An 85,885-nucleotide genomic window follows, 5' to 3' on the forward strand; every position below is an offset into this window, starting at 1 on the left:
TCGTCGTGGACCGCCCAGCAGTTCGACCCGCGCCTGAGCTGGGACGACGTGGAATGGATCAAGAAATGCTGGGGTGGCAAGCTGATTATCAAGGGCATTCTCGATGTCGAGGATGCACGGCTGGCGGCTGACTCCGGCGCTGATGCATTGGTGGTGAGTAACCACGGTGGCCGCCAGCTGGACGGTGCACCGTCGAGCATCAGCCAACTGCCGGCAATTGTCGAGGCGGTGGGCAATCAGATTGAAGTGTGGCTCGACGGCGGCATTCGTTCCGGCCAGGACGTGCTCAAGGCGATGGCACTGGGCGCCAAAGGCACCATGATTGGTCGACCGCACCTGTATGGTTTGGGCGCCATGGGCCAAGCGGGCGTGACCAAGGCCCTTGACATCATTGCCCGTGAGTTGGATGTGTCGATGGCGCTGTGCGGCTATAACGATATACGCGATGTGAATCGCGATATTTTGCTGCCCGGCACCTTTCCCGAAGGGGTTTGCTGAGCAAAAAGATCGTAAAAAAGTAAAAAGAGTTGTCCACGAAAACCGTGGGTATCTCTGTGGATAACTTTGCGAAGGCCCGGCAGGGTTGGCGATTTAACCCTCGGTTAATATTTGATCAACTTGCGGCGCGGGCCAGTATGGGCAGGGTTTACGCTTGACAGCCAAGCGCGGACCCAGTGCCGAAAAGTACTTTCAAGAGTCGCCGTTGCGACCTGTGGAGTGCGTCACCACCTGTGCGGGCATCTGCGCTTGCATCAGTTTTTCCAGCGCTTGCCCATAGTTGCGCCCGGCCAGGCTCATGCTGTTGTTATGCGTGGCGCCAGGCACCAGCAGCAACCGTTTGGGCTCTTGAGCGGCGTCGAACAGTTGTTGGCTGAAACGCGGTGGCACGTAGGGATCGGCCAGGCCGTGCACCACCAGCAGCGGCATGTGCACGCCGGCAATCTTGTCGATGGAGTCGAACTTCTGCGACAGCAGCCAGCGCACCGGCAGCGAGGTATTGGCCACGGCCGCGGCCGCGTCCCCCAGCGAGGTGAAAGTGGATTCGATCACCAGGCCGCGCACGGGCACCGGCGTCTGTTGACTCAACTGCGCTGCCAGGTCGATGGCCACCGCGCCACCCAGCGAGTGCCCGTAGATCAGGCGTTTGCTCGGGTCTGGCTGCAGCACCTGAAAGCGCTCCCAGGCGATGCGGGCGTCTTCATACACACTGGTTTCCGAAGGCAAGTCGCCGTGACTCTGGCCGAAACCGCGGTAGTCGATGGCCAGCACCGAAAAGCCCAGTGCGTGCAGTTGTTCAATGCGAAACAGCTGGCCGGTGAGGTTCCAGCGCACGCCGTGCAGGTACAGAATCGCCGGAGCATCCTGCTTGTCGGCCGGGTACCACCAGCCATGCAGGTTCTGGCCTGATTTGAAACTGGCGGGTTTTATATCGAATTCCTGCACGGCCTTGGGCAAGCCGGTGTACCAGCCGGCGGTACCTGGCTCAATGCGAAACACCAGCTCGCGCTCCTTGTGTTGAAGCACCGCGCAACCTACCGGCAGGCCGATGATCAGGATGGCCATGCACAGCAAGGGAAACCAGCGCAGGCCCAGGCGAGACAAAAAACGATATGACATGAAGGTTCCAGGACAAAAGCGAAGCTGGGGTTTTACCAGATGGCTTTAAGGGGCAGGAATTAATTCGACAGCCGTGAATGGGGATTGCTTGCAAAGTGTTACAGCATTGAACAACGCCTGCCTGGGTTGTTAGGGTGGCGGGCTTAACAGGAGAGTATGCACATGGATTTCACAGGCAAAACCGCCATTGTCACCGGTGGCGCACGCGGGTTGGGTCTGAGCTATGCACGGGCGTTGGCGACCCGTGGCGCGCGGGTAGTGATCAGCGATATCGGTGCCGACAGTGACGGCGCCGGCAGCGATGGCTCAGTGGTGCTCAATGCGGCGCAGCAGTTGCAGGCGCAAGGTCTCAAGGTGCTGGGGCATAGCGGCGACTTGTCTACGCCCGAGGGGTGCCGGCAACTGATCGGGTTCGCTATCGAGGCGTTCGGTCAACTCGATATCCTGATCCACAACGCCGGATGGGTGGGTTATCAGAACATCGAAGACCTGGATGCCGCGTTCCTCCAGCGCGCCATGGACATCAACCTCTATGCGCCGCTGTGGTTGTGCAAGCATGCGTGGCCGCACCTGCTGCGCTCATCGGCGCCGCGCATCATCCTGACCACCTCCGACCGCGCCATGTACGCGCAATACGAGCAGACCGGCCTGGTAGCCTATAGCGCCGGCAAGATGGCGCAACTGGGCATCATGAATGCCCTGAGCCATGAAGGCGCCGAAGCCGGCATCACGGTCAATGCGATTTCGCCGGTGGCCAAGACGCGCATGTGGGGCGTGACCGGGGAACCGGACGAACTCAAGCCAGAATGGGTGACGCCGGGTGTGCTGTTTCTTGCCTCGCAGCACTGCCAGGACACGGGATACATCCTGCGGGCCAGCAATGGCCAATTCACGGCGACGCGGTTCACTGAGAACCCTGGGGTGGATTACCCGCGCGATCTGGCAAGGATCAAGGCCGCCAGCGCTGAAGAAGTTGCAGCCGCGTGGCCGCGCATCAAGCAACCGCTCGCTCAGGCCGTGACTGCTTCCTGAACCCGATACCCCGCGCGCCTGTTTGCACAAGCGATTCGCTTGACGCTGACATTGGCGCCGCGACATGCTCGCGCTCCTTTGAGCAGAGGCCAGACCATGGACAACAGCCCCGTTCGCATCACCGCCGAAGAAACCCTGTCGAACAATTGGTATCTTCTGAAAAAATACACCTTCGACCTGCGCCGCCAGGATGGCAGTTGGCAAGCCCAGACCCGTGAGGTGTACGACCGCGGCAACGGTGCAACGATTCTGCTGTACAACCGCGCACAGCGCACCGTGCTGCTGATCCGCCAGTTCCGCATGCCCACGTTCGTCAACGATTACCCCGGCTACTTGATCGAAGCGGCCGCCGGCCTGTTGGACAACGCCACCCCCGAGGAGCGCATTCGCCTCGAAGCCGAAGAAGAAACCGGCTACCGCGTCGGCTCCGTGGAGAAAATCTACGCGGCGTTCATGAGCCCCGGTTCGGTGACCGAGCGCATTCACTTCTTTATCGGCGAGTACCAGGCAGCAGACCGGGTCGGCGAGGGCGGCGGGCTGATCGACGAGGGTGAAGACATCGAAGTGCTGGAGCTGAGCTTTGAACAGGCGCTGGCCATGGTGCAGAGCGGTGAGATTGTCGATGGCAAAACCATCATGCTGTTGCAGCACCTGGAATTGCGCATGTTGAAAGAAGGGTGGTGATGCGCGATGCGCGCGTGGGCGTTGCTATGGGTACTGGCGGCCGGCAGTAGCAGCGCCGCTGACGCGTTCTACACCTGGGCTGACCCTGTGCCGCCAATGCCCGGCAAACTGCTGCGCAGTGAAGCATTGACGCCGCAGCAGAGCCTGGCGTCGGCCGGGCTGAACCTGCGGATCCTGTATTCCTCCACCGATGGGCTCGACAACCTCACGCCTGTCGCGGTCTCCGGTGCGTTGTTCGTGCCCAAGGGCCCAGCGCCTGCGGGTGGCTGGCCACTGATGGCATGGGCCCACGGCACGGTCGGCAGTGCTGATCGTTGCGCGCCTTCGCTGAATCAGCGCAGTCCACGGGATACGCGCTATCTCAATCACTGGCTCGAGCAGGGCTATGCGATTGTTGCCACTGATTACCAGGGGCTGGGCACGCCCGGGTTGCACCCTTATGGGCTGACGCGTCCCTTGGCGTATGGCGTGCTGGACAGCATCCGTGCGGTCGGCGCTGCGCATGTCAACGTGTCCAGGCGGGCAGTGGTGTTCGGGCAATCCCAGGGTGGCCGCGCGGCGTTCGCCACGGCGGTAATGGCCAAGGACTATGCGCCGGATGTGGAGGTTGTCGGGGTGGTGGCGACCGGTACGCCTTATGCCTCTGCGCGCGCCCAGGGCCACAGCCCAGAACTTGAAAACGCACGCCGTTCGGTGGTGCCGACGTTTGCCTATAACCTGTTGCGCCTCAGTACGGTGGCGTTGCTGGACCCTTCGTTCGTGCCCGCCGATTACCTGGCTGAGCGGGCGCTGCCGGCCTTCAGGGCGAGTCAGGATGAGTGCTTGCATGCCATCGAGCAGCGGGTGGTGGCTGACGGGTTGACCTTCAATAACAGCTTCAAGCGATCGCCCAAGGCAGCGTTGGATCGGGTGGGGCGTGAAGCGGCTTATCCCACGTTGAAAACCGATATTCCGGTGTTTCTCGGCACTGGCGGTAAAGACCGAGATGTGTTTGTGCCGGGGCAACAAGCCTTGGTCCGGGACGCCTGTCAGGCAGGGGATCGGGTGGAGTGGCATTTCTATCCAGCGCTGGATCACTCCGGGGCGGTGAATGGGTCTTTGGGTGATTCGATAGGGTTTGTTCGGCGGGCGTTTGCGGGCGAGGCAATCAAGGGCAATTGTGGGCGATGAGTGGTGGGGATGGTGGTCACGGCTGTTTGCCGCTCCCGCAAACAACAAATCCCGCCATGTGGCGGGATTTGTCGGGGTAAAGCGCGCTACTCAATCAGCGTGATCAAGCCGGGAACAGCTCGCTCAGCTTCATTGCCAGCATCATGTCGCCTTCGGTGCGCAGTTTGCCGCTCATGAAGGCCTGCATGCCATCGGTGTCGCCGCTGACGATGCCTTCCATGGTTTCGCCGTCGGTGACCAGCGTGACCTGGGCGTCAGGGTTCTCGCCTTCGAGCAGTTCGCAGGTGTTGTTCTTGACCACCAGCGAGAAGTTCTGGGTGTCGTCGATACGGAAACCGAACACCAGGTCCAGGCCGTCGGCAGCGGCTGGGTTGAATTTGGCTTTCATTGCTTCTACAGCTTTGGCTACGTCAGTCATGGTTTCGATCCTTAAGGGTAGAGTCCAGTGACCTTGGGGTCACGGTTGGCCGCAGTTCATCGGAAAGTGATGAGCTGCGGCGCCTTCAACAGTTGCAAGTGGGTATGACTGTTGAAGGAAGCCAGCGCCACCTCGCGTCCACGGAATTTCAGCTGGTTGAGCGAGGTGTTAACAATTTGCCAATTGAGCTCGAACGCCTGGGCGGCAGGCATGCGGGTAATCAAGTGAAGCAGGGCGGTGATCGTGCCGCCGGAGGTGAACACGGCGATCTTGTCAGTGTTCTGGGCGGTTTCGAGAATCCGTTGCAGGCCGCCTTGTACGCGTTCGACAAACCCCAGCCAGCTTTCCAGCCCCGGTGGGTCATAGGTGCCGGCCAGCCAACGCTCGATGATCAACGCAAAGATGCGCTGGAATTCGCTGCGGTTGTGCGCCGCATTGCGCAGGATCTCCAGGGCTTCGGGCTCGGTGGTCAGCAGGTCGGGGAGCAGGGCACGGATGATCGCGTCGGCGTCGAATTCGTTGAAGGCGCTGTCGATGTCCAGCGAAGGTACCGGCAGGCCACGGGCTGCATATTGATCGAGTACGGACGTGGCAGTGTGCTGCTGGCGGCGCAGGTCGCCCGCTATACAGCGATCAAACGTGAGGCCCAGGTCGGCCAGATGGCGTCCGAGCACTTGCGCTTGTTCCACGCCGACGGGCGACAGGACGTCATAGTCGTCTGCACCGAAAGAGGCCTGGCCATGTCGAATCAGATAAATGCTGCCCACGTCCGTTTTCCCGGTACGTTGAAAGTCTGGCGAGGTTATGAGGATGCCGGAGAGCTGTCAATGAAAAAACATACGCTTGTTTTAAAAGCCCGTTAGAGCCCGCTTGCTGGCGGTTTGATCACTGGCTCGAACGCGGTGCCGTCGGTATGCTGGGCCCATCCGCGCCTGGCGCAGTGCATTTTTAAGGAGACATATGGATTTTCTGGCCGAATACGCGAGCTTTCTGGCGAAGACCGTCACCCTGGTGGTCGCTATTCTGGTGGTACTGATCAGTTTCGCGGCGCTGCGCAGCAAAGGCCGTCGCAAGTCCGCCGGCCAATTGCAGGTCAGCAAGCTCAATGATTTCTACAAGGGCCTGCGTGAGCGCCTGGAGTCGAGCCTGCTCGACAAGGACCAGCTCAAGGCCCTGCGCAAAGCCGAAAGCAAAACCGAAAAAAAGAAAGGCAAGAAGAAATCCGAGGCCAAGCCACGGGTGTTTGTGCTGGATTTCGACGGCGATATCAAGGCCTCGGCCACCGAGAGCCTGCGCCATGAAATCACCGCACTGCTGAGCCTGGCCACGCCGAAAGACGAAGTGGTGCTGCGCCTGGAAAGCGGCGGCGGCATGGTCCACAGCTACGGCCTGGCCTCATCCCAGCTGGCGCGTATCCGCCAGGCGGGCGTGCCATTGACCGTGTGCATCGACAAGGTCGCGGCCAGCGGCGGCTACATGATGGCGTGCATCGGCGAGAAGATCATCAGCGCACCGTTCGCCATCCTTGGTTCGATTGGCGTGGTAGCGCAGTTGCCCAACGTCAACCGCCTGCTGAAAAAACATGACATCGATTTCGAGGTGCTGACGGCCGGTGAATACAAACGCACCCTCACCGTGTTTGGCGAAAACACCGAGAAGGGCCGCGAGAAGTTCCAGGAAGACTTGGACATCACCCATCAGCTGTTCAAGAACTTCGTGTCGCGCTATCGCCCTCAGCTGGCAATCGATGATGTCGCGACCGGGGAAGTGTGGCTGGGTGTTGCAGCCCTCGACAAGCAACTGGTCGACGAGCTGCAAACCAGCGACGAATACCTGGCCACCAAAGCCAAGACCGCCGAGGTGTTCCACCTGCACTATGCCGAGCGTAAAAGCCTGCAAGAGCGGGTCGGCCTGGCGGCCAGCGGTTCGGTGGACCGAGTGCTGCTGACCTGGTGGAGCCGGTTGACCCAGCAGCGGTTCTGGTAATTCCAGACTGCAGGTCAACCCCTTGTGGGAGCGGGCTTGCTCGCGAATGCGGTGGTTCAGTTCAGATGTGTTGACTGACACAGCGCATTCGCGAGCAAGCCCGCTCCCACATTCAGTTCTGCGCTAGCACAACGGGAATCGGCTTTCGCATCAGCATTCCCACCACCAACGCCCCCAGCAATCCCAACACCCCCGCCACCCATAACACCGCGCTGAACCCACCCACAAACGCTTGCCGTGCCAGCGGTTGCACCACCGCCCGTGCCGTCTGCGGCAACACACCCATCGCTGCCTGCATATCACCGGCTACCACGCGCGAGGCAATCGCCGCCGCCTGCGCCTGCCACTGCGGCTCGATACTTGCGCGCAGCAACTGCTCGCTGTGGCTGCTCAGCAATGCCCCGTACACGCCGATAGCCAACATGATCGCGCTGAAGCGCATCGTCGTACTCATGCCTGATGCCATGCCCGCACGGTCCCGAGGCACGCAAGCCATGATGTTTTTCTGCGTATCGCCATTGAGCAGTCCCGCGCCGGCGCCGGTCACGGCAATTGCCAGGGCGAAGGGCACGTAGCCACCCACATTGACCGCCCAGGCGCTCAGCAGGTTGCCGCAACCGACCAAGGTCAAACCGCTCGCCATCATGGTCGCCGGTGCAAAGCGCCCGGCCAGGCGAGCGCCGATCCGTGGGCAAATCAGCATGGTCAGTGCAAACGGCAGCATCCCCAGGCCCGAGGCAATCGCACAGAGGCCCAAACCGTTTTGCAGGTAAAACGGCAGCAGCGTCATCATCACCTGGGCGCAGCCGGCATAGGCAAACATCCCCAGCAATGCGCCGATAAAGCGCGGGTGGCGAAACAGCTGCAGGTCCACCATGGGCCGTCGCTGCACGCGCTCGACGAGCACAAACACACCCAGCAGCACAGCACCGCCAATAAGCCGCGTATAGGTCAGCGGGTTGTTCCAGCCGATGCGATTGGCCTCGATCAATCCCCAGATCAGGCACAACAGGCTGGCACTGAAGGCCAGGCTGCCCCACGGATCAAGCCGCGCCGATTGGGTATCGCGGGATTCTGCAATCGCACGCAGCACCAGCGCCATCAGCCCCAAGCCCACGGGCAGGTTGAGGTAGAAAATCCAGCGCCAGCCCAGGTACTGAGTGATCAAGCCCCCCAAGGTCGGCGCGGCGGTCATCGCCACGCCCATGCACGCGCCCCAGAACGCCCAGGCTTTGGCGCGCTCCACTTCATCGTGAAACGTATGGCCGATGGAGGCCAGGGCGGAGGTCAGCAGTAACGCCGCGCCGACGCCTTTGACGGCGCGGGCGATGTCCAGAAACAGCGCATTCGGTGCGGCGCCACAGCCCAGGGAGGCCAGGATGAAAATGCTCAAGCCCCAGACCAGGGTCTTTTTGCGCCCAAAGCGGTCGGCGAGGCTGCCGGCCGGCAATAACAACGCGGCAAACGCGAGCATATAGGCGCTGACCACCCACTCGATGTCAGCAAAATTGGCGCCCAGGTCACGCGCGATGCTCGGCAGGGTCACGGCGACGATATTGGTGTCGAGCACGATCAGCGCACAAACGCCGGACGCCGTGAGCAGCGTCAAGCGCGGACTGACCCGGCTCATGGCTGAATTACCCTGCAGGCAATAAGGAAAAGGCAGTTGACGATCATCGCGTAGGCTCTCTAGTGTTGAGGTGCTGTGAGCTTATCGCCGGCGAAGACCGGTCTCGTTAGCTGGCCTGAAGCACTTCATTACCCTTGAGCTAATCCTGCAATGGACATCCGCCATTTCCGCTACTTCCTCGCCGTCGCCCGTCAGCGCAACTTCAGCCGCGCCGCCGAGCAGTTAGGCATCGCCCCGCCGACCTTGAGCCGGCAAATCCAGGACATGGAAGCCAGCCTGGGCACGCGCTTGTTTGTCCGCCAGCAGCGCGAAGTCAGCCTCACCGAAGCCGGTGCGGCGTTGCTGGTTGAAGCCGAAGCCACGGTGCGCCAATTCGAATTCGCCCAGCGCAGTGCCCAGCGCGCCGGGCGCGGCGAGATTGGTCATATCGAGTTGGGCTACGTGGCCTCAGCGGTGTACTCCGGCGTGTTGCAGCGCCAGATGCGCGCGTTCAGCCAGGCATTTCCCGATGTGAGCGTGAACGTGCGCGAATGTGCGATGGCGACATTGCCGAGCGCGGTGGCGGACGGGCGCTATGACATCGGCTATATCCGCTCGCCCATGACCCTGCCCGATGGCGTGGACGCCGTGCGCCTGGCCAGCGAAGGCTTTGTGTTGGCGCTGCCGCAGGATTCCTGGCTGCTGGGGCTCAAAGCCATTGGCTGTGAACACCTGCAAAACGAGACCTTTATTCTGCCGGAACAAATCAGCGGCACCTTGCACGTCGCCGCACAGGGCGGTTTTGCCCCGCGTCTGGGGCCACAGCCGGGTGGCTTGGTGGCGGTGATGGCGTTGGTGTCGTTAGGGCAGGGCGTGGCGGTGGTGCCGGCGTCGATGGTCGGGCATGTGAGTTTGCCGGGCGTGGTCTACCGCAGCATCCAGGGCAGTGAGGCCTCGTCGTGGCTGTCGCTGATTCATCGGCGCTTTGAGAAAGCACCAGCGGTGGTGCGGTATATCGAGCAGGTCAAGCAGATGACTAAGCTGCAGGCTTGACCGCGGCGGGTTGGGGGCTGTGCGGGTTAACCGTGTGTCCGGTACGGTGGGCGACATGATGGGTTATGACTTTATCGACATACACGGGCAGCCGGCGGTCAACGCCATCCAGGGGCGGGTGATCGGCCTGACGGTGCAGGCGCTGTTTCGCATCCCGGACGTGGTGGCGATTGCCAGTGAGAACACCAAGGCGGCGGCGACGCTTGGCGCGTTGCGCTCGGGGGTGATTAATACCCTTGCAACCACGGTGACGAATGCGCATACGATTTTGGCGCTGGATGATGCGACGCGTAAAAGCTGACACGACGCAGAGCAACCTGTGGGAGCGGGCTTGTGTGGGAGCTGGCTTGCCTGCGATAGCGCCACCTCGGTTTTACTGACGCATCGAGTTGCCTGTATCGCAGGCAAGCCGGCTCCCACATGGGTTTTGTGTTGGCTTGTGTACAGATTTTGTAATAGTTTTGCGTTGTAGGAAATTTAGGTTTCGATTGTACGATTCAGGTCCTTTTCCACTGCAGGACTTGCATGAACACCCTCTCGGAGCCTCCCAGTCGTCTTTCCCCAAGACATCCGCTGTTGCTGTTCCCGCTGAAGCACCCCGTATTCCGATGGCTGCCCTTGTCCCGGTCCACTGACCGCGCTTTGCCGTGTCCGGCATTCAGACATCTATAACGAGGCTCTATAAATGGAATGGTTAGCGGATCCAACGGCCTGGCTCGGCCTGTTGACCTTGATTGTGCTGGAACTGGTGCTGGGCATCGACAATCTGGTGTTTATCGCGATCCTGGCGGACAAGCTGCCGCCGGAGCAGCGCGACCGGGCGCGGTTGATCGGGTTGTCCCTGGCGTTGCTGATGCGCCTGGGCCTGCTGGCGAGTATTTCCTGGATGGTCACCCTTACTCAGCCGCTGTTCGAGGTTTTCGGCAAGGGGTTTTCCGGCCGTGACCTGATCATGTTGTTTGGCGGTGTGTTCCTGTTGTTCAAGGCCACTATGGAATTGCACGAGCGCCTCGAAGGTCACGTCGCCCAGCGGGCGGGCAATGCCACCTATGCGATGTTCTGGCCGATCGTCGCGCAGATTGTGGTGCTCGACGCGGTGTTCTCCCTCGACGCGGTGGTGACCGCCGTGGGCATGGTCGATGAGCTGGCGGTGATGATGATCGCAGTGATCGTGTCCATCGGCCTGATGATTGTCGCGAGCAAGCCGCTGACGCGTTTCGTCAACGCGCACCCGACGGTGATCATGCTGTGCCTGAGTTTCCTGATGATGATCGGCCTGGTGCTGACTGCCGAAGGCTTGGGTTTCCACGTGCCCAAAGGCTACTTGTACGCGGCGATGGGCTTCTCGATTGTGGTGGAGCTGTTCAACCAGCTTGCCCGCGCCCGTCGCAAAAAGTCGGTACAGGGCACGTTGCCGGTGCGCCAGCGCACTGCGCATGCGGTGATGCGTTTACTGGGGGGTCGCAGTCTGGCCGTGGAGGGCATGGATGACGACGTTGCCGACTTGATGGGCGAGCCGGATGCGACCCAGGGCCCGCTGTTTGATCGACGCGAGCGCGTGATGATCAGTGGCGTGTTGCAGTTGGCCGAGCGCCCGATTCGCAGCTTGATGACGCCGCGGGCCAAGGTCGACTGTATCGATCTGGCGGACGATGCCGACACTATCCGCCGTAAATTGATGCATTCGTCCTACTCCCGGCTGCCGTTGATCCGCAACGGTGCTGTCGATGAGCCATTGGGCTTTGTGCACAAGAAGGAGTTGCTCAAGGAATACCTGGCCGGCCACGAGCCGAACCTGGAGCACCTGGCGCGCCGCGCGGTCAACCTGCTGGAGAGCTTTTCGATTCTCAACGCCCTGGAGCAGATGCGCCAGGCATCCACCCATATTGCGTTTGTGATCAACGAATTCGGCGATTTCATCGGCGTGCTGAGCATGACCGACATCCTTGAATCCATCGCTGGTGAATTGCCGGATGCCAGCGAAATCGAAGGGCCGGATATCGTCGAGGAGGGCGCAGGCTTTCGCGCCAATGGCGCCTTGACCCTTAACCAGGTGCGCCAGCGCACCGGCTTCAAGGCCGTGGCCACCGACGATTACCAGACGCTCGCAGGTTTGGTGATGAGTCTGTTGGACCGCTTGCCGCGAGTGGGCGACAGCCTGGAGCACGAAGGCTGGCACCTGACGGTGGCGGCAGTGGAGGAGCGGCGGGTGACGCAGGTGCTGCTGATACCTACGGCGCGTAGTCTTTGAACACCTGATCCAGAAGTGCTTCCTGTTCATCCGGCGCGCCAATGCCCTTGAGGTTTTCGACCTCAAGGGCATTTTTGTAGACCACCAGGGTGGGGGTGCCGTCCACGCCTTCGATTCTCGGCGTCCGGGCGGTGTCCAGGATCATGCTCTTCACTCGGCCGGCGTATTTTTCGGCGATGCTATTAAAGCGTGGGTGAACTCCCAGGCACGCCTGGCAGGACTGGGAAGTAAACAGCACGATCACCAGCGGGTGCTGATTCAGAACCTGCTGGTAGTCGCTGAGGGTATCAATCACCGCATTGGCAGCACCCATGATGATCTCCTTGTGCACCTGGCCGAGGGGGCCTGCCGGGTACGCTAGATCGCGAGATCACCACCGTCTACTGTCAACCTTCACAGGTAGACAGGCTCATGCATCGTCGGCACGCTCGGTTCGTTCACGCGCCTTGCGCGCCTGGCTCGCGCATTTCTTGTATTCCTCATTGTCCCTGGACGCCTTCGCCCGACGATAGCCATGGTGGTTCTGGCTGGTGTAATCAGTGCTGAAGGCTTCCTTGAGCTTCTGCAGTTCTTCCTTGCATTCACGGCGATCATTACTGGCCGAAGCCGTACCGGCCGCCAGACAGCCCAGCAACACCACCATAATGCTTACCTTCATCACGCCACGCTCCCGTACACAGACCTCCCACCAGCCTAGCCCAGCACAAAAAAACAACCAGAGCCTCGCCAAGAAACGCTGGTGACGAGCAGACCTGCCATGGCAGACGGGCGACTTGTGGCAGATGGGCCATGTGACAAACGGGCCAGTCGTGGCAAACAGGCTAGCTGTAGTGAGCAAGCTTCCTGTGGCGAGCGGGCTTGCCCCGCGTTGGAGTGCGAAGCGCTCCCAAGCCAGCCGCCGCGCTATACCTGAAAAACCGCGTCGCCAGGTTTTGGGGCCGCTTCGCAGCCCAACGCGGGGCAAGCCCGCTCGCCACAAGAGGCCCGCTTGCCACCACCAGAAGCCCGTCTGCCATCACACGCCCGCCTGCCACAGAAAACACCCACGCCCTAGCACCGCCACGGTGCACGGTAATGCTACCGTGGTGCGCCGCATCCAACTGTCACCGCCGTGTGTGGCCTTGCGTAGCAACACATGCCCGGCTGCTGGCATAGCGCCTTACCCCAACTCAATATCTATCCACTTGATTTAAAACAGCTTTACTCGCGTCATGTTTTTCTGCGACTGCGTGTGGCACACTTTCTGCTGTCTATTCCGTTGTTACATACTAAGTTCCGGTATAGCGGAATACACAACTCCTGGAGTGCTTGTCATGCATCACCGACCTTCCGTGTTTAAAGCGTGTGTTTTTCTCTTCGCCGCATCGGCTTCCCTCGCAAGCGTTGTGCACGCGGCGGACAGCAAGCTCGATGATGTGCTCAAGCGTGGGCATCTCATTGTGGGTACAGGCAGTACCAATGCGCCGTGGCACTTCCAGGGAGCGGATGGCAAGTTGCAGGGTTTTGATATCGACATCGGCCGCATTGTGGCCAAAGGCTTGTTCAACGACCCGAGCAAGGTCGAGTTTGTGGTGCAGTCTTCCGACGCACGTATTCCCAACCTGCTGACCGACAAGGTCGACATGAGTTGCCAGTTCATTACCGTCACCGCCAGCCGTGCGCAGCAGGTTGCCTTTACCTTGCCGTATTACCGCGAAGGCGTGGGCCTGCTGTTGCCGAACAACAGCAAGTACAAGGAAATCGAAGACCTGCAAGCCGCCGGCGACGGCGTCACTGTGGCCGTGCTGCAAAACGTCTACGCCGAAGAGCTGGTGCACCAGGCGCTGCCCAAGGCCAAGGTTGATCAGTACGACAGCGTCGACCTGATGTACCAGGCCGTGAACTCCGGCCGCGCCGATGCTGCTGCCACCGACCAGTCGTCGGTCAAGTACCTGATGGTGCAAAACCCAGGCCGCTACCGCAGCCCGACCTACGCCTGGAGCCCGCAAACCTACGCGTGTGCGGTCAAGCGTGGCGACCAGGACTGGCTGAACTTCGTCAACACTGCGCTGCATGAAGCAATGACCGGCGTGGAATTTCCGACCTACAAGGCCTCGTTCAAGCAGTGGTTCGGCGTGGATTTGCCAGAGCCAGCGATCGGTTTCCCGGTTGAGTTCAAGTAAATCGTAAACCCTGGGGCGTCGCTGACGGCGCCCCAATCAGGTACTGCAGACCATGAACTATCAGTTGAACTTTGCCGCCGTGTGGCGTGATTTCCCCAGCTTGCTGGCGGGGCTCGGCCTGGGCCTTGAGCTGGCGCTGCTGTCGATCGCGATTGGCTGCGTGATCGGCCTGATGATGGCGTTCGCCATGCTGTCCAGACACCGCGCGTTGCGCATCATCGCCTCGGTGTACGTGACGGTGATCCGCAATACGCCGATTCTGGTGCTGATCCTGTTGATCTACTTTGCACTGCCGTCACTGGGGATTCGTCTCGACAAAATCCCGTCCTTCATCATCACGCTGTCGTTGTACGCCGGTGCCTACCTCACCGAAGTGTTTCGCGCCGGGCTGCTGAATATTCCCAAGGGTTTGCGGGAAGCCGGCTTGGCCATCGGCCTGGGTGAGTGGCGTATCCGCGCCTACATCACCGTGCCGGTGATGCTGCGCAACGTCTTGCCGGCGTTGTCGAACAACTTCATTTCGCTGTTCAAGGACACCTCGCTGGCCGCGGCGATTGCCGTGCCGGAGCTGACCTATTACGCCCGCAAGATCAACGTCGAAAGCTACCGGGTGATTGAAACCTGGATGGTCACGACCGCGCTCTACGTGGCTGCCTGTTACCTCATTGCCATGCTGCTCCGTTACCTGGAACAGCGTCTGGCGATCCGTCGTTAAAGGAGGGTTTCCATGTACGAGTCCCCCAGCTGGCTGCATGAGTTGTGGATCGCCCGGGACACCCTGTGGGCGGGCTTTCAGGCCAGCGTGTATGTGTCTGCGCTGGCGATTATTTTCGGTACGCTGATCGGCATCGTCGCCGGGTTGATCCTGACCTACGGCAAATTCTGGATGCGCGCGCCGTTTCGTCTGTATGTCGACCTGATCCGTGGTACGCCGGTGTTTGTGCTGGTGCTGGCGTGTTTCTACATGCTGCCGGCGCTCGGTTGGCAGATCACCGCGTTCCAGGCCGGCGCCGTCGGGCTGACGCTGTTCTGCGGCTCTCACGTGTCGGAAATCGTGCGCGGTGCGCTGCAGGCCATTCCCCGTGGGCAACTGGAAGCGGGCAAGGCAATTGGCCTGACGTTCTACCAGTCGCTGGGTTACGTGCTGTTGCCTCAGGCGTTGCGCCAGATCCTGCCGACCTGGGTCAATTCCTCCACGGAAATCGTCAAGGCCTCGACCTTGCTCTCGGTGATCGGCGTGGCCGAGCTGCTGCTGAGCACCCAGCAAGTGATCGCGCGCACCTTCATGACCCTGGAGTTCTACCTGTTCGCCGGGTTTCTGTTCTTTGTCATCAACTACGCCATCGAGTTATTCGGGCGCTACATTGAAAAGCGGGTGGCCTTGCCATGAACCAACCTCAAACCAACCAACCGCTTTTGAACATTCGCGGCCTGCGTAAACAGTACGGCCAGGTCGAAGTGCTCAAGGGTGTCGACCTGTCCATGCAGCGCGGCAACGTGGTGACGTTGATCGGCTCCAGCGGCTCGGGCAAAACCACGCTGCTGCGCTGCGTCAACCTGCTGGAAGAATTCCAGGGCGGGCAGATCACCCTGGACGGCGAGTCCATCGGCTACAGCGAAATCGCCGGCAAGCGTGTGCGCCACCCTGAGCGGGTGATTGCCCAGCACCGCGCGATGACCGGCATGGCGTTCCAGCAGTTCAACCTGTTTCCGCACCTCACCGCGTTGCAAAACGTCACCCTTGGCCTGCTCAAGGTCAAGAAGATGGGCAAGGACGAAGCCGTGGCCCTGGCCGAAAAATGGCTGGACCGCGTCGGCCTGCTGGAGCGGCGCAATCACTTCCCCGGCCAGTTGTCCGGCGGTCAGCAACAGCGCGTGGCGATTGCCCGGGCGATTGCGATGAACCCCAGCTTGATGCTGTTCGACGAAGTCACCTCGGCCCTTGACCCGGAGTTGGTGGGCGAGGTGCTCAGCGTGATCAAGGGCCTGGCGGAAGAGGGCATGACCATGTTGCTGGTCACCCACGAAATGCGCTTTGCCTATGAAGTGTCGGACAAGATCGTATTCATGAACCAGGGCCGCATTGAAGAGCAGGGCAGCGCGAAGGACATCTTCGAACGCCCACAATCGCCGCGCCTGGCGGAATTTTTGAAGAACATTCGTTTTTAAATCAGGAGCAACTTTATGAGCATTACTCGTTACGGCACCGGCAGCACCGCCGGCGGTGGCCAACCGCGTCCTTTCGCACGTGCAGTGGAAGCGGACGGCTGGCTTTACGTCTCGGGCCAGGTGCCAGCGGTGGACGGTGAAATCATCAACGGCGGCATCATCGAACAAACCCGCCAGACCCTGCGCAACGTGGTGGCCATTCTGGAAGAGGCCGGTTACGAGTTGAAGGACGTGGTGCGCGTTGGCGTATGGCTGGAAGACCCGCGCGACTTCTGGAGTTTCAACAAGGTGTTCGGCGAGTATTTCACCCCCGAACACGCCCCGGCACGCGCCTGTGTGCAGGCCAACATGATGGTCGACTGCAAGGTTGAGATTGATTGCGTGGCCTACAAGAAAAAAGGCTAAATGCCCCTCTCTTGAAATCCACTGAAGATCAAATGTGGGAGGGGGCAAGCCTTCTCCCACAGGGGATCTCTGCCAGACCCTAGAATTTCGACCGGACCGAACTGCCATGACCGAAGACACCATCAAACGCCGCGCCAAAGGACTGGACCGTGCATTCGATATCCTCGATTTTCTCAAGGAAATCGGCCAGCCCCTGCGCCCGAATGATATTGCCAGCGGCATCGGCAGCCCAAAATCCACGGTCTACGAATTGGTCGCCTCGTTGCTTGAGCGGCGCATCCTCGAAACCGTGGGCAAGGACGGCCACGTCTACCTCGGCCGCCAACTGTACTTCCTCGGCCAGGCGCACCTGCGCCACTTCGACCTGACCCGCGAGGCCGATCACGCCTTGCAGGAAATCGTCAGCCAGACCCACGAAACCGCGCAGATGTGCCTGCTCAACGGGCGCAAATACACGGTGGCGCTGATGCGCGAGGGCGAGCGGCATTTCCGCATCTCGTCGGACATCGGCGAAAACGCACCGATCCCGTGGACTGCTTCCGGGCGCTTGTTGCTGGGGCACCTGAGCGACCAGCAGATTATCGACCTGATCGACTACGACGATTTCATCCTGCCAGACGGCCAACGCCTGCCGCTGGAGACGTTTCTGGCGCAGATCCGCCAGGCTACGCTCGATGGGTTCTTCTCCTTCGACAGCGTGGCCGACACCTTCACCCATTGCTTCGCCGCCCCGGTGCGGGACGCGCAGGGCATCAGCATTGCGACCTTGTGCATCGTTGCCCCACGGGCCGACGCGATCAAAAACTACAACGACTATCGCCGGGTGTTGATCGACAGCGCCAACAACCTGGCCCGACGCATCAACGAATAGGAGTTTTTATGACTGCCCTCAACGCCGTTGAAAAAGGCGCCGCCGCCGTTGGCGCCCACCTGGTCCGCGACGTCAGCCTGCCGGCCCTGGTGCTGCACCGTGACGCCCTGGAACACAACATTCGCTGGATGCAGGACTTCGTCAGCAACAGCGGCGCAGAACTGGCGCCCCATGGCAAAACCAGCATGATGCCGGCGTTGTTTCAGCGCCAGATCGAGGCGGGCGCCTGGGGCATCACCCTGGCCAATGCGGTGCAGACCCGCGCCGCCTATGCCGGGGGCGTGCGTCGCGTATTGATGGCCAACCAATTGGTCGGCGCGCCAAACATGGCGTTGATTGCTGATCTGCTGGCCGACAAAGACTTCGACTTCCATTGCATGGTCGATCACCCGGACAACGTCGCCGACCTGGGGCTGTTTTTCGCCGCCCGTGGCCTGCGCTTGAACGTGATGATCGAGTACGGCGTGGTCGGCGGCCGTTGCGGCTGCCGCAGCGAGCAGGAAGTGCGCGAGCTGGCCAAGGCGATCAAGGCCCAACCGGCGCTGGCCCTCACCGGCATTGAAGGCTACGAAGGCGTGATTCATGGCGAGCACGCCATCAGCGGCATCCGCGACTTCGCCGCCAGCCTGGTGCGCCTGGCGGTCGACCTGCAAAACAACGGCTCTTTCGACCTGCCCAAACCGATCATTACCGCCTCGGGTTCGGCCTGGTACGACCTGATCGCCGAGTCCTTTGAAGAACAAAACGCCGCCGGCCGTTTCCTCAGCGTGCTGCGACCTGGCAGCTATGTGGCTCACGACCACGGCATCTACAAAGAAGCGCAATGCTGCGTGCTTGACCGTCGCAGCGACCTCAACGAAGGCCTGCGCCCGGCGCTGGAAGTCTGGGCGCACGTGCAATCGATGCCCGAGCCAGGCTTTGCGGTGATCGCCCTGGGCAAGCGCGACGTGGCCTACGACGCCGGTTTGCCGGTGCCGCTCAAGCGCTACCGGGCTGGAATTGTGCCGGCCGAAGGCGATGACGTCACCGCCTGCATCGTGACGGCGGTGATGGACCAGCATGCGTTCATGACCGTGGCGCCTGGGGTTGAGTTGCGCATCGGCGACATCATCTCGTTCGGCACCTCGCACCCTTGCCTGACCTTCGACAAGTGGCAAGTGGGCTGCCTGGTGGATGAGCAGTTGCAGGTGATCGAGTCGCTGCATACCTGCTTCTAGACCACGTCGCGCCTATCGCGGGCAAGCCCGCTCCCACATTGGATTGTGAACACGTCCAAATGTGGGAGCGGTCTTGCCCGCGAAGAGGCCCTCCAGAACACCGAGAGACCCAAGGCATGAACCCACAACCGCGCATCGCCCTGATCGGCGAATGCATGATCGAACTCCAACACCGCGCCGACGGCAGCCTCCAACAAAGCTTTGGCGGCGACACCCTGAACGCAGCGGTGTACCTGCGCCGCGAGCTGGGCGACATTGGCACGGTCGATTACGTCACCGCCCTGGGCGATGACAGTTTCAGCGACGCCATGTGCAAGCACTGGGCCGAAGAGGGCCTGGGCCTGGGCAGGGTTCAACGCCTGCCCGGGCGGTTGCCGGGGTTGTACTGCATCCAGACGGACGCCAACGGCGAACGCAAATTCCTCTACTGGCGCAACGAAGCCGCCGTGCGCGACTGCTTCACCACCCCGGCCGCCGAGCCGATCCTGGCGGCTTTGCCGGGTTATGACGTGGTGTATTTCAGCGGTATTACCCTGGCAGTGCTGGGAGAAATCGGGCGTACGCGGTTACTGCAAACCTTGATCGAAACGCGCAAGCGCGGTGGCAAGGTAGTCTTCGACAACAACTACCGGCCGCGTTTATGGGCCAGCGTCGAGGCGGCGCGCGCGGCGTATCACGCCGTGTTGGCGGAGGTGGATATTGCCTTGCTGACCGAGGACGACGAGCGTGCGTTGTTTGGGTATTCCGACAGCGAGCAGGTATTTGCGGCGTACCCGGCGATTGCAGAGGTGGTGCTCAAGCGCGGCGCGGATGAATGTTTGATCCGTTGTGCTGGCGAGCGCTTTGCCGTGCCGGCGTTGAAGGTCGAGAAGGTGGTGGACACGACGGCGGCGGGGGATTCGTTCAGTGCGGCGTATCTGGCCAGTCGGCTGAAGGGTGAGTCGCCGCAAGAGGCAGCGTTGGCTGGGCATCGGTTGGCGGGCCGGGTCATCCAGGTGCCGGGGGCACTGATTCCGAAGTAGCGGGTACATGGCCGCCTGCGGCGGTTCGCGGGCAAGCCCGGCTCCCACAGTTGACTGCACTCCTTCAGCAGGCTGCATTCTTGAGTTGAAATGCGGTCAAGTGTGGGAGCTGGCTTGCCTGCGATTGGCCAGTCGGCTGAAGGGTGAGCCGCCGCAAGAGGCAGCGTTGGCTGGTCATCGGTTGGCGAGCCGGGTCATCCAGGTGCCGGGGGCACTGATTCCGAAGTAGCGGGTACATGGCCGCCTGCGGCGGTTCGCGGGCAAGCCCGGCTCCCACAGTTGACTGCACTCCTTCAACAGGCTGCATTCTTGAGTTGAAATGCGGTCAAGTGTGGGAGCTGGCTTGCCTGCGATAGCGGTCTCAAGCCAAACACTTAATCCCGGTAAAACACCTGCACCAGGTGATAGCCAAACTTGCTCTTGATCGGCCCATGCACCACCTTCACCGGCTTCTTGAAAATCACCGCGTCAATCGCCCCGACCATCTGCCCTGGCCGCACTTCACCCAAATCACCGCCGCGCTTGCCGGACGGGCAGGTCGAGTATTTCTTGGCCAGCACATCAAACGCTTCGCCCTTGGCGATACGCTGCTTGAGCTGTTCGGCTTCCTCACTGGTTTTCACCAGGATGTGACGGGCTTGGGCTTTCATGTTGTTACCTGGCAACGGTCAAACGTAAGGGCGCGCGATTATGCCTGAACTCATTCATCGACGCTGATCATGCTGCGGATTTTGGTCGCCAGCAGCTCAACCGAGAATGGCTTGGCCACCATGTCCATGCCGTCCTCCAGGAAGCCCTGGCGCTCGGCGGCTTTTTCGGCGTAACCGGTCATGAACAACACGCGCAGGCCGGGCCGGTGCTGGCGGGCGATTTCTGCCAATTGGCGGCCGTTCATGCCCGGCAGGCCGACGTCGGTCACCAGCAGGTCCACGCGCAAATCCGACTCCAGCAGCGGCAGTGCCGTGCGTGAATCCGCCGCCTGGTGGGCGGTGTAGCCCAGTTCAGCCAGCACATTGACCACCAGCATGCGCACCGCGGGGTCATCCTCGACGACGACCACCGCTTCACCGGCCAGTGCCAGCGGCGCTTCACTCAGGTGCTGCGGCAGGTTGCTTTCCAGCGCGGTGCCATGCAGGCGCGGCAGGTACAGGCGCACGCAGGTGCCCTGGCCGGGTTCACTTTGAATGGTCACGTGGCCACCCGATTGCTGGGCAAACCCGTAGATCATCGACAGCCCCAGGCCGGTGCCCTGGCCGATAGGCTTGGTGGTGAAGAACGGGTCGAAGGCCTTGGCCAGAATCTTCGGCGCCATGCCGCTGCCGTTGTCACTCACGCCGAGCATCACGTAGTCGCCGGCCTTGACCGGTTCGAGGGTGGTGATGTCGGTGCCGTCCAGGTAGCTGTTGGCGGTTTCAATCACCAATTCGCCGCCGTCGGGCATTGCGTCGCGCGCGTTGATCACCAGGTTCAGCAGGGCGTTTTCCAACTGGCTGGCATCGGTATTCACCGGCCAGATGTCCTTGCCCAGCTGCACCTTGAGTGAGATATGCGCGCCTTTGGTGCGGCGGAACAAGTCTTCCAGCGACGCCACCAGCGTGTTCGGGTCCAGCGGGCGGCGGTCGAGCGACTGGCGCCGGGAGAACGCCAGCAGCCGGTGGGTGAGGGCGGCCGCACGGTGAGCGGAGGAGACCGCCGCGTCGGTAAACCGGCCGATCTCATCGCTGCGCCCGGCGGCGATGTAGCGCTGCATCAGGTCCAGGCTGCCGATAATACCGGTGAGCATGTTGTTGAAATCATGGGCGATGCCGCCAGTGAGCTGACCCACCGCTTCCATCTTCTGCGCATGGCGCAGCGCATCCTCAGCGCGCTCGCGTTCGAACATCTCGTTTTGCAGGCGCTGGTTGGCCTCGGCCAGCGCCTGGGTACGCTGGGCCACGCGTTCTTCGAGGTTCTCGTTGAGGTGGCGCAGGGCTTCTTCGGTGAGTTTGCGTTCGGTCTCGTCGATCACGAAGATGTAAAAGCCATTCACCGAGCCGTCATTGCTAAAGCGCGGCAAGTACTTCATCAGTGCATGGCGCGGCCGGCCGTCGTGGTGGGGCGTCACGGTCATGAAGCTGCACGCCTTGCCCTTGAGCGCCGCCGCGATCTTGTCTTCGCGCCCGGCATACACCTCATCGCCGAGCACTTCGCGGATGCTCTTGCCGTACAACTCCTGGGGCGTCATGCCGTACCAGTCGAGGTAGGCGCTGTTGTTCAGGCGAAAACGTTGTTCGTGGTCGACGTAACCGATCAGCACCGGCATGGCGTTGATGATCAACTGCAGTTCGGTCTGGCTTTGGCGCAAGGCCTGCTCGGTGTGTTTGCGTTCGGTCAGGTCCAGCGCTGCGCCTAAAAAGCGTGCCGGGCGGCCTTGATGATCCTTGTAACAGCGCCCGCGCGCGAACACCCAGCGCACCTGGCCGTCGGCTTGCAGCAGGCGGTATTCCTCGGCGTACTCGGTGCCGAAGGTGATGCAATGCTTGATGCTGCGCGCCACCATACCGCGGTCTTCGGGGTGTACGCCTTGCAGGTAGTCGCTGATGGGCAGCAGGCCGGCGTCACTCGGGTCGACGCCGTGCAGGTGGGCGAAGTGTGCATCGGCAATAAAGCGGTCTTCGCCGATGTCCCAGTCCCAGGTGCCGACCGCATCCGTTGCCGCCAGCGCCAGTTGCAGGCGTTGCTCGGTGCTGTGCTGGGCCTTGAGGCTGTCTTCGGAGCGCTGCTGCAGCTCGAGGGCTTTGCTGCGCCGTTCGTTGGTTTCGATGGCGGTGACCAGGATACCGGCCACCGTCCCGCTTTCATCGCGGACCGGGCTGTAGGTCAGGTCGAGCCAGATCTCGGTATCGCGGTGGTTGCGTTGCAGCACAAAGCGTTGCTCGCTGAACGTGCGCACCTGGCCGCTCAGCACGGCGTCGTAGACTGGCGCGGTGAAGCTGGCCAATTCCGGCCAGGTCTCATGCGCCGGCTGGCCCAACGCGCCAGGGTGCTTGCTGCCCGCAAGCCGCGCAAAGCCGTCGTTGTAAAGCTGCGTGAGCAGGGGGCCCCACAGCAGCAGCATTGGCATCGGTGAGTGGACCACGATGTCGACCGCTGTGCGTAGACTTTGCGGCCAGTCGTTGGCCTCACCGAGGGGGCTTTGCGCCCAGTCCAGCCGCGCAATCAATGCAGCGGCTTCGCTACCGGTGGATGTTCCATTCATGAAAAAGCCCTACACCTGACACTTTGAAGTACAACAAAAGCCGATTATCCCGCGAGATGGGAGCGGCTGACTACCCCTCGAAAAATAGCATGCATTGGGACTTTGTCTTCAATTGAGTGCTTTTGCGCTGAAACCTTTCATCATTCGGCCAGCTCAGGGCGCTGGCGAAACTGCTCCAGCGCTTGCGGATTCGCCAGGGCGTCGGTGTTCTTCACCGGCTCTCCGTGCACCACATTGCGCACCGCCAACTCGACAATCTTGCCGCTGATGGTGCGTGGAATATCGGTGACGGCGAGGATCTTCGCCGGCACGTGGCGCGGCGTGGTGTTGGCGCGAATCACCTGGCGAATCTGCTGCTCCAGGGCCTGATCCAGCTCGATACCGTCTGTAAGGCGCACGAACAGCACCACGCGCACGTCATCCTGCCAGCGTTGGCCGATGGCCAGGCTTTCCAGCACCTGCGGGACTTTTTCCACCTGGCGATAAATCTCCGCCGTGCCGATGCGCACGCCACCGGGGTTGAGCACCGCGTCGGAGCGGCCGTGAATCAGCCAGCTGCCAGTCGGGCATTGCTCGGCGTAGTCGCCCTGGGCCCACACGCCGGGAAACTGGCTGAAGTACGAGGCGCGCAGTTTGTGCTGCTGCGGGTCGTTCCACAGGCCAATCGGCATGGCCGGAAAGTGCCGGGTGCACACCAGTTCGCCTTTTTCGCCGATCACCGCTTTGCCCTGCTCGTTCCATACTTCGATGGCCATTGCTAGGCTCTTGCACTGCATCTGCCCGCGACGTACCGGCAGCACCGGGTTGCCGATCACAAAGCAGGAGACGATATCGGTGCCGCCGGACATCGACGACAGGCACAGCTCCCGCTTGATCTGGCGGTACACGTAGTCGTAGCTCTGCGGCGACAGCGGCGAGCCCGTCGAGATCAGGCCTTTGAGGCTGTTCAGCGAATGGCTCAAGCGCGGCTGCACGCCGGCTTTTTCCAGGGTGGCGAGGAATTTGGGGCTGGTGCCGAACACGCTGATTTTCTCGGCGTCGATCAGGTCGATCAAGCGTTCCGGTCCGGGGTGAAACGGTGAGCCGTCGTACAGCACTGCCGTGGCACCGAGGGCCAGCACCGACACCAGCCAATTCCACATCATCCAGCCGCAGGTGGTGTAGTAGAACAGGCAATCTTCGCGCGACAGGTCGGCGTGCAGGCCGTGTTCCTTGAGGTGGGTGAGCAGCACACCGCCGGTGCCGTGGATGATGCATTTGGGCACGCCGGTGGTGCCGCTCGAATAAAGGATGTACAGCGGGTGATCGAATGGCACCGCGACAAATTCAGGCTCGCCGCCGGGGGTGTAGAAGTCATCCCACAGCGCCACCCTGGCCTGGGTCTGATAGTCCGCGACGCGCGCTTGAGGCCGCGCGTAAGGCACGATAATCAATTGTTCGAGGGACGGCAGGCGCGCGAGGATTTCATTCAGTTTGGCCGTTTGGTCGATGCCCTTGCCGGCGTAGCGATACCCCGCACAGGTGATCAACACCTTGGGTTCGATCTGACCAAAACGGTCGATCACGCCTTGGGTGCCGAAGTCCGGCGATGAGCATGACCAGATCGCGCCGAGGCTGGTGGTGGCGAGCATGCCCACCAGGGTTTGCCAGGTGTTGGGCATGCACGCGGCCACGCGGTCGCCCACGCCGACACCGGCCGCGCGCAGGCTGTGTTGCAGGCCGGCGACGTGTTCGGCCACTTCGGCGTAGGTCAGTTGTTCGCGCTGGCCATCCTCGCTGATCGCGACCACCGCCGGGTGATCGTCGCGACGGCGCAGCAGGTGTTCGGCAAAGTTCAGGGTGGCGCCGGGAAACCACTGGGCGCTGGGCATCTGAGTGCCTTCGATCAGCGTCGCGGTGGGCGGGCTGCGAAACTGCACGTCGAAGAACGCGACGATGGCCTGCCAGAAGTCGGGACGCTGGTCGATGCTCCACTGGTGCAGGGCGGGGTAGTCGGCCAGCTGCAGGCTGTGGCGTTGGTTGATGAAGCGCCGGAACTGGTCCATCCGCGTGTTGCGGATGCGCTCGGGGGAGGGTTGCCAGAGGATGTCGGACATGAGGAAGTCTCTTGTTCTTGTACAAATCTTGCAGCCAACACAGGTCGAAACTGTGGGGGCTGGCAAGCCAGCGCCCACATTCGATCTTCAGTGTCTGTTTTTATTGGGCCAGCCAGCCGCCATCGATATTCCACGCGGCACCGCGCACCTGCGCACCCGCCTCACTGCACAAAAACAGCACTAACTCACCCAGCTGCGGCGGCGTCACAAACGCCAGCGATGGCTGTTTTTCCGCGAGCAAGTCGTGCTGCGCCTGCTGCGGGTCCACGCCTTTGGCTGCGCGGTCATCAATCTGCTGTTGCACCAACGGCGTCAGCACCCAGCCTGGGCAGATGGCGTTGCAGGTGACGTTGCTGGTGGCGGTCTCCAGGCCCACCACCTTGGTCAGGCCGATCACGCCGTGCTTGGCCGCCACATAGGCCGCCTTGCCCACCGAGCCGACCAGGCCATGCACCGAGGCAATGTTGACGATGCGCCCCCAACCCTTGGCTTTCATGCCCGGCAGGCTCAAGCGGGTGCTGTGGAACACCGACGACAGGTTGATCGCGATAATCGAGTCCCAACGCTCGGCCGGGAAGTCCTCCACCGCCGACACATGCTGAATGCCGGCGTTGTTGACCAGAATGTCGACGCCGCCGAACTCGCGCTCGGCGTAGGCGATCATGTCGGCGATCTGCGCGGGGTCGCTGACGTCCGCCGGGTGATGGCCGACCTTGCCGCCCAATGCCTGTACCTGGGCGATCACCGCGCTGGCGTCGCCGAAGCCGTTGAGGATCAGGTTGGCGCCGGCCTCTGCCAGGCTCAGCGCGATGCCCAAACCGATGCCGCTGGTGGAGCCGGTAACCAGGGCGGTCTTGCCGTTCAATGTCGTCATGAAAACCTCACACAATGCCGGTGGCGTAGAAAGTACCGATCACCACGAACACCGCAAGGGTCTTGATAATCGTGATGCCGAAAATGTCTTTGTAGGCTTCGCGGTGAGTCAGCCCGGTCACCGCCAGCAGCGTGATCACCGCGCCGTTGTGGGGCAGGGTGTCCATGCCGCCGCTGGCCATGGCCGCGACCCGGTGCAGCACTTCAAGAGGGATATTGGCCGCATGGGCCGCTGAAATAAAGCTCTCGGACATCGCTGCCAGGGCGATGCTCATGCCGCCCGACGCAGAACCGGTGATGCCGGCCAGCAAGGTTACGGTGATCGCCTCGTTGACCAGCGGGTTGGGAATGCCCTTGAGCCAGTCCGCCAGCACCAGAAAGCCCGGCAGCGAGGCGATCACCGCGCCAAAACCGTATTCCGACGCGGTGTTCATCGCCGCCAGCAGCGCGCCGCTGACCGCGCTTTTGCTGCCTTCGGCGAGCTTGCTTTTGATCGCCGACCAGCCGAACACCAGCACCATGACGATGCCCACCAGCAACGCCGCCTGCACGGCCCAGATCGCGGTGAGCTTGGCGATCTCGGTGGTCACCGGCGCGCTCATGCCCGGCAGACTGAGGCTGTGGGTCTTGCCGTACCACTGCGGAATCCAGTGGGTGAACAGCAAGTTCATCACGCCCACCAGCAGCAGCGGCGACAGCGCGATCCATGGGTTGGGCAGCGCCAGGTTGTCCGCGGTTTCCGGCTCGTTGCGCAGCTCGGTGCCATAGCCTTCGCCGGCACGCTGGGCCTTGTTGCGCTGACGCGCCAGGTAGAGCATGCCGGTGCAGAACACGAACACCGTGCCGATCAGGCCCAGCCACGGCGCGGCCCAGGCGGTGGTGTTGAAGAAGGTACTGGGGATGATGTTCTGGATTTGCGGCGTACCCGGCAGGGCGTCCATGGTGAACGAAAACGCGCCGAGGGCGATGGTCGCCGGAATCAGGCGCTTGGGAATATTGCTCTGGCGAAACATCTCTGCCGCAAACGGGTACACCGCAAACACCACCACAAACAGCGACACGCCACCGTAGGTGAGCAGGGCGCAGACCAGCACAATCACCAGCATCGCCTGGCGCGTGCCGAGCAAACCGATGGCGGCGGCCACAATCGAACGCGAAAAGCCCGACAGCTCGATCAGCTTGCCGAACACCGCGCCGAGCAGGAACACCGGGAAATACAGTTTGATGAAACCGACCATTTTCTCCATGAACACCCCGGTAAACGCAGGGGCGACGGCGGACGGGTCGGTGAGCAGTACGGCGCCGAGGGCGGCGATGGGGGCAAACAGGATCACGCTGTAGCCACGGTAGGCAGCCAGCATCAGCAGCGCAAGGGCTGCCAGGGCAATGATCACACTCATGGTGTGTCTCCAGATCGAATTGTTATTTTTGTGGGGTGAGGCGTTGGAGAGGGGCTATAGCTAGATGTGTGCCAGTTTATTAACTCGTTGAAATATAAGTATATTTTTTGATTTGTGATCGGTAATTCTGAAATTAATCTCTATTTAGAGACAAGTGAACACCCAATGTGGGAGCGGGCTTGCTCGCGAAAGCGGCGTATCAGTCGGCGCATGAGTTGCAGAACCACCGCCTTCGCGAGCAAGCCCGCTCCCACATCAGATTGTCTTCATAGTGAGAATCGTGTCTCTTTATTGAGACTGGGCAATGCCGAGCGCCACCATCTTTTTGTACAGCGTCGACCTGCCCAGGCCCAACCGCTGGGCTGCCTCCACGACGTTGCCTTCACACGCCGCCAACGCTGCCTCAATCACCTGCCGATCAAACCGCTCACGCGCCGCCGCAAACGTCTCGCCCTCGACGGTTGCTACGGCGCCACGCGCCACCGGGCTGAACGTGCCAATCGCGGCGCGAATCTCGTTGGCATCCAGCACCAGGTCATCACTCAACAACGCCGCGCGCTCCAGCACATTGCGCAGCTCGCGGATATTCCCCGGCCACGCATGCTGCGCCAGCAACGCCAGGGCCTCGCGGTTCAGTTCATGCTGGCTGCGCAGCTCCTCCAGAATCGCCTCGCTCAACGCCGGGATGTCATCCAGGCGTTCGCGCAACGGCGGCACCTGGATCGGCAGCACATTCAGCCGGTAATACAAATCCGCGCGAAACTCGCCACGCTTGATTGCCGCTTCCAGGTCCATGGACGTGGCCGCAATCACCCGCACATCGCTGTGCAGCATTTCGTTGGAACCTACCGGCTCGTATTCCTTTTCCTGCAACACCCGCAGCAGTTTGCTTTGCAGCGGCAGGGGCATGTCGCCGATCTCGTCGAGAAACAGCGTGCCGCCCTGGGCAATCTGCAGTTTGCCGGGACGGCCTTTGCGGTCGGCGCCGGTAAAGGCCCCCGGCGCAGTGCCGAAGAATTCGGCTTCAAGCAGATCCGCGGGAATCGCCGCGCTGTTGATGCTGACAAAAGCTTTGTGTGCACGCGGCGAGGCGCCGTGAATCGCCTGGGCCAGCAATTCTTTGCCGGTACCGGTTTCACCCAGCAGCAACACCGGCGACTGGGCATTCGCACTGCGCCGCGCCCGGCGTTTGACGTCCAGGCTGGCCGCGCTGGTGCCGATAAAATGCGCGAAGTTGTATTTGCTCTGCCGCGAGCGCAGCAGCGAGCGGGTGGACGCCAGCTCCTGCTGCATGCTCAGGTAGCGCTCGATCAGTGGCGAGAGGTTGCGCAACTCGTCGAACAGCGCAAAGCCAATCGCGCCGATCACCGCGCCGGCGTCATCGTGAATCGGCAGGCGCATCACCACCAGCGGGCCTTTGGGCGTGTCCTGGATGTCCAGCAAAATCGGCTGGTCGTTGCGCACCACCTGGCGGAGCAGGCTATTGGAGATCACCTGCTCGCACGGTTGGCCGATGGCTTCGTCGGCGCGCTTGAGGCCGAAGCGCTTGGCGTAACGCTCGTTCATCCACACGATATTGGCGTCGCGATCGACAATCACCGTGCCTTCGCTGGACTGCTCGATGATTTCGAACAGCGACTGGATGGCCAGGCCGCGAACCTGTTGGTAGTCCTTGAGGCTGTCGCTGATGTTCATATTTATGCCGTCAACACAAATGGAGGGTGGAGTCGCAATGCTGTGGGAGCGGGCTTGCTCGCGAAAAAGCGCTGTAGCAGTGCCGCAGGTATTGCCTGACACGCCGCCTTCGCGAGCAAGCCCGCTCCCACAGGGGAGAGCGTGCTCCTACAAGGGGATGTGCGCCGCCGCCAGCAGTTCTTTGGTGTACGGATGCTGCGGCGATTCGAACACGCTATGGCTCGCGCCACGTTCCACCACCTTGCCGTCCTTGACCACAATCATGTCATGGGCCATGGCGCGCACCACGGCCAGGTCATGGCTGATAAACAGGTAGGTCAGACCGTATTTCTCCTGCAACTCACGCAGCAACGCCACCACCTGCTTTTGCACCGTGCGGTCCAGCGCCGAGGTCGGTTCGTCCAGCAGCATCAGTGCCGGCTTGAGCACCAGCGCACGGGCGATGGCGATGCGTTGGCGCTGGCCGCCGGAAAACTCGTGGGGGTAGCGGTGGCGGCTGGCGGGGTCGAGGCCCACGTCCTTGAGCACTTGCACCACTTGCGCATCGCGCTCGGCCAAGCTGCACGGCGCGTGCACTTCCAGGCCTTCGCTGATGATCTGCTCCACCGACATACGTGGGCTGAGGCTGCCGTAAGGGTCCTGGAACACCACCTGCATCTGCTTGCGCCACGGGCGCATTTGCTGATTATTCAGCGGGTCGAGCGCTTCACCCTGGAAGCGGATACTGCCGGTGGAGTCGAGCAGACGCAGGATCGCCTGGCCCAGGGTCGATTTACCCGAACCCGACTCGCCGACAATTCCCAGGGTCTTGCCGCGCTGCACGCTGAGGCTGATGCCGTCCACCGCGCGCAGGTAGGTCTTGCGCCGAAACAGCCCGCCGCTGAGGGGGAACTGCACCGTCAGGTCATCGACCTGCAACACCGTTTCGCGTTCATCACTGCACAGCGCATCGCCGGCAGGTTCGGCATCCAGCAACAGGCGGCTGTAAGGGTGTTGCGGTGCGTTGAACAGCGTCTGGCAGTCGGCCTGCTCGACAATCTCACCGGCGCGCATCACGCACACGCGCTGGGCAATGCTGCGCACCAGGTTAAGGTCATGGCTGATCAGCAGCAGCGACATGCCCAGGCGTTGTTGCAAGGATTTGAGCAGCAGCAGGATCTTGCGCTGCACGGTCACGTCCAGCGCGGTGGTCGGTTCATCGGCGATCAACAGTTCCGGCTCACACGCCAGGGCCATGGCGATCATGACGCGCTGGCGCTGGCCGCCGGAGAGCTGATGCGGATAGGCCTTGAGGCGCTCCTTGGGCTTTTGGATACCCACCAGCTCAAGCAATTCAAGGATGCGCGCCTGCGCCGCCTTGCCCCCCAGGCCCTTGTGCAGCAGCAGGGTTTCGCCGATCTGTTTTTCAATGCTGTGCAGCGGGTTGAGCGAGGTCATCGGCTCCTGGAAGATCATCGCAATGCGGTTGCCGCGCAGCTTTTGCAGGGTCGCCGCCGACGCGCCGATCAGCTCCTGGCCGCGATACTTCACCGAGCCCGTGGTGTGCGTACCGGCTTCGGGCAGCAGTTGCAGGATCGAATGGGCCGTCACCGACTTGCCCGAGCCCGACTCGCCGACCAGCGCCAGGCATTCGCCCTGGCGCACGTCCAGGCACAGGTTGCGCACCACGGTCTGGCCGCTGAAGGCGACACTGAGGTCGCGGATTTCAATGAGGTTCATAGGCAGTCACTCATGAGCGGGGGTCGAAGGCATCACGCAATGCCTCGCCGATAAAGACCAGCAACGACAGGATCAGCGCCAAGGTGAAGAACGCCGTCAGGCCCAGCCAGGGCGCCTGCAGGTTCTGCTTGCCCTGGGCGATCAGTTCGCCCAGCGACGCGCTGCCTGCCGGCATGCCGAACCCGAGAAAATCCAGGGCGCTCAAGGTGGAAATCGCCCCGGTCAAAATAAACGGCAGGTAGCTCAAGGTGGCGGTCATGGCATTGGGCAGGATATGCCGGCGAATGATTTTGCCATCGCCCAGGCCCAGGGCACGTGCGGCCTTGACGTATTCCAGATTGCGCCCGCGCAGGAACTCGGCGCGCACGACGTCCACCAGTGCCAGCCAGGAAAACAGCGCCATGATCCCCAGCAGCCACCAGAAATTCGGCTCCACGAACCCTGACAGGATGATCAGCAGGTACAGCACCGGCAGCCCGGACCAGACTTCCAGGACGCGCTGGCCCAGCAAGTCCACCCAGCCGCCGTAATAACCCTGCAAAGCGCCGGCGGCAATGCCGATGGCGGCGCTGATGGCGGTGAGCGCCAACGCGAACAGGATCGACACGCGCGCGCCAAAGATCACCCGCGCCAGCACATCGCGCGACTGATCATCGGTGCCCAGCCAGTTCACCGCCGAGGGCGGGCTGGGGGCAGGGCGGCTCAGTTCGTAATTGGGCGTGTCATCGCTGAACGGGATCGGCGGGAACAGCATCCAGCCTCCGTCCTGCTTGATCAGCTTTTGCACGTAGTCACTGCGGTAGTCGGCCTGGAACGGCAATTGCCCGCCGAACTGCTGCTCGGTGTAACGCTTGAACACCGGGAAATACAGCTCGTTTTTGAAACTGAGCACCAAGGGCTTGTCGTTGGCGATCAGCTCGCCGCCCAGGGTCAGGATAAACAGGCCGATAAACAGCCACAGCGACCACCAGCCACGACGGTTTTTCTTGAAGCGCTCGAAACGCCGACGCGCCACCGGAGACAAATCAAGCATCAGGCGTTCCTCGCGGCGAAGTCGATACGCGGGTCCACCAGGGTGTAGCAGAGGTCACCGATGAGTTTTATCAAGAGGCCAAACAGGGTGAAAATAAACAGCGAGCCGAACACCACCGGGTAGTCACGGGACACGGCGGCTTCATAGCTCATGCGGCCCAGGCCGTCGAGGGAGAAAATCACCTCGATGAGCAGGGAGCCGGCGAAGAACACGCTGATGAACGCCTGGGGAATCCCCGAGATCACCAGCAGCATGGCGTTGCGAAATACGTGGCCATACAGCACGCGTCGTTCGCTTAAACCCTTGGCGCGCGCAGTGACCACGTATTGGCGGGTAATTTCATTCAGGAAAGAGTTTTTGGTCAGGATGGTCAGCGTGGCGAACCCGCCGATCACCAGCGCGGTGACCGGCAGCACCAGGTGCCAGAAGTAGTCGGCAATCTTGCCCACGGTGCTCAGCTCTTCGAAATTCTCCGAGACCAGCCCGCGCACCGGGAACCAGTTCAGCGACGTACCGCCGGCGAACACCACAATCAGGAACATCGCAAACAGGAACGCCGGCATTGCGTAACCGATGACGATGGCGGTGCTGCTCCACACGTCAAAACTGCTGCCGTGGCGCACCGCCTTGCGAATTCCCAAGGGGATCGACACCAGGTAGGTGATCAACGTGGCCCACAGGCCGAGGGAAATCGTCACCGGCATCTTTTCCAGGATCAGGTCGATCACCGTCGAGCCGCGAAAGAAGCTGTTGCCGAAGTCCAGCTGCGCATAGTTCTTGAGCATCAGCCACAGGCGTTCCGGGGCGGGCTTGTCGAAGCCGTATTGTTTTTCGATGTCCTTGATCAGTTTCGGATCCAGGCCGCGGCTGGCGCGGGAGCCGCTGATACTTTCGCCGGAACCGCCGCCGATGCCGCCGCCGCCAATCCCTTGCAAGTGCGCGATGGCCTGTTCAACCGGGCCGCCGGGTGCGGCCTGCACGATGACGAAGTTGACCAGCAGGATGATCACCAGCGTCGGAATGATCAGCAGCAGGCGCCGCACGATATAGGCAAACATCAGCGGGCCCCTCCACGTTTTTTCAACTCGGCGTTCATTTGTTCATTGGTCAGTGGTGTGGGGCTGATTTCCCACCAGGTTTCCAGGGCTTCGTCGTTCTTGGCCTCGATCGCCGGCCGGCCGAAGCGGTTCCACCACGCGGCCGAGGTGCCGGGCGGGTAATAGTTTGGGATCCACAGGTAATTCCATTGCAGCACACGGTCCAGGGCATGGGCGTAGGTGAGCATCTGCGCCTGGGTGGTGGCCTTGACCAGGCCGCTGATCAGCGTGTCGACGGCCGGGTCTTTGAGCACCATGTAGTTATTGGCGCCGGGGTCGTAGGCCGCCTGCGAGCCGAAGTAGTTGTACAACTCCAGGCCCGGCGAGGTGGTGACCGGGAAGCCCACGACGATCATGTCGTAATCACGGGCCATCATGCGGTTCACATACTGCGAGGAGTCAATGCGGCGGATATTCAGGGTGATGCCGATCTGTGCCAGGTTGCGCTTGTACGGCAACAGCAGGCGTTCCAGGCCGGGCTGGGCATTGAGGAAAGTGAACTCCAGCGGCTCGCCGTCGGCGTTGACCAGCTTGTCACCCTTGGGTTTCCAGCCCGCCGCTTCCAGCAGTGCCAGGGCTTGCAACTGTTTGTCGCGAATCATGCCGCTGCCGTCGGTGACCGGCGCCTTGAACACCTGGGTGAACACCTCAGCGGGCACTTGGTCGCGCAGCGGTTCAAGAATGGCCAGTTCTTCCTGGGTTGGCAGCTGGCTGGCGGCCAGCGGGCTGTTGGAAAAATAGCTCTGCTGGCGAATGTACAGGTTGCGCATCATCTGCCGGTTGGCCCATTCAAAATCCCACAGCATCGCCAGGGCCTGGCGCACGCGGCGGTCCTTGAACATCGGCTTTTGCACGTTGAACACATAGCCCTGGGCCGGTTGCGGCATCTCTTTGGCCAGGTGCGCACGTTGCAGGCGGCCGTCGTCCAGCGCCGGGCCGTTGTAGCCGATGGAATAGCCGGTGGCGGAGAACTCACGGTTGAAATCGTAGGCACCGCCGCGCAGCACCTGACGGGCCACTTCGGTATCGCCGAAGTACTCCAGGCTCAGGTGATCGAAGTTGTACAGGCCACGGCTGACGGGCAAGTCCTTGCCCCACCAGTCCGGGTCGCGGGTGAAGGTGATGGTGCTGCCGGAGTCGATCTTGCTGACTTTATACGGGCCGCTGCCGAGCGGGGCTTCGTAGCCGCCGCCGTTGGCGAAGTCGCGGGTTTTCCACCAGTGCTCGGGAAACACCGGCAGGGTGGCGATATCCAGCGGCAGGGTGCGGTTTTCATTGCTGGAAAAATCGAAGCGCACCTGGCGCTCGTTTTCGACTTCGACGTGCTTGACGTCGGCGAACAGGGTGCGAAAGCGCAGGCTGCCCTGGGTCATCAGCAGGTCGAAGCTGTAGCGCACGTCTTCGGCGGTGATCGGCTTGCCGTCGGCGAAGCGCGCCTTGGGGTTCAGGTAGAAGCGCAGGGACAGGCCGTCGTCGGCGCGCTCCATCTTCTCGGCGACCAGGCCGTAGACGGTGTAGGGCTCATCCAGGGAGCGCTGGGCCAACGGGGCGTAGAGCCAGCCGTCGACCTGAGAGACGCCGATGCCTTTGTCGATGTACGGCAGCACATGGTCAAAACGCCCGATCTCGATGGCCGAGCGCCGCAGGCTGCCGCCTTTGGGGGCGTTGGGGTTGGCGTAGTCGAAATGGGTGAAGCCGGCGGGGTACTTGGCCGGTTCGCCGTAGACCGTGAGGTAGGTCTGCGGGGCCGCGATCACAGCGGTGCTGGCCAGCAGCAGGGCCAGGGCGGAGCTGCAGAATTTTATGGAAAAAGCCAATCGCATTGTCAGCCTTGAGCGCCGGGTGAAGAAGAATAGAGATGTGTACGTTATCGGCTTAAGCCTTGCCAGTCATCACATGCACAACGGCCCACCAAAAGGCGGGCCGTTGTTTATAGCATCAGCACAGACTGGATCAGTCCTGGCGGCTGGTGACTTCCAGCAGGTGGTAGCCGAACTGGGTCTTGACCGGGCCTTGCACGGTGTTGACCGGGGCGCTGAAGACGACGGTGTCGAATTCTTTGACCATCTGGCCTGGGCCGAACGAACCGAGGTTGCCGCCGTCGCGGCTGGACGGGCAGCTGGAGTTGGCTTTGGCGATTTCTGCGAAATCGGCGCCGCCTTCGATCTGGGCTTTGAGTTCGTTGCACTTGTCTTCAGTGGACACGAGGATGTGACGGGCGGTGGCTTTGGCCATGGGGAATAACTCCTTGAATAAAAAGGGTGAGCGTACCGGATTCAGGCGGTTATTTGTTGGCAAAGTTCCGTTGGGTTTGGGTGGGGGGTATATCCGTTGCTGCGGTAACGGCCACTTAGGGTTCCGCTCTTACAGCGGGTCACTTTTGGCAAACGCCCCAAAAGTAACCAAAAGGTCTTTGCCCCACCACTCGGCACCTCGCTTAGGCTCGGTGTGCCCTCACTCCGGCTTGAATCCGTGGGCCGCCGCGACGGGCCATCCATGGCCCAACGCGGCTAACCCGGCGTCCTGCCGGGTTACCCACGGATTCAAGCCTGCGTTCGGCCAGCGTGGTTGACGGGGCCTGTCAGATCAAAAGCAAGATCAAGAGCAGAGCACGGCGGCCTAGTAGCCGACCTGAGTTGTTGAAGCAAAAGCAGGGCAACAGCACAGCAACAGCACAGCAACACACTTCTATTTGATGCACAGAGTTCTAAATGTGGGAGCGGGCTTGCTCGCGAAGGCGGTGTTTCAGACACACATGAGCTGACTGACCCACCGCCTTCGCGAGCAAGCCCGCTCCCACAGTTTGACCGAGTGCAGCCGCCAGCACTGCACCGCACTGCTTTTGCTTTTCTGTGGGAGCTGGCTTGCCTGCGATGCAGGCACCTCGGTCTATCAGATACACCGGGTTGATGCCATCGCAGGCAAGCCAGCTCCCACATTTGATTGAGTTCAGCTCTCAGAATCAGGTCGGCTGTCAGGCCGCCTCGCCTTCGCTTTTGATCTAACCACTCAGGTCGGCTACTAGGCCGCCGTGCTCTGCTTTTGATCTTGATCTTGATCTGCTTTTGACTTTGATCTTAGGCGCCCCGTTAAACCACGCTGGCCGAACGCAGGCTTGAATTCGTGGGTAACCCGGCAGGACGCCGGGTTAGCCGTGTTGGGCCATGGATGGCCCGTCACGGCGGCCCACGGATTCAAGCCGGAGTGAGGGCACACCGAGCCCAGGCGAGGTGCCGAGTGGTGGGGCAAGAGCCCTTTGGTTACTTTGGGGCTTTTCCAAAGTGACCCGCCGTAAGGGCGGAACCCATCTCAGCCATCACCCAATAACGGATATACACCCCGTCACGCCCGTACCCCAGCGGGCACCAAAAACGCCGCCTCCAATAACTGCCGCGTATAAACATGCTGCGGCTCAGCAAAAATCGCCGAAGCCTCCCCCTGTTCCACCACCTGCCCATGCTTGACCACCATCAACTGGTGACTCAACGCCTTCACCACCGCCAAATCATGGCTGATAAACAGGTAGGTGAGGTTGTACTTGGCCTGCAAACTGCGCAACAACTCCACCACCTGCCGCTGCACCGTACGGTCCAGCGCCGACGTCGGCTCATCCAGCAAAATCAGGCGTGGCTTGAGCACCAACGCCCGGGCGATAGCAATCCGCTGCCGCTGCCCCCCGGAAAACTCATGCGGATAACGATGCCGCGACTCCGGATCCAGCCCAACCTCACGCAGCGCCGCAATAATCGCGGCCTCCTGTTCAACAGCCGTGCCCATCTTGTGAATCCGCAACCCCTCGCCAACAATCTCGCTGACACTCATCCTCGGGCTCAAGCTGCCAAACGGGTCCTGAAACACCACCTGCATTTCTCGCCGCAACGGGCGCACCTGCTGCTGAGTCAGCCGGTCCAGCTGCTGGCCCTCAAAACGAATCCCACCTTTGCTGGCAATCAAACGCAGAATTGCCAGGCCCAAGGTGGATTTGCCCGAACCGCTCTCGCCGACAATGCCCAGGGTTTGCCCTTGGGGCAGGCTGAAATTGATACCGTCCACCGCCTTGACGTAATCCACGGTGTTACGCAAAAAACCCTTCTTGATCGGAAACCACACCTTCAGGTCATCAACCTCCAGCAAGGGCGGCCCGACGTCATTGGTCGCCGGCCCGCCACTGGGTTCCGCCGCCAGCAACTCCTGGGTGTAAGGGTGCTGAGGCGCCTGGAACAGCGTCTCGCAGTCAGCCTGCTCGACGATGCAACCCTTCTGCATCACGCACACGCGGTGGGCGATGCGCCGCACCAGATTCAAGTCATGGCTGATCAGCAACAACGCCATGCCAAGGCGCGCCTGCAACTCCTTGAGCAGCTCAAGAATCTTCAACTGCACCGTCACGTCGAGGGCCGTGGTCGGTTCATCCGCGATCAACAACTCTGGTTCGTTGGCCAGGGCCATCGCGATCATCACCCGCTGCCGCTGGCCGCCGGACAGCTCGTGGGGCAAGGCCTTGAGGCGCTTGTGCGGCTCGGGAATGCCCACCAGCTCGAGCAGTTCCAGGGTGCGCCGGGTGGCGACCTTGCCAGTGAGCCCCTTGTGCAGGCCGAGCACTTCGTTGATCTGCTTTTCAATCGAATGCAGCGGGTTCAACGAGGTCATCGGCTCCTGGAAGATCATCGCAATACGGTTGCCGCGAATATGCCGGATGGTTTTTTCTTTGAGCGTCAGCAGGTCCTGCCCGGAATAGGTGATGGTGCCGGCCGGGTGGCGGGCCAGCGGGTAGGGCAGCAGGCGCAGGATCGAGTGGGCAGTGACCGATTTGCCCGAGCCGCTTTCGCCGACCAGGGCGAGGGTCTCGCCGCGTTTGATATCGAAATTGACGTTATTGACCACCCGGTGGTGATGGTCGCCGGTGACGAACTCGACACACAGGTCGCGGACTTCGATCAGATTGTCCTGATTCATCTCATTTCCTCGGGTCGAAGGCATCGCGAGCGGACTCGCCGATAAACACCAGCAAACTCAACATGATCGCCAGCACGGCAAAGGCACTGATGCCCAGCCACGGCGCTTGCAGGTTGGATTTGCCCTGGGCCACCAGTTCGCCCAGCGACGGCGAGCCGGCTGGCAGACCGAAACCGAGAAAATCCAGCGCGGTGAGGGTGCCGATGGCGCCGGTGAGGATGAACGGCATGAAGGTCATGGTCGACACCATGGCATTGGGCAGGATGTGCCGGAACATGATCGCGCCGTTCTGCATCCCCAGCGCGCGGGCCGCGCGCACGTATTCGAGGTTGCGCCCGCGCAGGAATTCGGCACGCACCACATCGACCAGGCTCATCCACGAAAACAGCAGCATGATCCCCAGCAGCCACCAGAAGTTGGGCTGCACAAAGCTGGCGAGGATGATCAACAGGTACAGCACCGGCAAGCCGGACCAGATCTCCAGAAAGCGCTGCCCGGCGAGGTCGACCCAGCCACCGTAGAACCCCTGCAAGGCGCCGGCGATCACGCCGATGATCGAGCTGAGCACGGTGAGGGTCAGGGCGAACAGCACCGACACGCGGAACCCGTAGATCACTCGCGCCAAAACATCGCGGCCCTGGTCATCGGTGCCCAGCAGGTTGACCGAAGAGGGCGGGGCGGGGGCCGGCACTTTCAGGTCGTAGTTGATGCTCTGGTAGCTGAACGGGATCGGCGCCCACAGCGTCCAGGCGTCCTTGGCCTTGAGCAGTTCCTGGATGTACGGGCTCTTGTAGTTGGCCTCCAGCGGGAATTCGCCGCCAAAGGCGGTTTCCGGGTAGCGCTTGAGCGCCGGGAAGTACCAGTCACCGTCGAAGTGCACGGCCAATGGCTTGTCGTTGGCGATCAACTCCGCGCCCAGGCTCAGTACGAAGAGGATCAGGAACAGCCACAGCGACCACCAGCCACGCTTGTTGGCCTTGAAACGCTCGAACCGACGGCGATTGAGGGGGGACAGGTTCATCTCAATGCTCCCGGCTGGCAAAGTCGATACGCGGATCGACCAGGGTGTAAGTGAGGTCGCCGATCAGTTTCACCACCAGCCCCAGCAAGGTGAAGATAAACAGCGTGCCGAACACCACCGGGTAGTCGCGGTTGATCGCTGCTTCAAAGCTCATCAGGCCCAGGCCGTCGAGGGAGAAGATCACTTCCACCAGCAACGAGCCGGTGAAGAAGATGCCGATGAAGGCAGACGGGAAGCCGGCAATCACCAACAGCATCGCGTTGCGAAACACGTGCCCGTAGAGCACGCGGTGGTGGGTCAGGCCCTTGGCCTTGGCGGTGACCACGTACTGTTTGTTGATCTCGTCAAGGAAGCTGTTTTTGGTCAGCAGCGTCATGGTCGCAAAGTTGCCGATCACCAGCGCTGTGACGGGCAGGGCCAAATGCCAGAAGTAATCGAGGATCTTGCCGCTCCAGCTCAGTTCGTCGAAGTTGTTCGAGGTGAGCCCGCGCAAGGGGAACCAGTCCAGGTAGCTGCCGCCGGCGAACACCACGATCAGCAGGATCGCAAACAGGAACGCCGGGATCGCATAACCGACGATGATCGCCGAACTGGTCCACACGTCGAAGTGGCTGCCGTGGCGCGTGGCCTTGGCGATCCCCAGCGGAATCGACACCAGGTACATGATCAGCGTGCTCCATAACCCGAGGGAAATGGACACCGGCATCTTTTCCTTGATCAGGTCGATGACTTTGGCGTCACGAAAGAAGCTGTCGCCGAAATCCAGTCGGGCGTAGTTCTTGACCATGATCCACAACCGTTCCGGCGCCGATTTGTCGAAGCCGTACATCTTCTCGATTTCCTTGATCAGCGCCGGGTCCAAGCCCTGGGCGCCGCGGTAGCTGGAACCGGCCACCGACACTTCGGCACCGCCGCCGGCGATGCGGCTGGTGGCGCCTTCAAACCCTTCGAGTTTGGCGATCATCTGTTCCACCGGCCCCCCGGGAGCGGCCTGGATGATGATGAAGTTGATCAGCAAAATCCCGAACAGCGTGGGGATGATCAGCAACAGACGGCGAACAATATAAGCCAGCATTTAATCGCCTCCGCTCGCCGGATCGGCGCTTGTGTCCAGGGTAACGGCTGGTTTTACGTCAGGTTTGGCCCACCAGGTCGCGGTGCCGACGTCGTAGCGTGGCGAGACTTTGGGGTGGCCCAAGTGATCCCAATAGGCCACACGGAAAGTTTTGATGTGCCAGTTGGGGATCACGTAGTAGCCGAACTGCAATACCCGGTCGAGGGCTTTGGCGTGGGCCACCAGACTTTTACGCGAGTCTGCATCGATCAGCTCTTCGACGAGTTGGTCGATGACCGGGTCCTTGAGGCCCATGTAATTGCGGCTGCCGGGTTTGTCGGCACTGGAAGACGCCCAGAATTCGCGTTGTTCGTTACCCGGTGAGGTCGACTGCGGGAAACTGCCCACCAGCATGTCGAAGTCGCGTGAGCGCAAGCGGTTGATGTACTGCGAGACATCAACGCGGCGGATCACCAGATTGATGCCCAGGTCCGCCAGGTTGCGTTTGAACGGCAGCAATACGCGTTCGAAGTCGGTCTGGGTCAGCAGAAACTCGATGGTCACCGGTGTGCCGGTGGTGTCGACCATCTTGTCGTCGACGATCTTCCAGCCGGCTTCTTGCAGCAACTGGTAAGCCTCGCGCTGCTGGGTTCGGATCATGCCGCTGCCGTCGGTTTTGGCAGGCGCGAACGCCTGGGTGAAGACTTCGGCGGGGAGCTTGTCGCGAAACGGTTCCAGGATTGCCGTTTCATCCGGTCCCGGCAGGCCGGTGGCGGCCATTTCAGAGTTTTCAAAGTAACTGCGGGTACGCGTGTAGGCGCCGTTGAACAGCTGTTTGTTGCTCCACTCGAAATCCAGCAGCAGGCTGATCGCCTTGCGCACCCGCACATCCTGAAACATCGGCTTGCGTGTGTTGAACACAAAACCCTGCATGCCGGTGGGGTTGCCGTTGGGGATTTCTTCCTTGATCAGCCTTCCTTCGGTGACGGCCGGGATGTTGTAGGCGTTGGCCCAGTTCTTCGCGCTGAATTCCAGCCAGTAGTCGAATTGCCCGGCTTTCAAGGCTTCGAGCGCCACGGTGCTGTCGCGGTAATAGTCAGTGATGCGGTTATCGAAATTGTAGAAACCCTGGGTGACCGGCAGATCCTTGGCCCAGTAATCCTTGACGCGTTCATAGCGAACCATGCGCCCGGCCTTGACCTGCGCCACCTTGTACGGCCCGCTGCCCAGCGGTATTTCCAGGTTGCCCTTGGCAAAGTCACGGGTGGCCCAAAAATGCTTGGGCAATACCGGCAACTGGCCGAGGATCAATGGCAACTCACGGTTATTGGTGCGCTTGAACTTGAACAGCACGCGCAGCGGGTCTTCGGCCACCACTTCATCAACGTCGGCGTAGTAGGTGCGGTAGAGCGGCGAGCCGTCCTTGAGCAAGGTCTGGAAAGTGAAGACGACGTCTTCGGCGCGGATCGGGTGCCCATCGTGAAAGCGCGCTTCGGGGCGCAGGTAGAACCGTACCCAGCTGTTGTCCGGGGCCTTTTCGATCTTGCCGGCCACCAGCCCGTATTCAGTCACAGGCTCGTCCAGGCTTTGCATGGCCAGGGTGTCGTAGATCAACGGCAGGTTGTCTGCGGGCACGCCCTTGCTGATGTAGGGGTTTAGGCTGTCGAAGCCGCCCATGCTCGATTCGCGAAAGGTGCCGCCCTTGGGCGCCTCGGGGTTTACGTAGTCGAAGTGCTTGAAGTCGGCGGGGTACTTGGGAGGCTCGTTGTAGAGGGTCAACGCGTGTTGCGGCGCGGCGTTGGCCGCGCTGCACAGCAACAGGCTGCTCAGGAATGCGGTGCGCAATTTCATCATTGGGCTTTCTCCGAAGCTTTCAGCCACCACGCGCTCAGGCCCAGGCTGTAAGGCGGCGTGGTGACAAAGGCGAACCGGTTGCGGTACGCCAAGCGATGATAGTTGAGGTACCAATTGGGAATACTGTAGTGCTGCCACAGCAGCACCCGGTCAAGGGCGCGGCCGGCGGCCAGTTGTTCTTCGCGGGTCTGCGCCGCCAGTAGTTGTTCCAGCAGGCGGTCGACCACCGGGTTGGCGATGCCGGCGTAGTTCTTGCTGCCCTTGATACTGGCCTGGCTGGAGTGGAAGTACTGCCACTGCTCAAGGCCTGGGCTCAAGGTCTGGTTGAGGGTGATCAGGATCATGTCGAAGTCGAACTGATCCAGGCGCTGTTTGTATTGCGCCCGGTCAACGGTACGCAGGCGTGCGTCGATGCCGATGCTGATGAGGTTCTCGACATACGGCTGCAGGATGCGCTCCAGATTCGGGTTGACCAGCAGAATTTCGAAACGCAGCGGCTGCCCGTCACTGTTGAGCAGGCGCTGTCCCGACAGCTTCCAGCCGGCTTCACCCAGCAAGGCCAGGGCGCGGCGCATGGTTTGGCGCGGAATGCCGCGGCCGTCGGTCTGCGGCAGGCTGAAGGCTTGCGTAAACAGGTTGGGCGGCAGCTGGTCGCGGTACGGCGAGAGCATCAGCCACTCATGGCCCACCGGTACGCCAGTCGCGGAAAACTCGCTGTTGGGGTAGTAACTCAGGGTGCGTTTATAGGCGCTGCTGAACAGGGTGCGGTTGGTCCATTCAAAGTCGAACATCAACCCCAGGGCCTCGCGCACCTTGGTCTGGGCGAAGGTCGGCCGCCGTGTGTTCATGAACAGACCCTGGCTCTGGGTCGGGATCTGGTGGGCGATCTGCGCCTTGATCACGTCGCCGCGGTTGACCGCCGGGAAGTTATAGCCGGTGGCCCAGTTCTTGGCCTGGTGCTCGATATAAATATCGAATTCGCCGGCCTTGAAGGCTTCAAAGGCCACGTCGCTGTCGCGGTAGAACTCCACCTCGACGTTATCGTAGTTGTAGAAACCCTGGTTCACCGGCAGGTCTTTGCCCCAGTAATCCTTGACCCGTTCGAACACCAACTGCCGGCCAGGCGTGACCTTGGTGATGCGGTAGGGCCCGCTGCCCAACGGTGGCTCGAAGGTCGTGGCCTTGAAGTCGCGGTTTTTCCAGTAGTGCTGGGGCAATACCGGCAGTTCGCCCAGGCGCAGGATCAGCAACGGGTTGCCGGCGCGCTTGAACACAAAACGAATGCGATGACGGTTGAGGATATCGACCCGCGCCACTTCCTGCAGGTTGGTGCGGTATTGCGGGTGGCCTTCGGTCAGCAGGGTGCGATAGGAAAACGCCACGTCATAGGCGGTGATCGGCTTGCCATCGTGGAAACGTGCTTCGGGACGCAGGTTGAACACCACCCAACTGCGGTCCTCGCTGTACTCCACCGACTGGGCGATCAGCCCGTAGCTGGAGGTGGGCTCATCGCCGGACGGCGCGTACTGGCCGGTGCCGACCATCAACGGCTCGTTCAGCTCATTGACGCCGTATTGCAGGAAATTGGGCGTGGAAACCGGGCTTGAGCCCTTGAAGGTGTAGGGGTTGAGCGTATCGAAGGTGCCAAATGCCATGACCCGCAGTGTCCCGCCTTTTGGCGCTGCAGGGTTTACCCAATCGAAGTGGGTGAATTTGGCCGGGTACTTGAGCGTGCCGAACTGCGTATAACCGTGGCTCTCGGTAATTGTCGCGTTCGCCGCAAAGCTCAAGGCCAGACTTATTAGTAGAAGGAGGGGACGCTTCAAGTCAGAGATCCGATCCAGGCGGCTTGGGCTTTATGATCGGTACAGTAACAGCTTGTTCCGGCTGGAAAAAGGCTGTTGGAAAGCCCCCGGTCAGGGGCCGATAAGGGTTTGAACGCTGTGCAGAACAAATGTGGGAGCGGGCTTGCCCGCGATGCCATCAATGCGGTGCAACGGATGCACCGAGGTGTTTGCATCGCAGGCAAGCCAGCTCCCACACAGGCCAGCGCTTACGCAGGTTTACCTTGGCCCGGAAACCACCAGCATCTGACCTGGCTTGAGTGCCTGGCCCGTGCGCGGGTTCCAACGCTTGAGATGTTGCATCTCAACGTTGAAGCGCTTGGCGACGATGTACAGCGAGTCGCCTTTTTTGACCTTGTACTGCACCGGCTTCTTGCTGTCAGCCTTGGCCACCAGCTTGCGCGTGTCCTGCATCACCAGGGTCTGGCCGACCTTGAGGGCCTGGCCGTTGAGTTTGTTCCAGCGCTGCAGGTCATGCACATCGACCCTGTTCGCCTTGGCGATCAGCGTGAGGTTGTCGCCAGTGCGCACTTTGTAGCTGCGGCTGCGCCCGGCTACGCGCGCGGTCTCGACTTCGTCGAACACCTGCTTTTTCGGGCGCATGGCCAGCAGTTCTTCGGGCTTCATCGTCGAAAGCGTGCTGGTAAGCAGATGCGCCTTGGAGCTCGGCACCAGCAAGTGCTGGGGGCCGTCGAGGGTGGTGCGTTGTTTCAGGGCCGGGTTGAGCTGAAACAGTTCGTCTTCATCGATTTCAGCCAGCGCGGCGACCCGTGACAGGTCCATGCTTTGCTTGACTTCAACCACTTCAAAGTACGGGGTGTTGGCGATCGGGTTCAGGTTGACGCCATAGGCCTCGGGGGCCAGCACCACCTGGGACAATGCCAGGAACTTGGGCACGTAGTCTTTGGTTTCCTGGGGCAGGGGCAGGTTCCAGTAGTCGGTCGGCAGGCCGAGCTTTTCGTTACGCTCGATGGCCCGGCTGACCGTGCCTTCACCGGCGTTGTACGCCGCCAGGGCCAGCAACCAGTCGCCGTTGAACATGTCATGCAGGCGTGTCAGGTAGTCCAGGGCGGCGGTGGTGGAGGCGGTGATGTCGCGGCGCCCGTCGTAGGCGCGGGTCTGGCGCAGGTTGAAGTAGCGCCCGGTGGAGGGAATGAACTGCCACAAGCCGACTGCATCGCTGCGCGAGTAGGCCATTGGGTTGTAGGCACTTTCAATCACTGGCAGCAGCGCCAGCTCCAGGGGCATGTTGCGTTCTTCAAGGCGTTCGACGATGTAATGAATGTAGAGGCTGCCGCGTTCTCCGGCGTTCTCCAAAAAGGACGGGTTGCTGGCGAACCACAAACGCTGTTGCTCGATGCGCGGGTTGACGCCCAGGCCGTCCTGCAATTGAAAGCCCCGTCGCATGCGTTCCCAGACATCCTGGGGGACTTCGGGGCTGGGCTTCTCTGAGAGCCAAATAGGTTTTTGCTTGATCTTGGCGGCAAGATTGGGTTTGGGTTGCACGGTGGATTGTGCAGCGAAATGAGTCGATTGGCAGCCCGCCAGAGTAGCGGACACAGCCACCGCCACGGCTTGAGCCAGGCGGGTCAATGCGTCTGAAGAAATGGATTTACGAATAGATGACGACATTGGCTGGAAGTAAGTTCCGGGCAAAAATGTCGGGCGATTCTAGAAAGCGCTTTGGTTCCGGTCAACCATTCAGAAAATCCGTATCAGATTGCATCCGCTTAGAACTTATCTTTCCACGCCCTCAAGCTAGCAAACACCTCGGCCCCAGCGCGGTTATCGCGCCCATTCCGTTCGTCCGCTTTTTGTTTAACGGATGTTTCGGCGGTACGAAGAAAAGGGTTAGTACGTTTTTCCAGGGCGAGATTGGACGGCAGCGTCATCTCGCCGCGGGCCCGCAATTGCTTGACCTGTTCGACCCGTTCGGCGATATCGCCGTTGTCAGGCTCCACCGCCTGAGCAAATTTGAGGTTACTTTGTGTGTATTCGTGGGTGCAGTACACCAGGGTCTCGGCTGGCAGGGCGGCGAGGCGTTCCAGTGAGGTGTACATCTGTTGCGGCGTGCCTTCGAACAGACGGCCGCAACCGGCGGCAAACAGCGTGTCGCCACAAAACAGCAGGCCTTGATGGTAAAAGGCGATATGGCCGAGGGTATGGCCCGGCACGCTATAAACGTCGAAGTCCAGGCCCAGTACGCTGATGCGGTCGTTGTCCTGCAATGCGACGTCCCGCGCCGGGATGTTCTCGTTTGCCGGGCCGTACACCTTGGCGTTTGTCACACGTTTGAGTTGCTCGACGCCGCCGACATGATCATGGTGATGGTGGGTGATCAGGATGTCGCTGAGGGCCCACTGCGGATTTTGCTTGAGCCAGGCCAGTACCGGCGTGGCATCGCCGGGGTCGACCACGGCGCAGCGCTGGGTGTGCGGGTCTTGTAACAACCAGATGTAGTTGTCGGTGAAGGCGGGTAGGGCACTGATCTGTATCATTCTTCGATTCGCCAAGCTGAACACATTGGTGCATCTTAGAACGTCTAGGCGAGTTGGAGAATGCAATGACTGATAAAGCGTTCGCCCAGGCCGATCCTGAGTGGCTGGCCCTGATCGGCGCAGCCCGTGAATGGCTGTCCGGGCCGATCGGGCAATTTTTGCTGGATGAAGAACGGCGCATGCTCGAAGACGAGCTGGGCCGTTTCTTTGGTGGCTATCTGGTGCATTACGGCCCATCTGCGCAGACGCCGCCTTCTGCGCCGCAGGTGCAGCGCAATGTGCGCCTCGGTGCGCCGTTGCCGGGTGTGGAGATCGTCTGCGAGGAGCAGGCCTGGCCCTTGAGCGAGCATGCCGCCGACGTGGTGGTGTTGCAGCATGGCCTGGATTTTTGCCTGTCGCCCCATGGTTTGTTGCGCGAAGCCGCGAGCAGTGTGCGCCCTGGGGGCCATTTGCTGATTGTCGGCATCAACCCCTGGAGCAGCTGGGGCCTTCGCCATGTATTTGCCCATGATGGCCTGCGCCAGGCACGCTGCATCTCGCCGTCGCGGGTGGGCGACTGGCTGAACCTGCTGGGCTTTGCGCTGGAGAAACGCCGCTTCGGGTGCTATCGTCCGCCGCTTGCGTCGGCCAAGTGGCAAGGCCGTCTGGCGGGCTGGGAGCGCCGGGCGGGCGCCTGGCAATTGTCGGGTGGCGGCTTCTATTTATTGGTCGCGCGCAAGATCGTGGTCGGGCTGCGGCCGGTGCGTCAGGTGCTGCGCCAGCCCATCGGCAAGCTGGTGCCGATGCCGATGGCCAAGGTCAATCGCAAGCAAAGCGAACCGTAAACCTCTTTTTGATGACCCGCCGAATTTTTCGGCCTCGGGATACTGTCGGTCGATGATCGCCAGCCCGTTTTGATGGATGCAACCGATGACCGATAGCGTAGAACTCTTCACCGATGGCGCCTGCAAAGGCAACCCCGGCCCCGGCGGCTGGGGCGCCTTGCTGGTGTGCAAGGGCGTGGAGAAGGAATTGTGGGGCGGCGAAGCCAACACCACCAACAACCGCATGGAGCTGATGGGTGCCATTCGTGGCCTGGAAGAGCTCAAGCGCCGTTGTGACGTGCTGTTGGTGACCGACTCGCAGTACGTGATGAAGGGCATCAACGAGTGGATGGTCAACTGGAAAAAGCGCGGCTGGAAAACCGCGGCCAAGGAACCGGTGAAGAATGCCGACCTCTGGCAGTTGCTCGATGAGCAATGCAATCGCCATAACATCACCTGGAAATGGGTGCGTGGGCACATCGGTCACCCCGGCAACGAGCGCGCCGACCAGTTGGCCAATCGGGGTGTGGATGAAGTGCGCGGCTACAAACAGAGCTGAGCCGACTGACGTGTTAACATCGCGCCCTTTGACGCACACCACACTGCATACCACCGTTGAGAGCTGAACCCTGATGGCCATCCGATCTGTTGTACTCGATACCGAAACCACCGGCATGCCGGTGACCGATGGTCACCGGATCATCGAAATCGGCTGTGTCGAATTGATAGGTCGCCGTCTTACCGGGCGTCACTTTCACGTCTATCTGCAACCGGACCGTGACAGTGACGAGGGTGCGATCGGCGTCCACGGCATCACCGATGAGTTCCTCAAGGGCAAGCCGCGCTTCGCCGAAGTGGCCGACGAGTTTTTCGAATTCATCAACGGCGCCCAACTGATCATCCACAACGCGGCGTTCGACGTCGGGTTCATCAATAACGAATTTGCCCTGATGGGGCAGACCGAGCGTGCGGATATTTCCCAGCATTGCTCGATCCTCGACACCTTGATGATGGCGCGCGAGCGTCACCCAGGTCAGCGCAACAGCCTGGATGCCTTGTGCAAACGCTACGGCGTCGACAACTCCGGCCGTGAACTCCACGGCGCCTTGCTCGACTCCGAGATTCTGGCCGACGTTTACCTGACCATGACCGGCGGGCAAACCAGCCTGTCCCTGGCCGGTAATGCCTCCGACGGCACCGGCTCGGCAGAAGGTTCGGGTAATCGCCCTTCAGAAATCCGCCGCCTGCCGGCTGATCGCAAGCCGACCACCATCATCCGTGCCAGTGAGCAGGATCTGGCTGAGCACGCGGCGCGTCTGGAAGCGATTGCCAAGTCGGCGGGTGCGCCGGCGTTGTGGTCGCAGCTGACCCAGCAATAGCCTCGGTCGAACACGGTTAAAAAATGTGGGAGCTGGCTTGCCTGCGATAGCGGTAGGCCAGCCAACCTATCTGTGACTGATCCATCGCCATCGCAGGCAAGCCAGCTCCCACGGTTGATTTGCAGCGCCTTGGAAATCTTCATTCGCCACATCCGCTCCCAGCTTCTACCCTGAGTACATAGCCCTGGGGACTGCCCGCACTCATGTACAAAGACCTGAAGTTTCCTGTTCTGATTGTGCACCGTGATATCAAGGCCGACACCGTTGCCGGTGACCGGGTTCGAGGTATCGCCCACGAACTGGAACAAGAAGGCTTCAGTATTTTCTCTGCAGTGGATTACGCCGAAGGCCGCCTGGTGGCTTCTACCCATCACGGGCTGGCGTGTATGTTGATCGCCGCTGAAGGTGCCGGGGAAAATACCCACCTGTTGCAAAACATGGTCGAACTGATCCGCCTGGCGCGGGTGCGGGCGCCCAACCTGCCGATCTTTGCCCTGGGCGAGCAAGTCACGCTGGAAAACGCGCCCGCCGATGCCATGAGTGAGCTCAACCAGTTGCGCGGCATTCTTTATCTGTTTGAAGACACCGTGCCGTTTCTGGCCCGACAAGTGGCTCGCGCGGCGCGCGCTTACCTGGATGGCTTGTTGCCGCCTTTCTTCAAAGCCCTGGTGCAACACACCGCCGACTCCAATTACTCCTGGCACACGCCCGGCCATGGTGGCGGCGTGGCGTATCGTAAAAGCCCGGTGGGGCAGGCGTTTCATCAGTTCTTCGGCGAAAACACGCTGCGCTCGGATTTGTCCGTGTCGGTGCCGGAACTCGGCTCGCTGCTCGATCACACCGGGCCGTTGGCCGAAGCCGAGGCCCGCGCCGCGCGTAACTTTGGCGCCGATCATACGTTCTTTGTGATCAACGGCACCTCCACGGCCAACAAGATCGTCTGGCACTCCATGGTCGGTCGTGACGACCTGGTGCTGGTGGACCGCAACTGCCACAAGTCGGTGCTGCACTCGATCATCATGACCGGTGCGATCCCGCTGTACCTGTGCCCGGAACGCAACGAACTGGGGATCATCGGCCCGATCCCCTTGAGCGAGTTCAGCCCCGAGTCGATCCGCGCCAAAATCGCAGCCAGCCCTTTGACGCGTGGCCGGCCACCGAAAGTGAAGATGGCGGTGGTCACCAACTCCACCTATGACGGCCTGTGCTACAACGCCGAGCTGATCAAGCAACAATTGGGCAACAGTGTCGAGGTGTTACATTTTGACGAGGCTTGGTACGCCTACGCGGCGTTTCACGAGTTCTTTGCCGGGCGGTACGGCATGGGCACTTCACGCACGCCCGACAGCCCTCTGGTGTTTACCACGCACTCAACCCATAAGCTGCTGGCGGCCTTCAGCCAGGCCTCGATGATTCATGTGCAGGACGGCGGCGCGCGGCAGCTGGACCGTGACCGTTTCAACGAAGCGTTCATGATGCATATCTCCACCTCGCCGCAGTACAGCATCATCGCATCGCTGGACGTGGCCTCGGCGATGATGGAAGGCCCCGCCGGGCGTTCACTGCTGCAGGAAATGTTTGATGAGGCGTTGAGTTTTCGGCGCGCCCTGGCCAACCTGCGCCAGCACATCGCTGCCGAGGACTGGTGGTTCTCTATCTGGCAGCCGCCTTCGGTGGCGGGTATCGACCGGGTTGTCACCGCGGACTGGCTGTTGCATCCGCAGGACGACTGGCACGGTTTTGGCGATGTGGCCGAAGATTATGTGCTGCTTGACCCGATCAAAGTGACCCTGGTGATGCCCGGCCTGAACGCCGGCGGCGCCTTGAGCGACTGCGGGATTCCCGCCGCAGTGGTCAGCAAGTTCCTCTGGGAGCGTGGGCTGGTGGTGGAAAAAACCGGCCTGTATTCCTTCCTTGTGCTGTTTTCCATGGGCATTACCAAAGGCAAATGGAGTACCTTGCTCACCGAACTGTTGGAGTTCAAGCGCAATTACGACGCCAATGTCAGCCTGGCCAGTTGCTTGCCCTCGGTGTTTAAACAAGGGCCGGCGCGCTATCAGAACCTCGGTTTGCGCGACCTGTGTGACCAGCTGCACGGCTGTTATCGCAGCAATGCCACGGCCAAACACCTCAAGCGCATGTACACGGTGTTGCCGGAAATCGCGATGAAACCGGCTGACGCGTACGACCAGTTGGTCAGGGGTGAAGTGGAGGCGGTGTCGATTGACGCCTTGCCAGGTCGCATCGCAGCCGTGATGCTGGTGCCCTATCCGCCGGGCATTCCGTTGATCATGCCGGGTGAGCGCTTTACCGAGTCGACCCGATCGATCATTGACTACCTGGCGTTCGCGAGGACGTTCGATAGCAGTTTTCCCGGTTTTGTCGCCGATGTTCATGGATTGCAACACGAAGACGACGGCAGTGGTCGTTGTTACACCGTCGATTGCATCAAAGGGTAAAGGATGTTTATGCAAGCTGTAATGAACCCGAAGTACCCGGGGCTCAGCGTACGGGTCGCCGACGAAGGTTTTGATGCCTACGTGTGGGGCAATGATTTCAGTTTTGAAGTCAGTGCCTACGGCGTACCCGAGATGGGCAAACGCGTCGACCAGTGGGCCGTTGAGCGCATCCTGCCGTACCGCAAATGTTATGGCATCGACCCGGAGGAATTCGCCAGTTTTCGCGATGCGCCCGACAGCGCGATCTTCATGGCGTACCTGGATGACCGTGCGGTGGGTCATATCGTGGTCAGCACCAACTGGAATGGCTTTGCCCACGTCGATGAGCTGGCGGTGGCCTTGCCTGCGCGCCGTCATGGGGTGGCCAAGGCCTTGCTGGACGTGGCTCAGTTCTGGAGTCGCAAGAAAAACCTGCCGGGCATGATGCTGGAAACCCAGAACAACAACCTCGGCGCTTGCCGATTGTATGAGCGTTGCGGCTATGTGATGGGCGGGATTGATCAACTGCGTTATCGCGGTATTGACCCGCAGACGCGTGAAGTGGCGATTTTCTGGTACCGGTTGTTCAAGACTGAACTTGAACAGGTTTAACTCGCCAGCAGGCTATCGGCCTTCTGCGTGACAATGTCCAGCAACGCATTGAGTGCCGGTGACGTCTGGGCGTCCCTGAGAGTCAGTGCGTACAGGCTGACCATGATCGGCGGCGACACCGGGCATGCATCCAGCCCAGCTTCGCGTGCACCGGACGCGGTGAACGGGTCGACAATCGCCAGGCCTTCGCCGGCTTCCACCATGCTGCGCATCATCTGGTAGGTCTGCACCCGCGTCTGCACCACCGGCAGCGGGCGCAGGGCCTGTAGCTTGGCGTCCAGCACGCGGCTCAAGGGGTCATGCCCTTCAAGCCCGATCAGCGATTGCCCGGCCAGGTCCTGCAGGGCGATGTACTTTTGTTTGGGTTTCAGCCAGCCATGGGGCGCGAGCAATTGCAACTTGCCCTCGGCCAACACGCTGCTCTGGATTTGCGAGTGCTGCGGGTCATGCAGGCTCAGGCCCACATCGGCTTCGTGCAGCAGCAGGCTTCTGACAATCTCGCGGGTCGGCTGGCTCGACAGGTTGCACGGCGTGTCCTGGAAGCGCCGGCGCAGTACGGCGATGCTTTGCGGCAGCAACTGATTGGCCAGCGGCGGGGTGCATAGCGCGCGCAAGGCCGGAGCATGGTGGAGTTTCAAGCGGCTGGCCAGGCGTTGCACCGGCTCCAGCGCCTCATAGAGGTGACTGATGTGTGCCTGCAGTTCGAGTGTTTCGCGCGTCGCTTGCAAACGCCCGCGCACACTGGCAAACAGCATGAAGCCCAATTGCTGCTCGGCATCCTTGAGCGTTGCGTCTACATCGCCCACGGGAAGTTGCAACCACTCGGCGGCCGTGCCGAGGTGTCCGGTCTGCAAGATGGCCTGAATCACTTCGATATGACGTAAACGCATCGCCGGAGTCTAGGGTCAGTGGGGCGGGGATTCAATGGCTGGGAAAAAAACAGCGCGGGCCTTGATGCGCGTCGTCTAACGTTCACCTTGCGTGCGCTGCAACGAGCGGGTCATATAAAGAGCGTATCAACCGAGGTTCAACAGGGAGCCCTTCCAATGCCCGGATACACCGCAGTCACAGGCAAACCGCAACCCCAGCAAGGTTTTACACGCTGGGCGGTGCTGGTGGTACTGGTCATCATTGGCTTGCTGGCCCTGGCGGTGGGGCCGCGCTTGTTTGGTGATGTAACGCTGGCAGAGATCGCGACGGCCAAGGCCCAGGTGGCCGAGCTGGGCAAGGCGGTTGAGCAGTTTCACCAAGACACGGGTCGCTACCCCACCGATGAGGAAGGTCTGGAGGCGCTGACCACGCGACCTGCGCAGGACGCCCAGTGGAAAGGGCCCTATGTCAGTGACGAGTTGTTGACCGACCCTTGGGGCGTTGCCTATCAGTACCACTACCCGGCAACCCAGCCCAACACGGCGTTCGACCTGTTTTCGTTCGGCAAGGACCGTACGCTGGGCGGAGTCGGCGATAACAAGGACATTACCTACGGCGACAACTGATTCATCTGGCATTAGCCATCGAGCTGATTAGAATGGCTGCGCTGATCAATAACGACCAATACAACAAAAACAGGTCTGGTCTCGAATGCCTATTCCCTCACGTTTCTTCGGGGTAACGGCCAAGCAACTCCTGGTGCTGGTGACCGTGGGGTGCGTGGCAGCTTATCTCTTCGATAATCACGATGAACACACACCGGAAAGTCGCGCACTCGAGGCGTTTATCCGTTCCCAGGAACAGGTGGATGCGCAGGTGGGGGCAGTGCTGGAGGTGGTGTTGGTCAGGCAGGTGGTGGCCTATCCCGCTAACGGCGCGCCAGGTTACAAGCGTTCGTTGTATGCGGTTGAAGGCGAGCGGGGGCGTTTGATGGTGACGCTCAAGCAGATGGAGGGCGAGCAGGGCGTGGAAGTGACGCAGATAAGCCGGCCGTGATCACCCAGCCCAGTCAATGCCATCAATGGCCAGGACTGAGCAGGTCGATAAGCCGGGATCTTATGACGCGAGGGTCGTTTGCGATTCGCGGACGATAATGGTCCCCGACTGGATCAATTTGAATTCATCGCCTTCCAGTTTCTCTACACGATCGCCAATGGCCAGCTTGTAGGTAGTGGTAGGCGCCGAGCCAGCCAGGTCGCCTTGCACCGGGTTGGATTCCTGGAACTCATGCACCGAATACACGCGTCCTTCCGCGTCTCTGGCATGGAACTGTCCGACAAGTACTGCAGCCATCTGTTTAGAACCTCTGGAGATAAACACTCGATTTGCGGTTCTGTAGACCGTCATGGAGCGGGGTAGTTTACCTATGGAAAAAAAATACTATTCGTTGATATTTTCAGAGTCTTCCTACGCAAGTCACTGCTCGGCAAACGTCTGCGGATTTATCAAAACCTTCTGGTGAACCTGCCGCGAAGACTTTATAACTGCAAGCTCCTTAGTCAAACGTCGGGAAAACCTCAATGAGCAAGGTCTACACGATTGCCGTCCTGGTTGGCAGCTTGAGAAAAGAGTCGATCAACCGCAAGGTCGCCCTGGCACTGGCCGAACTGGCCCCTGCCACTCTCAAATTGAACATTGTGGAAATTGGCGATTTGCCGCTCTACAACGAAGACCTCGAGGGAGCATCGCCGCCCGCAGCCTACAGTAGTTTCCGTCAGCAAGTACGTTCATCCGACGCGGTGTTGTTTGTGACGCCCGAATACAACCGTTCCGTGCCCGCACCGTTGAAGAATGCCATTGACGTAGGGTCTCGTCCTTACGGGCAAAGTGTCTGGGGCGGCAAGCCGGGGGCGGTCATCAGCGTGTCGCCCGGAGCGATTGGCGGCTTTGGTGCCAATCACCACCTGCGCCAGTCGCTGGTGTTCCTTGATGTGCCGTGCATGCAGCAACCGGAAGCGTACCTGGGGGGCGCGGGCAGCGTGTTTGATGACGCAGGAAAACTTTCGGAAAAGACCAGGCCGTTCCTGCAGGCGTTTATCGACGCCTACGGCAAGTGGGTAGAAAAGCTGTCCGCCTGATGTGTCTGCCTGTGTAGGAACCTGCCTGCCGGCGAGTGGCCCTCACGCCTGGCGCTGCTCATCACATCGCCTTCGCCGGCAAGCTGGCGCCTGCCGCGGTCCGTAGTCAAGCGAGGCGGTCCGCCAGCGCCAGGGCCTGCTCGGTGGCTGCCTGGCGAGATGCCTGATCCACCTCTGGCCCCAGGATAGTTTTTTCCACAGACAGCGAGTGCACATCGGTCACGCCGATAAAGCCCAGCCAGGCTTCCATGTACGGCTTCTGAAAGTCCATCGCCTGTGCGTCGGGCGCTGAAAAATCCATGCCCCGCGCATACACATTCACCGCCGTCTTGTCATGCAGCAACCCGCGCAAACCATGCTCCGGGCTGAACTCGAACAGCACGCCCTTCTGCGAGACTACGTCGATAAAGTGCTTGAGCTTGTAGGGCAACGCGAAATTCCACAGCGGCACCGAGAACACCAGCAGATCGGCCTGGTGCAGATGGGTCGCCAGCGACCTCAGTGAGTCCCAGGCCGCCGCCTGTTCCTCGGTCAATGCCGTGCCGCTGAGGCCGGCGTATTTGGCCTCCATGATCGGGCCATCAAACTCCGGCAGGTCCAGAGCCCAAAGGTCCAGCGTCACCACGCGGGTGTCCGGGGTGTTGTGCTGATAACGCGCGATAAATTGTCGGGCGATTTCCAGCGACGCAGAGCGTTGTTTGCGCGGCGAGCATTCAATATGCAGAAGAGTGGTCATGGCAGGCCTCAGGAATGATGACCTGAACATTGCAACATAGCGCTCGATGAAATATAAATCGTATTTCCATCGCCCATTGATCACCTATCAGAATATGTTTGATGCCTTGCTACTCAAGACCTTCGTCGCGGTCGTGGACGAAGGTGGCTTCAGTCGCGCCGGTGAACGCCTGCACCTGACGCAATCGGCCGTCAGCGGGCATTTGCGCCGCCTCGAAGAACAGGTCGGTAAGCCACTGCTGACGCGCACCACGCGTTCCCAACAGTTGACGCCCGATGGTCAGCGATTAATCGCCTACGCGCGCGGCATCCTGGCGCTGCATCGTGATGCCTGGGCAGAACTGACGCGTTCGGCGTTTGAAGGAAGCCTACGTGTAGGCGTGTCGGAGGAGTTCGCAGAGGCGCGTTTGCTGCGCGAGCTACAGGACGTTGCCGCGCAGTACCCTGGCCTGCATATCAGCGTGCAAGTGGGCATTCCCGGTTCGCTGCTGAGTTTGATGAAACAAGGCGAGCTGGATGTGGTGGTGGGTTCGTTGTGCGAATCCAGCGAGCCGGGCCTGGCGTTATGGCGCGAGCCGTTGGTGTGGGCCTGGTCGGCGCAACCGCTGGCGGCATTGCCGACGCCGTTGCCACTGGCCTTGTTCCCCGAGCCCTGTCCGTACCGCGAGGCGGCGCTGTTGCGGCTTGCCCAAGCTGGCATTGCTCAGCGTACCGCCATGCAGTGCGCCAGCTATGCGGCGTTGCACGCCGCGGCATCGGCCGGTTTTGCCGTGGCCCCGATGGCGCAAAGCCAAGTGGGCCCAGGCTTGGCGGTCCTCGGCGCCGAGCACGGGTTGCCCGCGTTGCCCGATGCCGAGTTTCGCCTGTTCAGCGCGCCGGATGCCGACCCGCGCATGGTCGAGGTCGTCACCCAGGTGGTGGTCCGCTATGGCGCAGCCCGGCGCCACTGAAACACCCTGCGACGGAAGCTCAGCGCAACCAGTTGGTACGCGCCAGCTCGATCACCTCGTCGCCACGGCCGCTCATCACTGCCTTGAGCATGTACAGGCTGAAACCCTTGGCCTGTTCCAGCTTGATGCTCGGCGGCATGACCAGCTCCTGCGTGGCCGTGACCACGTCCACCAGCACCGGGCCGTCATGGGCCAGGGCGCGACGCAAGGCCGGCTCGAGGTCTTCGGACTGCTCCACGCGGATGCCCAGGATGCCCATGGCGTTGGACATGGCCGCAAAGTCCGGGTTTTTCAGCTCGGTGCCGGTGTCGAGGTAGCCTGCGGCTTTCATTTCCATGGCGACGAAACCCAGTGATGAGTTATCGAACACAATGACTTTTACCGGCAGTTTCAGTTGCGCCAACGAGATGAAATCGCCCATCAGCATGGCGAAGCCGCCGTCGCCGGACATCGAAATCACCTGGCGTCCGGGAAAGGCCGCCTGAGCGCCGATGGCCTGAGGCATCGCATTCGCCATCGAGCCGTGATTGAACGAGCCGATCAAGCGGCGTTTGCCGTTCATCTTCAGGTAGCGCGCGGCCCACACGGTGGGCGAGCCGACGTCGGCCGTGAAGATGGCATCGTCGTCGGCCAACTCACTGAGCAAGCGTGCGACGTACTGTGGGTGGATCGGCCGGTCGGCCTTCGAGGGTTCTGCCAGGTCGTCCAGGCCCTGGCGGGCTTTTTCGTAATGCTTCAGCGAAGTCTCGAGGAAGCTGCGATCGGTTTTGCGCGTCAGGCGTGGCAGCAGCGCGTTGATGGTTTCGCTGACGTCGGCGGCAATGCCCAGGTCCAGCGTGGCCCGACGCCCGAGCGCCTGCGGATTGCGGTCGACCTGGATGATTTTTGCGTCGGTGGGGTAGAACTGGCGGTAGGGGAAGTCGGTGCCGAGCATGATCAGCGTGTCGCAGTTGAGCATGGCGTGGTAACCCGAACTGAACCCGATCAGGCCCGTCATGCCCACGTCAAACGGGTTGTCCCATTCCACGTGCTCTTTGCCGCGCAAGGCGTGCACCACCGGCGCGCCAAGGGCATCGGCCAGGGCCACGACCTGGTCATGGGCACCGGCGCAACCGCTGCCGCACAGCAGGGTGACTTTCTCGCTGCTCTGCAGGATTTCGCTGAGGCGTTGCAGGTCCTGTTCGGCCGGCAAGGTGCGCGGCGCATGCAGGGCCGGCCACGGCTTGAGGGTGTTCTCCACTTCCAGCAACGACACGTCGCCTGGAATGACGACCACCGCCACGCCACGGTTAAGAATCGCCGAGCGCATGGCGCGGTGCAGCACTTGAGGCATTTGCGCAGGGTTGGTCACCAACTCGATAAAGTGGCTGCACTCCTTGAACAGTTCCTGGGGATGGGTTTCCTGAAAGTAGTTCAAGCCGATTTCGGAGGAGGGGATTTGCGCAGCAATGGCCAGCACCGGCACGTGGTTGCGATGGCAGTCGAACAGGCCATTGATCAAGTGCAGGTTGCCCGGCCCGCAGCTACCGGCGCACACCGTCAATTCGCCGGTGGCGGCGGCTTCGGCACCGGCGGCAAACGCAGCCACCTCTTCGTGGCGCACGTGCATCCACTCGATGCTGTCCATGGTGCGCAAGGCGTCGGTCAAGCCATTGAGGCTGTCGCCGGTCAGGCCCCAGATGCGCTTGATGCCCGCCTGTTCAAGGGTGGTCGCCAATTGCTGGGCCAGGTTGATTTTCGCCATGAAGAACTCCAATCGTCAGTGAGTTAAAAGCTGCTGATCAGTAGAGGACAGCTCGATCACGGCGGATGTTCACCTGCGAGTGTGAAGATTACGTCATCGGCACTGGCAAAATCCGCCCTGGCGTGGCTCGGCGTCATAGCGGCGGTGCGGGCACCAATCAAACTCAAGCCATAAAAAAAGCCCTGGCAGGCCAGGGCTTTTTCAGTCGCGAAGACTTAACGGCGACGAAACAGCGGCAACGGCTCATCCGTGGCAGCCTGGTACGTCACCGAGAAATCCTTGAGGCTTTCCAGCGCTTCGTACGGGTCTTTGTCGGCACGCAAGGCAAAGGCGTCGAACCCGCAACGGTGCAGATAAAACAGCTGGTCGCGCAGCACGTCGCCAATCGCGCGCAGCTCGCCTTTGAAACCGTAGCGGTCACGCAGCAGGCGTGCGTTGGAGTAGTTGCGCCCGTCGGTGAAGGCCGGGAAGTTCAGGGCGATGACCTGGAAGTGCTCCACGTCGTCGCCGATCTCTTCGGCTTCTTCATCGGCGTCCAGCCACACACCCAGGCCGCCGTCGCGGGCCTTGAGGGCATGGCCGTGCTCGCGCCACAGGGCCAGCGGCACGATCAGGTCGTCGCAGTTGGAAATGCCGTCGAAGCTCGCGTCCTTGGGCAGCAGGTGCCAGGTTTCGTCGAGGACTTCGTTGTTCTTAATGATTCGCTGCATAGACGCGCTCCTTGAACAGGTCGATGCCGATGCGCTGGTAGGTGTCGATGAAACGCTCATCTTCGGTGCGCTGTTCGATGTACACATCGATCAGTTTGCCGATCACCTCGGGCATGGCTTCCTGGGCGAAGGACGGGCCGAGGATCTTGCCCAGGCTCGCATCGCGGCTGGCGCTGCCACCCAGGGACACTTGGTAGAATTCTTCGCCTTTCTTGTCCACGCCCAGGATGCCGATGTGGCCGACGTGGTGGTGACCACAGGCGTTCATGCAACCGGAGATGTTCAGGTCCAGCTCGCCGATGTCGAACAGGTAGTCCAGGTCGTCGAAACGGCGCTGGATCGATTCGGCAATCGGGATCGATTTGGCGTTGGCCAGGGAGCAGAAATCGCCGCCGGGGCAGCAGATGATGTCGGTCAGCAAGCCGATGTTCGGCGTGGCGAAACCGCCTTCGCGCAGCTCGCCCCACAGGGTGAACAGTTGGCTCTGCTCGACGTCCGCGAGAATGATGTTTTGCTCGTGGGAGGTGCGCAGTTGGCCAAAGCTGTAACGCTCGGCCAGGTCGGCGACGGCGTCCAGCTGCTTGTCGGTGATGTCACCCGGCGCCACGCCGGTGGGTTTGAGCGACAGGGTCACGGCGACATAGCCCGGCTTTTTATGCGCCAGGGTGTTGCGGGTGCGCCAGCGGGCGAAACCTGGGTGCTGCTGATCGAGTGCAGCCAACTCGGCGTCCTGATTGCTCAGGGCCTTGTACTCAGGATCGACGAAGTGCTTGGCCACGCGGTGTACTTCGGCTTCGGTCAGCGTGGTCTGGCCACCGCGCAGGTGTTCCATTTCGGCGTCGACTTTCTGCGCAAATACCTCAGGGGTCAGCGCCTTGACCAGGATCTTGATCCGGGCCTTGTATTTGTTGTCACGACGGCCGTAGCGGTTGTAGACCCGCAGGATGGCGTCGAGGTAGCTCAACAGGTCTTGCCAGGGCAGGAACTCATTGATGAACGCGCCAACGACCGGCGTACGGCCCAGGCCACCACCGACCAGCACGCGGAAACCCAGCTCGCCGGCCGCGTTGTGCACCGGCTCAAGGCCGATATCGTGCACTTCGATGGCTGCGCGGTCCGAGGTCGAGCCATTGATGGCGATCTTGAACTTGCGCGGCAGGTAGGCGAACTCCGGGTGGAAGGTGGTCCACTGACGGACGATTTCGCACCACGGACGAGGGTCGATCAGCTCATCGGCGGCCACGCCGGCAAATTGGTCAGTGGTCACGTTGCGCAGGCAGTTACCGCTGGTCTGAATGGCGTGCATCTGCACCGTGGCCAGCTCGGCCAGGATGTCCGGCACGTCTTCCAGCGCCGGCCAGTTGAACTGGACGTTCTGGCGGGTACTGATGTGGGCGTAGCCCTTGTCGAAGTCGCGGGCAATCTTGGCCATCATTCGCGTCTGACGGGAAGTCAGTTGGCCATAAGGCACGGCAACCCGCAGCATCGGCGCAAAGCGCTGAACATAAAGGCCATTTTGCAGGCGCAGAGGGCGGAACTCTTCTTCGCTCAGTTCACCTGCTAGGTAGCGTCGGGTCTGATCACGGAACTGCTTGACGCGGTCCTCGATGATGCGCTGATCGTATTCGTCGTATACGTACATATAGGTCCTGTTCTCGGCAAATCTGCGCGCACGGCCGCGCACTCCCAACGGAGCCGGCGCACGATACCAGTTTGCGTTTATGCGCAAAAGTGATGTTTGAGTATATGTAAATAACCAAATTGACTAATGAGAACGGTTATCGCGATACCCACATTTGTCATGCGGGCAATCATCAACTTTACTGTGATCGTGTTTGAGTGCAATCACCTATAAAACCGATAAGAGGCGATGCAATGAGCAATCCGACCAAAGCCCGTAAACCCGACAGTACCGTTGATGCCTGGGCGATTTTGTTTCTGATAATCCTGGTGGTAGGAACCGCCGTATTCTGGGTCAGCCACCAATAAACTCGCGTTGATTGGACCTCGATTGACTGTCGTATTGCCACTATCATGGCCGTCAACGTTCAAGGTTCAGACAACTATGTTGAAGGTTCTTATTACGTGTGCGTGGTTGCTGGGGTCGACGTACGGGGCCATGACCCACGCCGCGTCGGTGGTGTTTCTCAACCCTGGCACGTCCACGGAAACCTTCTGGGTCAACTACGCGCAATTCATGCAGGCCGCCGCCAAGGACCTCGGCCTGGATTTGCGCGTGCGTTATTCCGAGCGCGATCCTCGTAACACCCTGGCCCAGGCCCGGGAAGCGCTGCAAGGCAGCGAGCGGCCTGATTACCTGGTGCTGGTGAATGAGCAATACGTCGCCCCGCAGATTCTGCGCATGGCTCAGGGCAGCCGGGTCAAGTTGCTGATCGTGAATAACGCCCTGACCAGCGACCAGGTGCAACTGCTGGATGCCCACAGCTATCCCAACTGGCTCGGCAGTCTTATCGCCAATGATGAGGAGGCCGGTTACCTGATGCTCACAGAGCTGCTGCGTCAGCATGGCCCCGTCGCACCCGGCCAAACCCTCGATCTGCTGGCGTTTTCCGGGGTCAAGACCACGCCGGCGGCGCAGCTGCGCGAGCAGGGTTTACGGCGGGCCCTGGTCGATTTCCCCTACGTGCGTATGCGCCAGCTGGTGTATGGCGAGTGGAGCCGCCAGCGCGCGTTCGAACAGGCCACGCAACTGTTCAAACGTTATCCGCAAACCGCCATGGTGTGGTCGGCCAATGATGAAATGGCGCTGGGCGCGATGGCGGCGCTGCAAGCCACTGGGCGTACGCCGGGCAAGGACGTGCTGTTCAGCGCCGTCAACAGTTCGCCCGAGGTAGTGCGGGCTCGCCTTGATGGGCGCTTGAGCGTTTTGGTGGCAGGGCACTTCACCCTTGGCGGCTGGGCGATGGTGTTGCTGCATGACGATGCGCTGGGGCTGGATATCCGCCAGAACGGCGTGAATGAACGCAAGCTCGATCTGTTTGAGTTGATCGGCCCGGACCTTGCCCAGCGTCTACTGGACATCAACGCGGCGCAGGTCTACGGCGTGAATTTTCGGGCGTTGTCGGCCCAGGGCAAACCGGCCGGTTACGTCTACCCGTTCGGCTTGCAGCTGTTAACGCCTTGAGCGCACTCAAACGCCTGCCAGGTGCAGCACCAGCTTGACGATGGCGAACAGGGTCAATGCAAACACCGCCGTGAACACAATTCCCAGGATCACGAAGTGGCTGGGCTTGCCATGCGTGAAATCGCGCGCGCGGTTCTTTCCGCTTTGCACCCCGAAGGCCGCGGCCATCACGCTGTGCAGCATTTGCCAGAAAGTAGGGGGCTTATTGGGTGAGTCGTTCATAAAACCCTCGTCATGCGGATCCGGTCGATCCTGAGCAAGCATAGTCAATTCCCCGCAGCAGGCCATAAAAGTGCACCGCTTCTGGGGGCCGCCAGCGTGATTTTCTGATGCTTCTTCAAGACGCATCAGGAATCGTCAAACATGCCCACCTCTTCACTTCATGCTCCGTTCATCAAGGCCCGTCTGCCCGGGTGGATCAAACACCTGACGGCGGCGGATATCGAGGCCCTCAACCGCGCGCGCGACCCGGTGCAGCGCTTCAAGCGCGGCTATCCCGAGGCGATTGCCGCCGCCAGCCCAGCAGTGCGCCAAGCCCTGGAAGACAGCGGCCGCCGGCGCCAGGCCTCCAGCCAGGCCCTGGCCGAAACGCTGAAAGACTTCAAAGGCCTCACTGAATTTGCCGAGCCGTTGCTGGCCGAGGCATTGCACAAGGCATTCGCCCAAACACCCGACGTCAACACCACCGCGCTGTTCCACCTGCGCGCGCCCAACCGGCTCGAACAGCATTCGCTGTTGCAAGCCGCGCTGCGCAACTTCGAAGACGGTGAGCGGTTTGATGAAACCGCGCTGCAGGAAACCAGTGCGCTGGCGCCGGCGGGGTCGCTGGACATCCTGGCGTACGATGAAAGCAACCGTTATCCGTTTGCGAAATGGCGTTACCGCCTGCGCGACAAGCTGTCGATCAAGCCTGCGGATTTCGCCAACCTGTGCCGCGAGCTGGACCTGGGTCAGCAATACCAGCAACACCTGAGCCGCGTGTTTGAGACGCCAGCCACTGCGGCGCAGGTGCGTCGGCAGATGATCGAGGCAAACAAGGACACGCTGCGGGTGCACGCCCACATCGCTCGCCTGCGCAACACCCTCAGCGCCACGGCCTACGCCACGTTGCTGGCGATACTCGATGCCCATCCCGCACCGACCCTGGATGGCAAGCCGGTGGCTTACAGCCAGTTGAGCCTGTTGGGGGCGCAGGTGAGCGAGGTGCTGATCATCGGCGCCAGCACACGCAAGCCGTTGCCGGGCATGGCGACGCTCATCGACGTTATCCTGCCGGCGGCCGAGTTGCTCAAACTCCGGGCTGGCGACAGTCGAGTCATCGTGTGGATCCCCGGTGATCCGCGCAACCCAGTCAGGGAATACGCATCGCTCAAGGCGTTCACCACGCAGTTGGCGCTCAACTTGCGCTCGGTGGGTTACCAGCGGTTTTTTACCGGCTTCTTGTCCCAGGATGAAGCGCAGACGTTCCTTCGGCGGCTTAAAAGCCAACTGAAAACGATGCGCTGGAACCCGAACCCGGTGCCACCAGGGCCCCATTACAACCCTGCGGCCTATGCCAACGGGATGTACGAGGAAGTCTGGAACGACAGCGTCAAGCTGCAGCCCGAGGAGACGTTCATCAGCGCCGAGGTATTCGGTCACCTGTACGAATGCCACCTTGCGCGCCTCAGGTCCAACGCGAAGTTGCTGGCGGTACCCACCGCGCAAGTCGATCACGACGCCTGGGTCAATCGCCTCAAGCACTGGGCCGAATGGGGCCTGAACCTAGTCAATGTCGCGGCGTTTTTGGTGCCGGGGCTGGGCGAAGTGATGATGGCCGTCACCGCCGTACAGCTCGGCTATGAGGTTTATCAAGGCGTGCAAGCGTGGAACGCTGGCGACAGGGAAGAGGCCTGGGCGCATCTGGCCTCGGTGATGCAGAACGTCGCGTTCATGGCCGCGCTGGGTGCCGTGGCGGGCAGGGCGCCGCCGGTTATGCCGTCGCGCTTTGTCAACGGCATGAGCCGGGTGGTCACGCCGTTCGGCAAACTGCGCTTGTGGCATCCCGACCTTGCGGCCTACAAAAGCAGCGTCTCGCTCAAGGGGCTTGAACCCAACGCAATGGGGCAATACCCGGTAGCAGGCAAAACCTACATTGCGCTGGAGGGCAATGTTTACGAAAAGACTTTCGACCCGCTGCGCAAGCAATGGCGGATCAAGCACCCGACTGAAATCGACGCCTATCAGCCGGTTGTGCAACACAACGGGCACGGTGCCTGGCGGCACACGCTGGAGCGGCCGTTGGCATGGCGTCGCAGCACGTTGCTGCGCCGCTGCGGACTGCACATGGAGCCATTTTCCGATGCGCAACTGGAACAGATCGCCGACGTCTGCGGGATCAGTGATGATCAATTGCGCAAGCTGCACATGGATCAACAGGCGCCGCCGCCAGAGTTGTTGGAGGTGGCGCGGTTATTCGAGGCAGACCGTCAGGCGGACGAGGTAATTAAACAAATCCGCGAAGGCGCCTGCCTGGAGGGCCTCTGCCAGTTCATGGTGCCGCTGGCCGTGGACATGCCGGGCTGGCCGGTCGAGGAGGTGGTGGAGGTGTTCAGCGGCCCCGAACCCTGGGGCGCTTCCCAGCGGTTCGGCGCAGAGTCGCCGGGCAGCGCAAGGCCCACGATCAAGATGACCCAGGCGCAAGTCGATGCCGGGCAATTGCCGGCGCACGTGCTGGCCGCCCTCAACGAAGCGCAAATCAGCCGTTTGCTCGGCCGCGAAAGCATGCCGGCCGGCGCCGATCCGGTACAGGTGTTCAGAGAGCGTCTGGCCGATCAGGCGCAGGCTCGCAAGAAGGCCCTGTTCGACAGCCTCCTGAGCCGACGAGCGCCGCCAGAGGCGGATATTCGCGCGCTGCAGCGCAGTTTTACGTCGCTGTCGCCAGAAGCCGCGCAGCGGGTGCTGGCCAGTGCCAGCGCTGCCGAGTTGAGCCAACTGCGCAGCAGCGGCCGGGTGCCCCTGCGCCTGGCCAAAGCCATTCGCGAGCACCTGCATCGGGGCAGTGTGAGCCGCGCCTTGGCAGGCGTGTACCGCGACAACCTGGCCTCTGCGGCCAGTGACCGTGTGGCGCTGCACAGCCTCGAGCAACTGCCCGGTTGGTCGCCGGCTATACGCATAGAAGAACGGTCCCTCGGCATCAACGGGCCGCTGGTGGACAGCATCGGCACTGAGCAGGCCGCAACGCGGTATTACCTGATCAAGGCGGGGGAGAGTTTTCGCCTGCTGGATGCCGAGGGCAGGGCACTCAATAGCCTTCCCCGGTACGGTCGCAATCTGTTTGAGTCGCTGCTGCACGCGCTGCCCGAGACGCTACGCGCGTCCTTACAGGGCGAGCCGGCTGAGGCGTTGCGCAAACACGTGGCGGACTACGCGTGCAGCCACCGCGAGGCCATGTCGCGCATCCTCAAGCGCGAGCCGCTCACACCCGGCGCCGGTCGCCGGGTCCGAAGCCCGACCGGTCAACTGGGTTACGCGGCCAGCGGTGATGCGGTGGGGTTTGCCGACGAGCCGTTGGTTGCCAGGGTGCGGGACATTTATCCCAATCTGGATGATCAGCAGGCATTGCAGTTCGTCAGGAGTCGACTGCTTGCCGGTGACTCCGACCAGCAGGTGTTTCACCTGTTGGAGAACCGGCGCAGGGAGTTCGAGGGCTTGCGCGCAGCGCTGGACACCTGGGTCGAGGGCGACGTGCCTGCGTATCCTCGTGGGGCCAACTGGCCAACCCGACGCGATATCGCCGAGCGGCTCATTGCCGGCTGGAGAAACGGTTTGTACCGCGGGCAAGCTCCGTTGTTCGAGCTCAATCTGTTGGGCACCGAGCCGTTGCCGACCTGGGCTGCCGATTTTTCCCATGTGCGCAAGCTGCGAATCAACAGTTCACAGCTCGCCGCAGGTGCGCTTTTCGAACAGTTTGGCGCGCTTGAAGCCCTCGATGTTTTCATTGACTCAGCCAACATGGCTGCATTTGCCGACGCGCTGCCGGGCCTCACCCGCATCACTGAGCTCAAGCTCGAACTGCCGACGTTTTTCGGTGAGTATTCGCCGGCATTGACCCAGGCCCTTCAAGGCATGAACCAGCTGGAGCAGTTGCACCTGACCGGCAGTCTTCCGGCCCTGGATTACCGTGCGCTGCCACGTTTGCGTACACTGCGGCTGGCCGGCAACCTGCGTGAATGGCCGGCAGGGCTGCTGGCGCTTGAGGCGCTTGAATCGGCGGACCTGACCGGTGTGCAGATCGCCTCACTGCCCGATGAACTGTTCACGGGGCATGAGCGTTTGTGGCGCCGCTTGAGGTTGAACTGGAAGGCGCTGGAACCGCAGGCGTTCCGGAAGGCGTTTGACTACGTGCAGGGCAATCCGGCGCACCTGGTGGACGAGCCCTACATCGTCGCGCAGCACTGTGAGCGGCGCCTTGAGGCGCTGGTGCCGCACGTACCGGCCTTCGCGGCCAATGCACTCGCCGCGTTCAGCGAGGATGGCCTGGCGGGCCGTGCGTTGCTGGATAAAGTCGAGGCGCTGCACGCGGAGTATCGCGCCTGGGATGCGCCACTGGTTGAATGGCAGAGCCGCGATGGGGTGCGCGTCGAGGGCGAGCAGATGCCCTCCCATCATCGCCAGACGCTGGCGGACAGGCTGCGCGTGTGCTGGCGTGACGCTTTGGCTGCCCGGTACGCGGCCCGCGAGCCGCTGGCGGGTCCGTCGCGAGGCCGTGGCGAGCCGATGAGAGAAACGTTGGACTTGCGCGAATACGGTGCGCCGGGCGATTTACCGGCGCTGGGCGATACGGTGTTCCCGCAGATCCGGCGTTTGATCCTGGCCGGCGCAAAGCTCACGGCGGCACAGGTGAATGCATTCGTGGGCCGGTTTGCGCAGCTGCGCGAACTGGACCTGAGTCACAACCGCCTGACCGAGCTGCCTCAGGCCCTTGAGACGCTGGAGCACCTGAGCGACCTGAATCTTTGTGGCAACGAACTGACGATCACCACGCCTACCCAGACGCGGCTCAACCGCCTCCAGGCGCTGCGACGGCTGGACTTGTCGATGAACCGCGTCGGCCGGCTGAGCGTCACCTCGCTGACAGAACTGGTGTCGCTGAACCTGGGGCAGACCGCGATCCTCGACTGGCCCGAGGGCGTGCTGAACCTGCCGCGCCTGGGGTTTCTCGACCTCAGCCACAGTGCGGTCACCGGCATTCCCGAGGCGGCGCTGGCGGGGCACGATGCGCTGCTGGCCGGTACCACCTTGCGTGGTTGCCGCTTGAGCCCGGCGGCGCTGGCCGTGGCGCAGGCTTTTGCCCGCCGCACCAGCGCCGGAAAACCCATGGCGAGCATGTTTGTCAGGCCGTTCGGGATTGATCGAAACGTGCTGGCAGCCGGCATGACCGGCGGCGATCCCCTGTTCTTCCCGGTCGAGGTGTCGCAGCAACCGGACCTGATAGTGCCGCTGGCATTGGCGCCAAAAGCCACCGAGGCGTCGCTGACCTCGGCCGAGCGCTTGCAGCGCCTGGATCCACAGCTGGATGCCACCCAGGCCGGCAAGCAAATCGACACATGGCTGGCGCAGGACGTCAGTGCCACGCAGATCGAAACGGCGCTGCGCCAATGGCAGGCGCAGCACACCCAGATGATCGAGCGGTTGAACGGCTGGATTGACAGGCCAGCCGTGCGCAACCGTAACGAGTGGGTGAACGCGACCGACCGCCGGCGCGCCGCTGATCGGCTGCTGGCCTGCTGGCGAGAGACGCTGAGCGACGTGCGGGGCATCGAGACACCCGCCAGTGACGCTGCGCTGGACTTGAGCGGCCTGATCCTCGGTGACCTGCCGGCGCTGCCGGTTACCTTCAACCATGTGCGGGCGCTGGACCTGAGCGGTGTACGCCTTACGGTCGCCTCGAACGATTTTTTACGCGCCTTTGCGCGCGTGAACCGCCTGATGCTCAACGGCAACCGCATGGGCACGCTGCCCGAGGCCGTAACGCAGATGGCAGACCTGACCGAGCTGGGCATTAACGACAACGCGCTGGCGGCCAACGTGCCGTTGCAGCGCCAACTGCGTGACTTGCCGCGCCTGCAAGTGTTGGACGTGGGGCGCAACGCCCTGAGTACCTTCGACCTCACCGGTCTCGACCGCCTGCAAAGCCTGGATCTGAGTCGCAACCGGCTGTCTGAATGGCCCACCGGCGCATTGGAAGCTCCCGCGCTGACCCGTCTCGATCTCAGGAGCAACTACCCGATAGCCGTCATCCCTGCCGAGGCATTTGAGCCACAACATGCTGCCTTGATGGCCGGTACCGATCTGTCCGACAACCTGCTGCTGGAGGAAGCGTTCATCCGCCTGCGCGAGTATCAACGCGAAACCGGGCGTGGGCTGGGTTTCAGTGCCGAGGAAATTGACGATCAACTGGCGGGGTATGGGGCCGAGTCCGATGACGAACATCCTGACGTTCACCCAGAGCTTGAGCCTGCAGATGTGCAAAAGGCACGCTGGTTTGCCGGCGTGGCCCTCGACTCGGAAAAACACAGGATATGGGACACGGTGATCGCCCGGGACGACAGCGGTGATTTCTCCAACATTCTGGCGCAACTGCGTAATACCCGAGACTTCGAACTCGACCGCGCCGACCTGGCCGGGCGGGTTTGGCAAGTGCTGGAGGCGGCCTATGGCGATGCAGCCTTGTGCGAGCGGCTGATGGGCATCGCGCGTGCTTCCAGGCTTGCGGTGACCTGTGGGGATGGGCGCATGCTGTTGTTCAACGCGCTGGAAGTCGAAGTCTATGAGTTCAATGCCCTGCGTGCCATCGACCCCACCGACAAGGGGCGCGCCCTGTTGAACCTGTCCAGAGGCTTATTCCGCCTGGACCAGCTGGAGGAAGTGGCGAGCGTGCGGATTCGCGAAAACCCGGGCACCGACCCGGCCGAAATACGCCTGGCCTATCGTATCGGCCTGGCCCGGCGCCTGGCTTTGCCCAGGCAACCTGCAAGCATGCTTTACGAAGGTCTTTCCGGAGTACGGCCAGTCGACCTGGAGGCGGCCTATACGACGATCATGGCCCGCGAACAGACATCGCTGTTCATCGAGCAACTGACGGCGCGCACGTACTGGGTCGATTATCTGCAGCAGCAGTACCCGGACGCGTTCGCCCGGCTGCAGCAGACGCTGGCGGACAGCGCCTCGGCGCTGGAGGATCGCTACCCCGACATGAATTCGGCGTACCTCCAGCAGATGGGAGGCGTTGCAGAAGGCCAACAAGGTGCAGCGCCAGGCCTTGATAAACGTGCTGTCAGCGCGGGAGATCGCCGCGCTGAGCCATTAGCCGATCAGTTGTCGTAACCCAGGTTCGGCGCCAGCCAGCGCTCAGTCACGGCCAGGTCCTGGCCTTTGCGCGCGGTGTAGCTCGCGACCTGGTCCTTGTCGACCTTGCCCACGGCAAAGTACTGCGCCTGTGGATGGGCGAAGTACCAGCCACTGACCGCCGCCGCCGGGAACATCGCGTAGTGCTCGGTGAGGAACACGCCGCTGCGCCCGGCGTGCATTTCGCGCGCCTCGGGGTCCAGCAGTTGGAACAACTGGGCCTTCTCGGTGTGATCAGGGCACGCCGGGTAGCCGGGAGCAGGGCGGATGCCGCTGTATTGCTCCTTGATGAGCGCTTCGTTGTCCAGTTGCTCGTCCTTGGCGTAACCCCAGTGCTCTTTACGCACTTGCTGGTGCAGCCACTCGGCGCAGGCTTCGGCCAGGCGGTCGGCCAGGGCCTTGACCATGATCGAGTTGTAGTCGTCGCCCGCGTCCTGATAGGCCTTGGCGACTTCTTCTGCGCCGATGCCGGCGGTGGTGATGAAACCACCGATGTAGTCGGTCACGCCGCTGTCTTTTGGCGCCACGAAGTCGGCCAGGGAGAAGTTCGGCTTGCCGTCGGTCTTGATGATCTGCTGGCGCAGGTGATGCAGCCTGGCAATCGGCTGGCCATCGTCGCCGTAGACTTCCAGGTCATCGTCCTGCACCTGGTTGGTCGGCCAGAAACCGAATACCGCGCGGGCGCTGATGAGTTTTTCGTCGATCAGCTTCTTGAGCATTTCCTGGGCATCGGCGTAGAGCGCGGTGGCCGCTTCACCGACCACTTCGTCTTCGAGGATGCGCGGAAACTTGCCGGCCAGGTCCCAGGAGATAAAGAACGGCGTCCAGTCGATGTACTCGGCCAGCACCTTGAGATCGATATTGTCCAGCACCTTGGCGCCGGTAAAAGTCGGCTTCACCGGGGTATAGGTACTCCAGTCGAACTGCGGCTTCTTGGCGATGGCCGCCGGGTAGCTCAGGCGCTCGGTGCGGGCGCTGCGGTTAGACGTACGCTCGCGCACGTCGATGTATTCCAGGCGGGTTTTCTCGACGAAGCCGGCCTTCAGCTCCTTGGACAGCAATTGCGTGGCCACGCCCACTGCGCGCGAAGCGTCGGTGACGTAGATCACCGCGTCGTTGCTGTACTTGGGCTCGATCTTGACCGCCGTGTGGGCCTTGGAGGTGGTGGCGCCACCGATCATCAGCGGCAGGTGGAAGTCCTGGCGCTGCATCTCGCGGGCCACGTGAACCATCTCATCCAGCGACGGCGTGATCAGCCCGGACAGGCCGATGATGTCGCACTTCTGCTCCTTGGCCACCTGCAGGATCTTCTCCGCCGGCACCATCACGCCCAGGTCGACAATGTCATAGCCGTTGCAACCGAGCACCACGCCGACAATGTTCTTGCCGATGTCGTGCACGTCGCCCTTCACCGTGGCCATCAGGATCTTGCCCTTGGCTTCCGGTTTGTCGCCTTTTTCCAGCTCGATAAACGGAATCAAGTGGGCCACGGCCTGCTTCATCACCCGGGCCGATTTCACCACCTGGGGCAGGAACATTTTGCCGGCGCCGAACAGGTCGCCGACGATGTTCATGCCGGACATCAGCGGGCCTTCGATCACTTCGATCGGGCGCGCGAACGACTGGCGCGATTCTTCGGTGTCTTCAACGATGTGCGTGGTGATGCCTTTGACCAGCGCGTGTTCCAGGCGCTTGTTGACGTCCCAGCCACGCCATTCTTCGGTCTCGGCCTCTTTGACGCTGCCGTCGCCCTTGTACTTGTCGGCGATGGCCAGCAGGGCGTCAGTGCCTTCCGGCGTGCGGTTGAGCACCACGTCTTCTACCGCATCGCGCAGCTCGGCCGGGATCTGGTCGTAGATCTCCAGCTGGCCGGCGTTGACGATACCCATGCTCAGGCCGTTGCGGATCGCATACAGCAAAAACACCGAGTGAATCGCCTCACGCACCGGGTTGTTGCCGCGGAACGAGAACGACACGTTGGACACGCCACCCGAGGTCAGCGCATACGGCAGCTCGTCGCGGATGTAGGCGCAGGCGTTGATGAAGTCGACGGCGTAGTTGTTGTGCTCCTCGATACCGGTGGCGACCGCGAAGATGTTCGGGTCGAAGATGATGTCTTCCGGCGGGAAGCCGACGTCATTGACCAGGATGTCGTAGGAGCGTTTGCAGATTTCTTTCTTGCGCGCTTCGGTGTCGGCCTGGCCGGCTTCGTCGAAGGCCATCACCACCACCGCGGCGCCATAACGCTTGCACAGTTTGGCGTGGTGAATGAACTGCTCGACGCCTTCCTTCATGCTGATGGAGTTGACGATGCCCTTGCCCTGGATGCACTTGAGGCCGGCTTCGATCACTTCCCACTTGGAGGAGTCGATCATGATCGGTACGCGAGAGATGTCCGGCTCGCCGGCAATCAGATTGAGGAAGGTCACCATGGCCTTCTTCGAATCGAGCATGCCCTCGTCCATGTTGATGTCGATCACCTGGGCGCCGGCTTCCACCTGCTGCAGGGCGACTTCCAGGGCTTCGGTGTAGTTGTCTTCCCGGATCAGGCGGGCAAAACGCGCAGAGCCGGTGATGTTGGTGCGCTCGCCGACGTTGACGAACAACGAGCTGCGATCAATGGTGAACGGCTCCAGGCCCGACAAGCGGCACGCCTTGGGAATGTCCGGGATCGGGCGCGGCGCGTAGCCGGCCACAGCTTTGGCGATGGCTTCAATGTGGCCTGGCGTGGTACCGCAGCAGCCGCCGACGATGTTCAGGAAGCCGCTCTGGGCGAACTCTTCGATGACCTTGGCGGTTTGCGACGGCAACTCGTCATATTCGCCGAATTCGTTGGGCAGGCCGGCGTTCGGGTGCGCCGAGACGTGGGTATTGGCCTTGTTCGACAGCTCTTCCAGGTACGGACGCAGTTCACTGGCGCCCAAGGCGCAATTGAGGCCCACGGACAGTGGCTTGGCGTGGCTGACGGAGTTCCAGAACGCTTCGGTGGTCTGGCCCGACAGGGTACGGCCGGAGGCGTCGGTGATGGTGCCGGAGATCATGATCGGCAGTTCGACGTTCAGTTCCTCGAACACGCCTTGCACGGCGAAGATCGCGGCCTTGGCGTTGAGGGTGTCGAAAATGGTTTCGATCAGGATCAGGTCGGCGCCGCCCTCGATCAGGCCCTTGGTGGCTTCGGTGTAGTTTTCCACCAGCTCATCGAAGGTCACGTTGCGGTAGCCAGGGTTGTTCACATCGGGCGACAGCGAGCAGGTACGGCTGGTCGGGCCAAGCACGCCGGCGACAAAACGCGGCTTGGCCGGGTTTTCCAGGGTTTTGGCGTCGGCGATCTTGCGTGCCAGTCGCGCGCCTTCTACGTTTAATTCATAGGCCAGTTCTTCCATGCCGTAATCGGCCATGGAAATACGCGTGGCGTTGAAGGTGTTGGTTTCCAGAATGTCGGCACCGGCATCCAGGTAGGCCTTTTCGATGCCACCGATCACGTCGGGGCGGGTGAGCACCAGCAGGTCGTTGTTGCCCTTGACGTCACTCGGCCAATCGGCAAAGCGTTTGCCGCGGTAGTCGTTTTCCTCAAGCTTGTAGCTCTGGATCATCGTGCCCATGCCGCCGTCGAGGATCAGGATGCGTTCCTTGAGGGCTTGGTGAAGGGCTTGCAGACGAGCGCTACGATCGGACATGGGACTACTCTGGTCAGGCATTTCGGAGGGCGTGAATCATAACAAACCTGTGCCGATTTAGAGCATGTCCAGGTTTTGCATGAATATCGTTCATGTTGGCGGGTAGCATGGCCCGGTAGACTGCTGGCACTTTTATATCGCACGCATTGAATCGGGATCGGATACATGTCACTTCGCCTCATCATCAGCGCCGTTCTGGCCTTGATAGCCAGCTGCGCTCAGGCACAGGCTTTACCGGTCAACAGTCCCGCCCCGGCGATCTCTTATACCCGCGACGTCCAACCGATCTTCACCGAGAAGTGCGTGGCCTGCCACGCCTGTTACGACTCAGCCTGCCAGCTCAACCTGGGCAGTGCCGAGGGCGCTGCGCGCGGCGCGACCAAAATGCCGGTCTACGACGGCGAACGCAGCCAGGCCGCACCGACCACCCGTTTGTTCTCAGACGCCTTCGGCAAGCAGGCCTGGCAGCAGAAGGGCTTTTACTCGGTGCTGGACGCCCAGGGCAGCCAGGCCGCGTTGATGGCGCGCATGCTGGAGCTGGGTCATAACGCGCCACTTGAACCCAATGCCAAATTGCCCGACGAGATCATGCTGGGCCTGAACCGCCAGAACCTGTGCGCCATGCCCGGCGAGTTCAATGCCTACGCCGGCGCGCATCCCAAGGAAGGCATGCCGCTGGCCGTCACCGGCCTGACCGACCAGCAATACCAGACGCTGCAGCGCTGGCTGGCCTCCGGCGCCCCGATTGATGACCAAGGCCTGGCGCCCAGCGCCAGGGAAGCCTTGCAGGTGCAGCAGTGGGAAAACCTGTTCAACCAGCCCGGCGCCCGCGAAAGCCTGGTGGCGCGCTGGTTGTATGAGCATTTGTTCCTGGCGCACATTTACTTCGAGAACGGCGAGCCGGGGCATTTCTTCCAGTGGGTGCGCTCACGCACGCCGAGCGGCCAGCCGATTGATCTGATCGCCACCCGTCGCCCCAACGATGATCCAGGCACCAACGTTTATTACCGCCTCTGGCCGGTGCAGGGCGTGATCGTGCACAAAACGCACATCACTTACCCGTTCAGCGCGGCGAAAATGGCGCGCATCAAAGCGCTGTTCTACGCCGGTGACTGGCAGGTCAACGCCTTGCCGGGCTACGGTCCGGGGCGCCGGGCCAACCCGTTCGAGACCTTTGAGGCAATTCCGGCCAAGGCGCGTTACCAGTTCATGCTCGATAACGCCGAATACTTCGTGCGCACCTTTATTCGCGGGCCGGTGTGCCGTGGGCAGATCGCCACGGACGTGATTCGCGATAATTTCTGGGCCCTGTTCCAGGACCCGGACCACGACCTGTACATCACCGATGCGCGTTATCGCGGCCAGGCCACGCCATTGCTGGCGATGCCGGGGCAGAACGACGACGTGGGCAGCGTGCTCGGCCTGTGGCTGGCCTATCGCGACAAGCGTAACCACTACGAGGCCTTGCGCCGTGACAGCTACGCAGACTTGCCGCCGCCGAGTTGGTCGACCCTGTGGGCGGGTAACGACAATGCCTTGTTGAGCATTTTCCGCCATTTCGACAGTGCCTCGGTGACCAAGGGCCTGATCGGCGAAGTGCCGCAAACGATGTGGTTGTTCGATTACCCGTTGCTGGAACGCACTTATTACCAGTTGGCGGTGAACTTCGATGTGTTCGGCAACGTGTCGCACCAGGCCCAGACCCGGCTGTACTTCGACCTGATCCGCAATGGCGCCGAGCAGAACTTCCTGCGTCTGATGCCGGCGGATACCCGCGATGATTTTATGGACGATTGGTACCAGAACAGCGGCAAGCTCAAGCTGTGGCTGGACTATGAAGCGATTGATGATGACAAACCGAGCGGCTTGCACCTGGATGAAAAGGACCCGAAGCGCGATTTTGCCAAGCAATTGCTGACGCGTTATGGCTATTTGAATGCCAGCCCGGATCCGATCAACCGCTGCACCAGTGCCTATTGCTCGCGCGACGGCATTGAGCCGGCGTTGCAGGCTGCGGAGCAGGCGCTCAGTCGCCTGACGTCGAGGCCGGCGGCGGGGCTCAAGGTGATTGATCAATTGCCCGAGGCGAGCCTGCTGCGGATCGAAACGGCCAGTGGCAAACGCGAGTTCTACAGCATGCTGCGCAACCGGGCGCACAGTAATGTGGCGTTCCTGTTGGGTGAGGCTTATCGCTATCAACCGGGCCTGGACACTGTGACCATCTACCCCGGTGTGCTCAGCAGCTACCCGAACTTCATCTTCAATATCCCCGCGCAGGAAGTGCCGGAGTTTGTGGCGGCAATGGAAAATGCCAGGGACGCCAAGCGCTTCGAGAAGATCGTCGATCGCTGGGGCGTGCGCCGCAGCCATCCGCTGTTCTGGCAGTATTTCCATGACGCGTCGCAGTACATCCGTGAAACCACGCCGGTGGAAGAAGGCGTGCTGGACATGAACCGCTACGAGAATCTTTGATCGACCTTTGACCGTCCGCCATGGTCCCAACTTCATCTAGATGAGTTGGGAAGGGCGGCAAACAATGTTGATCTCGGTACAGGCGTTGCGCGCGCTGGCGGCCTGGACGGTGGTAGGGCACCACTTCATGCAGATTTTCTTCGGTTTCAAGGCCGATACGGCCTTGGGAAGGTTATTTGTCGAAAAGGGCGCCGCGGGCGTGGACGTGTTTTTTGTCATCAGCGGCCTGGTGATTTTCCTGTCTACCCAGGACAAGGACCTGCCGCCCTGGCGTTTCCTGTTGTACCGTTTGCTGCGCATCGTGCCGGCCTACTGGTTCTACACGCTGCTGATGGCATTACTGGTGGTGGTCGCCCGGCCAATGCTGCCGGACCAGAGCGTCGATGCCGCCCATGTGTTGATGTCGCTGTTGTTTATTCCTTCGCAAAACCCCGGCGGTTATGGCGTGTACCCGACCCTTAACGTCGGTTGGACGCTGAACTACGAGATGCTTTTTTACCTGCTGTTTGCCTGGGCCTTGCTGTTCCGTCGGCAATGGCGACTGCTGGTGGTGGCGGCGTTGCTGTTTGCGGTCTGCGAGGCCTGGACCTCGTTTGGCTGGATCAGTGAGTTCTATCGCTCGGACATTGTCGTCGAATTTCTGATGGGCATCGGCATCGGCATGCTCTACCGCAAGGGCTGGATTCGCCCGGGGTTATGGCTGCCGCTGCTAGGAATCGTCGCAGCGCTGCTGGCGATCTATCATTGGCCGGCCTCGCCCCGCGCCTTGACCTGGGGCCTGCCCAGCGCGGTGTTGGTGGTGGCGTGCGTGGCGCTTGAGCGATTCTTCGTCAACTATCGTCTGTTTAAAGTGCTCGGGGACTGCTCCTATTCGGTGTATTTGCTGCACGTGCTGGTGCTTTCGGCCGGCGGTTATCTGGCCCAGCGTTACGCCCTGAACCCTTATGCCGTGCTGGCCGTGTGCGTGGTGATCATCGGCCTGAGCGCCATGGGCAGCTACCGATGGCTGGAGCAGGGCAGTTATCGCGTGCTCAAAGGTTGGTTTGATGGCGACGAGCGGTCGAATTTATCCCGACAAAAACACTAGGACTTTGTACCTCTGTAATGATTTGGCGTAAACTGCCCGCAAGCCTGTGAGGAGTTTCCATGACTGCCATAACCATTACCGACGCCGCCCACGATTACCTGGCCGACCTGCTGTCCAAGCAGAACACCCCAGGTATCGGCATCCGCGTCTTTATCACCCAGCCCGGCACCCAATACGCCGAGACTTGCATCGCCTACTGCAAGCCCGGAGAAGAGAAACCTGAAGACACCGCCCTGGGGCTGAAAAGCTTCACCGCGTACATCGACAACTTCAGCGAAGCCTTCCTCGATGACGCCGTGGTCGACTACGCCACCGACCGCATGGGCGGCCAGTTGACCATCAAGGCGCCCAACGCCAAGGTGCCGAATGTCAACGCTGACAGCCCGGTCAACGAGCGCATCAACTACTACCTGCAAACCGAGATCAACCCGGGGCTGGCCAGCCACGGCGGTCAGGTCAGCCTGATTGATGTCGTCGAAGACGGCATTGCCGTACTCAAGTTCGGCGGCGGTTGCCAGGGCTGCGGCCAGGCAGACGTGACCTTGCGTGAAGGCATCGAGCGCACCTTGCTCGAGCGCATCCCCGAGCTCAAGGGCGTACGCGACGTCACCGACCACACGCAGAAAGAAAACGCCTACTACTGAGTAAGGTGTTCGCTGCGAACAAAAAAACGGCGCCCCGTGAGCGCCGTTTTTTATGCTTTAAATTCAGTACCTTGTGCGGTATTTCTGCCAAATAAGATTAACTGTGGGAGCGGGCGTGCTCGCGAATGCGGTGTATCAGTCAGTACATCTGCAACTGACCCACCGTCTTCGCGAGCAAGACCGCTCCTACATTTTTTGAGCGCATTGCTTCAGGGCCGATAGAGGTGCGCGTGGCCTGCACGGTACAGCGAGGACTCACTGAAGCTGTCATTCGCCAGCACCCGCCCGACCACAATCAGTGCCGTACGCCGAAAGCCTTTAGCTGCCACTTTCTCGGCAATATCACTCAGCGTACCCACCACCCAATCCTGATCTGGCCACGTCGCCCGGTGCACCACGGCAATCGGGCAGTCTGCGCCGTAATGCGGCAGCAGCTCGGCGACGATCTTGGCCAGATGATTAACCCCCAAGTGAATCGCCATGGTCGTGCCGTGGCGCGCCAGGCTGTCGAAGTCTTCACCGGCCGGCATGCTGGTTTTATCCGCATAGCGCGTCAGGATCACGCTTTGCGCGATATCCGGCAGGGTCAACTCCGTCTCCAGCAACGCCGCACACGCCGCCACCGCCGTAACGCCCGGGATGATCTGGAACGGTATGCCCAACTCGCGCAAGCAGCGAATCTGCTCGCCAATCGCCCCGTACAGGCTGGGGTCGCCGGAGTGCACGCGCGCCACATCCTGGCCCTTGGCATGGGCAGCCTTGATCAGGTCGATGATCTGTTCCAGGTGCAATTCGGCGCTGTTGATCACCTGTGCCGCCTGGTGACCTTCCAACACCGCCGCTGGCACCAGTGAGCCGGCATAGATGATCACCGGGCAACTGCGGATCAACCGTTGGCCTTTGACGGTAATCAATTCCGGGTCGCCGGGGCCTGCGCCGATGAAGTAGACGGTCATGGGAATTCCTGTTGAAAAACGGGCGAGCATGAAGATTGCTCATGATCGAGAAGGGCAATTATCGGGTTTTTAGTCGGCGCAGGCCAATGCAAAGGTGGCCTGAGCGACTTTTTTGCGCGTGATCAGCAGGTGGGCGGGGCGGTGGGAGAGCTGTTCAGCCAAGGCCAGGGCGGCACTTTCGGCGATGCCGTAACAGCCGGTATGGGCAAACGCGACCGCCGATCTGTGACTGAGGCGCGGTTCAAGCACCGCCAATTGCGTTGCGCTGAAACACCGCAACGGCAGGTTCAACATGTGCGCCAGGGCAAGCAGCCCCGGTTCATCCCGCTTGCGGTCGATACTGGCCAGCGCGGTGATGCGCTGGCGCTCGATACCGCCCTCGGCCAGGGCGGCGTCAAACAGGCCGAGCAGGGTGTGAACATCGCACCCGCGCTGGCAACCCAGCCCGACCACCAGCGTCATGCCGAGTATTGATCGTCGCGGTTGCGGCGAAACAGCCAGGCGCTGATCAGACCCAGTGCCAGCCAGAACGCGACGTTGGTCAGTTGCGAGGCGATCTTGAACTGGGCTTCCAACGCTTCTGGAGCCAGCATCGAATGCACTTCAGGTTGCGGTGCGCCGATCACATGCGGCACGGCCAGGATCGCCACACCCAGCCCTTTGAGCAGCCAATTGCGACCAAACACCAGCAGCGCGATACCCGCAGCCGTGGACGCCGCCGTGCCGATCCACCAGATCTGCCGCTGCGCCAGGTCGGCGGCAGCGGTGCCCGGCAACTCCGGTGGCAGGCCCAGGGTGGGCGCCAGTACAAACGTCGCGTAACCGGCCAAGCCCCACAGCAGCCCTTGAGCGGTGCGGGTTGGCGCACGCAAGGTGTAAAGACCGGCCAGCATCAATGCGAAACCGACCGCAACCACCAAGTTACCGCCAGTGGTGGACAGCACGCGTTGCCAGCCGTTTTCCGGCTCCCAGGCTTCGGCGTCGTGGGTGTGAGCCGCGGCGCCTTCAGCGTGCACATGGGGCACGACTTCGGCAGCGGCCGGGGCGTTTTCAAAGGTTTCCGCCTGCAGAATCAGCGGGGCGACCCAGAAGCTTTGCAGCAGGGTCAGCAGCAGGGCGGCGAGCAAGCCGGTGAAGCCTGCGGTTTGGGCGATGCGCTTGATCATGTCGGCAGGTCTCAGTGGCACGGGAACGCGGCGCTGTGGCGGGTATCGTGGGCAGCGTTGTGCACCGCCTCGATATGCGAGAAACCGGCGAAATACACCAGGCACGCGCCGAGGATCGACGCGCCGATGGCGGCGGTCAGGCGTTGGCTCAGGGTGGCGGTGCTACTGGCGGAGTGCGAGGTGCTGCTGATGATCGACATGGGCGCGTCCCTTCGGGTTTCGGGGTGAAACGAGCGCATGAAAACCCTGCGAGCCGGGCACGCAGGGTTCTGAACAGCGCCCGCCCACCGCGGGTTTGTTATCTGAAATTTTTCGGGCCGGTCTCCGGGCTTGCGAGGGACGCTGGGTCTAAAAAGCATCGCCTTCCCATGCCGTACAGGCACAGTGGTTATGACGCTTCGCTCGCTTACCGTTGCGGGGGCAGCACCGGACTTCTCATGCGCAGGCATAAGTCACCGGTTTCCCGTTTCACCCTGTGAAGGGCACCCGAAACAAGGTGTGTAGGAGAGCATGGGGGTGGGAGGGGAGTCAAATGGGATGTTTGGTGTACATATCCGTTGCTGCGGTTACGGCCACTTAGGGGTCCGCTCTTACAGCGGGTCACTTTTGGCAAACGCCCCAAAAGTAACCAAAAGGTCTTTGCCCCACCACTCGGCACCTCGCCTAGGCTCGGTGTGCCCTCACTCCGGCTTGAATCCGTGGGCCGCCGCGACGGGCCATCCATGGCCCAACGCGGCTAACCCGGCGTCCTGCCGGGTTACCCACGGATTCAAGCCTGCGTTCGGCCAGCGTGGTTGACGGGGCCTGTCAGATCAAGATCAAAAGCAGATCAAGAGCAGAGCACGGCGGCCTAGTAGCCGACCTGAGTGGTTGAAGCAAAAGCAGGGCAACAGCACAGCAACACCTCTTTGTCTGATGCACTGAGATCCAAATGTGGGAGCGGGCTTGCTCGCGAAGGCGGTGGTTCAGTCAGCTCATATGTCACTGACCAACCGCCTTCGCGAGCAAGCCAGCTCCCACCTTTGATTGAGTTCATCTTCAAGAACCAGGTCGGCTGTCAGGCCGCCTCGCCTTCGCTTTTGATCTAACCACTCAGGTCGGCTACCAGGCCGCCGTGCTCTGCTTTTGATCTTGATCTTGATCTGCTTTTGACTTTGATCTTAGGCGCCCCGTTAAACCACGCTGGCCGAACGCAGGTTTGAATCCGTGGGTAACCCGGCAGGACGCCGGGTTAGCCGTGTTGGGCCATGGATGGCCCGTCACGGCGGCCCACGGATTCAAGCCTTCGTTCGGGCACACCGAGCCTAAGCGAGGTGCCGAGTGGTGGGGCAAGAGCCCTTTGGTTACTTTGGGGCTTTTCCAAAGTGACCCGCTGTAAGAGCGGAACCTATAGCCGCCGTGACCGCAGCAACGGATATGTACACCAACCAACCAACCCAGCCCAACCCAACCCCATCATTGACCATCCCCCACGCACTGCGTAGCCTTGCACCCTCGAGGTTCTTCGGCCCACGCCGAAGCTAAGAAGGGAACGCGGTCCAAGCCGCGGCTGCCCCCGCAACTGTAAAGGGTTCAACTGCCTGCCACGCCACTGCCATTAACCCATGGCGGGAAGGCGCAGCCAGCGCCGGTCGCAAGACCCGCAAGCCCCAAGCCAGGAGACCTGCCTCGTAACCGATTTTCTACTTCAACCGGGCGGGGTGATCCGGTGACGAAATCCGCTCCTGCGCGCCGCCGCAGGGCCTATCGTCCCGTATGCCCGCCCCAAAGGGCATCCGATGAAAACACTGGCCAAACTCCCCGTCACCATCGTTACCGGCTTTCTCGGCTCGGGCAAAACCACCTTGCTGCGCCACATGCTCGACAACGCCCAGGGCCGTCGCATCGCCGTGATCGTCAACGAGTTCGGCGAGTTGGGCATCGACGGTGAAATCCTCAAGCAGTGCTCCATCGGTTGCACCGAAGAAGAAGCCAACGGCCGCGTCTACGAACTGGCCAACGGCTGCCTGTGCTGCACCGTGCAGGAAGAATTCTTCCCGGTCATGCGCGAACTGGTCGCCCGTCGCGGCGACCTCGACCACATCCTCATCGAAACCTCAGGCCTGGCCCTGCCAAAACCGCTGGTGCAGGCCTTCCAGTGGCCGGAAATCCGCAGCGCCTGCACGGTTGACGCCGTGATCACCGTGGTCGACAGCCCGGCCGTGGCCGCCGGTACCTTCGCCGCGTTCCCGGACCAGGTCGACGCCCAGCGCAAACTCGACCCGAACCTGGACCACGAGTCGCCACTGCACGAGCTGTTCGCCGACCAACTGGCCAGCGCCGACCTGGTGATCCTTAACAAGTCCGACCTGATCAGCCCTGAAGACCTGGCCCGCGTGCGCCTGGAAGTCGCCGAAGAGCTGCCGCCCGCGGTGAAAATCATCGAAGCCAGCAGTGGTCGCCTGCCACTGGATGTGCTGATTGGCTTGGGCGCCGGCTCCGAAGAACACATCGACGGCCGCCACAGCCATCACGATCATCACCACGACGGTGAAGACGACCATGACCACGATCACGATGCCTTCGACTCCATCTCCATCGACCTGCCGCAAGCCGACGAAGCGCTGCTGCTCGACGCCCTGACCCAGTTGGTGGTGCAACACGGCATCCTGCGCGTCAAAGGTTTTGCGGCAATCCCGAACAAGCCGATGCGCCTGTTGATTCAGGGCGTGGGCACGCGTTTCGACAAACATTTCGACCGCGCCTGGGGCGCCGACGAAGCGCGCATCACGCGCCTGGTGCTGATCGGCCAGGAACTGGATGCGGCGGGTCTTGAAGCGCAACTGCGCGCCGCCCTCAGCGTTTAACCCATGCACCTGCTCAGGACCCAGCCCGGTGGTTTCGTCTCGGACGACAATATTGCCGACTTAGGCCAAACCCCCGCTGAACTGGTGATCCTGTGCAGCGGCGACTCCAGCCTGGCGCTGCTGGCCGAAGCGGCTCAGCAGTTGCCCGACGACTACCCCAGCGTTCGCCTGGCCAACCCGATGCAGGTGCAAAACCATGCCTCGGTCGACCTGTACGTCGATGAGGTGCTGCGCCACGCCAAGGTCATCCTGATTTCGCTGCACGGCGGCATCGGTTATTGGCGCTACGGCATTGAACGCCTGGTGGAGCTGGCCGAGCGCGGCGTGCAACTGATTCTGGTGCCGGGCGATGATCGCCCAGACCCGGAACTCAGCGGCTTGAGCACCGTAGATGCTCAAGCGCGCGATCGACTCTGGCACTTCCTGCGCCAGGGCGGCCTGGACAATGCGCTGGATTTCTATCGCTGCCTGGCGAGCAGCTACCTGGGCCGCGACTACGTCTGGTCCGAGCCGCAAACCCTGCCGCGCACCGCGATTTATCACCCCCACAAAGCCAACGCTCGCCTCAATGATTGGCTGGCGGACTGGCAGGCCGATGTTCCGGTGGCGGCGGTGCTGTTCTACCGCTCGCATTTGCAGGCGGCCAATACCGGTTTTATCGACGTGTTCTGCCAGCGCTTGCAGGCGGCAGGCCTCAACCCGTTGCCGATGGCGGTGGCCAGTCTGAAAGAGCCCGGCTGCCTGAAAGTGGTCGAAGACTTGCTGGATGAAGTGCAGGCGGCGGTGATTCTGAATACCACCGGCTTTGCTCAATCCAGCCCCGAAGCGCCGCACCTGCGCCCGTTTCGTCGCAATGTCCCGGTGATCCAGGCGATTTGCGCCCAGGACAATCAGCCCGGCTGGGAGGCCAGCGAACAGGGCCTCGGCCCGCGCGACCTGGCCATGCACATCGCTTTGCCGGAGCTGGACGGGCGCATCATCAGCCGCCCGATCAGCTTCAAGGACCTGGCCTGGCGCAGCGAGCGCAGCCAGTCCGACGTGGTGTGCTACCGCGCCGCGCCCGAGCGCATGGATTTTGTCGCCGAGCTGGCACGGCGCTGGGTCGAGCTGGCGCGGGTGCCGAATGCACAAAAACGTATTGCGCTGATCCTCGCCAACTACCCGACCCGTGACGGTCGCATCGGCAATGGCGTGGGGCTGGACACGCCGGCAGCGGCGCTGAACATCCTGCGCGCGCTGCAAGCCGAAGGTTACCCGGTGCCGAGTGAGTTGCCCGACAGCGGCACCGCGCTGATCCATGAACTGCTCGGCGGCGTCACCAATGACCTGGACAGCCTCGACCTGCGCCCGTGTCATCAAAGCCTGGGCCTGGACGACTACGAGGCGATGTTCAAACGCTTGCCCGAGGCCAATCGCCAAGCGGTCATGGAGCGCTGGGGCACGCCGCACAACGACCCGATGTGCCGCGACGGGCGCATGATGATCGCCGGCCTGCGCCTGGGCCAGACCTTCGTCGGCATCCAGCCCGCGCGCGGTTATCAGGTCGACCACAGTGCGGTGTACCACGACCCGGACCTGGTGCCGCCGCACGGCTACCTGGCGTTTTACTTCTGGTTGCGCCACACCTACGGCGCCCACGGCGTGATCCACGTCGGCAAGCACGGCAACCTCGAATGGCTGCCGGGCAAAGGCGTGGGGCTGTCGGAAAATTGCTGGCCCGATGCGCTGCTGGGGCCGCTGCCGAACATCTATCCCTTTATCGTCAATGACCCGGGCGAGGGCGCCCAGGCCAAGCGCCGCACCCAGGCGGTGATCATCGACCACCTGATGCCGCCGCTGACCCGCGCCGAAACCTACGGCCCGTTGCGCAACCTTGAGCTGTTGGCGGACGAGTACTACGAAGCGCAATTGCTCGACCCGCGCCGCGCGCTCGAACTGCAAAAAGACATCCTCAAGCTGGTACGCGAAACCCGTATCGACCAGGAACTTGAGCTGGATAACGACGCCGACGCCGCGGTCTGGCTGCCGCGCCTGGACACCTACCTGTGTGACTTGAAGGAGTCGCAGATCCGCGACGGTCTGCATATCTTTGGCGAGTCGCCCGACGGCCGCTTGCGCATCGACACCTTGTTGGCCTTGCTGCGCATCCCGCGCGGCGATGGCCGTGGCCCGCAATCGAGTTTGCTGCGCGTATTGGCCAAGGCCTTCGAGCTGGGTTTTGACCCGCTCGATTGCGCCCTGGCCGAGCCCTGGACCGGGCGCCGACCCGAGGTCTTGCAAAAGATCGATCAACAGCTGTGGCGCACCGCCGGTGATACCCGCGAGCGCCTGGAGCTGTATGCCGCGCGTTTGATCGAACAGGCGCTGGAAGGGCCGCTTGAGCAGCTTGAAGAGCCCGGCTGGGAAGACGTGAAGTCGGTCATCGAGAGCCTGCGCATCGTCGTCGCGCCACGCCTGGATGCCTGCGGGCCGGCGGAAATGCGCGGCTTGCTGGATGCCTTGAGCGGTCGCTTCGTACCGGCCGGCCCCAGCGGCGCGCCGAGCCGTGGACGCCTGGACGTGCTGCCCACCGGGCGCAATTTCTTCAGCTTGGATGTGCGCAACCTGCCCACCACCACGGCCTGGCGTATCGGCTTCCAGTCCGCCAACCTGATCCTTGAACGGCACCTGCAGGACCACGGCGATCACCTGCGCCAGCTTGGCTTGTCGGTATGGGGCACCGCGACCATGCGCACCGGCGGCGACGATATCGCCCAGGCCATGGCGCTGATGGGCGTGCGCCCGGTCTGGGCCACGGGCAGCCAGCGCGTGGACGACTTTGAAATCCTGCCGATCAGCCTCCTGGACCGTCCGCGCGTTGACGTAACGCTGCGCGTGTCCGGGTTCTTCCGTGATGCCTTCGCCAACCTGATCCGCCTGTTCGACGCGGCGGTGCAGGCGGTGGCGGCGCTGGATGAACCGGATGACATGAACCCGCTGGCGGCCAAGGTGCGTAGCGAACGTGAGGCACTGCTCAACGCCGGTCTGGATGAGAGCGCCGCTGCAAAACAAGCCGGCTGGCGCATCTTCGGCGCCAAACCGGGGGCTTACGGCGCAGGCGTCCAAGGCGCGATTGACGCACGGCTGTGGCAGAGCCGCGAGGATTTGGCCGAGGTCTACTTGAACTGGGGCGGCTACGCCTACGGTGGTTCCGATGAAGGCACCGCCGCCCGCGAACAGTTCGCCCAGCGCCTGAGCCAGGTGCAGGCGGTCTTGCAAAACCAGGACAACCGCGAGCACGACCTGCTCGATTCCAACGACTACTACCAATTTCAGGGCGGCATGCTCGCCGCCGTGGAAACCCTGAGCGGCGACAAGGCCGCCAGTTACCATGGCGACCACAGCCAGCCTGACTTGCCCAAGATCCGCACCTTGAAGGAAGAGCTGAACCGGGTGATCCGTGCCCGCGCGGCCAACCCCAAGTGGATCGAAGGCGTGAAGCGCCATGGCTATAAAGGTGCGTTCGAAATGGCCGCGACGGTGGACAACCTGTTCGCGTTCGATGCCACCACGGCGCTGATCGATGATCACCAATACGCTTTGCTTGCCGACGCTTACCTGCTGGACGCTGACACCCGAGCCTTCGTGCAGCAGCACAACCCTGACGCGTTGCGCGACATGACCGAACGCATGCTCGAAGCCCAGCAACGTGGCCTGTGGCAAGAACCCGGCGCATACCGCGAGGCGTTGGAAAACCTGTTGCTGGACATAGAAGAAGACAGCTAGCGTACGAGCACCGACTGTTGTCGCGAGCAGCTTTGTTGTGGCAAGCAGACATGTGGCGAGCGGGCTTGCCCCGCGCTGGGTCGCGAAGCGGCCCCAAAACCGCACGCCCGGTTCTTTCAGAAAAAAACCGCGCTGTTTGTATTAGGGCTGCTTCGCAGCCCAACGCGGGGCAAGCCCGCTCGCCACAACGAGCGCTAGCCACGATAAGCCCGGCCACCTCAGGGGATTGCCTGTGCCGCAGAATTTAACGAGAACTTGCATGACCGACATTCCACATTTCCCGCTGTCCGCCGTGGTCGGCGCCGATGAACTGAA

The 85,885-nt window shown here is 61.6% G+C and carries 66 protein-coding genes, 2 pseudogenes and 2 riboswitches (1 of these 70 running past the window's edge); of the genes and pseudogenes, 32 read left to right on the forward strand and 36 right to left on the reverse strand.

The window, feature by feature from the left end:
• Positions 1 to 498 (forward strand): annotated as a pseudogene (locus AACW30_RS15035) (alpha-hydroxy acid oxidase); it begins 662 nt to the left of the window's first position.
• Between the two features lie 192 nt (positions 499 to 690).
• Here AACW30_RS15035 and AACW30_RS15040 read toward each other — a convergent pair.
• Positions 691 to 1,617, reverse strand: a complete 927-nt coding sequence (locus tag AACW30_RS15040; RefSeq protein ID WP_200625183.1) for an alpha/beta hydrolase — start codon at positions 1,615 to 1,617, stop codon at positions 691 to 693.
• 162 nt (positions 1,618 to 1,779) lie between these two features.
• Here AACW30_RS15040 and AACW30_RS15045 point away from each other — a divergent pair, with 162 nt between their 5' ends.
• The 3 genes from AACW30_RS15045 to AACW30_RS15055 all read left to right on the forward strand — a co-directional run bounded on the left by AACW30_RS15045 (position 1,780) and on the right by AACW30_RS15055 (position 4,503).
• A complete protein-coding gene (locus AACW30_RS15045) occupies positions 1,780 to 2,649 on the forward strand; it encodes an SDR family NAD(P)-dependent oxidoreductase (protein ID WP_200625184.1) in 870 nt (289 codons plus the stop codon).
• Positions 2,650 to 2,745: 96 nt separating this feature from the next.
• Entirely contained in the window at positions 2,746 to 3,333 is a 588-nt protein-coding gene (locus tag AACW30_RS15050) for an NUDIX domain-containing protein (protein WP_119735374.1), read from the forward strand.
• A gap of 6 nt (positions 3,334 to 3,339) precedes the next feature.
• Complete coding sequence (locus AACW30_RS15055) at positions 3,340 to 4,503, forward strand: alpha/beta hydrolase (RefSeq protein ID WP_200625186.1); 1,164 nt, start codon at positions 3,340 to 3,342, stop codon at positions 4,501 to 4,503.
• 103 nt (positions 4,504 to 4,606) lie between these two features.
• Here the strand turns inward: AACW30_RS15055 and AACW30_RS15060 are convergent, their stop codons facing one another.
• Entirely contained in the window at positions 4,607 to 4,921 is a 315-nt protein-coding gene (locus AACW30_RS15060) for an SCP2 sterol-binding domain-containing protein (RefSeq protein WP_016969749.1), read from the reverse strand.
• Between the two features lie 56 nt (positions 4,922 to 4,977).
• Positions 4,978 to 5,688 (reverse strand): histidine phosphatase family protein, encoded by a 711-nt coding sequence (locus AACW30_RS15065; protein WP_106580135.1) that lies wholly within the window; start codon positions 5,686 to 5,688, stop codon positions 4,978 to 4,980.
• Positions 5,689 to 5,881: 193 nt separating this feature from the next.
• On the opposite strand from AACW30_RS15065, the gene sohB reads away from it, so the two are divergent.
• Positions 5,882 to 6,907 (forward strand): protease SohB, encoded by a 1,026-nt coding sequence (gene sohB / locus AACW30_RS15070; protein ID WP_106580134.1) that lies wholly within the window; start codon positions 5,882 to 5,884, stop codon positions 6,905 to 6,907.
• A gap of 112 nt (positions 6,908 to 7,019) precedes the next feature.
• Here the strand turns inward: sohB and AACW30_RS15075 are convergent, their stop codons facing one another.
• Positions 7,020 to 8,537 (reverse strand): MFS transporter, encoded by a 1,518-nt coding sequence (locus AACW30_RS15075; RefSeq protein WP_200625188.1) that lies wholly within the window; start codon positions 8,535 to 8,537, stop codon positions 7,020 to 7,022.
• Positions 8,538 to 8,687: 150 nt separating this feature from the next.
• Here AACW30_RS15075 and AACW30_RS15080 point away from each other — a divergent pair, with 150 nt between their 5' ends.
• The 3 genes and pseudogenes from AACW30_RS15080 to AACW30_RS15090 all read left to right on the forward strand — a co-directional run bounded on the left by AACW30_RS15080 (position 8,688) and on the right by AACW30_RS15090 (position 11,820).
• On the forward strand, positions 8,688 to 9,569 hold the full coding sequence (locus tag AACW30_RS15080; RefSeq protein ID WP_200625190.1) for a LysR family transcriptional regulator: 882 nt from the start codon (positions 8,688 to 8,690) through the stop codon (positions 9,567 to 9,569).
• Positions 9,570 to 9,600: 31 nt separating this feature from the next.
• Positions 9,601 to 9,870: pseudogene (locus tag AACW30_RS15085) on the forward strand (sugar-binding domain-containing protein); the annotation flags it as partial.
• A gap of 384 nt (positions 9,871 to 10,254) precedes the next feature.
• Positions 10,255 to 11,820, forward strand: coding sequence for a TerC family protein (locus AACW30_RS15090; protein WP_124417136.1), 1,566 nt, complete (start codon positions 10,255 to 10,257; stop codon positions 11,818 to 11,820).
• Here the strand turns inward: AACW30_RS15090 and AACW30_RS15095 are convergent.
• Together AACW30_RS15095 and AACW30_RS15100 are read right to left on the reverse strand one after the other, a co-directional pair.
• Entirely contained in the window at positions 11,801 to 12,133 is a 333-nt protein-coding gene (locus AACW30_RS15095; RefSeq protein ID WP_106580130.1) for a thioredoxin family protein, read from the reverse strand. The genes AACW30_RS15090 and AACW30_RS15095 overlap by 20 nt on opposite strands.
• A gap of 96 nt (positions 12,134 to 12,229) precedes the next feature.
• Positions 12,230 to 12,478 carry a hypothetical protein gene (locus tag AACW30_RS15100; protein WP_200625192.1) on the reverse strand — a complete coding sequence of 83 codons (249 nt, stop codon included), beginning with the start codon at positions 12,476 to 12,478 and terminating at the stop codon, positions 12,230 to 12,232.
• 655 nt (positions 12,479 to 13,133) lie between these two features.
• Here AACW30_RS15100 and AACW30_RS15105 point away from each other — a divergent pair.
• The 8 genes from AACW30_RS15105 (at position 13,134) to AACW30_RS15140 (ending at position 19,666) form a co-directional block, all read left to right on the forward strand.
• A complete protein-coding gene (locus AACW30_RS15105) occupies positions 13,134 to 13,982 on the forward strand; it encodes a transporter substrate-binding domain-containing protein (protein WP_065929539.1) in 849 nt (282 codons plus the stop codon).
• Positions 13,983 to 14,034: 52 nt separating this feature from the next.
• Positions 14,035 to 14,697: an amino acid ABC transporter permease gene (locus AACW30_RS15110; RefSeq protein WP_106580127.1), complete on the forward strand. Its 663-nt coding sequence runs from the start codon at positions 14,035 to 14,037 to the stop codon at positions 14,695 to 14,697.
• A gap of 12 nt (positions 14,698 to 14,709) precedes the next feature.
• On the forward strand, positions 14,710 to 15,372 hold the full coding sequence (locus AACW30_RS15115; RefSeq protein WP_025857548.1) for an amino acid ABC transporter permease: 663 nt from the start codon (positions 14,710 to 14,712) through the stop codon (positions 15,370 to 15,372).
• Positions 15,369 to 16,151, forward strand: a complete 783-nt coding sequence (locus tag AACW30_RS15120) for an amino acid ABC transporter ATP-binding protein (protein WP_119735365.1) — start codon at positions 15,369 to 15,371, stop codon at positions 16,149 to 16,151. Before AACW30_RS15115 ends, AACW30_RS15120 begins: the two co-directional genes overlap by 4 nt.
• Positions 16,152 to 16,166: 15 nt before the next feature.
• Positions 16,167 to 16,556 (forward strand): RidA family protein, encoded by a 390-nt coding sequence (locus tag AACW30_RS15125; RefSeq protein WP_106580125.1) that lies wholly within the window; start codon positions 16,167 to 16,169, stop codon positions 16,554 to 16,556.
• A gap of 106 nt (positions 16,557 to 16,662) precedes the next feature.
• On the forward strand, positions 16,663 to 17,427 hold the full coding sequence (locus AACW30_RS15130; protein WP_106580124.1) for an IclR family transcriptional regulator: 765 nt from the start codon (positions 16,663 to 16,665) through the stop codon (positions 17,425 to 17,427).
• An 8-nt stretch (positions 17,428 to 17,435) separates the two neighbouring features.
• Positions 17,436 to 18,644 (forward strand): amino acid deaminase, encoded by a 1,209-nt coding sequence (locus AACW30_RS15135; protein WP_200625193.1) that lies wholly within the window; start codon positions 17,436 to 17,438, stop codon positions 18,642 to 18,644.
• Between the two features lie 116 nt (positions 18,645 to 18,760).
• Positions 18,761 to 19,666, forward strand: a complete 906-nt coding sequence (locus AACW30_RS15140) for a sugar kinase (RefSeq protein ID WP_200625195.1) — start codon at positions 18,761 to 18,763, stop codon at positions 19,664 to 19,666.
• Between the two features lie 374 nt (positions 19,667 to 20,040).
• Here the strand turns inward: AACW30_RS15140 and AACW30_RS15150 are convergent, their stop codons facing one another.
• The 18 genes from AACW30_RS15150 to gloB all read right to left on the reverse strand — a co-directional run bounded on the left by AACW30_RS15150 (position 20,041) and on the right by gloB (position 46,044).
• Positions 20,041 to 20,316: a peptidylprolyl isomerase gene (locus AACW30_RS15150; RefSeq protein ID WP_003174397.1), complete on the reverse strand. Its 276-nt coding sequence runs from the start codon at positions 20,314 to 20,316 to the stop codon at positions 20,041 to 20,043.
• A gap of 50 nt (positions 20,317 to 20,366) precedes the next feature.
• Positions 20,367 to 22,904 carry a PAS domain-containing sensor histidine kinase gene (locus AACW30_RS15155; RefSeq protein WP_200625203.1) on the reverse strand — a complete coding sequence of 846 codons (2,538 nt, stop codon included), beginning with the start codon at positions 22,902 to 22,904 and terminating at the stop codon, positions 20,367 to 20,369.
• A gap of 140 nt (positions 22,905 to 23,044) precedes the next feature.
• A complete protein-coding gene (locus tag AACW30_RS15160; protein ID WP_200625205.1) occupies positions 23,045 to 25,000 on the reverse strand; it encodes an acetoacetate--CoA ligase in 1,956 nt (651 codons plus the stop codon).
• Positions 25,001 to 25,100: 100 nt separating this feature from the next.
• Complete coding sequence (locus tag AACW30_RS15165) at positions 25,101 to 25,874, reverse strand: 3-hydroxybutyrate dehydrogenase (protein WP_106580118.1); 774 nt, start codon at positions 25,872 to 25,874, stop codon at positions 25,101 to 25,103.
• A gap of 7 nt (positions 25,875 to 25,881) precedes the next feature.
• Positions 25,882 to 27,273, reverse strand: coding sequence for a GntP family permease (locus tag AACW30_RS15170; RefSeq protein ID WP_124417141.1), 1,392 nt, complete (start codon positions 27,271 to 27,273; stop codon positions 25,882 to 25,884).
• 288 nt (positions 27,274 to 27,561) lie between these two features.
• Complete coding sequence (locus tag AACW30_RS15175) at positions 27,562 to 28,968, reverse strand: sigma-54 interaction domain-containing protein (protein ID WP_200625206.1); 1,407 nt, start codon at positions 28,966 to 28,968, stop codon at positions 27,562 to 27,564.
• 147 nt (positions 28,969 to 29,115) lie between these two features.
• Positions 29,116 to 30,687 (reverse strand): ABC transporter ATP-binding protein, encoded by a 1,572-nt coding sequence (locus AACW30_RS15180; protein WP_119735358.1) that lies wholly within the window; start codon positions 30,685 to 30,687, stop codon positions 29,116 to 29,118.
• A 10-nt stretch (positions 30,688 to 30,697) separates the two neighbouring features.
• A complete protein-coding gene (locus tag AACW30_RS15185) occupies positions 30,698 to 31,720 on the reverse strand; it encodes an ABC transporter permease (RefSeq protein WP_164487925.1) in 1,023 nt (340 codons plus the stop codon).
• The gene (locus AACW30_RS15190) at positions 31,720 to 32,778 is read right to left on the reverse strand and encodes a microcin C ABC transporter permease YejB (RefSeq protein WP_106580113.1); all 1,059 of its coding nucleotides are present in this window, start codon (positions 32,776 to 32,778) and stop codon (positions 31,720 to 31,722) included. Before AACW30_RS15190 ends, AACW30_RS15185 begins: the two co-directional genes overlap by 1 nt.
• A complete protein-coding gene (locus AACW30_RS15195; RefSeq protein WP_119735356.1) occupies positions 32,778 to 34,640 on the reverse strand; it encodes an extracellular solute-binding protein in 1,863 nt (620 codons plus the stop codon). The genes AACW30_RS15190 and AACW30_RS15195 overlap by 1 nt, the downstream gene beginning before the upstream one ends.
• A 130-nt stretch (positions 34,641 to 34,770) precedes the next feature.
• Positions 34,771 to 35,052 (reverse strand): peptidylprolyl isomerase, encoded by a 282-nt coding sequence (locus AACW30_RS15200; protein WP_010210937.1) that lies wholly within the window; start codon positions 35,050 to 35,052, stop codon positions 34,771 to 34,773.
• A 1,107-nt stretch (positions 35,053 to 36,159) separates the two neighbouring features.
• Entirely contained in the window at positions 36,160 to 37,773 is a 1,614-nt protein-coding gene (locus tag AACW30_RS15205) for an ABC transporter ATP-binding protein (RefSeq protein WP_106578707.1), read from the reverse strand.
• Position 37,774: 1 nt separating this feature from the next.
• Entirely contained in the window at positions 37,775 to 38,794 is a 1,020-nt protein-coding gene (locus AACW30_RS15210) for an ABC transporter permease (protein WP_106578708.1), read from the reverse strand.
• Between the two features lies 1 nt (position 38,795).
• Positions 38,796 to 39,869, reverse strand: coding sequence for a microcin C ABC transporter permease YejB (locus AACW30_RS15215; RefSeq protein ID WP_119741592.1), 1,074 nt, complete (start codon positions 39,867 to 39,869; stop codon positions 38,796 to 38,798).
• Entirely contained in the window at positions 39,870 to 41,702 is a 1,833-nt protein-coding gene (locus AACW30_RS15220; RefSeq protein WP_106578710.1) for an extracellular solute-binding protein, read from the reverse strand.
• Positions 41,699 to 43,528 (reverse strand): extracellular solute-binding protein, encoded by a 1,830-nt coding sequence (locus AACW30_RS15225; protein WP_119741596.1) that lies wholly within the window; start codon positions 43,526 to 43,528, stop codon positions 41,699 to 41,701. The genes AACW30_RS15220 and AACW30_RS15225 overlap by 4 nt, the downstream gene beginning before the upstream one ends.
• 237 nt (positions 43,529 to 43,765) lie before the next feature.
• Entirely contained in the window at positions 43,766 to 45,178 is a 1,413-nt protein-coding gene (locus AACW30_RS15230) for a transglycosylase SLT domain-containing protein (protein ID WP_200625207.1), read from the reverse strand.
• A 98-nt stretch (positions 45,179 to 45,276) separates the two neighbouring features.
• Positions 45,277 to 46,044, reverse strand: a complete 768-nt coding sequence (gloB, locus tag AACW30_RS15235) for a hydroxyacylglutathione hydrolase (RefSeq protein WP_179607451.1) — start codon at positions 46,042 to 46,044, stop codon at positions 45,277 to 45,279.
• A gap of 65 nt (positions 46,045 to 46,109) precedes the next feature.
• On the opposite strand from gloB, the gene AACW30_RS15240 reads away from it, so the two are divergent.
• The 5 genes from AACW30_RS15240 to AACW30_RS15260 all read left to right on the forward strand — a co-directional run bounded on the left by AACW30_RS15240 (position 46,110) and on the right by AACW30_RS15260 (position 51,276).
• Complete coding sequence (locus AACW30_RS15240; RefSeq protein ID WP_200625208.1) at positions 46,110 to 46,868, forward strand: class I SAM-dependent methyltransferase; 759 nt, start codon at positions 46,110 to 46,112, stop codon at positions 46,866 to 46,868.
• An 85-nt stretch (positions 46,869 to 46,953) separates the two neighbouring features.
• Positions 46,954 to 47,406, forward strand: coding sequence for a ribonuclease HI (rnhA, locus tag AACW30_RS15245; RefSeq protein ID WP_029291380.1), 453 nt, complete (start codon positions 46,954 to 46,956; stop codon positions 47,404 to 47,406).
• 79 nt (positions 47,407 to 47,485) lie between these two features.
• On the forward strand, positions 47,486 to 48,226 hold the full coding sequence (gene dnaQ, locus AACW30_RS15250; protein WP_164487980.1) for a DNA polymerase III subunit epsilon: 741 nt from the start codon (positions 47,486 to 47,488) through the stop codon (positions 48,224 to 48,226).
• Positions 48,227 to 48,429: 203 nt separating this feature from the next.
• Positions 48,430 to 50,685, forward strand: coding sequence for an Orn/Lys/Arg decarboxylase N-terminal domain-containing protein (locus tag AACW30_RS15255; RefSeq protein ID WP_119741602.1), 2,256 nt, complete (start codon positions 48,430 to 48,432; stop codon positions 50,683 to 50,685).
• A gap of 9 nt (positions 50,686 to 50,694) precedes the next feature.
• Positions 50,695 to 51,276: a GNAT family N-acetyltransferase gene (locus AACW30_RS15260; RefSeq protein ID WP_119741603.1), complete on the forward strand. Its 582-nt coding sequence runs from the start codon at positions 50,695 to 50,697 to the stop codon at positions 51,274 to 51,276.
• On the opposite strand, the gene AACW30_RS15265 is transcribed toward AACW30_RS15260, so the two are convergent.
• Positions 51,273 to 52,166: a LysR substrate-binding domain-containing protein gene (locus AACW30_RS15265; RefSeq protein WP_179607455.1), complete on the reverse strand. Its 894-nt coding sequence runs from the start codon at positions 52,164 to 52,166 to the stop codon at positions 51,273 to 51,275. The genes AACW30_RS15260 and AACW30_RS15265 overlap by 4 nt on opposite strands.
• A 156-nt stretch (positions 52,167 to 52,322) precedes the next feature.
• On the opposite strand from AACW30_RS15265, the gene gspG reads away from it, so the two are divergent.
• A complete protein-coding gene (gspG, locus tag AACW30_RS15270) occupies positions 52,323 to 52,772 on the forward strand; it encodes a type II secretion system major pseudopilin GspG (protein WP_119741605.1) in 450 nt (149 codons plus the stop codon).
• Between the two features lie 85 nt (positions 52,773 to 52,857).
• The gene (locus AACW30_RS15275; protein ID WP_200625209.1) at positions 52,858 to 53,202 is read left to right on the forward strand and encodes a hypothetical protein; all 345 of its coding nucleotides are present in this window, start codon (positions 52,858 to 52,860) and stop codon (positions 53,200 to 53,202) included.
• A gap of 60 nt (positions 53,203 to 53,262) precedes the next feature.
• Here the strand turns inward: AACW30_RS15275 and AACW30_RS15280 are convergent, their stop codons facing one another.
• Positions 53,263 to 53,499 (reverse strand): hypothetical protein, encoded by a 237-nt coding sequence (locus tag AACW30_RS15280; RefSeq protein ID WP_106578721.1) that lies wholly within the window; start codon positions 53,497 to 53,499, stop codon positions 53,263 to 53,265.
• Positions 53,500 to 53,726: 227 nt separating this feature from the next.
• Here AACW30_RS15280 and AACW30_RS15285 point away from each other — a divergent pair, with 227 nt between their 5' ends.
• Positions 53,727 to 54,284, forward strand: a complete 558-nt coding sequence (locus tag AACW30_RS15285; protein ID WP_119741607.1) for an NADPH-dependent FMN reductase — start codon at positions 53,727 to 53,729, stop codon at positions 54,282 to 54,284.
• 106 nt (positions 54,285 to 54,390) lie between these two features.
• Here AACW30_RS15285 and AACW30_RS15290 read toward each other — a convergent pair whose 3' ends face one another.
• A complete protein-coding gene (locus AACW30_RS15290) occupies positions 54,391 to 55,020 on the reverse strand; it encodes an FMN-dependent NADH-azoreductase (protein ID WP_200625210.1) in 630 nt (209 codons plus the stop codon).
• A 94-nt stretch (positions 55,021 to 55,114) separates the two neighbouring features.
• On the opposite strand from AACW30_RS15290, the gene AACW30_RS15295 reads away from it, so the two are divergent.
• Complete coding sequence (locus AACW30_RS15295; protein WP_200625221.1) at positions 55,115 to 55,969, forward strand: LysR family transcriptional regulator; 855 nt, start codon at positions 55,115 to 55,117, stop codon at positions 55,967 to 55,969.
• 19 nt (positions 55,970 to 55,988) lie between these two features.
• Here AACW30_RS15295 and poxB read toward each other — a convergent pair whose 3' ends face one another.
• The 3 genes from poxB to AACW30_RS15310 form a co-directional block, all read right to left on the reverse strand.
• Positions 55,989 to 57,713: a ubiquinone-dependent pyruvate dehydrogenase gene (poxB, locus tag AACW30_RS15300; RefSeq protein ID WP_106578724.1), complete on the reverse strand. Its 1,725-nt coding sequence runs from the start codon at positions 57,711 to 57,713 to the stop codon at positions 55,989 to 55,991.
• A 215-nt stretch (positions 57,714 to 57,928) separates the two neighbouring features.
• A complete protein-coding gene (locus tag AACW30_RS15305; RefSeq protein ID WP_106578725.1) occupies positions 57,929 to 58,423 on the reverse strand; it encodes a DUF934 domain-containing protein in 495 nt (164 codons plus the stop codon).
• Positions 58,407 to 60,065 (reverse strand): nitrite/sulfite reductase, encoded by a 1,659-nt coding sequence (locus tag AACW30_RS15310; protein WP_017136919.1) that lies wholly within the window; start codon positions 60,063 to 60,065, stop codon positions 58,407 to 58,409. The genes AACW30_RS15305 and AACW30_RS15310 overlap by 17 nt, the downstream gene beginning before the upstream one ends.
• 423 nt (positions 60,066 to 60,488) lie before the next feature.
• Between AACW30_RS15310 and AACW30_RS15315 the strand changes: the two genes are divergently transcribed.
• A complete protein-coding gene (locus AACW30_RS15315) occupies positions 60,489 to 61,568 on the forward strand; it encodes an ABC transporter substrate-binding protein (RefSeq protein ID WP_200625211.1) in 1,080 nt (359 codons plus the stop codon).
• A gap of 6 nt (positions 61,569 to 61,574) precedes the next feature.
• On the opposite strand, the gene AACW30_RS15320 is transcribed toward AACW30_RS15315, so the two are convergent.
• Positions 61,575 to 61,790: a DUF2970 domain-containing protein gene (locus AACW30_RS15320; RefSeq protein WP_106578727.1), complete on the reverse strand. Its 216-nt coding sequence runs from the start codon at positions 61,788 to 61,790 to the stop codon at positions 61,575 to 61,577.
• A 141-nt stretch (positions 61,791 to 61,931) separates the two neighbouring features.
• Between AACW30_RS15320 and AACW30_RS15325 the strand changes: the two genes are divergently transcribed.
• A complete protein-coding gene (locus tag AACW30_RS15325) occupies positions 61,932 to 68,936 on the forward strand; it encodes an NEL-type E3 ubiquitin ligase domain-containing protein (RefSeq protein WP_234452707.1) in 7,005 nt (2,334 codons plus the stop codon).
• Here AACW30_RS15325 and metH read toward each other — a convergent pair.
• Positions 68,924 to 72,634 carry a methionine synthase gene (gene metH / locus AACW30_RS15330; protein ID WP_200625212.1) on the reverse strand — a complete coding sequence of 1,237 codons (3,711 nt, stop codon included), beginning with the start codon at positions 72,632 to 72,634 and terminating at the stop codon, positions 68,924 to 68,926. The two genes, AACW30_RS15325 and metH, sit on opposite strands and share 13 nt — an antisense overlap.
• 165 nt (positions 72,635 to 72,799) lie before the next feature.
• On the opposite strand from metH, the gene AACW30_RS15335 reads away from it, so the two are divergent.
• The 3 genes from AACW30_RS15335 to nfuA all read left to right on the forward strand — a co-directional run bounded on the left by AACW30_RS15335 (position 72,800) and on the right by nfuA (position 76,837).
• Entirely contained in the window at positions 72,800 to 75,106 is a 2,307-nt protein-coding gene (locus AACW30_RS15335; protein ID WP_200625213.1) for a fatty acid cis/trans isomerase, read from the forward strand.
• Positions 75,107 to 75,170: 64 nt separating this feature from the next.
• Positions 75,171 to 76,193: an acyltransferase family protein gene (locus AACW30_RS15340; RefSeq protein WP_106578732.1), complete on the forward strand. Its 1,023-nt coding sequence runs from the start codon at positions 75,171 to 75,173 to the stop codon at positions 76,191 to 76,193.
• A gap of 59 nt (positions 76,194 to 76,252) precedes the next feature.
• Positions 76,253 to 76,837 carry a Fe-S biogenesis protein NfuA gene (gene nfuA / locus AACW30_RS15345; protein ID WP_017136914.1) on the forward strand — a complete coding sequence of 195 codons (585 nt, stop codon included), beginning with the start codon at positions 76,253 to 76,255 and terminating at the stop codon, positions 76,835 to 76,837.
• 209 nt (positions 76,838 to 77,046) lie between these two features.
• Here nfuA and cobM read toward each other — a convergent pair whose 3' ends face one another.
• The 4 genes from cobM to AACW30_RS15365 form a co-directional block, all read right to left on the reverse strand.
• Positions 77,047 to 77,793, reverse strand: coding sequence for a precorrin-4 C(11)-methyltransferase (gene cobM, locus AACW30_RS15350; RefSeq protein ID WP_200625214.1), 747 nt, complete (start codon positions 77,791 to 77,793; stop codon positions 77,047 to 77,049).
• A 69-nt stretch (positions 77,794 to 77,862) separates the two neighbouring features.
• The gene (locus AACW30_RS15355) at positions 77,863 to 78,255 is read right to left on the reverse strand and encodes a cobalamin biosynthesis protein (protein WP_200625215.1); all 393 of its coding nucleotides are present in this window, start codon (positions 78,253 to 78,255) and stop codon (positions 77,863 to 77,865) included.
• Entirely contained in the window at positions 78,252 to 78,959 is a 708-nt protein-coding gene (locus AACW30_RS15360) for a CbtA family protein (protein ID WP_124417153.1), read from the reverse strand. The genes AACW30_RS15355 and AACW30_RS15360 overlap by 4 nt, the downstream gene beginning before the upstream one ends.
• A gap of 11 nt (positions 78,960 to 78,970) precedes the next feature.
• Positions 78,971 to 79,159, reverse strand: a complete 189-nt coding sequence (locus AACW30_RS15365; protein ID WP_032875937.1) for a CbtB domain-containing protein — start codon at positions 79,157 to 79,159, stop codon at positions 78,971 to 78,973.
• A 98-nt stretch (positions 79,160 to 79,257) separates the two neighbouring features.
• Positions 79,258 to 79,464: riboswitch (cobalamin riboswitch) on the reverse strand.
• A gap of 975 nt (positions 79,465 to 80,439) precedes the next feature.
• Positions 80,440 to 80,644: riboswitch (cobalamin riboswitch) on the forward strand.
• A gap of 93 nt (positions 80,645 to 80,737) precedes the next feature.
• Between AACW30_RS15365 and cobW the strand changes: the two genes are divergently transcribed.
• Together cobW and cobN are read left to right on the forward strand one after the other, a co-directional pair.
• Complete coding sequence (cobW, locus tag AACW30_RS15370) at positions 80,738 to 81,805, forward strand: cobalamin biosynthesis protein CobW (RefSeq protein WP_106580323.1); 1,068 nt, start codon at positions 80,738 to 80,740, stop codon at positions 81,803 to 81,805.
• Between the two features lie 3 nt (positions 81,806 to 81,808).
• Entirely contained in the window at positions 81,809 to 85,570 is a 3,762-nt protein-coding gene (gene cobN / locus AACW30_RS15375; RefSeq protein WP_200625216.1) for a cobaltochelatase subunit CobN, read from the forward strand.
• The last annotated feature ends 315 nt before the right edge of the window (positions 85,571 to 85,885 follow it).

Source organism: Pseudomonas sp. MF6747, from assembly GCF_963890955.1.
Classification (GTDB): domain Bacteria; phylum Pseudomonadota; class Gammaproteobacteria; order Pseudomonadales; family Pseudomonadaceae; genus Aquipseudomonas.

Excerpts from the sequence above, each read along its gene's own strand:
- AACW30_RS15040 (WP_200625183.1), bottom strand. The coding sequence starts at position 1,617 with ATGTCATATCGTTTTTTGTCTCGCCTGGGCCTGCGCTGGTTTCCCTTG.
- AACW30_RS15045 (WP_200625184.1), top strand. The coding sequence starts at position 1,780 with ATGGATTTCACAGGCAAAACCGCCATTGTCACCGGTGGCGCACGCGGG.
- AACW30_RS15050 (WP_119735374.1), top strand. The coding sequence starts at position 2,746 with ATGGACAACAGCCCCGTTCGCATCACCGCCGAAGAAACCCTGTCGAAC.
- AACW30_RS15055 (WP_200625186.1), top strand. The coding sequence starts at position 3,340 with ATGCGCGCGTGGGCGTTGCTATGGGTACTGGCGGCCGGCAGTAGCAGC.
- AACW30_RS15060 (WP_016969749.1), bottom strand. The coding sequence starts at position 4,921 with ATGACTGACGTAGCCAAAGCTGTAGAAGCAATGAAAGCCAAATTCAAC.
- sohB (WP_106580134.1), top strand. The coding sequence starts at position 5,882 with ATGGATTTTCTGGCCGAATACGCGAGCTTTCTGGCGAAGACCGTCACC.
- AACW30_RS15075 (WP_200625188.1), bottom strand. The coding sequence starts at position 8,537 with ATGAGCCGGGTCAGTCCGCGCTTGACGCTGCTCACGGCGTCCGGCGTT.
- AACW30_RS15080 (WP_200625190.1), top strand. The coding sequence starts at position 8,688 with ATGGACATCCGCCATTTCCGCTACTTCCTCGCCGTCGCCCGTCAGCGC.
- AACW30_RS15090 (WP_124417136.1), top strand. The coding sequence starts at position 10,255 with ATGGAATGGTTAGCGGATCCAACGGCCTGGCTCGGCCTGTTGACCTTG.
- AACW30_RS15095 (WP_106580130.1), bottom strand. The coding sequence starts at position 12,133 with ATGGGTGCTGCCAATGCGGTGATTGATACCCTCAGCGACTACCAGCAG.
- AACW30_RS15100 (WP_200625192.1), bottom strand. The coding sequence starts at position 12,478 with ATGAAGGTAAGCATTATGGTGGTGTTGCTGGGCTGTCTGGCGGCCGGT.
- AACW30_RS15105 (WP_065929539.1), top strand. The coding sequence starts at position 13,134 with ATGCATCACCGACCTTCCGTGTTTAAAGCGTGTGTTTTTCTCTTCGCC.
- AACW30_RS15110 (WP_106580127.1), top strand. The coding sequence starts at position 14,035 with ATGAACTATCAGTTGAACTTTGCCGCCGTGTGGCGTGATTTCCCCAGC.
- AACW30_RS15115 (WP_025857548.1), top strand. The coding sequence starts at position 14,710 with ATGTACGAGTCCCCCAGCTGGCTGCATGAGTTGTGGATCGCCCGGGAC.
- AACW30_RS15120 (WP_119735365.1), top strand. The coding sequence starts at position 15,369 with ATGAACCAACCTCAAACCAACCAACCGCTTTTGAACATTCGCGGCCTG.
- AACW30_RS15125 (WP_106580125.1), top strand. The coding sequence starts at position 16,167 with ATGAGCATTACTCGTTACGGCACCGGCAGCACCGCCGGCGGTGGCCAA.
- AACW30_RS15130 (WP_106580124.1), top strand. The coding sequence starts at position 16,663 with ATGACCGAAGACACCATCAAACGCCGCGCCAAAGGACTGGACCGTGCA.
- AACW30_RS15135 (WP_200625193.1), top strand. The coding sequence starts at position 17,436 with ATGACTGCCCTCAACGCCGTTGAAAAAGGCGCCGCCGCCGTTGGCGCC.
- AACW30_RS15140 (WP_200625195.1), top strand. The coding sequence starts at position 18,761 with ATGAACCCACAACCGCGCATCGCCCTGATCGGCGAATGCATGATCGAA.
- AACW30_RS15150 (WP_003174397.1), bottom strand. The coding sequence starts at position 20,316 with ATGAAAGCCCAAGCCCGTCACATCCTGGTGAAAACCAGTGAGGAAGCC.
- AACW30_RS15155 (WP_200625203.1), bottom strand. The coding sequence starts at position 22,904 with ATGAATGGAACATCCACCGGTAGCGAAGCCGCTGCATTGATTGCGCGG.
- AACW30_RS15160 (WP_200625205.1), bottom strand. The coding sequence starts at position 25,000 with ATGTCCGACATCCTCTGGCAACCCTCCCCCGAGCGCATCCGCAACACG.
- AACW30_RS15165 (WP_106580118.1), bottom strand. The coding sequence starts at position 25,874 with ATGACGACATTGAACGGCAAGACCGCCCTGGTTACCGGCTCCACCAGC.
- AACW30_RS15170 (WP_124417141.1), bottom strand. The coding sequence starts at position 27,273 with ATGAGTGTGATCATTGCCCTGGCAGCCCTTGCGCTGCTGATGCTGGCT.
- AACW30_RS15175 (WP_200625206.1), bottom strand. The coding sequence starts at position 28,968 with ATGAACATCAGCGACAGCCTCAAGGACTACCAACAGGTTCGCGGCCTG.
- AACW30_RS15180 (WP_119735358.1), bottom strand. The coding sequence starts at position 30,687 with ATGAACCTCATTGAAATCCGCGACCTCAGTGTCGCCTTCAGCGGCCAG.
- AACW30_RS15185 (WP_164487925.1), bottom strand. The coding sequence starts at position 31,720 with ATGCTTGATTTGTCTCCGGTGGCGCGTCGGCGTTTCGAGCGCTTCAAG.
- AACW30_RS15190 (WP_106580113.1), bottom strand. The coding sequence starts at position 32,778 with ATGTTTGCCTATATCGTGCGGCGCCTGCTGCTGATCATTCCGACGCTG.
- AACW30_RS15195 (WP_119735356.1), bottom strand. The coding sequence starts at position 34,640 with ATGCGATTGGCTTTTTCCATAAAATTCTGCAGCTCCGCCCTGGCCCTG.
- AACW30_RS15200 (WP_010210937.1), bottom strand. The coding sequence starts at position 35,052 with ATGGCCAAAGCCACCGCCCGTCACATCCTCGTGTCCACTGAAGACAAG.
- AACW30_RS15205 (WP_106578707.1), bottom strand. The coding sequence starts at position 37,773 with ATGAATCAGGACAATCTGATCGAAGTCCGCGACCTGTGTGTCGAGTTC.
- AACW30_RS15210 (WP_106578708.1), bottom strand. The coding sequence starts at position 38,794 with ATGAACCTGTCCCCCCTCAATCGCCGTCGGTTCGAGCGTTTCAAGGCC.
- AACW30_RS15215 (WP_119741592.1), bottom strand. The coding sequence starts at position 39,869 with ATGCTGGCTTATATTGTTCGCCGTCTGTTGCTGATCATCCCCACGCTG.
- AACW30_RS15220 (WP_106578710.1), bottom strand. The coding sequence starts at position 41,702 with ATGATGAAATTGCGCACCGCATTCCTGAGCAGCCTGTTGCTGTGCAGC.
- AACW30_RS15230 (WP_200625207.1), bottom strand. The coding sequence starts at position 45,178 with ATGTCGTCATCTATTCGTAAATCCATTTCTTCAGACGCATTGACCCGC.
- gloB (WP_179607451.1), bottom strand. The coding sequence starts at position 46,044 with ATGATACAGATCAGTGCCCTACCCGCCTTCACCGACAACTACATCTGG.
- AACW30_RS15240 (WP_200625208.1), top strand. The coding sequence starts at position 46,110 with ATGACTGATAAAGCGTTCGCCCAGGCCGATCCTGAGTGGCTGGCCCTG.
- rnhA (WP_029291380.1), top strand. The coding sequence starts at position 46,954 with ATGACCGATAGCGTAGAACTCTTCACCGATGGCGCCTGCAAAGGCAAC.
- AACW30_RS15255 (WP_119741602.1), top strand. The coding sequence starts at position 48,430 with ATGTACAAAGACCTGAAGTTTCCTGTTCTGATTGTGCACCGTGATATC.
- AACW30_RS15260 (WP_119741603.1), top strand. The coding sequence starts at position 50,695 with ATGCAAGCTGTAATGAACCCGAAGTACCCGGGGCTCAGCGTACGGGTC.
- AACW30_RS15265 (WP_179607455.1), bottom strand. The coding sequence starts at position 52,166 with ATGCGTTTACGTCATATCGAAGTGATTCAGGCCATCTTGCAGACCGGA.
- gspG (WP_119741605.1), top strand. The coding sequence starts at position 52,323 with ATGCCCGGATACACCGCAGTCACAGGCAAACCGCAACCCCAGCAAGGT.
- AACW30_RS15275 (WP_200625209.1), top strand. The coding sequence starts at position 52,858 with ATGCCTATTCCCTCACGTTTCTTCGGGGTAACGGCCAAGCAACTCCTG.
- AACW30_RS15280 (WP_106578721.1), bottom strand. The coding sequence starts at position 53,499 with ATGGCTGCAGTACTTGTCGGACAGTTCCATGCCAGAGACGCGGAAGGA.
- AACW30_RS15285 (WP_119741607.1), top strand. The coding sequence starts at position 53,727 with ATGAGCAAGGTCTACACGATTGCCGTCCTGGTTGGCAGCTTGAGAAAA.
- AACW30_RS15290 (WP_200625210.1), bottom strand. The coding sequence starts at position 55,020 with ATGACCACTCTTCTGCATATTGAATGCTCGCCGCGCAAACAACGCTCT.
- AACW30_RS15295 (WP_200625221.1), top strand. The coding sequence starts at position 55,115 with ATGTTTGATGCCTTGCTACTCAAGACCTTCGTCGCGGTCGTGGACGAA.
- poxB (WP_106578724.1), bottom strand. The coding sequence starts at position 57,713 with ATGGCGAAAATCAACCTGGCCCAGCAATTGGCGACCACCCTTGAACAG.
- AACW30_RS15305 (WP_106578725.1), bottom strand. The coding sequence starts at position 58,423 with ATGCAGCGAATCATTAAGAACAACGAAGTCCTCGACGAAACCTGGCAC.
- AACW30_RS15310 (WP_017136919.1), bottom strand. The coding sequence starts at position 60,065 with ATGTACGTATACGACGAATACGATCAGCGCATCATCGAGGACCGCGTC.
- AACW30_RS15315 (WP_200625211.1), top strand. The coding sequence starts at position 60,489 with ATGTTGAAGGTTCTTATTACGTGTGCGTGGTTGCTGGGGTCGACGTAC.
- AACW30_RS15320 (WP_106578727.1), bottom strand. The coding sequence starts at position 61,790 with ATGAACGACTCACCCAATAAGCCCCCTACTTTCTGGCAAATGCTGCAC.
- AACW30_RS15325 (WP_234452707.1), top strand. The coding sequence starts at position 61,932 with ATGCCCACCTCTTCACTTCATGCTCCGTTCATCAAGGCCCGTCTGCCC.
- metH (WP_200625212.1), bottom strand. The coding sequence starts at position 72,634 with ATGTCCGATCGTAGCGCTCGTCTGCAAGCCCTTCACCAAGCCCTCAAG.
- AACW30_RS15335 (WP_200625213.1), top strand. The coding sequence starts at position 72,800 with ATGTCACTTCGCCTCATCATCAGCGCCGTTCTGGCCTTGATAGCCAGC.
- AACW30_RS15340 (WP_106578732.1), top strand. The coding sequence starts at position 75,171 with ATGTTGATCTCGGTACAGGCGTTGCGCGCGCTGGCGGCCTGGACGGTG.
- nfuA (WP_017136914.1), top strand. The coding sequence starts at position 76,253 with ATGACTGCCATAACCATTACCGACGCCGCCCACGATTACCTGGCCGAC.
- cobM (WP_200625214.1), bottom strand. The coding sequence starts at position 77,793 with ATGACCGTCTACTTCATCGGCGCAGGCCCCGGCGACCCGGAATTGATT.
- AACW30_RS15355 (WP_200625215.1), bottom strand. The coding sequence starts at position 78,255 with ATGACGCTGGTGGTCGGGCTGGGTTGCCAGCGCGGGTGCGATGTTCAC.
- AACW30_RS15360 (WP_124417153.1), bottom strand. The coding sequence starts at position 78,959 with ATGATCAAGCGCATCGCCCAAACCGCAGGCTTCACCGGCTTGCTCGCC.
- AACW30_RS15365 (WP_032875937.1), bottom strand. The coding sequence starts at position 79,159 with ATGTCGATCATCAGCAGCACCTCGCACTCCGCCAGTAGCACCGCCACC.
- cobW (WP_106580323.1), top strand. The coding sequence starts at position 80,738 with ATGAAAACACTGGCCAAACTCCCCGTCACCATCGTTACCGGCTTTCTC.
- cobN (WP_200625216.1), top strand. The coding sequence starts at position 81,809 with ATGCACCTGCTCAGGACCCAGCCCGGTGGTTTCGTCTCGGACGACAAT.